114 protein-coding genes and 1 tRNA gene (2 of these 115 running past the window's edge) are annotated in these 111336 nt (G+C 65.2%); 54 read left to right on the forward strand and 61 right to left on the reverse strand.

What is annotated here, in order from left to right; translation table 11 throughout:
• On the forward strand, nt 1-277 hold the end of the coding sequence (locus XH96_RS29570; protein ID WP_194389093.1) for a fatty-acid--CoA ligase. Its footprint begins 1352 nt before the window's first position; the window shows 277 of its 1629 coding nt (coding positions 1353-1629); its start codon lies off the left edge, out of view; the stop codon is at nt 275-277.
• 309 nt (nt 278-586) lie between these two features.
• Here the strand turns inward: XH96_RS29570 and XH96_RS29575 are convergent, their stop codons facing one another.
• Both XH96_RS29575 and XH96_RS29580 read right to left on the reverse strand, forming a co-directional pair.
• Complete coding sequence (locus tag XH96_RS29575; RefSeq protein ID WP_194389094.1) at nt 587-1003, reverse strand: hypothetical protein; 417 nt, start codon at nt 1001-1003, stop codon at nt 587-589.
• On the reverse strand, nt 1000-2022 hold the full coding sequence (locus XH96_RS29580) for an NADP-dependent oxidoreductase (protein ID WP_194394317.1): 1023 nt from the start codon (nt 2020-2022) through the stop codon (nt 1000-1002). Before XH96_RS29580 ends, XH96_RS29575 begins: the two co-directional genes overlap by 4 nt.
• Before the next feature lie 107 nt (nt 2023-2129).
• On the opposite strand from XH96_RS29580, the gene XH96_RS29585 reads away from it, so the two are divergent.
• Nucleotides 2130-3068 (forward strand): LysR family transcriptional regulator, encoded by a 939-nt coding sequence (locus tag XH96_RS29585; protein ID WP_246789788.1) that lies wholly within the window; start codon nt 2130-2132, stop codon nt 3066-3068.
• A 268-nt stretch (nt 3069-3336) separates the two neighbouring features.
• Here the strand turns inward: XH96_RS29585 and XH96_RS29590 are convergent, their stop codons facing one another.
• On the reverse strand, nt 3337-4320 hold the full coding sequence (locus tag XH96_RS29590) for an MBL fold metallo-hydrolase (protein WP_210337789.1): 984 nt from the start codon (nt 4318-4320) through the stop codon (nt 3337-3339).
• Nucleotides 4321-4437: 117 nt separating this feature from the next.
• Between XH96_RS29590 and XH96_RS29595 the strand changes: the two genes are divergently transcribed.
• Nucleotides 4438-5061: a TetR/AcrR family transcriptional regulator gene (locus XH96_RS29595; protein ID WP_194389096.1), complete on the forward strand. Its 624-nt coding sequence runs from the start codon at nt 4438-4440 to the stop codon at nt 5059-5061.
• A 945-nt stretch (nt 5062-6006) separates the two neighbouring features.
• Entirely contained in the window at nt 6007-6861 is an 855-nt protein-coding gene (locus XH96_RS29600) for a DUF1499 domain-containing protein (RefSeq protein ID WP_194389097.1), read from the forward strand.
• 118 nt (nt 6862-6979) lie between these two features.
• Here the strand turns inward: XH96_RS29600 and XH96_RS29605 are convergent, their stop codons facing one another.
• From XH96_RS29605 to XH96_RS29620, 4 genes are all read right to left on the reverse strand, one after another.
• Nucleotides 6980-7900 carry an MBL fold metallo-hydrolase gene (locus XH96_RS29605; RefSeq protein WP_194389098.1) on the reverse strand — a complete coding sequence of 307 codons (921 nt, stop codon included), beginning with the start codon at nt 7898-7900 and terminating at the stop codon, nt 6980-6982.
• A gap of 135 nt (nt 7901-8035) precedes the next feature.
• On the reverse strand, nt 8036-9250 hold the full coding sequence (locus XH96_RS29610) for an acyl-CoA dehydrogenase (RefSeq protein WP_194389099.1): 1215 nt from the start codon (nt 9248-9250) through the stop codon (nt 8036-8038).
• Between the two features lie 131 nt (nt 9251-9381).
• Complete coding sequence (gene ribB / locus XH96_RS29615) at nt 9382-10458, reverse strand: 3,4-dihydroxy-2-butanone-4-phosphate synthase (protein ID WP_194389100.1); 1077 nt, start codon at nt 10456-10458, stop codon at nt 9382-9384.
• Between the two features lie 189 nt (nt 10459-10647).
• A complete protein-coding gene (locus XH96_RS29620) occupies nt 10648-12378 on the reverse strand; it encodes a cation:proton antiporter (protein WP_194389101.1) in 1731 nt (576 codons plus the stop codon).
• A gap of 67 nt (nt 12379-12445) precedes the next feature.
• On the opposite strand from XH96_RS29620, the gene XH96_RS29625 reads away from it, so the two are divergent.
• Nucleotides 12446-12973 (forward strand): DUF3124 domain-containing protein, encoded by a 528-nt coding sequence (locus tag XH96_RS29625; protein WP_194389102.1) that lies wholly within the window; start codon nt 12446-12448, stop codon nt 12971-12973.
• A 52-nt stretch (nt 12974-13025) separates the two neighbouring features.
• Nucleotides 13026-14258, forward strand: coding sequence for a PLP-dependent aminotransferase family protein (locus XH96_RS29630; protein WP_194389103.1), 1233 nt, complete (start codon nt 13026-13028; stop codon nt 14256-14258).
• Nucleotides 14259-14260: 2 nt separating this feature from the next.
• Here XH96_RS29630 and XH96_RS29635 read toward each other — a convergent pair whose 3' ends face one another.
• Nucleotides 14261-14533, reverse strand: a complete 273-nt coding sequence (locus XH96_RS29635; protein ID WP_061878412.1) for a helix-turn-helix domain-containing protein — start codon at nt 14531-14533, stop codon at nt 14261-14263.
• A 158-nt stretch (nt 14534-14691) separates the two neighbouring features.
• Here XH96_RS29635 and XH96_RS29640 point away from each other — a divergent pair, with 158 nt between their 5' ends.
• Together XH96_RS29640 and XH96_RS29645 are read left to right on the forward strand one after the other, a co-directional pair.
• On the forward strand, nt 14692-15144 hold the full coding sequence (locus tag XH96_RS29640; protein WP_194389104.1) for a hypothetical protein: 453 nt from the start codon (nt 14692-14694) through the stop codon (nt 15142-15144).
• A 172-nt stretch (nt 15145-15316) separates the two neighbouring features.
• On the forward strand, nt 15317-15547 hold the full coding sequence (locus XH96_RS29645) for a hypothetical protein (protein ID WP_061878705.1): 231 nt from the start codon (nt 15317-15319) through the stop codon (nt 15545-15547).
• Between the two features lie 60 nt (nt 15548-15607).
• Here XH96_RS29645 and XH96_RS29650 read toward each other — a convergent pair whose 3' ends face one another.
• The 5 genes from XH96_RS29650 to XH96_RS29670 all read right to left on the reverse strand — a co-directional run bounded on the left by XH96_RS29650 (nt 15608) and on the right by XH96_RS29670 (nt 20582).
• Nucleotides 15608-16426 (reverse strand): aldo/keto reductase, encoded by an 819-nt coding sequence (locus XH96_RS29650; RefSeq protein WP_194389105.1) that lies wholly within the window; start codon nt 16424-16426, stop codon nt 15608-15610.
• A gap of 141 nt (nt 16427-16567) precedes the next feature.
• Complete coding sequence (locus tag XH96_RS29655; RefSeq protein WP_194389106.1) at nt 16568-18133, reverse strand: alkaline phosphatase; 1566 nt, start codon at nt 18131-18133, stop codon at nt 16568-16570.
• 118 nt (nt 18134-18251) lie between these two features.
• Nucleotides 18252-18671 carry a hypothetical protein gene (locus tag XH96_RS29660; RefSeq protein WP_194389107.1) on the reverse strand — a complete coding sequence of 140 codons (420 nt, stop codon included), beginning with the start codon at nt 18669-18671 and terminating at the stop codon, nt 18252-18254.
• Nucleotides 18672-18780: 109 nt separating this feature from the next.
• Entirely contained in the window at nt 18781-19782 is a 1002-nt protein-coding gene (locus XH96_RS29665; RefSeq protein ID WP_194389108.1) for a nitronate monooxygenase family protein, read from the reverse strand.
• 62 nt (nt 19783-19844) lie between these two features.
• Nucleotides 19845-20582, reverse strand: coding sequence for an SDR family oxidoreductase (locus XH96_RS29670; protein ID WP_194389109.1), 738 nt, complete (start codon nt 20580-20582; stop codon nt 19845-19847).
• 172 nt (nt 20583-20754) lie between these two features.
• Here XH96_RS29670 and XH96_RS29675 point away from each other — a divergent pair, with 172 nt between their 5' ends.
• Complete coding sequence (locus tag XH96_RS29675; protein WP_194389110.1) at nt 20755-21219, forward strand: helix-turn-helix domain-containing protein; 465 nt, start codon at nt 20755-20757, stop codon at nt 21217-21219.
• Between the two features lie 73 nt (nt 21220-21292).
• On the opposite strand, the gene XH96_RS29680 is transcribed toward XH96_RS29675, so the two are convergent.
• Nucleotides 21293-21451, reverse strand: coding sequence for a hypothetical protein (locus tag XH96_RS29680; protein WP_194389111.1), 159 nt, complete (start codon nt 21449-21451; stop codon nt 21293-21295).
• Nucleotides 21452-21472: 21 nt separating this feature from the next.
• On the reverse strand, nt 21473-21847 hold the full coding sequence (locus XH96_RS29685) for a PRC-barrel domain-containing protein (protein ID WP_061878418.1): 375 nt from the start codon (nt 21845-21847) through the stop codon (nt 21473-21475).
• Between the two features lie 145 nt (nt 21848-21992).
• Here XH96_RS29685 and XH96_RS29690 point away from each other — a divergent pair, with 145 nt between their 5' ends.
• From XH96_RS29690 to XH96_RS29720, 7 genes are all read left to right on the forward strand, one after another.
• Complete coding sequence (locus tag XH96_RS29690) at nt 21993-23780, forward strand: thiamine pyrophosphate-requiring protein (RefSeq protein WP_194389112.1); 1788 nt, start codon at nt 21993-21995, stop codon at nt 23778-23780.
• A 9-nt stretch (nt 23781-23789) separates the two neighbouring features.
• Entirely contained in the window at nt 23790-24020 is a 231-nt protein-coding gene (locus tag XH96_RS29695; protein WP_194389113.1) for a hypothetical protein, read from the forward strand.
• Nucleotides 24021-24103: 83 nt separating this feature from the next.
• Nucleotides 24104-24655: a DUF4142 domain-containing protein gene (locus XH96_RS29700; RefSeq protein ID WP_194389114.1), complete on the forward strand. Its 552-nt coding sequence runs from the start codon at nt 24104-24106 to the stop codon at nt 24653-24655.
• Between the two features lie 203 nt (nt 24656-24858).
• Nucleotides 24859-25749, forward strand: a complete 891-nt coding sequence (locus XH96_RS29705) for an SDR family oxidoreductase (RefSeq protein ID WP_194389115.1) — start codon at nt 24859-24861, stop codon at nt 25747-25749.
• A 98-nt stretch (nt 25750-25847) separates the two neighbouring features.
• On the forward strand, nt 25848-26435 hold the full coding sequence (locus tag XH96_RS29710; RefSeq protein WP_194389116.1) for a phosphatase PAP2 family protein: 588 nt from the start codon (nt 25848-25850) through the stop codon (nt 26433-26435).
• The gene (locus tag XH96_RS29715; RefSeq protein WP_194389117.1) at nt 26432-26779 is read left to right on the forward strand and encodes a DUF3147 family protein; all 348 of its coding nucleotides are present in this window, start codon (nt 26432-26434) and stop codon (nt 26777-26779) included. Before XH96_RS29710 ends, XH96_RS29715 begins: the two co-directional genes overlap by 4 nt.
• Nucleotides 26779-27261, forward strand: a complete 483-nt coding sequence (locus XH96_RS29720) for a hypothetical protein (protein WP_194389118.1) — start codon at nt 26779-26781, stop codon at nt 27259-27261. The genes XH96_RS29715 and XH96_RS29720 overlap by 1 nt, the downstream gene beginning before the upstream one ends.
• A 1-nt stretch (nt 27262) precedes the next feature.
• Here XH96_RS29720 and XH96_RS29725 read toward each other — a convergent pair whose 3' ends face one another.
• Entirely contained in the window at nt 27263-27430 is a 168-nt protein-coding gene (locus XH96_RS29725; RefSeq protein ID WP_194389119.1) for a hypothetical protein, read from the reverse strand.
• Nucleotides 27431-27603: 173 nt separating this feature from the next.
• Between XH96_RS29725 and XH96_RS29730 the strand changes: the two genes are divergently transcribed.
• A complete protein-coding gene (locus tag XH96_RS29730; RefSeq protein WP_194389120.1) occupies nt 27604-27852 on the forward strand; it encodes a hypothetical protein in 249 nt (82 codons plus the stop codon).
• Between the two features lie 132 nt (nt 27853-27984).
• On the opposite strand, the gene XH96_RS29735 is transcribed toward XH96_RS29730, so the two are convergent.
• The 3 genes from XH96_RS29735 to XH96_RS29740 all read right to left on the reverse strand — a co-directional run bounded on the left by XH96_RS29735 (nt 27985) and on the right by XH96_RS29740 (nt 28704).
• Nucleotides 27985-28188: a hypothetical protein gene (locus XH96_RS29735; RefSeq protein ID WP_131866421.1), complete on the reverse strand. Its 204-nt coding sequence runs from the start codon at nt 28186-28188 to the stop codon at nt 27985-27987.
• A 71-nt stretch (nt 28189-28259) separates the two neighbouring features.
• The gene (locus tag XH96_RS39675) at nt 28260-28391 is read right to left on the reverse strand and encodes a hypothetical protein (protein WP_256439311.1); all 132 of its coding nucleotides are present in this window, start codon (nt 28389-28391) and stop codon (nt 28260-28262) included.
• 118 nt (nt 28392-28509) lie between these two features.
• Nucleotides 28510-28704 carry a hypothetical protein gene (locus XH96_RS29740; RefSeq protein ID WP_194389121.1) on the reverse strand — a complete coding sequence of 65 codons (195 nt, stop codon included), beginning with the start codon at nt 28702-28704 and terminating at the stop codon, nt 28510-28512.
• A 93-nt stretch (nt 28705-28797) separates the two neighbouring features.
• Between XH96_RS29740 and XH96_RS29745 the strand changes: the two genes are divergently transcribed.
• The gene (locus tag XH96_RS29745) at nt 28798-29310 is read left to right on the forward strand and encodes a DUF4142 domain-containing protein (protein WP_194389122.1); all 513 of its coding nucleotides are present in this window, start codon (nt 28798-28800) and stop codon (nt 29308-29310) included.
• 6 nt (nt 29311-29316) lie between these two features.
• Here XH96_RS29745 and XH96_RS29750 read toward each other — a convergent pair whose 3' ends face one another.
• Nucleotides 29317-29613: a hypothetical protein gene (locus XH96_RS29750; RefSeq protein ID WP_194389123.1), complete on the reverse strand. Its 297-nt coding sequence runs from the start codon at nt 29611-29613 to the stop codon at nt 29317-29319.
• Nucleotides 29614-29896: 283 nt separating this feature from the next.
• Between XH96_RS29750 and XH96_RS29755 the strand changes: the two genes are divergently transcribed.
• Nucleotides 29897-36193 carry a HAMP domain-containing protein gene (locus XH96_RS29755; RefSeq protein WP_194389124.1) on the forward strand — a complete coding sequence of 2099 codons (6297 nt, stop codon included), beginning with the start codon at nt 29897-29899 and terminating at the stop codon, nt 36191-36193.
• Between the two features lie 13 nt (nt 36194-36206).
• Entirely contained in the window at nt 36207-37688 is a 1482-nt protein-coding gene (locus XH96_RS29760; RefSeq protein ID WP_194389125.1) for an HWE histidine kinase domain-containing protein, read from the forward strand.
• On the opposite strand, the gene XH96_RS29765 is transcribed toward XH96_RS29760, so the two are convergent.
• Entirely contained in the window at nt 37685-37906 is a 222-nt protein-coding gene (locus XH96_RS29765) for a hypothetical protein (protein WP_061878708.1), read from the reverse strand. The two genes, XH96_RS29760 and XH96_RS29765, sit on opposite strands and share 4 nt — an antisense overlap.
• 141 nt (nt 37907-38047) lie before the next feature.
• Here XH96_RS29765 and XH96_RS29770 point away from each other — a divergent pair, with 141 nt between their 5' ends.
• Both XH96_RS29770 and XH96_RS29775 read left to right on the forward strand, forming a co-directional pair.
• Nucleotides 38048-38305: a hypothetical protein gene (locus tag XH96_RS29770; protein WP_194389126.1), complete on the forward strand. Its 258-nt coding sequence runs from the start codon at nt 38048-38050 to the stop codon at nt 38303-38305.
• Nucleotides 38306-38399: 94 nt separating this feature from the next.
• Complete coding sequence (locus XH96_RS29775; protein ID WP_028176958.1) at nt 38400-38642, forward strand: hypothetical protein; 243 nt, start codon at nt 38400-38402, stop codon at nt 38640-38642.
• Between the two features lie 121 nt (nt 38643-38763).
• Here the strand turns inward: XH96_RS29775 and XH96_RS29780 are convergent, their stop codons facing one another.
• Complete coding sequence (locus XH96_RS29780; RefSeq protein WP_194389127.1) at nt 38764-38982, reverse strand: hypothetical protein; 219 nt, start codon at nt 38980-38982, stop codon at nt 38764-38766.
• 115 nt (nt 38983-39097) lie between these two features.
• Here XH96_RS29780 and XH96_RS29785 point away from each other — a divergent pair, with 115 nt between their 5' ends.
• Nucleotides 39098-39292, forward strand: a complete 195-nt coding sequence (locus tag XH96_RS29785; RefSeq protein ID WP_194389128.1) for a DUF3072 domain-containing protein — start codon at nt 39098-39100, stop codon at nt 39290-39292.
• An 89-nt stretch (nt 39293-39381) separates the two neighbouring features.
• The gene (locus tag XH96_RS29790; RefSeq protein ID WP_194389129.1) at nt 39382-39675 is read left to right on the forward strand and encodes a DUF6496 domain-containing protein; all 294 of its coding nucleotides are present in this window, start codon (nt 39382-39384) and stop codon (nt 39673-39675) included.
• A gap of 12 nt (nt 39676-39687) precedes the next feature.
• Here the strand turns inward: XH96_RS29790 and XH96_RS29795 are convergent, their stop codons facing one another.
• Both XH96_RS29795 and XH96_RS29800 read right to left on the reverse strand, forming a co-directional pair.
• Nucleotides 39688-40050 (reverse strand): hypothetical protein, encoded by a 363-nt coding sequence (locus tag XH96_RS29795; protein ID WP_194394319.1) that lies wholly within the window; start codon nt 40048-40050, stop codon nt 39688-39690.
• Between the two features lie 270 nt (nt 40051-40320).
• On the reverse strand, nt 40321-41868 hold the full coding sequence (locus tag XH96_RS29800; RefSeq protein ID WP_194389130.1) for a Do family serine endopeptidase: 1548 nt from the start codon (nt 41866-41868) through the stop codon (nt 40321-40323).
• 206 nt (nt 41869-42074) lie between these two features.
• On the opposite strand from XH96_RS29800, the gene XH96_RS29805 reads away from it, so the two are divergent.
• The gene (locus tag XH96_RS29805; RefSeq protein WP_194389131.1) at nt 42075-42911 is read left to right on the forward strand and encodes a universal stress protein; all 837 of its coding nucleotides are present in this window, start codon (nt 42075-42077) and stop codon (nt 42909-42911) included.
• A 19-nt stretch (nt 42912-42930) separates the two neighbouring features.
• Here XH96_RS29805 and XH96_RS29810 read toward each other — a convergent pair whose 3' ends face one another.
• From XH96_RS29810 to XH96_RS29850, 9 genes are all read right to left on the reverse strand, one after another.
• Nucleotides 42931-43143, reverse strand: a complete 213-nt coding sequence (locus tag XH96_RS29810; RefSeq protein ID WP_194389132.1) for a hypothetical protein — start codon at nt 43141-43143, stop codon at nt 42931-42933.
• Nucleotides 43144-43315: 172 nt separating this feature from the next.
• Nucleotides 43316-44053 carry a ribulose-phosphate 3-epimerase gene (rpe, locus tag XH96_RS29815; RefSeq protein ID WP_194389133.1) on the reverse strand — a complete coding sequence of 246 codons (738 nt, stop codon included), beginning with the start codon at nt 44051-44053 and terminating at the stop codon, nt 43316-43318.
• Nucleotides 44050-44982, reverse strand: a complete 933-nt coding sequence (cbbX, locus tag XH96_RS29820; RefSeq protein WP_194389134.1) for a CbbX protein — start codon at nt 44980-44982, stop codon at nt 44050-44052. The genes rpe and cbbX overlap by 4 nt, the downstream gene beginning before the upstream one ends.
• 96 nt (nt 44983-45078) lie before the next feature.
• Nucleotides 45079-45486 (reverse strand): ribulose bisphosphate carboxylase small subunit, encoded by a 408-nt coding sequence (locus tag XH96_RS29825; RefSeq protein ID WP_194389135.1) that lies wholly within the window; start codon nt 45484-45486, stop codon nt 45079-45081.
• Between the two features lie 11 nt (nt 45487-45497).
• Complete coding sequence (locus XH96_RS29830; RefSeq protein WP_194389136.1) at nt 45498-46958, reverse strand: form I ribulose bisphosphate carboxylase large subunit; 1461 nt, start codon at nt 46956-46958, stop codon at nt 45498-45500.
• Between the two features lie 38 nt (nt 46959-46996).
• Nucleotides 46997-48082, reverse strand: a complete 1086-nt coding sequence (gene fba, locus XH96_RS29835) for a class II fructose-bisphosphate aldolase (protein WP_194389137.1) — start codon at nt 48080-48082, stop codon at nt 46997-46999.
• Nucleotides 48083-48094: 12 nt separating this feature from the next.
• Entirely contained in the window at nt 48095-50113 is a 2019-nt protein-coding gene (gene tkt, locus XH96_RS29840) for a transketolase (RefSeq protein WP_194389138.1), read from the reverse strand.
• Between the two features lie 16 nt (nt 50114-50129).
• Nucleotides 50130-51005: a phosphoribulokinase gene (locus XH96_RS29845; protein ID WP_028176944.1), complete on the reverse strand. Its 876-nt coding sequence runs from the start codon at nt 51003-51005 to the stop codon at nt 50130-50132.
• A 12-nt stretch (nt 51006-51017) separates the two neighbouring features.
• A complete protein-coding gene (locus XH96_RS29850; protein ID WP_194389139.1) occupies nt 51018-52055 on the reverse strand; it encodes a class 1 fructose-bisphosphatase in 1038 nt (345 codons plus the stop codon).
• A gap of 121 nt (nt 52056-52176) precedes the next feature.
• Here XH96_RS29850 and XH96_RS29855 point away from each other — a divergent pair, with 121 nt between their 5' ends.
• Entirely contained in the window at nt 52177-53154 is a 978-nt protein-coding gene (locus XH96_RS29855) for a LysR family transcriptional regulator (protein ID WP_194389140.1), read from the forward strand.
• A 242-nt stretch (nt 53155-53396) separates the two neighbouring features.
• Here XH96_RS29855 and XH96_RS29860 read toward each other — a convergent pair whose 3' ends face one another.
• The 5 genes from XH96_RS29860 to XH96_RS29880 all read right to left on the reverse strand — a co-directional run bounded on the left by XH96_RS29860 (nt 53397) and on the right by XH96_RS29880 (nt 58199).
• Complete coding sequence (locus tag XH96_RS29860) at nt 53397-53594, reverse strand: hypothetical protein (protein WP_194389141.1); 198 nt, start codon at nt 53592-53594, stop codon at nt 53397-53399.
• A gap of 130 nt (nt 53595-53724) precedes the next feature.
• A complete protein-coding gene (locus XH96_RS29865) occupies nt 53725-54144 on the reverse strand; it encodes a DUF4118 domain-containing protein (RefSeq protein WP_194389142.1) in 420 nt (139 codons plus the stop codon).
• Between the two features lie 137 nt (nt 54145-54281).
• Nucleotides 54282-55475 (reverse strand): MFS transporter, encoded by a 1194-nt coding sequence (locus XH96_RS29870; RefSeq protein WP_194389143.1) that lies wholly within the window; start codon nt 55473-55475, stop codon nt 54282-54284.
• Between the two features lie 57 nt (nt 55476-55532).
• Nucleotides 55533-56150, reverse strand: a complete 618-nt coding sequence (locus XH96_RS29875; RefSeq protein WP_194389144.1) for a TetR/AcrR family transcriptional regulator — start codon at nt 56148-56150, stop codon at nt 55533-55535.
• A 1089-nt stretch (nt 56151-57239) separates the two neighbouring features.
• Nucleotides 57240-58199 (reverse strand): N-carbamoyl-D-amino-acid hydrolase, encoded by a 960-nt coding sequence (locus XH96_RS29880; RefSeq protein WP_194389145.1) that lies wholly within the window; start codon nt 58197-58199, stop codon nt 57240-57242.
• A 261-nt stretch (nt 58200-58460) separates the two neighbouring features.
• Between XH96_RS29880 and XH96_RS29885 the strand changes: the two genes are divergently transcribed.
• Complete coding sequence (locus tag XH96_RS29885) at nt 58461-58685, forward strand: hypothetical protein (RefSeq protein ID WP_061878448.1); 225 nt, start codon at nt 58461-58463, stop codon at nt 58683-58685.
• Nucleotides 58686-58855: 170 nt separating this feature from the next.
• A complete protein-coding gene (locus XH96_RS29890; RefSeq protein WP_194389146.1) occupies nt 58856-59182 on the forward strand; it encodes a hypothetical protein in 327 nt (108 codons plus the stop codon).
• A 26-nt stretch (nt 59183-59208) separates the two neighbouring features.
• Here the strand turns inward: XH96_RS29890 and XH96_RS29895 are convergent, their stop codons facing one another.
• Nucleotides 59209-60183, reverse strand: a complete 975-nt coding sequence (locus tag XH96_RS29895) for a tripartite tricarboxylate transporter substrate binding protein (RefSeq protein ID WP_194389147.1) — start codon at nt 60181-60183, stop codon at nt 59209-59211.
• Between the two features lie 362 nt (nt 60184-60545).
• On the opposite strand from XH96_RS29895, the gene XH96_RS29900 reads away from it, so the two are divergent.
• Nucleotides 60546-60797: a hypothetical protein gene (locus XH96_RS29900; protein WP_194389148.1), complete on the forward strand. Its 252-nt coding sequence runs from the start codon at nt 60546-60548 to the stop codon at nt 60795-60797.
• A gap of 145 nt (nt 60798-60942) precedes the next feature.
• Here XH96_RS29900 and XH96_RS29905 read toward each other — a convergent pair.
• Nucleotides 60943-61019: transfer RNA gene (locus XH96_RS29905), tRNA-Pro, on the reverse strand.
• A 68-nt stretch (nt 61020-61087) separates the two neighbouring features.
• On the opposite strand from XH96_RS29905, the gene XH96_RS29910 reads away from it, so the two are divergent.
• The 6 genes from XH96_RS29910 to XH96_RS29935 all read left to right on the forward strand — a co-directional run bounded on the left by XH96_RS29910 (nt 61088) and on the right by XH96_RS29935 (nt 67024).
• Nucleotides 61088-62077 (forward strand): L-threonylcarbamoyladenylate synthase, encoded by a 990-nt coding sequence (locus tag XH96_RS29910; protein ID WP_194389149.1) that lies wholly within the window; start codon nt 61088-61090, stop codon nt 62075-62077.
• A gap of 23 nt (nt 62078-62100) precedes the next feature.
• Nucleotides 62101-63528 carry an FAD-binding oxidoreductase gene (locus XH96_RS29915; RefSeq protein ID WP_194389150.1) on the forward strand — a complete coding sequence of 476 codons (1428 nt, stop codon included), beginning with the start codon at nt 62101-62103 and terminating at the stop codon, nt 63526-63528.
• On the forward strand, nt 63525-63980 hold the full coding sequence (locus XH96_RS29920; RefSeq protein WP_194389151.1) for a GNAT family acetyltransferase: 456 nt from the start codon (nt 63525-63527) through the stop codon (nt 63978-63980). Before XH96_RS29915 ends, XH96_RS29920 begins: the two co-directional genes overlap by 4 nt.
• A 9-nt stretch (nt 63981-63989) precedes the next feature.
• Complete coding sequence (locus XH96_RS29925; protein WP_194389152.1) at nt 63990-64571, forward strand: NUDIX domain-containing protein; 582 nt, start codon at nt 63990-63992, stop codon at nt 64569-64571.
• A 294-nt stretch (nt 64572-64865) separates the two neighbouring features.
• On the forward strand, nt 64866-65795 hold the full coding sequence (locus tag XH96_RS29930; protein ID WP_194389153.1) for a glycine reductase: 930 nt from the start codon (nt 64866-64868) through the stop codon (nt 65793-65795).
• 35 nt (nt 65796-65830) lie between these two features.
• Nucleotides 65831-67024: a CaiB/BaiF CoA-transferase family protein gene (locus XH96_RS29935; protein WP_194389154.1), complete on the forward strand. Its 1194-nt coding sequence runs from the start codon at nt 65831-65833 to the stop codon at nt 67022-67024.
• 109 nt (nt 67025-67133) lie between these two features.
• Here the strand turns inward: XH96_RS29935 and XH96_RS29940 are convergent, their stop codons facing one another.
• The gene (locus XH96_RS29940; RefSeq protein ID WP_194389155.1) at nt 67134-67904 is read right to left on the reverse strand and encodes an SOS response-associated peptidase; all 771 of its coding nucleotides are present in this window, start codon (nt 67902-67904) and stop codon (nt 67134-67136) included.
• Nucleotides 67905-67967: 63 nt separating this feature from the next.
• Here XH96_RS29940 and XH96_RS29945 point away from each other — a divergent pair, with 63 nt between their 5' ends.
• A complete protein-coding gene (locus XH96_RS29945) occupies nt 67968-68477 on the forward strand; it encodes a hypothetical protein (protein WP_194389156.1) in 510 nt (169 codons plus the stop codon).
• Between the two features lie 9 nt (nt 68478-68486).
• Nucleotides 68487-68921 carry an NUDIX hydrolase gene (locus tag XH96_RS29950; protein ID WP_194389157.1) on the forward strand — a complete coding sequence of 145 codons (435 nt, stop codon included), beginning with the start codon at nt 68487-68489 and terminating at the stop codon, nt 68919-68921.
• A 156-nt stretch (nt 68922-69077) separates the two neighbouring features.
• Here XH96_RS29950 and XH96_RS29955 read toward each other — a convergent pair whose 3' ends face one another.
• A complete protein-coding gene (locus tag XH96_RS29955) occupies nt 69078-70091 on the reverse strand; it encodes an IS5 family transposase (protein ID WP_194389004.1) in 1014 nt (337 codons plus the stop codon).
• A 227-nt stretch (nt 70092-70318) separates the two neighbouring features.
• Between XH96_RS29955 and XH96_RS29960 the strand changes: the two genes are divergently transcribed.
• Nucleotides 70319-70696, forward strand: coding sequence for a TIGR02301 family protein (locus XH96_RS29960; protein WP_061878459.1), 378 nt, complete (start codon nt 70319-70321; stop codon nt 70694-70696).
• A 297-nt stretch (nt 70697-70993) separates the two neighbouring features.
• Nucleotides 70994-71254 carry a hypothetical protein gene (locus XH96_RS29965; protein ID WP_124159754.1) on the forward strand — a complete coding sequence of 87 codons (261 nt, stop codon included), beginning with the start codon at nt 70994-70996 and terminating at the stop codon, nt 71252-71254.
• Between the two features lie 346 nt (nt 71255-71600).
• On the opposite strand, the gene XH96_RS29970 is transcribed toward XH96_RS29965, so the two are convergent.
• Entirely contained in the window at nt 71601-72470 is an 870-nt protein-coding gene (locus XH96_RS29970; RefSeq protein WP_194389158.1) for a sulfurtransferase, read from the reverse strand.
• Between the two features lie 239 nt (nt 72471-72709).
• Nucleotides 72710-74044 (reverse strand): dihydroorotase, encoded by a 1335-nt coding sequence (locus XH96_RS29975; protein WP_194389159.1) that lies wholly within the window; start codon nt 74042-74044, stop codon nt 72710-72712.
• A 97-nt stretch (nt 74045-74141) separates the two neighbouring features.
• On the opposite strand from XH96_RS29975, the gene XH96_RS29980 reads away from it, so the two are divergent.
• The 6 genes from XH96_RS29980 (at nt 74142) to XH96_RS30005 (ending at nt 80855) form a co-directional block, all read left to right on the forward strand.
• A complete protein-coding gene (locus XH96_RS29980; RefSeq protein WP_194389160.1) occupies nt 74142-75023 on the forward strand; it encodes a folate-binding protein YgfZ in 882 nt (293 codons plus the stop codon).
• A complete protein-coding gene (locus XH96_RS29985; protein WP_194389161.1) occupies nt 75020-75646 on the forward strand; it encodes a DNA-3-methyladenine glycosylase I in 627 nt (208 codons plus the stop codon). Before XH96_RS29980 ends, XH96_RS29985 begins: the two co-directional genes overlap by 4 nt.
• Nucleotides 75643-76257, forward strand: a complete 615-nt coding sequence (locus XH96_RS29990; RefSeq protein WP_194389162.1) for a YfbR-like 5'-deoxynucleotidase — start codon at nt 75643-75645, stop codon at nt 76255-76257. Before XH96_RS29985 ends, XH96_RS29990 begins: the two co-directional genes overlap by 4 nt.
• A gap of 145 nt (nt 76258-76402) precedes the next feature.
• Nucleotides 76403-76909, forward strand: a complete 507-nt coding sequence (locus XH96_RS29995) for a tyrosine phosphatase family protein (RefSeq protein WP_194389163.1) — start codon at nt 76403-76405, stop codon at nt 76907-76909.
• Nucleotides 76910-77129: 220 nt separating this feature from the next.
• On the forward strand, nt 77130-78098 hold the full coding sequence (locus tag XH96_RS30000; protein ID WP_194389164.1) for an NAD regulator: 969 nt from the start codon (nt 77130-77132) through the stop codon (nt 78096-78098).
• Between the two features lie 51 nt (nt 78099-78149).
• Entirely contained in the window at nt 78150-80855 is a 2706-nt protein-coding gene (locus tag XH96_RS30005; RefSeq protein ID WP_194389165.1) for a DUF2339 domain-containing protein, read from the forward strand.
• A gap of 3 nt (nt 80856-80858) precedes the next feature.
• On the opposite strand, the gene XH96_RS30010 is transcribed toward XH96_RS30005, so the two are convergent.
• The 6 genes from XH96_RS30010 to XH96_RS30035 form a co-directional block, all read right to left on the reverse strand.
• Nucleotides 80859-82547, reverse strand: a complete 1689-nt coding sequence (locus XH96_RS30010; protein ID WP_194389166.1) for a methyl-accepting chemotaxis protein — start codon at nt 82545-82547, stop codon at nt 80859-80861.
• A 303-nt stretch (nt 82548-82850) separates the two neighbouring features.
• Entirely contained in the window at nt 82851-84587 is a 1737-nt protein-coding gene (locus XH96_RS30015) for a methyl-accepting chemotaxis protein (protein WP_194389167.1), read from the reverse strand.
• A gap of 201 nt (nt 84588-84788) precedes the next feature.
• A complete protein-coding gene (locus XH96_RS30020) occupies nt 84789-85034 on the reverse strand; it encodes a hypothetical protein (RefSeq protein WP_194389168.1) in 246 nt (81 codons plus the stop codon).
• A 161-nt stretch (nt 85035-85195) separates the two neighbouring features.
• Nucleotides 85196-85795, reverse strand: a complete 600-nt coding sequence (locus XH96_RS30025; protein ID WP_194389169.1) for a hypothetical protein — start codon at nt 85793-85795, stop codon at nt 85196-85198.
• 115 nt (nt 85796-85910) lie between these two features.
• Nucleotides 85911-86897 (reverse strand): MDR family oxidoreductase, encoded by a 987-nt coding sequence (locus XH96_RS30030; protein ID WP_194389170.1) that lies wholly within the window; start codon nt 86895-86897, stop codon nt 85911-85913.
• A gap of 40 nt (nt 86898-86937) precedes the next feature.
• Nucleotides 86938-88191 carry an MFS transporter gene (locus XH96_RS30035; RefSeq protein WP_194389171.1) on the reverse strand — a complete coding sequence of 418 codons (1254 nt, stop codon included), beginning with the start codon at nt 88189-88191 and terminating at the stop codon, nt 86938-86940.
• A 353-nt stretch (nt 88192-88544) separates the two neighbouring features.
• On the opposite strand from XH96_RS30035, the gene nadA reads away from it, so the two are divergent.
• The 3 genes from nadA to nadC all read left to right on the forward strand — a co-directional run bounded on the left by nadA (nt 88545) and on the right by nadC (nt 92336).
• Nucleotides 88545-89651, forward strand: coding sequence for a quinolinate synthase NadA (gene nadA, locus XH96_RS30040; RefSeq protein WP_194389172.1), 1107 nt, complete (start codon nt 88545-88547; stop codon nt 89649-89651).
• Nucleotides 89652-89836: 185 nt separating this feature from the next.
• Nucleotides 89837-91447, forward strand: a complete 1611-nt coding sequence (locus XH96_RS30045) for an L-aspartate oxidase (RefSeq protein WP_194389173.1) — start codon at nt 89837-89839, stop codon at nt 91445-91447.
• A gap of 10 nt (nt 91448-91457) precedes the next feature.
• A complete protein-coding gene (nadC, locus tag XH96_RS30050) occupies nt 91458-92336 on the forward strand; it encodes a carboxylating nicotinate-nucleotide diphosphorylase (protein ID WP_194389174.1) in 879 nt (292 codons plus the stop codon).
• A 258-nt stretch (nt 92337-92594) separates the two neighbouring features.
• Here nadC and XH96_RS30055 read toward each other — a convergent pair whose 3' ends face one another.
• The 3 genes from XH96_RS30055 to XH96_RS30065 all read right to left on the reverse strand — a co-directional run bounded on the left by XH96_RS30055 (nt 92595) and on the right by XH96_RS30065 (nt 97807).
• Nucleotides 92595-94049, reverse strand: coding sequence for a cell wall hydrolase (locus tag XH96_RS30055; RefSeq protein ID WP_194389175.1), 1455 nt, complete (start codon nt 94047-94049; stop codon nt 92595-92597).
• Nucleotides 94050-94640: 591 nt separating this feature from the next.
• Nucleotides 94641-97556, reverse strand: coding sequence for a pyruvate, phosphate dikinase (ppdK, locus tag XH96_RS30060; RefSeq protein WP_194389176.1), 2916 nt, complete (start codon nt 97554-97556; stop codon nt 94641-94643).
• A 95-nt stretch (nt 97557-97651) separates the two neighbouring features.
• Nucleotides 97652-97807 carry a DUF3096 domain-containing protein gene (locus XH96_RS30065; RefSeq protein WP_008562090.1) on the reverse strand — a complete coding sequence of 52 codons (156 nt, stop codon included), beginning with the start codon at nt 97805-97807 and terminating at the stop codon, nt 97652-97654.
• 224 nt (nt 97808-98031) lie between these two features.
• Here XH96_RS30065 and XH96_RS30070 point away from each other — a divergent pair, with 224 nt between their 5' ends.
• On the forward strand, nt 98032-98385 hold the full coding sequence (locus XH96_RS30070) for a DUF1236 domain-containing protein (protein ID WP_194389177.1): 354 nt from the start codon (nt 98032-98034) through the stop codon (nt 98383-98385).
• A 249-nt stretch (nt 98386-98634) separates the two neighbouring features.
• Here the strand turns inward: XH96_RS30070 and glyS are convergent, their stop codons facing one another.
• From glyS to XH96_RS30100, 6 genes are all read right to left on the reverse strand, one after another.
• Complete coding sequence (gene glyS, locus XH96_RS30075; RefSeq protein WP_194389178.1) at nt 98635-100734, reverse strand: glycine--tRNA ligase subunit beta; 2100 nt, start codon at nt 100732-100734, stop codon at nt 98635-98637.
• Nucleotides 100734-101672 (reverse strand): glycine--tRNA ligase subunit alpha, encoded by a 939-nt coding sequence (locus tag XH96_RS30080; protein WP_194389179.1) that lies wholly within the window; start codon nt 101670-101672, stop codon nt 100734-100736. Before XH96_RS30080 ends, glyS begins: the two co-directional genes overlap by 1 nt.
• 280 nt (nt 101673-101952) lie before the next feature.
• Nucleotides 101953-102144: a hypothetical protein gene (locus tag XH96_RS30085; protein ID WP_028178670.1), complete on the reverse strand. Its 192-nt coding sequence runs from the start codon at nt 102142-102144 to the stop codon at nt 101953-101955.
• A gap of 94 nt (nt 102145-102238) precedes the next feature.
• On the reverse strand, nt 102239-103147 hold the full coding sequence (locus XH96_RS30090) for a S49 family peptidase (protein WP_194389180.1): 909 nt from the start codon (nt 103145-103147) through the stop codon (nt 102239-102241).
• Between the two features lie 214 nt (nt 103148-103361).
• Nucleotides 103362-104126 (reverse strand): tRNA1(Val) (adenine(37)-N6)-methyltransferase, encoded by a 765-nt coding sequence (locus XH96_RS30095; RefSeq protein WP_194389181.1) that lies wholly within the window; start codon nt 104124-104126, stop codon nt 103362-103364.
• Nucleotides 104119-104346: a DUF2007 domain-containing protein gene (locus XH96_RS30100; RefSeq protein ID WP_194389182.1), complete on the reverse strand. Its 228-nt coding sequence runs from the start codon at nt 104344-104346 to the stop codon at nt 104119-104121. Before XH96_RS30100 ends, XH96_RS30095 begins: the two co-directional genes overlap by 8 nt.
• 132 nt (nt 104347-104478) lie before the next feature.
• Between XH96_RS30100 and XH96_RS30105 the strand changes: the two genes are divergently transcribed.
• From XH96_RS30105 to XH96_RS30125, 5 genes are all read left to right on the forward strand, one after another.
• Entirely contained in the window at nt 104479-105486 is a 1008-nt protein-coding gene (locus tag XH96_RS30105) for a polyprenyl synthetase family protein (RefSeq protein ID WP_131866317.1), read from the forward strand.
• Between the two features lie 527 nt (nt 105487-106013).
• Complete coding sequence (locus XH96_RS30110) at nt 106014-106529, forward strand: helix-turn-helix domain-containing protein (RefSeq protein WP_194389183.1); 516 nt, start codon at nt 106014-106016, stop codon at nt 106527-106529.
• Nucleotide 106530: 1 nt separating this feature from the next.
• Nucleotides 106531-107793: a beta-ketoacyl-ACP synthase II gene (gene fabF / locus XH96_RS30115; protein ID WP_194389184.1), complete on the forward strand. Its 1263-nt coding sequence runs from the start codon at nt 106531-106533 to the stop codon at nt 107791-107793.
• A gap of 41 nt (nt 107794-107834) precedes the next feature.
• Nucleotides 107835-107969 (forward strand): hypothetical protein, encoded by a 135-nt coding sequence (locus XH96_RS39680; RefSeq protein WP_256439314.1) that lies wholly within the window; start codon nt 107835-107837, stop codon nt 107967-107969.
• Nucleotides 107970-107976: 7 nt separating this feature from the next.
• Nucleotides 107977-108852, forward strand: coding sequence for an alpha/beta fold hydrolase (locus tag XH96_RS30125; RefSeq protein WP_194389185.1), 876 nt, complete (start codon nt 107977-107979; stop codon nt 108850-108852).
• A gap of 101 nt (nt 108853-108953) precedes the next feature.
• Here the strand turns inward: XH96_RS30125 and XH96_RS30130 are convergent, their stop codons facing one another.
• Together XH96_RS30130 and XH96_RS30135 are read right to left on the reverse strand one after the other, a co-directional pair.
• Entirely contained in the window at nt 108954-109838 is an 885-nt protein-coding gene (locus XH96_RS30130) for a 4-(cytidine 5'-diphospho)-2-C-methyl-D-erythritol kinase (protein WP_194389186.1), read from the reverse strand.
• A 25-nt stretch (nt 109839-109863) separates the two neighbouring features.
• Nucleotides 109864-111336, reverse strand: the 3' portion of a protein-coding gene (locus XH96_RS30135) for a tetratricopeptide repeat protein (protein WP_194389187.1). 324 nt of this gene lie beyond the right edge of the window; the window shows 1473 of its 1797 coding nt (coding positions 325-1797); its start codon lies beyond the right edge, outside the window — the gene reads right to left on this strand; the stop codon is at nt 109864-109866.

Consider the following 111336-nt stretch of genomic DNA (forward strand, 5'->3'; position numbering starts at 1 on the left):
CGCAGTCGGCCATCCGGCCGTGGCGGAAGCCGCGGTGATCGGCGTATTCCATCCCAAATGGGATGAGCGGCCGCTCTTGATCGTGCAGCTCAAGCAGGGTCAGCAGGCCACACGTGAGGACATCCTGAAGTTCATGGACGGCAAGATCGCCAAATGGTGGATGCCCGACGATGTCGCCTTCGTCGAAGGTATCCCACATACGGCCACCGGCAAGATCCTGAAGACGGCACTGCGCGACCAATTCAAGGATTATCGCTTCCCGAACGCGGCGGCGTAACGGGCTGGCTGCCACCCTCATAGGCGCTAACTTAACGCTTGCCGTCGGTGCCGCGGACCGCCGTCACAGCTGCCGGTCAGCAGTCGACCAGACCACGCCGTTCAACGCGGTCTCGCCGATTGCAGTCGATCACGCGGGCCAAAGCGGACGATCGGCAAATGGCGCTCCTTGGCCGTTCCTCAGGCTCGAAGTGCTTCGTAGCCACATGTGGTCGTTCGCCGAGCGGTTGTGCCGGAAGGGACCGTTCTGCCGACTCGTGCGCGATGCCGAGCGTGATCAGGACTGTAGCCGGCGGTGGGCAGCGACAGCTCAGATTGTGCGCCTAACGATGCCGTCGTGGGCCATGTCCAAGATAGGTGCGAGCGGCCCCAGATCGCCGCTGACCCGCAACTCGCCTCGGGCAACAGCCTCGGCCAGCGTCCGGCGATAGATAGGGTCGGCGCTGAACAGCAGGTTGAGCCGTCGCGCGGTTGGACCGGTAACCTCGATCACGACGTCCGCTGCTTCGTCAGCACCGACGCCCGTTCGGCAGGCAAGGGCCCCGTCATCAACATCGACACGTAGACCTTGGCAAAACTCATTTTCGAGCTCTGCGCCGTCAATGTATCGCTCGATTATCGACATGCGCAGGCCTCGGGGAAGCCCGAGTTGGGCTGCAGCCTTGACGATCTCGTCACCCACCATGTCGAACCAGGCGAGGCTGCCCTGCGGCAAATTCCCGGTCACGCGCTGCGAACCGTCAGGACGATTTTGCCCTGGATGCTGCCTTGCATGGCGCGCTCGTGCGCGCGCCATGCCTCTTCCAGCGGGTAGCTGCTGTCCAACACGGCACGCACTGTGCCATCCCCAAGCAATCGGCCAGCTTCCGCGAGCTGAGGGCCATTGGAGCGAACCTGGGTCGATGAAACGGTAATACCCTGCTCGCGCGCCTGCTCGTGACCGGCAAAGCCAAGCGGGTTGACCAGGAACAGCGCGCCGCCCGGCTTCAGGATGCGCAGGAAGCGCTCCATGTTCGCGCCGCCGACAGCGTCGACCACAAGGTCTGCATCACGAACCACCTCATCAGCCGCTTGCCTGGTATAATCTATGAACTGATCCACCCCCAGCTGCTGCATCAACGCCTCGTTCTTGGCCGAAGCCACGGCGATGACGCGCGCACCCTGCCATTTCGCGAGCTGTACAAGGAGGTGGCCAACACCGCCGCCAGCGCCATTCACCACCACCGTCTTGCCGGCGAGCGGCACCGGCTGGTGCCGGTATGGCTGAAACGGGTTGGGCGCATCGTGTCCGACCTCGATCAGGAACTGCCAGGCGGTAAGCAGCGACATCGGGGCGCCGGCCACCTGCGCATGATCGACCGCAACGGGCTTATGCGCCAGCTCGGACGCCGCAACGGCCACGAATTCCGCATAGGCGCCACTGCCCTTCATCAGATCTGCGGGGAAGCGCACCATCGAGAACACGGCATCTCCCGGAGCGAAGCCGGTCACGTCATCCGCGACCGCTTCGACCGTGCCCGACACGTCCGTGCCGATGATGAGCGGGAACACCGGGTCGGGACGCCATTCGGGCGGCAGGGCGCGGTAGCCGTCGCGCAGATACAGATCGGGCGGATTGAGGCTGGCCGCGTGGACACGCACCAGCACCTCGCCCGACGCGATAGTGGGCTTCGGCGCATCTTCATACATCAGCACCTCCGGCCCGCCGAACGCATGCAGCCGAACCGCTTTCATCAACTCGCTCATCATCTCGTCTCCGCGGGCGTCTCACCGTCATTGCCGAGCAGGTAGCGCGTGACAGGAGGCTTGATAATGCCGCTGCAACTCGCTTCAGTAGTGCCATGAAGGAACGAATGTCCTTGGACCGCCTCACCGGCCTGATTGCTTTCGCGCGAGCGGGCTCGCTCGGCAGCTATGCGGCTGCGGCTCGTGCGCTGGGGATCACGCCATCGGCGGTCAGCAAGAGCGTTCAACGCCTGGAGCACCAGCTCGGGGTAGCCTTGTTCACCCGCACCACGCGCTCGCTGGCGCTCACCTCCGAGGGACGCGATCTGCATGAGCGTGCCCTGCGCCTGCTTCGCGACGCGGAAGAGATCGAACAGGCGGCGGCGCGTACGCGGGCCGAGCCGGCGGGAATCCTGCGCATCGCCGCCTCCTTCCCGGTCGGCCTGCACCTTATCGCACCGATGCTGCCCACCTTTCGCAGTCAGTACCCCGCCGTCACGATCGACTTGCGGCTCGACGATCGCCACGTGGACCTGGTCGAAGAGGGGATCGACGTTGCGGTCCGTATTGGCGAGCTGGCGGACTCACGGCTGCTGTCCCGCCGCCTCGCTCCATTACGGCTTTGTGCCTATGCTTCCCCCGCTTACCTCGCCACACGAGGTACGCCGCACCATCCGGACGAGCTGGCAGATCATGACACCGTCAACCTGCGGTATCAGAGCAGCGGGCAGCTGTTCCGTTGGCCCTTCCGCATCAGCGAGCGGGAGATCGAGATCGTGCCCGCTTCGGCCATCGTCGTTGACGCGAGCGATGCGGTGATTGCGGCAGTGGCAGCGGGCGGCGGCATCGGCATGGCGGCCAGCTTCGCTGCCGCGGGGCATGTTGCGCGCGGCGAGTTGGCGCCGGTGCTGGCGGCCCATGCCGTCGATCGCGACGCACTCACCGCTCTTTGGCCGGAGAGCCGGCGAGCGAACCCTGCCGTCCGGACATTCGTCTCGGCGCTGGCAAAGCACTCGCAAGCGCCTGCTGTCCTGAGAGCAACGCTTGCCAACGGCGCCAATCAATAGTCAGCGGCTTGAACTTGTCGAACCTCTATGTCCCAACTGCGCCTGTCGGCGGGCAGCGATCCAATCAACGCCGCTCGTTGGCGAAGGTCTGAACGGCGGCTCCCGTCCAAGCCCGCCATTTGTAAAGCGAGAAGCCGGGTGCCGGCAAAGCGACTCAATACTCTGTCGTTTGCAGCGAAGCTGACCGATCTCGGAAGCGGCCGTTCGTTGGCCGAGCACCGGCTCTCTGGTTTCCTGAAATTCGTCGAGACTGGCTATTGCGGCTGCATCAGCGGGTTGATGCTGGGTAGATAGCGATCGAGCTGAACGCGCGACCGTCATGCGCGGGAACCGCGGTGATCTGAGGATAGAGCGTGGTTGCGGCGCGCATGCGCGCAATGTCCGTCCGTATTTCGGAGCGGTTTTCACCAATCAGCAACCGCATCATCCACGGCTTCTCCGCTGGCCGCGTCAGCCCTTCCATCTGCCAAACGAGATCACCGATAAAGGCATAGCGCTTCCCCGAGTGTAGGTTGACGAAGACGATGACCGAGTCCGGTGTATGGCCCGGCGCCGGCACGATCACGACCGAGCCGTCGCCATACATGTCATGACTGACTGGGAAACCGAGGTAGGATGCGCCATCGAAGTGATATGGCCGATAGGAAACATCACGGAAGCTGTTGAGCACCTCGGTGCCCTCACCATGCGAGTCGATGAAGCGCTGGCCGGCATCGCTTACCAACACCGGTATGCCGTGGAGATCGTCCACCCCGCTGATGTGGTCCCAGTGAGCATGGGTTGGTATGATGGCCGTAATCGTGTCGGCGTGCGTCTCAGCCAACTGATCGATAACAGGCCTGCCAAGGTGATGAGGCGACTGTTGGAGCGAGGGGAGCAGTTTCAACTGCCGCTCGACATTTCGCCCGAACCCAGTGTCGATCAGCAGGTCACCCTTGGGATGCCGAACAAGGACGCCGGTCGCGGCAAATGCACGCTTCTCGCTCCACGAACCACCCCGAAACGCTAACGCCGCAGGGGCTTCATATGTACCTGTCGGCAGCGCGCTGATCGACATGGCAGCGGGAGGTGCGGCGGGCGGCAGCGCTCCGACATCGATTTGCGGCACATCGAGCCGGATCGGAGCGAACGTCCAGGCGAATGAAAGCAGCGCCACCAAGAGCAATATCGCGAACCCGATCAGCGCGCTCTTGACCGGGCGGCGACGCATCCGCAGCAAGAACGAGCTTCCGCCTTCGAAAGCGAGCGCCATTGATCTGCCTTTCGTGTAACGATAGCGTGCATTATCGCCATAACGATAGTGATGATTATCGTTAGGAGTCAATAGGGCATGAGGGATTGGTCCCCCGATCATCCGAGAGCGAAAGTGATGGCGCGCAAGCGCGCTGCAATCGTGGCGGCGGCGGAGCAGGCCTTCGTGCGGGACGGCTATGCCGGTAGCGGAATGGAGAGCATCGCCCGTGAGGCCGGCGTTTCAATCATGACGCTCTACCGTCATGCCCGAACCAAAGACGATCTCTTTGCCGCGGTGATTGAAAGCGCCTGCCATCCGGTTGACATGGAAGAGTCGGCCAAGATCGAAGATGCTATGAAGAAGCCGCTCGCGGACATCCTTCTCTTCATCGGCGTGATGTTCCAGGAGCGCATCCGCGGCCCGAAGACGACCAATCTCCTTCGTGTCGTCATGACCGAGATGCGACGATTCCCGCACCTTGGCGAGTTAGCGTACAACGGGCTGATCAACGCGCACGTCGAAAGGCTGGACTCTTTTCTGTCAGCTCGAGCCGAGACATCCGGCATGCTGGCGGAGCAACGGCGCAGGATTGGGCGTGACTTCTTCGATCGATTGGTCAGTCTCGATGACTATCGCGTGCTGCTTGGGCTGCCGCCGGCATTGGCGCAGGACATTCGCAGGCGGGCAGAATTAGCTGCTCGCGAAGTTGTTGCAGAGTTGGAGAGAGATCTGCCTGCTCCGCATCTGCGCGAACCTTGAAACGCCACCACCTCTCCATCCGATCGATCTGAATGCCGGTCCAAGCCGATACACGTGAACATCCCGGAGCTCATCATGCCCCGCCTTGCCGGAGACCGTTCAATGCCTCCCGCTCCCACGCAGCGCTGAGGCCTGCAATAGCGTCGGGAGTGGTCACTGAACCGCCCTTCTGCTGGATCATATGTTGCGTGCAGCCGCCAGTCCGAGCCGCCCTTGCCCGACGAACGGATCACGCTGCCGTCCACCACCCGCAGCCGTCGCTCGGCATACCGGCCGCGAATGTCATCGTGAAGCAAGGATGCGGCGATAAAGCTCAACCACTCGTTTGCACCTTTGAGGCGCTTCAACAGCCCGACATCCGACAAATGCGCAATATCGCATCCGGCCGCCCACGCCGCTGCGGACCGTAGGCTCATCCCGCCTGGCCCATAGGTCAGCGCCAGCCGTAGCAGGGTTGCGCCATCCCGCACTACCCGTCTACGCTTCAACGCGCCGTGCTCGCGGGCGCTTTGATCGAGATCCAGATGGTCCGGCAAACGCGACAGCAATTCGCGCCACGCAACGTCGAAATTGGGATGGGTTTGGTAGTCCATCCCGCTCATGAATCACAGAGCGATTCCCGCCGTCCACTACAAAGTTAGCGCCTATTGGCTGCCACCCTCCCCTGGAGGGCAGGGGAATCGCATGTGAGTTGTGGGGCACCGACTGTTTCTACAGCGTCATGGCCGGGCTTGTCCCGGCCATCCACGCGTTTCCACGCAGCACAAGAACGTAAATGCCCGGACAAGCCCGGGCATGACGACTCTGCAAAATGTGCACATGCGATGGCCCTGCCTGGAGGGGGAGGGTGAGTCCCTTGAATTTGCTCTCGGGCCGTGGTCTCAACGGCGTATCGTCGCGCCAGATCGGCCGGCGGCGTCCTCAACATCCGGCAGAGCTCACCCGATGGCCCGCAGGTTTTCCGCTCCCTACCAGTCGGAGCCCGTGTCCAGCCTCGCGAACTGGGCGCGCAATCTGGCCGTGTTCGCGGTGGTGGCGGTGGTGGTGTCGGTCATCGTCGTCCGCTTCGATTTCCTGGAGCCGAAACCGGCGCTTGCGACTTTCTTCGGCGGGCTCGCGATCGCCGGCCTCTCGATCTTGTTCGGGCTCGCGGGCTTTGCCGCGATCTGGCAGAACGGCTCGCGGGGCATGGCGCGCATCCTGCTCGCCTTCCTGATCGACGGCGCGATCCTCGCCTATCCCGCCTATCTGGCCTTTCAATATCGCAAGCTGCCGTCGATCTACGACATCACCACCGACCCGATCGATCCGCCGCGCTTCGACGCGATGGCGCGGCTGCGCACCGGCGAGGGCACCAACACCGCGGTCTATGCCGGCCTCTACTCGGCGGAGCAGCAACGCCGCTTCTATCCCGAAATCGTGCCCGTCGAGCTCGAGATTTCCGTCGACCGCGCCTATGCAATCGCGCTCCAGCTCGTGCACAAGCGCAAATGGATCGTCATCGACGAGCGCGCGCCGCAGCCGCCGCGCCGCATCGGCCGCATCGAGGCGGTGGCGCGCACGCCGATCATGGGTTTTCGCGAGGATGTTTCGATAAGGGTCGTGCCGGATGGCGACGATTCCCGGGTCGACATGCGCTCCGCTTCGCGCAATTTCGACAGCGATCTCGGCAGCAACGCCGCGCGCATCAAGAAGTTCATCGACGATCTCAACACCGCCGCCGATGCCGACGCGCTCAAGCCGGTGAAGAAGACGCCGGTCGCGCCGCCCAAGGCGCCGGCGAAGACGGTGAAGAAGTGACTCCCGCCGTCATTCCGGCGCGATGCGCAGCATCGAACCCGGAATCCATCCATCCACCAACACTGCCGCCCGATGGATTCCGGGTTCGCGCTGGCGCACGCCCCGGAATGACGAGAGTTTAGACCGCCATCCGATAGGTCCCGCCGATCACGGGATCGCCATCGGTCGCGACCACGCCGCGCGCCACCAGGTCTTCCAGGTGCGCCAGCACGGAGTAGCCGGCGGCCGTCGTCAGCCTCGGATCGATACCGATATAGATCGCGCGGACCATCGTCGGGATGTCGGTCTCGCCCTTGGCGAGGCGGTGCAGGATCGAGGCCTCACGCGCCTTGCGGTGACGGATCAGGAAGCGCACGAAGCGCTGGCCCTCGGGGATCTCGGGGCCGTGGCCTGAGAAATAGAGATCCTCCTCGCGTGCCGCGAGCCGGTCCAGCGAATCCATGTAGTCGATCATCGAGCCGTCGGGTGGCGCCACGATGGAGGTCGACCAGCCCATCACGTGATCGCCGACGAAGTTGAACTTTCGCTCGGGCCAGGCGAATGCCAGATGATTGGCCGTGTGGCCGGGCGTCGCCACTGCCTCGAGCCGCCAGCCGTCGCCTTCGACGACGTCGCCGTGTGCGAGGTTGACGTCTGGCGCAAAATCGCGGTCGACGCCGGATTCCGGATTGTGCTTCTCGCTCTCGAAACGCGGGCGCGAGGCGCGATGCGGGCCTTCGGCATAGACCGGCGCACCTGTCGCCTGCTTGATGCGCGCGGTGTTCGGCGAATGGTCGCGATGGGTGTGGGTGACGAAGATATGGCTCACCGTCTCGCCGCGCACGGCATCGAGCAGCGCAGCCGCATGCGCCTCATCGTCCGGACCGGGATCGATAATGGCAACATTGCCCGTGCCGACGATGTAGCTGACGGTGCCGGTGAAGGTGAACGGGCTCGGATTGTTGCAGAGCACGCGCCGCACGCCGGGGCGGACCTCCTCGACGATGCCGGGCTTCAGCAGAAAGTTGCGGTTGAACGGCACGTCGTCATTGTCGGACATGGCTTCTTCTTTGTTCTTGGCGTCATTCCGGGATGGCCCGTCAGGGCCAAACCCGGAATCTCGATTGAACAGGAATAATGCGGCCCGAGATTCCGGGTTCGCGCTTCGCGCGCCCCGGAATGACGGAGAACCAAATCAGAAGAACGCCTGAATACCCGTGATGGCGCGGCCCAGGATCAGGGCGTGGACGTCGTGGGTGCCCTCGTAGGTGTTGACCGTCTCGAGGTTATGGACGTGGCGCATCACGTGATACTCGATCGAGATGCCGTTGCCGCCGTGCATGTCGCGGGCGATGCGGGCGATATCGAGGGCCTTGCCGCAATTGTTGCGCTTGACGATCGAGATCATCTCGGGCGCGAACTTGCCCTCGTCCATCAGGCGACCGACGCGCAAGGAGGCTTGCAGGCCCAGCGCGATCTCGGTCTCCATGTCGGCGAGCTTCTTCTGCACGAGCTGGGTCGCGGCGAGCGGCTTGCCGAACTGCTTGCGGTCGAGCGTGTACTGGCGGGCGCGATGCATGCAGTCCTCGGCGGCCCCCAACGCACCCCAGGAGATGCCGTAGCGGGCGCGGTTGAGGCAGCCGAACGGGCCCTTCAGGCCGGAGACGTTGGGCAGCAGGGCGTCTTCCGGAACGACGACGCCGTCCATCACGACTTCGCCGGTGATCGAGGCGCGCAGGGACAGCTTGCCGCCGATCTTCGGCGCCGACAGGCCCTTCATGCCCTTCTCCAGCACAAAGCCGCGGATCTGGTTGTCGTGCGCAGCCGACTTGGCCCAGACCACGAACACGTCGGCGATCGGCGCGTTCGAGATCCACATCTTGCTGCCGGTGAGGCGATAGCCGTCCGACACCTTCTCCGCGCGGGTCTTCATGCCGGCGGGATCGGAGCCGGCGTCAGGCTCGGTCAGGCCGAAGCAGCCGACCCACTCGCCGCTGGCGAGCTTCGGCAGGTACTTCTTGCGCTGGTTCTCGTCGCCATAGGCGTAGATCGGGTACATCACCAGCGAGGACTGCACCGAGTTCATCGAGCGATAGCCGGAATCGACCCGCTCGATCTCGCGTGCGACGAGGCCGTAGGCGACGTAGCTCGCATTCGCGCAACCATATTCCTCGGGCAGCGTGATGCCGATCAGGCCGAGCTCGCCCATCTCATTGAAGATCTCGCGATCGGTCTTCTCTTCGAGATAGGCCTTGGAGACCCGCGGCAGCAGCTTGTCCTGGGCGTAGGCGCGGGCGGTGTCGCGCACCATGCGCTCGTCTTCGGTCAGCTGCTCATCGAGCAGGAACGGATCGTCCCACTGGAAAGAAGCCGCAGCCGGCTTGTCCTTGGCCTGAGGGCGTACGCTCATGAAACGTCCTTTCGCGTCTGGTTCCGTCAATAATTGCCCGACAAACTAAAGCGCCGCGACAACAAGTTCAATTGCATCCTGGTTTCGGTCATTCCGGCTCGCGCCACGGCGTGAACCTGGAAACGTTGTGGTCAGCTTTCGAGCTGCTCGTTGGCGACGATCTCGATGCCGAAGCCCGACAGACCCTTGTAGTCGTGCACCGAGGAGGTGAGATGCCGGATCGAGGTGACGCCGAGGTCGCGCAGGATCTGCGCGCCGACGCCGACCTCGCGCCACTGGCGGTTGCGGTCGGCCTCCGTCGACGACTCGTCCGGCAACGGCGCCACGGGGACGCCGGCCGCGCCATCCCGCAAGTAGACCAGCACGCCGCGGCCCGACTTCTTGAAATGCTCGAGCACGGCCGCCATGCGCTTGTGACCGGTGAAGGTGTCCTTGACGATGTTCGGCTTGTGGAAGCGCGTCAGCACGTTCTTGCCGTCGCCGACGCCGTTATAGACGAAGGCGACGTGAGCGATGGAATCGAACGGCGAGCGGTAGGCATAGCCCTGCAAGGGACCGATCGGGCTCTCGGTGACGAAGGTCGAGACCCGCTCGATCAGTTTTTCACGCGCCTGGCGGTAGGCGATCATATCCGCGATGGTGACGTGCCTGAGCTTGTGCTGGGCGGCGAAGCGGGCGACCTGCTCGCCCTTCATCACGCTGCCGTCGTCGTTCATGAGCTCGCTGATGACGCCGACCGGCGGCAGGCCCGAGAGCTTGCAGAGGTCCACGGCAGCCTCGGTATGGCCGGAGCGCAGTAGCACGCCGCCATCCTTGGCGATCAGCGGGAAGATGTGGCCGGGCCGGGCGAAGTCGTTGGCGCCGACATTGGGATTGGCGAGCGCGCGGCAGCACGAGGCGCGCTCCTCGGCGGAGATGCCGGTGCCGCCATCGGGCTTGTAGTCGATCGAGACCGTGAACGCGGTGGTGTGCGCGGAATCGTTGTGGGCGACCATCGGATCGAGCCGCAGGCGGCGCGCATCCTCGGTCGTCACGGGCGCGCAGACGATGCCGGAGGTATGGCGGATGATGAAGGCCATCTTGTCGGCGGTGCAGAGCGAGGCTGCGACGATCAGATCGCCCTCGCCCTCGCGGTCCTCGTCGTCGGTGACGACCACGAGCTCACCCCGGGCAAAGGCCTGCAAGACTTCCTGGACGGTATCGGGCATTCCCAATCTCTATCGGTTATGGGCCGGAGGCTCAGCTGGACGCCTTAGCTGGACTTGGCCCGGGACGCTAGTGTCCTGAACGCAACCGCATATGCCCCGGGGCAGGCCCGTCCACGCGGTTTCAGGCTTGCACCGAAGATACCAGGGATATAGGCGCGGAGGGCCCGCAAGGAAGGCGGCCGGACGCCGTCAGGGCAGCACCTCGCGCCGCTCGCCGAGCCGCTGATCGAGTTCGGCACGCTTGTCGGCGAGCAGGCCGGCCTGGGCGGCTTCGATCACGGTAAACAACTCATGGGCGTCGCTAAGCCGGGTCACGGTGACGTAGCTGGCGCCGGCCTCGTAGAGCGCCCCGACGTCGGCCAGAAGGTCGGCCGTGGCAACGATCAGCGCGGTCGGATTGAGCGCGCGCACGTGGCGGACCAGCTTCTCGTTGGTGGCACCCTTCAGCAGCGAATCCGGCACGCTGAGGATGATCATCTCGGACTTGCCGATGCCGGCATGGAGCAGCGTATCGACATTGCTGATGTCGCCGTAGATCACGTGCAGGCCGCGCGAAAGCAGGGTCTGGTACACATTGGGGTTGAAGTCGACCACCGTGATCTGCTCCAGCAGCACCGGCGCCTGCCGCTCGATCTCGGCCAGCAACGCGCTCGCGGCACGGAAAAAGCCGAGGATGACGACGCGGCGGGCTTCGCCATGGCCGCCCTCCTGCCCGTCCTCGGCATAGCCGCTACCATGGTCGAGGTCGCGCAGGCCGATCCGCTTCAGGGGGCCGATCGCCCAGCGGGTGATCTCGTCGCTGCGGGTCATCACGAAGGTCGAGAGTACCGCCAGCACCACGAAGGCGAAGGAGGCAGCATTTGCCGTCTCCGCGGCGATATGGTGGTCGGCGATACCGGTCTGGATCACCACCAGCGAGAACTCGGAGATCTGCGCGAGGTTCAGCGCCGGCAACAGGCTGGCTCGCAGGCCCTGCTTCATCAGGTAGAGCGGGGTAAAGGTGGTGACGAGGCGGCTCACCACCGTGAACGCCGCGATCATCAAGGCAAGTCCGATCACCGAGAGGCCGGGCACGGGAATGGTCATCCCCAGCGCGACGAAGAACAGCGTGATGAAGAAGTCGCGGAGCGTGGTGACCTTGGCGGTCACGTCGAGCGCGTACGGGAAGGTCGAGAGCGACACGCCGGCAATCAGCGCACCCATCTCGCGCGACAGCGAGAGCCGCTCGGCGGTCTCGGCGACGAGGAAGCACCAGGCGAGCGCGCCGAGCAGGATCAGCTCGGGCCGCCGGGCGATCTGGTGGAACAGGCGCGGCAGCACGTAGCGGCTGACCAGAAGCGCGGCGGCAACCAGCACAGCGACGCGGCCGATCGAGAGCAGGATGACGGTGACCTGGAGATTGGCCAGGCTCGGCTGCACCGCCAGGAAGAGAATCGCGAAGATGTCCTGGAGCACCAGGACGCCGAGGGTGATGCGGCCCGGCAGCGTATCGAGCTCGCGTTTCTCATAGAGCACCTTGACGATGATGACGGTACTGGACAGCGCGCAGGCGACGCAGAGATAGACCGCATCGAAATGCCCCCCGCCAAGCGACAGGCCGATGCCGACGAAGAACAGAACTCCGAGCAGACAGCCGCCGAGCAGCTGACTGCCCGCCGCGAACAGGATCACCCGCCCTGCCCGCACGATCTTCTTCAGGTCGATTTCGAGCCCGATCATGAACAGCATGAAAATCAGGCCGAGCTCTGAGATGACGCTGATCGATTCCTGCGAATGGACCCAGCCGGCGCCGAATGGACCTATGCAGAAGCCGGCGATAAGGTAGGCCAGGATCAGCGGTTGCCGGGAGAAATGGGCGAGCAGGCCCAGCATCCAGGCAAACAGGATTGAGAGAGTGATGTCGCGAATGAGCTCGTGCATGCCATATTGGTCCGTTTTGCCGCACCCTAGAGGCGGGTTGCGGTGCGGCAAGCGAGCAATTCGTCACATGCGGAGAGGGCTCGTCGCAGCCATGCTGCTGGGTCCTCTCGCCTTTGCCGATTCGCTCACCGCGCAATCCAAGGTCAATATCGAACAAAACTTTGCCGATTCGCTCACCGCTCTGCCGAAGGAGGACCTCGCCGTTTCCGGTGGGTTCTACGTGCCCGCCTATTCCAGCGTCGCGATGAGCCAGGGCAAGCTGCGCGTCGACTTCTCGGTGACCTTGAGCGTGCACAACGCCTCCGAGACCCAGCCGCTGGTCGTCAAACGCATCGCCTATTTCGACACCGCAGGCAAGCAGGTTGAGAGCTATCTGAAGGCGCCGGTCGCGCTGAAGCCGCTCGCCACCATCTCGATCTTCATTCCGACCGATGACGTGCGCGGCGGGACCGGGGCCAACTTCCTGGTCGACTGGGCCGCCACGGGCGAGATCGCCGAGCCGGTGGTCGAGGCCCTGATGGTTGGCGGCATCGCCAATGCGCATTACGCTTTCATCAGCCAGGGCCGCCCGACCAGGACGGCCGGCAAGAAGTAAGGCAGCGGGTGCAAAGCCGCCGCTTAACAAGAACAAAACGAGGAACGCTCCCATGACGTCCAGCTTCGATTTCGCGCCCCTGTTTCCGGCAGGGCTGCCGGCCCCCTCTGCGCGCTGGACGGGCCTTGCCAAATACAGCTTCGTCGGCGGCAACAATGATTCCGAACAGGTGCCGCTCGACGAGCTGATCGAAGCGACTAACACGGTGCTGCGGCGCGAGGGCCGCTCGCTCGCCACTTACGGTCTGGCACACGGTCCGCAGGGCTACCTTCCGTTGCGCGAATTCCTGGTGACGAAACTCAAACGCGATGCCGGTATCACCTGCACGGAGGACGATCTGCTGATCGTCTCGGGCTCCCTCCAGGCGCTCGATCTCGTCAACGCCACGCTGCTGGCGCGCGGTGACAGCGTGATCTTCGAGCAGGAGAGCTATCAGGGCTCGCTGAACCGCCTGGCGCGGCTCGGTGTCAATGTCGTCGGCATTCCCCTCGACGAGGACGGCATGCGCATGGACGTGCTGGCCTCCGCGCTGGCCGACCTGAAGAGCCGCGGCATCCGCCCGAAATACATCTACACAATTCCAACGGTGCAGAACCCCACCGGCAGCATCATGCCCGAGAGCCGGCGCGCCGAACTGGTGCGGCTCGCGGCCGAATACGGCGTCCCCATCTTCGAGGACGATTGCTATGCCGACCTCGTGTGGTCAGGGCAGCGGCCGCCGGCGATCTACGCGATGAGCCCGAACGGCGGCGTGATCCATATCGGCTCGTTCTCGAAGTCGATCGCGCCGGCGCTGCGTGTCGGCTTCATCGTCGCGCCCTGGGAGGTGATGTCGCGGATGCTGTCGCTGAAGACAGATGCCGGGTCCGGCGCGCTCGAGCAGATGGTGCTCGCCACCTATTGCAAGCCGCATTTTTCGACCCACGTGCCGGCCCTGACGAAGGCGTTGCGCACCAAGCTCGACACGCTGATGGAAGCGCTCAACGAGCAGTTCGGCACGGCCGCCGAGTTCGAGGAGCCCAAGGGCGGCATCTTCCTGTGGGTGAAGCTGCCCGACCAGGTCGATACGCTGAAGCTGTACCAGGCCGCGCTTGCCGCCGGCGTGTCGATCAATCCGGGACCGGAATGGTCGACCAACAAGAGCCATTCCAGCTCGCGGCTGCGGCTGTGCTTTGCAAGCCCCACGCATCAGCAGATCCGCGAGGGCGTCGCCGTGCTGGCCGAGGTCTGCCGCAAGGAGTTCGGGGTGCCGGCCCGCAGCGCCAATGTCGAGAAGCGGGCCTGATATCAGGCCGCCTGGGGCTGGCTGCCGTGGATCGCGGAGGCGAGCCTCAGCAACAGGACGATCGAGACGTTGCCCTTGCCGGCCTCGATCTGGGCGATATAGCGCTCGGAGATTCCGGAGCGGCGGGCCAGCTCGCGGCGCGAGAGATCGCAGCGCATGCGCGAGGACCGCAAGCGATCGCCCAGTTCGGTCAGAAACGCCGCCTCCGAGTAAGGCGGTACGGCACAGCTCCCCGGCAGCACTTCGCCCGCAAAATCCACGACTTGATTCAGCATTGGTCTATCCACGTTCGCCTTCGGGAATGCCATCCTACCCTCGAAATGCGCTGCCTCATTGACGCGGATCAAATTCACGAGTGATCGCCGGCCGCCGTGGAACGGCCGCGGGCGCGATGCTACACCTTGGAAGTCTTCGAGGCGGGGTTTTTCAGGACATGATGCGACGTTTGAACCGCTGGATCGCGGCTGTAGTGCTGTGGGTTGCGTTCACCTCCATGGCCGGTGCCGAGACGCTGGCCGCGACCGTCGAGGAATGGGGCCTGCTCGGCTCGTGGGCGGTCGACTGCGCGGCCCGGCCAGACCGCGACAAGGGGGCGCTGCTGACCTACGAGATCAGGAAGGATGGCCGGGTGATGTACCGGCGCAATTTCGGCGAAGCCAAAGACGAGAACGAGGTGGTGTCGGCCACAGTCAATGCCGAGGGCCTGCTCGACGTGATGGTGTTCTTCCCGGCGCTGCATCAGACTCGCGAATTCGGACTCCTGCTGCAGAAGGACGGCAGCCTGCGCGCGATCTACAATCGCAGCGAGCGCGGCGAGTACACGATCAAGGACGGCAAGTACGTCGCCACCGGCGCACCAACGCCCGCGCAGCAACGCTGCGATTAGCCGTCATTCCCAAGCATGATCCAATCGGAAACCGCCGCACACTTTGCGCTGACGCGGCTCTTTGAGGCCGGATCATGCTCATCTGAACATCCATTCAGAATTCTCTCCCCGTTCCTCCGGAACGTTCGCGTGAATACACGGTTTAGATGTGCATTCATTTGGAGGAGACATCATGAAGAAGCTTGGTTATGTGGTTGCAGCTCTCGGTGCGCTCGTGATCGCGGCCCCGACGCTGGCGAGCGCAGAGACGGTGGTGATCAAGCGCGGTCATCACCATCACGGTCCGCACGGCGCCCGCGCCGAATATCGCATGCACCATCATGACCGCGGCTGGCACCGCCACCATCGCGGAGACCGCGTGGTCGTGATCAAGCGCAGCCACCGCCATCATCACTGGGACTGATGCGCAACGCGAATGAAAATGGCCCCTCACGGGGCCATTTCTATTGCCCAAGCACTCGAGCTAATCCCACGCCGGCGCGAAGCCGGGATTGACGCAACGCCTATCCTTCGACAGCGCGGCGATTTTCTTGCGGTCGGAATCGTCGAGCGTGATCTTCAGCGCGTCGAGATTGGCCTGCTGGCTCTCGCGGCGCGAGGCCTTCGGGATTGCGGCGACGCCGTCCTGGTCGAGCAACCATTTCAACGCGACCTGCGCGGCAGTCGCGTCGTGCCTGGCGCCGATCTCGGCCAGCACCGGATCCGAGGCGATACGCCCCTGCGCCAGCGGACAATAAGCGACGAGCGGAATCGACTTGGCCTGGAGATAGCCGAGCACCTTCGATTGATCGAGCATGGCGTGATATTCGACCTGGTTGCAGGCGATCGGCGCCTTGATGTCCTCGACCGCGACCTTGAGCAGCGCCGTGGTGAAGTTGGCAACGCCGATGGCTCGCGTGCGCCCCTCCTCCTTGAGCTTCATCAAGGTCTCGAACACCGCACCCCAGTCCGCAGCCTTCGACGGCCAGTGCACGAGATAGAGATCGACATGGTCGAGCCTGAGCTTCTTCAGGCTGGCATCGAAGGCGCGCCGGATCGCGTCAGGGGCGAGGTTCTCGTGCCAGACTTTCGTGGTGACGTGCAGCTCGCCGCGCGGCACGCGGGACGATGCGATGGCCGAGCCGATCGGCTCCTCATTGGCATACATCTCGGCAGTATCGAGGTGGCGATAGCCGATCGACAGCGCGCTCTCGACTGCGGCGCGGCAGGCATCGCCCTGCATGCGGAAGGTACCGAGGCCAAGCTTGGGCAAGCTGATGCCCTGTGTTTTCAGATGGTCCATGAAACAGGCTCCTGAGATATTGCAGCCGCCGATGCGCGCAGCAATGCCGCGCGGGCAGACTCTTCGGCATGGAAAAGATACGGCGAGAGTAGCGACTATAGCGCCCGAGTCGCCGGCCAGCCAATCATCAAGATCGGGTTCTTAGGAATGCTGCACCACCACGGCCGGCCGCCCCTGCGGCTGCGGCACGATATCGACCGACCAGAGGTGACGATTGTCCACATCCTTCAAGGTCACGGTCATCACACCGCTGCGGCCATCGATGTCGACCCTGCCGAAGAACTGCAGTCCGAAACATGGCGCGAGGTTCTCGCCCTGCGCCGCGCTGCAGCCGTGCTGATACATCGCCACCGGGCCAAAGGTGTCGTCGAGCTCGCCAGGCCCCCAGCTGCCGGCATGCAACGGACCGGAGACGAACTCCCAGAACGGCTCGAAATCCTGGAATTGCGCCTTGTTCGGGTCGTAGTAGTGCGCGGCGGTGTAGTGCATATCGGCGGTGAGCCAGACGATGTTGCGGATGCCGGCGCGCTTGATGGAGGAGAGCAGACCGGCGATCTCATGCTCGCGCCGGTCGGGCGGCCCGTTGCCGAGCGCGACGGCGTCCATGCTGATCAGGCCGATCGGCAAGTCGGCCGCGATCACCTTCCAGGTCGCGCGCGAGGCGGCGAGCTCCCGCTTGAGCCAGGCGAGCTGCTCGGTTCCGAGGATCCAGCCGCGATGGTCGTCGCCCTTGTTCCAGGTCTCGTCGCGAAAGCTGCGCATGTCGATCATGAAGACGTCGAGCAGCGGGCCGTAGCCGATCTTGCGATAGACGCGGCCGTGCCGCGCGCCGATGTCGCGGATCGGCATGAAGTCGAAGAAGGCGCGGCGGGCCCGCGCGACAAGGCGCGGGGTGCCGTCATCGGCGTAACCGGCATCATCATGGCTTCCGATCGGTGACCAGTCGTTGGTGACCTCGTGATCGTCCCATTGCGCGAACATCGGCACCTCAGCGTGGAAGGCACGGAAGTGCTCGTCGAGGTGGTTGTATTTGTAGTTGCCGCGGAACTGCGCCAGGGTATGCGCGACTTCGGACTTTTCCTCGGTCACGACATTGCGCCAGGTCTCGCCGTTCGGAAGTTTCAACTCGGAAGGAATCGGGCAGTCTGCGTAGATGTGGTCGCCGGAGTGGATGAAGAAATCCGGACGGTTGTCCAGCATGGTCCGATAGCTGCGATAGCCGCCGCGCGAGACGTCGATGCCCCAGCCCTGCCCCGCGGTATCGCCGGACCACAGGAACGATATCGACTGGTGAGCTGACGGCGCGGTGCGGAAATGGCCAATGCGGCCTTCGCCGGCGAGACCGGTGGCAAAGCCGTCGAAACGCACGCGGTAGAAGATATCCTGGCCCGGTGGCAGATCGGTCAGCAGCAGTTTTGAGGTGAGATCGGCGTCGGGCAATGCATCGCCGGAAGCCGACGCAATGATCGTTTTGAAGCTCTCGACGGTCGAGCACTCCACCTGCATCCGCGCGGGCCGGTCGGCGCGCGCCCAGATCACGGCCGAGCCGTCCGAGACGTCGCCGGACTGGATTCCGCCCGCGATCTGGGGGCGGTCGGCGGCACGACTGATGGAGGGCTTCGCAAGCGAGGCGATCGCGAGGCTGGAGGCGGAGCGGACCAGGAACTGCCGCCGGGTCCATGCGCGCGGAGCGCGGAGCGTTGCCATTCAGGAAACCTTCGTCGAATCACGACGGAAGGTGCCTGCGCTCCTTGACTCCCAGCTTACGGTTTCTTGACTCCGCGCCTACGGTTTTGCGACGCGGCGATGACGGCTTTGGCCTCGACTAACGCTTCCAGTTGCAGATACCGCCGGAGCGGCATGGCCAGGTCTGGATGCGGGTATCCATTGCCTGCGCGTCGAGCGGATTGCCGTGGCGGCGCGCAAGCTTGGCGCGGGCCGCGCCGCGCGCCTGCGCGCTCCTGGCATGCGCGGCCTTCGGCTCGGCCACACGAACGCGCTCGGCCGCGACCTTCTTCGGCACGTCGACAGGCTCAGCCCGAGCCTGCGCCTCGTTGCCGCCACGCGCTTCGAGTGCGAGCGGCGCGAAGCGCGTCTCCGGCCCGAGACGCTTCGGCGACAGAACGGCCTTGGAGAGATCGAGGCCGAGATATTCGTCAGGCTTGTACTCGTCAGCGCGCGCAATGCCGCCCCCTGCGATCACAAGGGCAAGGACAATTGCGAAGGGAACGTTTTTCAGGACCACGGACGCCTCCTGAAATCGATTTATTAAAGGGCTAATTTACCCCTATTTAGGGGGCGCCGCGCGCAATTCCAGCGGTCAAATGCCGCCGTGGTTAAGAAGTTTGACGGTGTCAGGCGACCTTTCGCGTCGCTCCCGTCCCGTCCAGGAACCCGATCAGGCGGCTGCGGATGATGGTCTCCGCCTCTGCCATGATGCGATCAATGAGCTCCTTGCAGGACGGGATGTCGTGGATCAGGCCTGCGACCATGCCGCAGCTCCAGGCGCCGGCGTCCATCTGGCCATCCAGCATGATCCTGGGATAGACGCCCGCGACCTGGTCGTGGATGTCGTCGATCGTGAGCTTGTCGCCCTTCTCGCGCTCGATCTCGAGCAGGCGGTCGACATTGGCGTTCTTCAGCACGCGCTCGGTGTTGCGCAAGCGCCGCATGATCAGGCGGGTGTCGAGCTCGGTCGCTGCGACGAGCGCATTCTTCACGTTCTGATGCACCGGAGCTTCCCTGGTGGCGATGAAGCGCGTGCCCATGTTCATGCCCGCCGCGCCCAGCGCGAGCGCCGCGACCAGGCTGCGTCCGTCGGCCATGCCGCCTGAGGCGACGAACGGGATCTTCAGCTCTTCCGCCGCGCGCGGCAGCAGGATCATGTTGGGAATGTCGTCCTCGCCGGGATGTCCGCCACACTCGAAACCATCGACGCTGACGGCATCGCAGCCGATGCGTTCGGCTTTCAGGGAGTGACGCACCGATGTGCATTTGTGGATGACCTTGATGCCGGCCGCCTTCAGGGCCGGCATGTAGGCTTCCGGGCTGCGGCCTGCGGTCTCCACCGCCTTGATGCCACCTTCGACGATGGCCGCAATGTATTCGGGGTAGGGCGGCGCCGAGAAGGTCGGCAGGAAGGTGAGGTTCACGCCGAACGGCTTGTCGGTCATGTCGCGGCAGCGCGCGATCTCCTTCGCGAGCAGTTCCGGCGTCTTCTGCGTGAGACCGGTAATGATGCCGAGCCCGCCGGCATTGGAGACGGCGGCGGCCAGTTCGGCAAAGCCGACGAAATGCATGCCGCCCTGAATGATGGGGTGCTCGATGCCGAACAGTTCGGTGATCGCGGTCTTCACTTAAGGTCCTCCCGGAATTTGCTTGATGTTGAGATCAGTCTAGCCGGACTATTGCGCCGCGGTCACCATTTCTCTCCGAACGGGCGGATCTCCATCTCGAAGGTCCAGGCGCTCTTTGGCTGCTGGTAGAGCTGCCAATAGGCGTTCGCGACGGACGATGGCGGCATCAGGAGGTCGGGATTGTCGAGCGCATTCGGCCCGAGCGCTTCGAGCCTGCGCTGCCGCACCCATTCGGTGTCGACCCCGGAATCGATGATGAGATGGGCGACGTGGATGTTCTTCGGCCCGAGCTCGCGCGCCATCGCCTGCGCCACCGCGCGCAGGCCGAACTTGGCGCTGGCGAAGGCGGCATAGCCGCTGCCGCCGCGCAAGGAGGCGGTGGCGCCAGTGAAGAAGATGTTGCCGCCGCCGCGCGGCAACATCAGCCGCGCCGCCTCGCGCCCCGCAAGGAAGCCGGAATAGCAGGCCATCTCCCACACTTTCCGGAACACGCGCTCGGTGGTGTCGAGGATCGGAAAATTGACGTTGGCGCCGACATTGAAGATGCAAACTTCCAGCGGCGCGTGCTTGTCGGCGTCGTTGAGGAAGGCGATGACTTCATCCTCCTTCCGCGCATCGAGCGAGCGCGCGTGGATGTCGCCGCCGGCGGCTTCGACATCTTGCACCAATGGCGCGAGCTTGTCGCCATTGCGGCGGCCGGCGAAGATCGAGAACCCCTCGGCGGCAAACTTCCTGGCGATTTCGGAGCCGATGAAATCGCCGGCCCCGATGACGGCCGCTGTGGCGTTTCGCTTGGGCAAGGTCGCCTCCTCCGGTGAGCCGCTATAGGCAGGCGGCGGGCAGTGTACCGAAGACTATAGTTCCGAAATAGAACTGTCAAACTCAAGGGAGGATTGGTAGGGTTGTTTCGCTATTGCGTTGACTCTTCATGTCAGTTCCTTTTTCAGACTGACTGCCGCCGGAGACCGTATCATGAAATGGGACACGCTGGACGAAGAGCCCTGTTCGCTATCCCGCGCCGTCGCCGTGATTGGCGACCGCTGGACGCTTCTGATCCTGCGCGAGTGCTTCTTGCGGGTGCGCCGGTTCGAGGCGTTCCAGTCCTCGCTCCAGATCACGCGTCATCTGCTTTCCGAGCGGCTGAAGAAGCTGGTCCGCTTCGGCATCCTGCGCCGCGTCCCGTATTCCGAGTCGCCAAAGCGCTACGAATACATCCTCACTCAGAAGGGGCTCGACCTCTACCCCATCATCATGGCGATGGTGCATTGGGGTGACACGCATATGGGCGACGAGCGCGGCCGGCCGCTGCTGCACGAGCACAAGATTTGCGGCAAGCTGTTCGATCCCGTGATGGTGTGCTCGGAATGCGGTGAGCCGCTGCAAGCCAGGCAGGTGCATGTGCATGCGGGGCCGGGGCGGGACCAGGCAGTGGGGTGAGCAGGCGACTCTGGTGAGATTGCTGGCGCCGCGCCAGAATGGTCTGCGCCAGCGCGCCCCCCGCCTTGCACCTTCAGTGCGTCTTCGTCTCGTGCCACTTCTCGAGATCGGGCTTCACCTCGTCCGATCCCTGCTCCTTCTCGGGGTTGCCCTTCCAGGGCTTGTCCGTCTGTCGGTGCGAACCCCAGTCGTTCTGCTGCCGGGGATCGTCGTTGGGCCGTTCCTTGCTCATCGATCTCACCTTCCTGAAACGTTAAGCGAAGGGAACGCCGTAATAGGAGTTGATACCACGCACGGCGGCGTCATCACTCCAGTTCCAATCGCTTCGTGAGCCATATTTGGGCGCGCCTTCCAGCTCCTTGGTGGTGATGCCGGTGACATAACCGCCGAGCTCGGTGTCGTATTTCAGCGACTGCCAGGGCAACGGATAGTGGTCGTTGCCGAGTCCCAGGAATCCACCAAAGCCGAGCACGGCGTAGGACACTTGGCCACTGATCTTGTCGATCATCACGCGTTCGATCGAACCGATCCGGTTGCGATCGGCGCCATAGACCGATGTTCCCTCGACCTTGTCGCTGCCGATCAAACGGCCCGTCTCGCTGCGATCCAGTTCGTCTTGGTTCAACATCGCAATTCTCCGCTCAGCCACGTGCAAAGCCAACCGGATAGGCACGGGATCGTTCCGGTGCATGTTCCGTGAGCGGTCAGGAACATCGCGCCAAACGAGCGGTTCTCTGAGTTTCATGCACCTGACAAACCAAGGGCCACACGCAATGTCCCAGACCGTTTCCGACTTCATCGTCCAGCGTCTGCATCAATGGGGCGTGCGCCACATCTTCGGCTATCCCGGCGACGGCATCAACGGCGTGTTCGGTGCAATGAACCGGGCCGGCGGCAAGATCGGCTTCGTGCAGGCGCGGCATGAGGAAATGGCAGCGTTCATGGCGACCGCCTACGCAAAGTTCTCGGGCGAGCTCGGCGTCTGCATTGCGACCTCCGGCCCCGGCGCCTCGCATCTCGTCACCGGGCTCTACGATGCGCTGCTCGATCACCAGCCCGTGCTGGCGATTGTCGGCCAGCAGTCGCGCAACGCCCTCGGCGGCCACTATCAGCAGGAACTCGATCTTCTCTCGATGTTCAAGGATGTTGCCGGCGCCTACGTCATGCAGGCATCCTCGCCTGCGCAAGTGCGGCACCTGATCGACCGCGCGGTGCGGATTGCGCTGGCGCGGCGGACCCCGACCGTGGTCATCCTGCCCAACGACCTGCAGGAGGAACCTTACGAGGATCCGCCCCGTGAACACGGCACGCTGCATTCCGGCATTGGCTACAGCCCACCCAGCATCATGCCGCGTGAGGCCGATCTCGACCGCGCCGCGGAGGTGCTCAACGCCGGCAAGAAGGTCGCGATGCTCGTCGGCGCCGGCGCGCTTCACGCCACCGACGAGGTGATCGCGGTTGCCGAGCGGCTGTCGGCCGGCTGCGCCAAGGCACTGCTCGGCAAGGCCGCGCTGCCCGACGACCTGCCGTGGGTCACAGGCTCGATCGGCCTGCTCGGCACCGAGCCCAGCTACAACATGATGATGGAGTGCGACACGCTGCTGATGGTGGGCTCGGCCTTTCCCTACGCCGAATTCCTGCCCAAGGAAGGCAGCGCGCGCGGCGTTCAGATCGATATCGACGCCAGCATGCTGTCGATCCGTTTTCCCGTGGAGGTCGGTCTCGTCGGCGACGCCGCCGAGACGCTGCGCGCATTGCTGCCGCGACTCGCGCCCAAGACTGACGACGCCTGGCGCCGGGGCATTGAAGACGATGTTGCGAGATGGTGGAAGACGCTGGACGACCGCGCACATCAGCCCGCGGCGCCCGTCAACCCTCAGCTTGTCGCCTGGGAACTGTCCCCGCGCCTGCCCGACCGCGCCATCATCACAAGCGATTCCGGCTCGTGTGCCAACTGGTTCGCGCGGGACCTGAAGATGCGGCGCGGCATGACGGCCTCGCTGTCCGGCGGCCTCGCCTCGATGGGCGCCGCAGTTCCTTATGCGCTCGCCGCAAAATACGCCCAGCCGGACCGGCCGGTGATCGCACTGGTCGGCGACGGCGCCATGCAGATGAACAACATGGCCGAACTGATCACGGCTGCGAAATACTGGCGCTCGTGGCGGGATCCGCGCTTCATCGTCTGCGTCTTCAACAACGAAGACCTCAATCAGGTGACGTGGGAGCAGCGCATCATCAACGGTGATCCCAAGTTCGAGGCTTCGCAGCGCATTCCTGACGTCTCCTATTCACGCTTCGCCGAGCTGATCGGCCTCACCGGCATCTTCGTGGACGGCCCACAGCTGCTCGGCTCCGCCTGGGAGCAGGCGCTGGCGAGTGACATGCCGGTTGTGCTGGAAGTGAAAACCGATCCGGAGGTGCCGCCGCTGCCGCCGCACATCACCTTGCAGCAGGCGAAGAATTTCTCGCTCGCGCTGATGAAGGGCGATCCGAACGAAAGCGGGATGATCAAGGGAGCAGCGCGGCAGATGTTCGAATCGATCCTGCCCGGGAAGCAATGAGGTGAAACAATGAGCGACTTCCGCGACATCCAGCACGGCGTCAACGATCCGGTCGGAGGCCTCGACGTCAAGCGGCAGATCAACGACAACCGCACGCCGCATGAGCAGGCGCAGCACCATGCGGACGTGCGCGCCGACGCGACCCCCACGTCGGCGGAGCCATTCCTTCCGGAGCGGCTGCGGCGAAAGGCGACCGATCCGATCAATCCGCGGACCGGTCGCCGTCCTGCGGGCCAGTGATTAGGAACCTCGGCTCCTGCGACGTGTTGGTCGGCGCACATTCGCCGGCAAACGGCCGCGCGACCTATCGGAGGGATTTGACCATGAAACGAACCATCATCGCACTTGCCTGCGTGGCTCTCGCGGGCCCCGCGCTCGCCCAGTCGCTCGGCGAGAAGACCGGCGTCAACTCGGCGCTCGGCGTCGCTCCATCCACTGCCGACTTCGTCAAGCAGGTGGCGATCAGCGACATGTTCGAGATCGAATCGAGCAAGCTCGCCCAGCAAAAGGGCAACGCGCAGGAAAAGAGCTTCGCGCAACAGATGGTGACCGATCACACCAAGACCAGCACCGAGCTCAAGGGGCTTGTCAACGGCAGCAAGGTGCAGGCGACGCTACCGACCGCGCTCGACAGCTCCCATCAGGGCAAGCTCGACAAGCTCAAGAGCGCGACCGGCAAGGACTTCAGCTCGGACTACAATTCCTATCAGGTCAGCGCCCATGAGGACGCCGTCTCCCTGTTCGAACGCTATGCCAAGGGCGGCGACAATGCTGCGCTGAAGGACTGGGCCGGCAAGACCCTGCCGGCACTGAAGCACCACCTCGACATGGCCAAGGAGCTCGGCAAGGCGCCGAGCGTCGGTCAAACCAAGTAACACATTGCAGAAGGACGCCGGCGCGTCTGGCGTCCTTCTTGGCAACGATGGCCGTCTCCGCGCATTGAGGTTCGAACATCGCGGAGAGCATGATGTCGAACCACAGCAAAACCTCACTGTCCCGCCGGCACGTCGTCCACGCCGCGAGCGCGACGCTCGCGGCGGCTTCGCTGGCGTCCTCAGCAGCGCAAGGAAACGCGTCCATGGCAGATACCGACTTGACCAATCCCTTAACCCGCTATCCGAAGCCGCCGTTCAAGAAACAGTCGCAGCCCTGGCCGGGCCTTGCCGGCAGGATGGAGCCGCGGCCAGATCATGGCGAGACCAGCTACAAGGGCTCCGGCCGGCTCGCCGGCCGCAAGGCGCTGATCACTGGCGGGGATTCGGGCATGGGCCGTGCCGCCGCAATCGCCTATGCGCGCGAAGGCGCCGATGTCGCAATCAACTATCTCCCTGCTGAAGAGCCCGACGCGCAGGAGGTGATCGCACTCATCAAAAAGGAAGGGCGCACCGGACTTGCAATCCCCGGCGATCTCAAGGACGAGGCCTTCTGCAAGCAATTGGTCGAGCAGGCGGCGCAGGGCCTCGGCGGACTCGACATCGTCGTCTGCAATGCCGCTCGGCAACAAACGCGCGCTTCTATCCTCGACGTATCCTCAGAGGATTTCGATGCAACGATGAAGGCTAACCTTTACGCGCCGTTCTGGATCATCAAGGCGGCGCTGCCGCATCTCAAGCCCGGCTCCTGCATCATCGGCACGACGTCCGAGCAGGCCTACGATCCTTCGCCGGATCTCTACGACTATGCGCAGACCAAGGCGGCGACGATGAACTATGTGAAATCGCTGGCGAAGCAGCTCGCCTCAAAGGGCGTCCGCGTCAATGGCGTCGCGCCCGGACCGATCTGGACGCCGCTTCAGGTCTCCGGCGGTGCCACGATGGACAAGCTCGAAAAATTCGGCGGCATGACACCGCTCGGCCGTCCCGGCCAGCCTGTCGAGCTCGCATCGATTTACGTGCAGCTTGCCGCCGCCGATGCAAGCTATGCGACGGGACAGGTCTATGGCGCCGCCGGCGGCTCCGGACAACCGTAGTTGCGGCACGGCGGGCCGAGGCCCCGTGACAGTTCAGGAACCTTCTTTGGCTCCGGGCTTTACAAAACCGTCATGGAGGAAAACTCGCCGGCGGACCGATGGCGCTCGTAACAGTGAAACCCACCCGGATCGATACGGCGATCGCCAACGAGATCGCACACAATACCAACTCAGGACTCGAGCATGCCGCCCAGACAATGACCTGGGGCGCCGACGAGCATGTGCTGCTCGCGCTCGCTGCGGCCGGATGGCTCTACACCAGCCTCCGGCATCCGCAGCGGCGTCCCGTTGCCGATCACGTCCTGATGGTATCGCTGGTGACGGCGATAGTGCCGCATGTCTTGAAATCCGTATTCGACCAGACGAGGCCTGACCGGCTCACCGTGAGCGGCCACCGGCGCGGTATTCCCTATTCGGGACGCCCTCACGACGCGTTTCCCTCCGGTCACGCCGTGCATATGGGCGCCCTCGCCTCGGCGGCCGGCCTGTTGCCGCCGGCCTCGCGCCGCTTGGCACGCTCGCTCGCCGTGACATTGTCGCTGACACGCGTGGCGCTGCTGGCGCACTGGATCAGCGACGTGGTGGCAGGCTTCACGCTCGGCATCGTCGTCGAGCGACTGTTCAGGCGGTTCACGCTGGCGAAATCACAGCAGCAGCGGACCGAAGCCTCGCGGGTACGGCCATGACGGAATATCTCGTGCGCTTCGTCGCCGGCGGGCTGATCGTGTCCATCTTCGCAATCCTCGGTGACATGCTGCGGCCAAAGAGCTTTGCCGGGCTTCTCGGCGCAGCTCCGTCGGTCGCGCTGGCCACCCTTGGCATCGCCGTGGTCCAGCACGGCCCGCAATATGCCGCGGCCGCGAGCTGGACGATGATCTATGGCGCCATCGCGCTCGCCTGCTACAGCCTCGCCGTCTGTCATCTCCTGATGAGGATCCGTCTCGGCGCGCTCCCCGCGACGGTCCTTGCCTTTGTCGTATGGCTCGGGGTTGCCTTCGGTCTGCTCGCCGGTTTGGGAGGTGCCGCCTGATGCTGGTGAAGCTATCGTCATCCGCACTGAAACAGACGCGGTGGTACGAATACGCCGTTCGCTTCGCGCTCGGCGGCTGCGCGACGGTGCTCGCGGGAGTCATCGGCGCGCATTTCGGCGTTTCTGTCGGCGGGCTCTTTCTTGCACTCCCGGCCATCTTCTGTGCCACCGCGACCCTGATCGAAAGCCACGAGCGTCACGCCAAGGAGAAGGCCGGGCTGAGCGGGCGGCGTCGCGGGCAGGAGGCCGCAGCGCTCGATGCGGCAGGTGCAGCACTCGGCGGCATCGGCCTCGCGGCGTTCGCTGTCGTCTTCCATGCCACCGTCGGTGCAAGTGTTGCCCTCGGTTTCATCGCCGCATTGACGGTCTGGGCCATCGTTTCCGTGACGGCCTGGTGGCTCAGGCGCAAGCTTCGCATCGTCTCGCACAGTCGCAGTGCCCACTCGCCATCGGCAGAGGGCTCCCGCTTCGTGAAGCCCTGAACTAGCTAGCCTTCGCCGTCGTCGACGTCTGCGATTGCGGCGGCTGGAGCCCCGGGCTGTTGGCCCAGCGCTCGACCTGATCGATGATTTTCTGGTGGCTTGGCCGCACTGGCTTGGGCGCTTCGGGCTCTTCGGAAAGCCTGCGAGGTAACGCGACTTCGTCCGTCATGGTCTCTCTCCCTTTCAGGAAGAATGCGCCATGGCAGGGATACGTTTCAAAATTAACTACTTGATTTTATTATATATTTTTACTCATTGGGAGACTTTGGCGACTCTGGCGGAACCCTCGCCAGGTTTGTTCGTTGAGTAAACCACTCAACTTACTCAATTTGCGTGATCGCCATGAACGACCTTCGCGCCGAGCGCCTTCAGGTCATGCTCTCGCCGGAAGAGTTGGCCGCCATCGACGATTTCCGGTTCAAGCACCGAATGCCGACGCGGGCAGCCGCAGTCCGCGAACTCCTCAGGTTCGGACTGACCGCCGCCGGCGTCGATGCCGCCGTGGGCGTGAAGTCAAGCAGCTTTGGCGTGTTCGGCCGCGGACCTGATGGACATACTCAGGGTGATCCAGAGAGCAGCACCGGCGGCTGACGCACATAAGCAAACGGCCCTGGCACAGTGGGTGCCAGGGCCGTCCTTGGAGATTGCTTCCGGCGCACCGGGGGCATGACAACCGGAAGCAATCCGTCGACTCTTCCCGCGGGGATTCGTTCCTCGTGAGAACTAGCCTGTCGCGTCGCTCGAGCCGTCCGGCATCACGCCGGAGCCTGGCGTCTTGCTATTGTCATTCAGCTTGGGGTCGCGCGTCGCTTCACGCGAAGGCGAGCCTTTCGGGTTCGTCTTGTGCACGGACTGTGCACGCTCCTTGTCGCGCGGCTGCTCCTCCCCGCGCTTGTCCTTGACGATGCCTTGATCGGAATGGGCCATGGTGGGGTTCTCGCTTGTTCTGGTGTCTCGGAACGCCTACGCACCGCGGCGTCGAATGTTCCGATGCAGTGCTAACTGCGCACCGCGTGGACCGCGGCAGACGCGTTCTCTAGATGCACCTGCCGCAACGTCGTCACGGTCGCGAACGCGACCGAGACGCCAAAGGCGAGAATGAGGGAGAGAAGAGCCAGACGTGGAGCCATCGCCAAAACCTCCTTCTGAACTGGAAATCGACGCGATCGAATGTTCCCGGATGATTCGCAAATCGGTCGCTTGCCTTCCGTGAGCGGTCTCACACGCAGATTCACGAGAACGAGCGGATTACGCCTTCCGCTTGGGAGCAGCGCGGACCGCAACGGGCGGGACTTCGCCATCGAGCCAATCCTGTTCGTTGGCGAGCGCCGTCCAGGCGTCGGCCATGCGCGAATAGCGCTTATGGGCGGGTTGTCCCTCGGCTCGCTCGGCAAGCTGAAGACAATTGTCAGCGTTATCCCTGAAGATGTCAGACTGTTTCATGTTGAGCACGTGGGGACGGAACTCTCGCGCCGCAACCCGCTTACCGGATCGTAATGGACAGGGAACTTCGCACCGTGTTCATCATTGATATCGATGCGAGTTCTTGCCGCCCTCATCCTGGCGTTCATCAACACTGCGGCGCTTGCCGACAGCACCGGCGAGCGAAAGCCTGGCGAACGGCCACCGACCGCGATTGAGGTTATCAGCGGCGTCTACAATTTCAGCCGATTTCAACAGGGTCTTCTCGAGAATACCGACCTCAAGGGCAATGCGGAGGTCAAGAACCTCGCCGCCCTGCGCGCCGAGGAAGCGGCCAGGCGCGACAAGAGCCTGAAGAAGGTCCAGGAGGCCATTGGCGCAGAGCCGCGCGTCGGCAAGGCAACATCCTCGACCGCGAGCCTGGTCGAGCCCGAGATGTCGGATGGCCCAAGCTACGTCAGGAGCTTCTATGCCGCGCAGATTCCCGAGTATGAATCGGTCATCGGACTGCTCGAGCGCTATCTGAAGGCGCCCGACAATGCAGCGCTCGCAGCGTTCGCGCGCGAACAGCTCCCGATGTTGCGCTCGCAGGTCAGGGACGCCGAGCGGACCATGGCGGACAAGTAGCCGTTTCTACTTGTCGTTAGGATGACGTTGCTGGCTCTGCGGCCGTACGGTGCGATCACTCTCCGGCATCTTGTCCCGCCCCGCATCGCCATTGTCGTCCTTGCCGCCCGAAGATGACGTGCCGCTGCCGCTCGGATTCGACCGGCTGGCCGTTCCGGTGGTGGGTGTTTCCACCCGCGGATTGGCGGAGCTTGCGGCGGGATCGCCAGTCACGGCACCGCGCCCGCTGGGAGCACCGCCCTGTGCCAGAGCCGATCCCGCGGCAAACACAGTCATGGCGACGACGGCGAATCCTGCTTTCATATCCGTTCTCCCTGTGTCTCTCTGCGGGTTAACCTTAGGGCTCGGCGCTCCGTTCCGAAGTCGGGCGCGGGACGAGCAGAGCGTCGGCGGCCACCAGGGCATTCCTTCTGAGCATGGAACCAATTCGGCGGATCATTGTTAGTTCAGCCGGGCTGAGCAAAGCGGGTTCCAATTCCTCGCGCCGCACCTTGGCGCTTGATTTCGAATTTGGCTGACGCTCTATTTCATTTCGACCAAACGCGTCGTGCCGCGGATTCGGCCGACGCCTGCGGGGGAATTCAGTATGAGCGACCTCGATCCCGGAACTGCATCAGGCTCCGGTCGTCGCGTCCCTAAGCCAAAAATCAACGGTACGTCGGATCCGGATTCCCGGACGGAACTGCTGCTTGCCTTGCAGGCGATGCGCAGCGGTGACTTTTCGGTGCGCATGAGCGGCGAATATCTCGGCATCGATGGCAAGATTGCCGACACCCTCAACGAAATCATCGCCGCCAACCAGCGCATGGCGCAGCAGCTCGAACTGGTCGGCCAAGTGGTGGGGCGCGAGGGCAAGACTCGCCAGCGCGTCAAGTTCGGCCTCGCCTCAGGCTCCTGGGCCGACATGGAAGGTTCGGTCAACACGCTGATCGACGACCTGCTGTGGCCGACGCGCGAGGTGACGCGCGCGGTCGCCGCCGTCGCACAAGGTGACCTGCTCCAGACCGTCAAGCTCGACGTCGATGGCCGTCCGCTCGGCGGCGAGTTTCTGCAGTCCGCGAACATCGTCAACACCATGATCAAGCAGCTCGGCGTGTTCACCTCCGAGGTGACGCGCGTGGCGCGCGAGGTCGGCACCGAGGGCAAGCTCGGCGGCCAAGCCCAGGTGCCTGAGGTGACCGGCGTCTGGAAGGACCTCACCGAGAGCGTCAACTCGATGGCAAACAACCTGACCAACCAGGTTCGCAACATCGCCGAGGTGACGATCGCGGTCGCCAATGGCGATTTGTCGAAGAAGATCACGGTCGACGTCCGCGGCGAGATCCTGCAGCTCAAGGAAGCCATCAACACGATGGTGGACCAGCTCCGCTCCTTCGCCTCCGAAGTGACGCGCGTGGCGCGCGAGGTCGGCACCGACGGCAAGCTCGGCGGCCAGGCGATCGTGCCGGGCGTCGCCGGCACCTGGAAGGACCTCACCGACTCCGTCAACGCCATGTGCGGCAACCTGACCGCTCAGGTGCGCAACATCGCCAACGTCACCACCGCCGTGGCGCGCGGCGACCTTTCCCGCAAGATCACCGTGGACGTGCGCGGCGAGATCCTGGAGCTAAAGGACACCATCAACACGATGGTGGACCAGCTCAACTCGTTCGCCTCGGAAGTGACGCGCGTCGCGCGCGAGGTCGGCACCGAGGGCAAGCTCGGCGGCCAGGCCCAGGTGCCCGGCGTGGCCGGCACCTGGAAGGACCTCACCGACAACGTCAACTTCATGGCCTCGAACCTGACAGCGCAGGTCCGCAACATCGCCGACGTCGCCACCGCCATCGCCAGCGGCGACTTGTCGAAGAAGATCACGGTGAACGTCTCCGGCGAGATCCTTCAGCTGAAGGAGACGCTGAACACGATGGTCGACCAGCTCAACGCCTTCGCCGGCGAAGTGACGCGCGTCGCCCGCGAGGTCGGCACCGAGGGCCGGCTCGGCGGCCAGGCCAACGTGCTCGGCGTCGCCGGCACCTGGAAGGACCTCACCGAGAGCGTCAACTCGATGGCCTCCAACCTGACAGCGCAGGTCCGCAACATCGCGGAGGTGACGACGGCGGTCGCCGGTGGCGACCTGTCGAAGAAGATCACGGTGGACGTACGCGGCGAGATCCTGGAGCTGAAGGACACCATCAACACCATGGTGGACCAGCTCAACGCCTTCGCCGGCGAAGTCACGCGCGTGGCGCGCGAGGTCGGCACCGAAGGCAAGCTCGGCGGTCAAGCCGTCGTGCGCGGCGTCGGCGGCACCTGGAAAGATCTCACCGACAGCGTCAACTCGATGGCCTCGAACCTCACCGGCCAGGTCCGCAACATCGCCGAGGTCGCAACTGCTGTCGCCAAGGGCGATCTGTCAAAGAAGATCACTGTGAACGTGTCGGGCGAGATCCTTCAGCTGAAGGAAACGCTCAACACCATGGTGGACCAGCTCAACGCCTTTGCCGGCGAAGTCACGCGCGTCGCGCGCGAGGTCGGCACCGACGGCAAGCTCGGCGGCCAGGCCGACGTGCCCGGCGTCGCCGGCACCTGGAAGGATTTGACCGACAGCGTGAACTCGATGGCGGGCAACCTCACGGCCCAGGTCCGCAACATCGCCGAGGTCGCGACCGCGATCGCAGGCGGCGACCTCTCCCGCAAGATCACCGTGGACGTGCGCGGCGAGATCCTTCAGCTCAAGGATACGCTGAACACGATGGTCGACCAGCTCAACCGGTTCGCCGGCGAGGTGACGCGCGTCGCGCGCGAGGTCGGCACCGAAGGGCGCCTCGGCGGCCAGGCCAACGTGCCCGGCGTTGCCGGCACCTGGAAGGATCTCACCGACTCCGTGAACTCGATGGCGGGCAACCTCACCGCCCAGGTCCGCAACATCGCCGAAGTGACGACCGCCGTGGCGCGCGGCGACTTGTCTCGCAAGATCACCGTGGACGTGAAGGGCGAAATCCTCGAGCTGAAGAACACCATCAACACCATGGTGGACCAGCTCAACGCCTTCGCCGGTGAAGTCACGCGCGTGGCGCGCGAGGTCGGCACCGAAGGCAAGCTCGGCGGCCAGGCCGAAGTGCCCGGCGTCGCCGGCACCTGGAAGGACCTCACAGACAACGTCAACTTCATGGCCTCGAACCTGACGGCCCAGGTCCGCAACATCGCCGAGGTCGCGACCGCGATCGCCGGCGGCGACCTCTCGAAGAAGATCACGGTGGACGTGCGCGGCGAGATCCTTCTGCTGAAGGACACGCTGAACACCATGGTCGAGCAGCTCCGCTCCTTCGCCGCCGAAGTCACGCGCGTGGCGCGCGAGGTCGGCACCGAAGGCCGACTCGGCGGTCAGGCCGTCGTGCCCGGCGTCGGCGGCACCTGGAAGGATCTCACCGACAACGTCAACCTGCTGGCGGCGAACCTCACCACGCAGGTCCGCAACATCGCCGAAGTGACCACGGCCGTGGCGCGCGGCGACCTCTCCCGCAAGATCACCGTCGACGTCAAGGGCGAAATCCTCGAGCTCAAGAACACCATCAACACGATGGTGGACCAGCTCAACGCCTTCGCCGGCGAAGTGACGCGCGTGGCGCGCGAGGTCGGCACCGAGGGCAAGCTCGGCGGCCAGGCGCAGGTGCCCGGCGTCGCCGGCACCTGGAAGGACCTCACCGACACCGTGAACCTGATGGCTGCGAACCTGACCGAGCAGGTGCGCGGCATCGTCAAGGTGGTGACTGCGGTCGCCAACGGCGACCTCAAGCAGAACCTGACGATGAAATCGCGCGGCGAGGTCGCAGCTCTCGCCGACACCATCAACAACATGACCGAGACGCTCGCGACCTTCGCCGACCAGGTGACGTCCGTTGCGCGCGAGGTCGGCGTCGAAGGCCGGCTCGGCGGCCAGGCCAACGTGCCCGGTGCTGCCGGCACATGGAAGGATCTCACCGGCAACGTGAACCTTCTGGCTGCCAACCTCACCTCTCAGGTGCGCGCCATCGCGGAAGTGGCGACCGCCGTGACCAAGGGCGACCTGACGCGATCGATCCAGGTCGACGCCCGCGGCGAAGTCGCGGAGCTGAAGGACAACATCAACACGATGATCACGAATCTCCGTCTGACGACGGACGTGAACACCGAGCAGGACTGGCTGAAGACCAACCTCGCCAAGTTCACCAACATGCTCCAGGGCCAGCGCGATCTCACCACCGTCGGCCGGCTGCTGCTCACCGAGCTGTCGCCGCTGGTGAATGCCCATACCGGCGTGATCTACCAGGTCGAGAACGAGGACAACTCCCAGCTGCTGCTGCTCGCATCCTACGCCAGCGACGGCATCTATCCCTATCAGCGCGTGCTCCAGTTCGGCGAAGGCCTGATCGGCCAGTGTGCCCTCGACAAGCGGCCGCGCATGGTCTCCGACATTCCGTCCGACGTGGTGCCGATCAACTCGGCGCTGTTCCGCGTCGCACCGAAAAACCTCGTCGTGCTGCCTGTCCTGTTCGAAGGCCAGGTCAAGGCCGTGATCGAGCTCGCCTCCCTCGTCTCCTTCACGACCTCGCAGATGACGTTCCTGGAACAGCTCACCGACTCCATCGGCATCGTTCTGAACTCGATCGAGGCGACGATGCAGACCGAAGGCCTGCTCAAGCAGTCGCAGCAGCTCGCCGGCGAGCTGCAGACCCAGCAGCGCGAATTGCAGCAGACCAACGACCAGCTCGAGCAGAAGGCGCAGCAGCTCGCCGAACGCAACGTCGAGGTCGAACGCAAGAACCAGGAGATCGAGCAGGCCCGCCGCGCGCTCGAGGAAAAGGCGACCGAGCTTGCGCTGACCTCGAAGTACAAGTCCGAGTTCCTCGCCAATATGAGCCACGAGCTGCGCACGCCGCTGAATTCGATCCTGATCCTCGGACAGCAGCTCACCGACAATCCAGACGGCAATCTCTCGGCCAAGCAGGTCGAATTCGCCCGCACCATCCACGGCGCCGGCACCGACCTGCTCAACCTCATCAGCGACATTCTCGATCTCTCCAAGATCGAGTCCGGCACGGTCACAGTCGACGCCGAGGAGATCCTGACCGCGAACCTGCTCGAGACCGTCGGCCGCCCGTTCCGGCACGAGGCGGACAACCGCAATCTGTCGTTCAAGATCGACGTCGATCCGAACCTGCCACGCAGCATCGTCACCGACTCCAAGCGCCTGCAACAGGTCCTGAAGAACCTGCTCTCCAACGCCTTCAAGTTCACCGCCGAAGGCGAAGTGCGCCTGAAGGTCGCCGGCGCGATCGGCGGCTGGGGGACGGATCACCCGGTGCTGAACTCCGCGCCGGCCGTGATCGCGTTCGAAGTGTCCGATACCGGCATCGGCATTCCCCTGGAGAAGCAGAAGCTGATCTTCGAGGCGTTCCAGCAGGCGGATGCCGGCACCAGCCGGAAATACGGCGGCACCGGCCTCGGGCTCGCGATCAGCCGCGAACTTGCGAGCCTGCTCGGAGGCGAGATCCATCTCCGCAGCACACCGGGCAAGGGCTCGTCCTTCACGCTTTATCTGCCATTGAAATATTCCGGCCCGACGCTCGCACCGCGGGCTGCGCCGGCGCCGCAGCAATACAGCCAGCCGCCTGCGCTGCAACCGGCCGCGCCGGAGCAGCAGCGCGTCATCGAGCAGCTTCCCGACGACCGCTTGAACCTCGATCCCGGCGACAGCATCCTCCTGATCGTCGAGGACGACCCGCATTACGCGCGTGTGCTGGTCGACCTCGCGCGCGACAAGGGATTCAAGGTTCTGGTCGCCGCGCGGGGCGCGGAGGCGCTGGAGCTCGCCAAGCAGTATCAGCCGAGAGCAGTCTCGCTCGACGTGTTCCTGCCCGACATGCTCGGCTGGACTGTGCTGAGCCAGCTCAAGCACAATCCGTTGACCCGCCACATCCCCGTGCAGATCATCACGCTCGACGAAGACCGCCAGCATGCGATGGCGCGGGGCGCGTTCTCATTCGTCAACAAGCCGACCACGCCTGAAGGCGTCTCAGCCGCGCTGACGCAAATCAAGGAATATGCGCGGCCTCGGCGCAAGCGACTGCTGATCGTCGAGGACAACGAGGCCGAGCAGCTTTCGATCCGCGAGCTGCTGTACCACGACGACATCGAGATCGTGTCGACGGCCACCGGCGCGGAGGCACTTTCGACGCTGCGCGAGCAGCCGTGTGACTGCGTGGTGCTCGATCTCCGGCTGCCCGACATGAGCGGCTTCGAGGTGCTGGACCAGATCCGCAACGACGAGCGACTGTCGAGCATTCCGGTCGTGGTCTTCACCGGCCGCGAGCTTTCGGCGGAGGAGGACGCGGAACTCCACACCATGGCGCGCAGCATCGTGGTCAAGGGCGTGGAATCGCCGGAACGCCTGCTCGACGAAACCGCGCTGTTCCTGCACCGCGTGATCACGGAGCTGCCGATCGAGAAGCAGCGTATGCTGGAGAAGCTGAACAGTTCCGACGAGGACCTGATCGGCAAGACCGCCCTGCTCGTCGACGACGACGCCCGCAACATATTCGCCCTGTCGAGTGTGCTGGAACGGCGCGGCATGAAGGTGCTGACGGCGACGACCGGCAGCGAGGCTGTGACACTGGTCGAATCCAATCCGGAGATCGCGATCGTGCTGATGGACATCATGATGCCGCAGATGGATGGCTATCAGACCATCGGCGTGATCCGCGAGAACCCGGCCTTCGCCCGTCTTCCGATCATCGCGCTGACCGCCAAGGCGATGAAGGGCGATCGGGAGAAATGCCTCGAAGCCGGCGCGTCCGATTATCTCGCCAAGCCGGTCAACACCGACCAATTGCTGCTTGCGATCCGCATGTGGCTGCACCGCTGAGTTGGGCCCGCGTATGGACCAGGAAAAGGTCAACATCCTGCTCGTCGACGATCAGCCGGCCAAGCTGCTCGCCTATGAGGTGATCCTGAAGGATCTCGGCGAGAACCTCGTGATCGCCTCATCGGGACGCGAGGCGCTGGAGGTGCTGCTCAAGACCGAGATCGCGGTGATCCTGGTCGACGTCTGCATGCCCGAGCTCGACGGCTTCGAGCTCGCAGCGATGATCCGCGAGCACCCGCGGTTCCAGAAGACCGCGATGATCTTCATCTCCGCGATTCAGGTCAGCGACATCGACCGGCTGCGCGGCTACGAGATGGGCGCCGTCGACTACGTGCCGGTGCCGGTCGTGCCGGAGGTGCTGCGCGCCAAGATCAGGGTGTTCGCCGAGCTCTATCGCAAGACCCGCGAGCTCGAGCGTCTGAACCACGAGCTTGAGGACCGCGTCCGCGCGCGCACCGCGGAACTGGAGCACTCGACCGCGAAGCTGCGCGAGAGCGAGCAGCGGCGCAGCATGGCGATCGCCGCCGGCAAGATGGGGTCCTGGGACTGGGACTGGATCAGCGGAGATTGGATGTGGGACGAGGGACAGTACCGCATTTTCGGCGTCACCCCCGAGAGCTTCGAGGTCAATCCGGCCAACGTTCAGGCCCTGTTGCATCCTGACGACGTCGATCAGTTGCGCAGGGCGATCGCCGAATTCAACAAGGGCACGCGCGCCTATGAAACGGAGTTCCGCATCGTGCGGCCCGACGGCGAGGTACGCTGGTGCGTCGGCACGGCGGCGGCGACGGTCGACGAGCGCGGGCGCGTGGTGCGCGTCAGCGGCGTCACCGTCGATATCACCGAGCGCAAGCGCGCCGAGGAGCGGCAAAATCTCCTGGCGCGGGAGGTCGATCATCGCGCCAAGAACGCGCTGGCGCTGGCGCAATCGATCGTGCGTCTCACCCGGGCGGACGAGGTCAAGGACTATGTCAACGCCGTCGAGGGACGCATCAATGCACTGGCGCGCGTGCACACCATCCTGTCACTGTCGAGCTGGGAGGGCGCCGAGCTCTCCAGGCTGATCGACGAGGAGCTTGCGCCCTATTCGCTCGGCGACCAGATCAGATTGGCCGGTCCCGAAGTTCAGTTGCTGCCGGCGACGGCCCAGACGCTGGCACTCGCGCTGCACGAGCTCTTCACCAACTCGGCCAAGTATGGCGCACTCTCGACTCGATCGGGGCGGCTCGCGATCGATTGGCGAGTCGAGGACGAGCTGCTCACGCTGAGCTGGGAGGAATCCGGCGGTCCGCTGGTCATGGCACCAAAATCTCGCGGCTTCGGAACGCGAAGCCTGCTTGCGAGCGTCGAGTCCCAGCTTGGCGGACAGGCGCAGTTCGATTGGCGCGCCGAAGGCCTGTTGTGCCGCCTAGAGGTGCCGCTGACGCGGAGGATGGCCGGACTCGGCAAGTTCGACACCGGCGGCTCCGCAGAGTTGCAGCGCGCGTCCGGCTAACCGGAGGCCGCGCTCGTCATGCGTTGGGCCATCCGCGGTTCGCGCGGGACCCGCCCTTCCAGCCAGGCTTCCGTTCGGGCGAGATCGCGCAGTGCCCTGGCGTAGCGGCGCGCCGCGCTTCGCTCGGCTCCGCGCGGTAGCCTGCGGGCCTTGCGCAGGATGTCCGCAGCCGCGTTGCGATAGGCCAGCGAGCGGTAAAGAAAGACTACCTTACCCATATCCATGTTTCCCGTTTTGATGGCGCTCATCCTCGCAAGCCCGGCATGAACGTCGGATGAAGCGGGCGATGACAATTATTTCAACCGAATGGAACCAGACAATCACGCGGGTGTTTGCATGCCAATCCGGGATGCACTCCCATGCGCATGAAGAAGTCGTCTGAGCTGATCTCTGCCAGCGGACTTATCAAGCTGATGACGCATGCAATGATGGGCGCGGCCCTCGGCCTCACTTTCAGCCTCACGCTCGTCCTGTCCAATCCAGCCGTGGCCAACCTGCTCAATAGCGGCGGAAGCCAGGCCATTCTGGTCTTCACTCTCACCTTGGTGACGACGTTCGCGATCGGTGCGACGCTCACCGGCGTCGTCTTCATCATTGACGAGGACAAGCAATCTTGAAGCGCGCGTGATCCGCGGGAGATGCTTTGTCGGGAACTCCTGCGGCGGAGAGCGGTTGGCTGCCTGCGTCAAATTAACTCAGGGAGTTTCCCGCATGAAGACGACCAAGCTCGCTCTCGCCGTAATGTTGGCAACCGGCCTTGCCGCCGCGCCGTTCGCCGTGCAGGCCAAGTCACACAAGGCCAAGCATGGATCCTCGATGTCATCGTCGCAGACCACCGGCGCCAACACCAAGTCTTCCAAGGGCGCTGATCCTTCCGGCCAAGGCGGCTCCGGCCCCGGCTCCGATCAGGGCGGCACCATGACGAACAAGGGCGGCATGACCAACACCAAATAGGCCACTCCCTGGAATCCATCGAGGGCCCCGCCCGTTGCGGGGCCCTTTCTCTTGGGACTCGGGCGCAGTTTAAAATCCGGTACGCGTCCGGATCCCTCCTTCAACCACGCGCTCCCCGATCTCAGCGGGGCCCGGTCGCGCGCACGGGATTGCCCGTCTTCGCGGAACGAAGGCGGACCCGGTCGCGGACGTCAGGCAGAACGTCGCTGCCCCCAGCTGCCTTCCATTCGCCGATCAGGAGGTTGATTCTCCGGCGCAGATCCATCTGCGCCAGGGCCCTTTCCGTGCAGTCGCTGCCGCGCTCGACGAGATCGCGCACCGACGCCTCGACGTCGGCCATTTCGAGCCTCAAGACTCTGATTTTACGTCGAATTTCATTAATTCTGTTGTCCATGGCTTGTTAGAACAAAATAAGAACATATAGTCAAGTCACGATTCCGGAAGGGAGAATGCAGATGCAGGTTCAAGGTAAATACGACGCCAGGGTTTTTCTCAGCGAGCAGATGACGCGGGCGCAGGGTCTCAGGCTGAAGCGGCTGAGCCAGGAGGCCTATCAACCTGCCCAATTTGCACGGGACCTGTCCTTCGGCGAGGCCGCACGGCGCATCCAGGCGCTGGAGGCGGAGATCGAGTTGGCGAACTCCTTCTAGACTGGCTGTGTCTAGCGCCTGCACGTTGTGTACGCGCTGCCGGAACCATGGCTGAGCCGAATGGTTCTCCTCGCCAAGGGAGAGCATGCATGGCACGCAAGGCAAAGAAACGTCGCTACTCACGCAGCTCCGGCAGCGATGTCGAAAGCGAGATGCGACGCTACAAGAAGGGTACCGCGAAGAGCGGGCGCGGGGGACGCGGCGGCCGCGTGAAGAGCCGCAAGCAGGCAATCGCGATCGGACTGTCGAAGGCGCGCAAGAAGGGCAAGAAGGTCCCGAAGAAGGCATCGACGCGGAAGAGTGCCAAGAAGACGTCGAGAAAATCGTCTAAGTCAAGCAAGTCGTCCAAGAAGTCGTCGAAGCGTAAATCCAGCAAGCGCTGACGCTGACCCGTCTCAGATCATGCTGCCCGGCATGAAGCAGCGGATCGAAATCCCGAACGCCGTCTTCACCGGCCACACCATGGTGCGGCCGGCCCGGTTCGGCTCGGTGATGACGGCTTCGTCCGGCACATCTATCCACTGCCCGTCCAGACGCACGCGGTAACGCCCGTTGTGCGACTCCCAGTCGGGGTCGGCGACAGCAAATCCATCCGCATCCGAGCAGCACGGGCCGAGCTGGCTGCGCAGACTGTCGAACCATGGTTTCAGGGGGGAGTTCGCGTAGCGGCCGTCATCACGCCCGAGCGCGTTTCCGCCCCAGAGCACCAATGACGCTGCGAGCAGTGCACTCCTCCGCAAGAGCTTCAATCGAACCATGTCGGCACCGATCAAATGCGAACCGCCGGCAAGTTCCACAAAGCGGCGGTAGGCTCGAAGTTCCACGACAGCAACCCACCTTTGCGGCTTCCTTGCCGCAGCGGTGTTGGAACTGTGACGAACGAACACGGCTTTTTCGGACGAACTACGTCACCATTCCTGTGGTTAACGAGAATGTTATCAATAACCCAACGGGAATTTCGAGGCTGAACAGGAAAGGCGGCCCGGGGGCCGCCTTTTTTTGAGGTGGGTTGCTCGACGCGCGTGACTCTACGCGAGCGGAACTGCGACGAATCTCGTCGCCTCCGCGCTTCTGACCTGCAACAGCACGCTGCGCTTGCCCGACGATTTGGCCTGCGCCAGCTCCGAACGGACGTCGCCGACATTGGCGACCGCCTTGCCGCCGACATTGAGGATGACGTCGCCGGTCTGAATGCCGCGCTGTGCCGCCGGCCCTTGCGGATCGACCTCGGTGACGACGACACCCTTCTGGCCCGCACCCTGGACGTCTCCTGCCGGCGCCAGGCTGAGGCCGAGGCGCGGCGTGCCGGCATTCGGCTGCCCCCTTCCCTCGTCGGCATTGCCATTTCCTTTGGCTTGCCGCTCGTTCGGCAGCTCGCCGAGCGCGAGGGTCACCGTTTTGCTGTCGCCCTTGCGGAAGACATCGAGCTTCACGGACGTGCCCGGCGCCAAGGTGGCGATGGTGCGCGCGAGGTCGCGGGAGTCCTTGATCGTGGTGCCGTTGACGGCGGTGATGACGTCCCCCGCCTCGATGCCGGCCTTCGCCGCCGGGCTGCCATCCTGCGGATTGTCGACGATCGCGCCGCGCGCCTCCTTGAGGCCGAGGCTATCGGCAATATCAGACGTCACGGGCTGCACCTGCACGCCGAGCCAGCCTCGGGTGACCACGCCCTTGTCCTTCAATTGCGCGACGACGAGCTTGGCGGTCGAGGCGGGAATATCGAAGCCGATGCCGACCGAGCCGCCCGAGGGCGAGAAGATCGCAGTGTTCACGCCGATCACGTTGCCGTTCATGTCGAAGGCCGGGCCGCCGGAATTGCCCTTGTTGATGGGCGCATCGATCTGGATGAAATCGTCATAGGGACCATTGCCGATATCGCGGCCGCTGGCCGAGACGATGCCGGCGGTCACAGTGCCGCCAAGACCGAAGGGATTGCCGACCGCGACAACCCAGTCGCCGATACGCGGCTTCTGGTCGGAGAATTTGACGAACGGAAAGTCCTTCTTGCCATCGACCTTGATCAGCGCGAGATCGGTCTTCGGATCGGTGCCGACCACTTTCGCAGTGTAGGTCGTGCCGTCATCCATCGTCACCTGCACGGACTCGGCGTGGTCGACGACGTGGTTGTTGGTCACGGCATAGCCGTCGGGGGAAATGAAGAAGCCGGACCCTTCGCCCGTGATCATCTGATGGCGCTGGCGCGGCATGCCGTTCATGCCGCCCGGGAAGCGGAAGCCGAACTGTCGGGAAAACTGGTCGAACGGCGTATCCTCGTCCGAATCCATCCGGTTCTGCTGCAGCATCGCGGTCTTGTCGCTGTCCTGGTCGATCTTCACCCGCACCGAGATCACCGCGGGTTTGACCTTGCTGACCAGATCGCCGAAGCCCGGCGGCGTCGCGGCGGCTTCCGCAGCCTGAGCCGGCGCAATGAAGGAGTTCGTACCGAACGGCGCGGAGCCTGGCGCCATTGACAGGGCGGCCACGCCCAGCGCGGCCACGGTGCCGAGCAGCGCGAGCCGGCGCGGCCTCAAGATCTTGCGGGACGTGGTGGTGTCGGAATTGACGCGATCGTTCATGTCGAAATATCCATGTTGAGCTGGTGTCGCCTTGTCCTCAACATGGTCGCTGCCACCTTACGGCGTCCCGTCCGTCCGATTAAATCTCGGCAAAGAATGGCAGAGCGGGCGCGGCAGGCAGATCGGCGCCGCCCATTTGATGCAGCTCAACACGGGCGCTTCGCGCAGTGAAAAACTGCGTTCATGAGGTCCACCGGAGGCGCGCCATGTACAAAGACATTCTCGTCCACATTCCCACCGAACGTCCCATGCGGTCCGCGATCGAGGGCTCGATCTCGCTCGCGTCGTACCTCAACGCTCATCTCGACGCGGTCGCGGTCGGCTATGTCGCAACCAGTACAGCTTACGTGATGGAGGGCGGCGCGGCGGTGGCGGCCGTGTTCGAATTGGAACGCGAGCGGGCCGTGGAGCGGGCCGAGGCCGCGCTCGCGGTGTTCAGGAGCGAAGCGGCGAACGCCGGCATCTCCTACGCCTGCCACGCGCTCGGCGCGATCCCGGCGGATGCAGCCGTCTCGCTCGGCGAGATGGCGCGACTGCACGACCTCAGCATCGTGCTCCAGCCGGATCCGGCGCAGGGCGCGTTTGACAACGACGTGCCAGGCGAGATTCTGTTTCAGGCGGGCGGCCCGGTGCTGTTCCTGCCCTACACCTTCCGTGGAGCCTTCAAGGCGAACCGGATCGGCATCTGCTGGGACGGCAGCCGCCTCGCTGCCCGCGCCGTGCGCGACGCAGCGACGTTCCTGGCGCGCGCCGGAGAGATCGTGATCATCACCATCAACGAGGCCGACGCCGTCTCCGGCGAGGCTTCAGCGAGCAGTCTGGCAAAACATCTCGGCCGGCGCGGACTGCCGACCCGCACGGTCAGCCTGTCGGCGGCGCGGGCCGACATTCAGCCGACCATCCTGTCGCTGGCGGCCGACGAGAGCCTCGATCTCCTGGTGATGGGCGGCTATGGCCATTCGCGGTTGCAGGAGCGCATTCTCGGCGGCGTCACCCGCGCCATGCTGGAAGCCATGACAGTGCCGACGCTGATGTCGCATTGAGGCGAGCCGGGTGGCGCCTTTACGCCGCGACAGGAGCCTCCCAGGGCGGGGGCGCGGCGACGTCCCCGTTGCGTTGCACATTGCACGCGTCGAAATGCGCCTTGAGTTCGACTTCGGCGAGGTGTTCGAAATGTTCGGCCTGGCCGAGGAGTTCCCAGGTCTGGAGCGGCCGGTAGGCCGCCTGCTGACGACAGAGGGACGCCAGCGCCCGGTAGCGACGTACGTTCTCCATGAGACCCTCCCTCGCATCTGCCGAGGTTATTGTCTTAATTTACGTCAGGCCGATGGCGATTGTGCAAAAGATTTGCTGCGCCCACCCTCGCTTGATCTCGGCTCGTTCCTGGGAAATGCGTACGCGGGTCGAAGTTCCAAATTGCGCCAAGGAACGTTCGGCCTTCGCTGGTCTATCGGTTACGGCCTCCATCGCTTGCGCGCATCCGCTGCGCAGAACTGTTCTGCAGGTGCGGAACTCGGCCGGCCTCGGCGGCGGCACGAATGGCCGCAATATTAGCGGCATACTCGGCGGCGCTCCTGCCACGAAACACGGCGGAACCCGCGACCAGCGTATCGGCGCCCGCTGCGGCCACGGCAGCGGCATTGTCGCGCGTGACGCCGCCATCGACTTCGAGATGGATCGGCCGCTCGCCGATCATGGTCCTAATCCGCTTGATCTTCTCGATCTGCGACCAGATGAATGACTGGCCACCAAAGCCCGGATTGACCGTCATCACCAGCACGAGATCGATACGGTCGAGCACGTATTCAATCGTCGCCTCAGGCGTCGACGGACAAAGGCTGACGCCAGCCTTCCTGCCGAGCGAGCGGATCGCCTGGAGCGAGCGGTCGAGATGCGGGCCGGCTTCGGCGTGCACCGTGATGAGGTCCGCTCCGGCTTTCGCGAACGCCTCGAGATAGGCATCGGTCGGCGCTATCATCAAATGCACGTCGAAGACCTTGTTCGTCAACGGCCGGATCGCCTTGATGACGTCAGCACCGAAACTGATGTTCGGCACGAAATGCCCGTCCATGACGTCGCAATGGATCCAGTCGGCCCCGGCCGCATCGATCGCCGCGACCTCCTCGCCGAGACGGGCGAAATCCGCCGCCAGGATCGAGGAGGCGATGAGAATGTCTTCGCTCATGGCTTTGCACTCCGCGCGTCGGCGCCGCCGCTGAAGACGCGGCTCGCAAGAACGTCCATGGGATCGATGGTCTCGAGGTCGGCGACATCGAGCATGCGATTGAGATCGGACACCAGACGATCGGCTTGCCGCAGGCGGATGCGGTCGACCGCGTTGCGGATCGAGCGGGCGTTGGAGAAGAACGGCTGGGTCCGGCGCAGCGTGATGTATCTCTCGAACGCCTCGCGCGCAGCTGCCGAGAAGCGATAACCTCGCTCCTTCAGCATCAGCTCGGCGATGACGAGCAGTTCGGCTTCCGCGTAGTCAGGAAATTCGACGTGGTGGGCGATGCGCGAGCGGAAGCCGGGGTTGGAGGCGAAGAAGCTCGTCATCCGCTCGCCATAGCCGGCGAGGATCACGACGAGGTCTTCGCGCTGATTCTCCATCACCTGGAGCAGGATCTCGATCGATTCCTGGCCATAGTCGCGCTCGTTATCGGGCCGATGCAGATAATAAGCCTCGTCGATGAACAACACGCCTCCCATCGCCTTCTTCAGGATCTCCTTGGTCTTCGGCGCGGTGTGGCCGATATACTGGCCGACGAGGTCGTCGCGCGTCACGGAGATCACCTGACCGCGCCGCACGAAGCCGAGGCCGTGCAGGATCCTGGCCATGCGTAGCGCCACGGTCGTCTTGCCGGTGCCGGGATTGCCCGTGAACGACATGTGCAGCGTCGGCGGCGCGGAGGCGAGGCCCGCGCGCTGCCGGATACGTTCGACCAGCAGCAGCGAGGCGATCTGGCGCACGCGGTCCTTCACCGGCTTGAGCCCGATCAGCTCCTGATCGAGCTGTTGCAGCGTATCGGTGATCCCGGCCGCTTCGGCCTCCTTGCGGAGATCGAAACGAGTCTCGTTCTGTTCGGTCATCTTTGCATGGGGAACATCGAGCATCGGCACCTCGAAGAAAAGAGCTTCGCCGCTGGGAGCGGCGAAGCAGTGGTCCGCCAAGGATGCGGAGCAGGGAGAGCTCCGCGCGGAGGAGAAGGGCTATTGAGAGGCGTGGGCCGGGGGCTTTCGCACGGTGGTGTAGCGGATCGCGCGTCCGGCCGCTTCCTGCCGCACCAGCTCGAACTCCGCCTCCTGCTTCGGCCGGTTGACGAGGAAAGTGATCCGCACCGATTCCCAGCCATGACTGGCATCGAAGCCGCTGATGCGGATGTAGCGGTCGCCATATACCCTGCGGCACTCGGCGAGCTCCATCATCACGCCAGCGGCGTCCTGGAGATCGAACATCGGCAGGCCCCACATCTCCCAATAGGTATTGCGAGGATGCGGATCGTCGGTGAACTCGATGTTCACCGCCCAGCCGTTGGCAAGGCAATACTGCACCTGGCTGGTGATCTGCTCGTCAGTCAGATCGGGCAGGAACGAGAAGCAGCCCTGGGTGATCTTCATCTCAATTCTCCTCAGACGGTTTCCAGCGCCGTCGGCACGAAGTCCGGCGTATCGGTGGATTGATAGTTGAAGGTGACGTCCTTCCAGACCTCGAGCGCGGCCTTCAGCGGCGTGCAGGTCTGGGCCGCCCTGGCGAGGATCTCCGGCCCTTCGTGGACGTAGTCGCGGCCCTCGTTGCGGGCGAGGATCATCGCTTCCAGCGCCACGCGATTGGCAGTCGCGCCCGCCGCAATGCCCATGGGATGGCCGATGGTGCCGCCACCGAATTGCAGCACGACATCCTCACCCAGCAGATCCAGCAATTGGTGCATCTGGCCGGCATGGATGCCGCCGGAGGCGACCGGCATCATCTTGTTGAGGCTCGCCCATGACTGATCGAAGAACAGGCCGTGTTCGAGCTTGGTCGGGTTGAAGTCCTCGCGGCAGACATCGTAGTAGCCGCGCGTGGTGTTGGGATCGCCTTCCAGCTTGCCGACCACGGTGCCGGCATGGATGTGGTCGACACCGGCGAGCCGCATCCATTTGGCGATGACGCGGAACGATACGCCATGGCTCTTCTGCCGCGTATAGGTCGAGTGACCGGCGCGGTGCAGATGCAGGATCATGTCGTTGCGGCGCGCCCATTTGGCCATCGACTGGATCGCGGTGTAGCCGATCACGAGGTCGATCATGACGATGCACGACCCGAGTTCCTTGGCGAACTCCGCGCGCTCGTACATGTCCTCCATCGTGCCCGCGGTGATGTTCAGGTAGGTGCCCTTCACCTCGCCCGAGGCGGCCTGCGCCCGGTTCACCGCCTCCATGCAATAGAGGAAACGGTCGCGCCAGTGCATGAAGGGCTGCGAGTTGATGTTCTCGTCGTCCTTGGTGAAGTCGAGCCCGCCCTTCAGCGCCTCATAGACCACGCGGCCATAGTTGCGCCCGGATAGACCGAGCTTCGGCTTCACCGTTGCGCCCAGCAGCGGCCGACCGAACTTGTCGAGGCGTTCGCGCTCGACCACGATGCCGGTCGCCGGCCCCTGGAACGTCTTCACATAGGCGACGGGGAAGCGCATGTCTTCCAGGCGCAGCGCCTTGAGCGGCTTGAAGCCGAACACATTGCCGATGATCGAGGCCGAGAGGTTTGCGATCGAGCCCGGCTCGAACAGGTCGAGGTCATAGGCGATGTAGGCGAAGTACGAGCCCGGCGTGCCCGGCACCGGATCGACGCGATAACACTTGGCGCGATACTTCTCGGCCGCCGTCAAGCGATCGGTCCACACCACGGTCCAGGTCGCGGTCGAGGATTCGCCGGCCACCGCAGCAGAGGCCTCGATCGGATCGACGCCCTCCTGCGGGGTAACGCGAAACAGCGCGATGACGTCCGTGTCCTTTGGCGCGTAATCGGGCTCCCAATAGCCCATACGCTTGTACTCCATCACGCCGGAGCGATAGCGCTCTTTGCCACGGACCGTGCCTGCATGTGCGTTCATGTCTCTCTCCTGCTCTCTTCTCTGCTCTTTCTGATTGACTAGGCCGCTACGGGCTCGCGGGCGTCGATGCGCGGATCGAGCTCGCCGGCGCGATAGCGCCGCGCCATCTCGCTCATCGGGACCACCTTGATCCTGCTCGCATGGCCGGCGGTGCCGAACTGCTCGAAGCGCTCGCGGCAAAGCTCGCGCATCGCATCCATCGCCGGTTTGAGGAACTTGCGCGGGTCGAACTCACTGCGGCTTTGCGCCGCCACCTTGCGAAACACCGCCGTCATCGCCAGCCGACAATCGGTGTCGATATTGACCTTGCGCACGCCGCTCTTGATGCCGCGGACGATCTCTTCGACCGGGACGCCCCAGGTCTGCGGCATCTCGCCGCCGAACTGGTTGAACATGTCCTGGAGCGACTGCGGCACCGAGGAGGAGCCGTGCATGACCAGATGCGTGTTCGGCAGCCGGCGATGGATCTCCTCGACCACGCGCATCGCCAGGATGTCACCATCGGGCTTGCGGCTGAACTTGTAGGCGCCGTGCGAGGTGCCCATCGCGATCGCCAGGGCGTCGACCTTCGTTGCGCGGACGAAATCGACGGCCTGGTCCGGATCGGTCAACAGCTGATCGTGGCTGACCTTGCCCTCGACGCCGTGACCATCCTCCTGCTCGCCGCCGCCGTGCTCGAGCGAGCCGAGCACGCCGAGTTCGCCCTCGACCGACGCGCCGACCCAATGGGCGAGATCGACGACGCGGCGGGTGATCGCGACGTTGTAGTCATAGTCGGCCGCGGTCTTGGCGTCGGCCTTGAGCGAGCCGTCCATCATCACCGACGTGAAGCCGTGGGCGATGGCCGAGGCGCAGGTCGCCTCGTCATTGCCGTGGTCCTGGTGCATGCAGAGCGGGATATCGGGATAAGTCCGCTCCAGTGCGTTGATCATGTGCGAGAGCATGAGATCGCCGGCATAGCTGCGCGCGCCGCGCGAGGCCTGGATGATGACGGGCGCATCGACCTCGGCCGCCGCCTGCATGATCGCGATGCCCTGCTCCATATTGTTGATGTTGAACGCCGGCACGGCATAACCGTGGCTGGCGGCATGATCGAGCAGCTGGCGAAGTGTGATACGGGCCACGGGACGTCCTCCTTATTGTCTCTTGCGGGCAATCGCCCGGCGGGCGGCTTCCGCAATGCTTTGCGGCGTGATGCCGAACTCGCGGTACAGTACCGGCGCAGGCGCCGAGGCGCCGAAACCGCGCATGCCGACGAACTCGCCGTCGGCGCCGATCCAGCGTGGCCAGTCGCCCAGCACCGCCGCCTCGATGCCGACGCGCGGCGCGGTGCCGAGCACGGAGGCGCGGTAATCCTCCGGCTGCTCCTCGAACAGCGCGAAGCAGGGTGCCGAGACGACGGCCGCACGGATGTGCTCGGTGGCGAGCAGGCGGGCAGCGTCGATCGCGATCGAGACTTCCGAGCCGGTCGCCACCAATGTCACGTCGCGGCCGCCGTCCGGGGAGACAACGAGGTAGGCACCGCGCGCGACGCGATTTTTTCCGCGCGCATCGCTGCGGAAGGTAGGCAAAGCCTGCCGCGACAGGCACAACACGGACGGACGATGCTCCGCCGCCAGCGCGCAGTCCCAGGCCTCCAGCGTTTCCACGGCATCAGCCGGCCGGAACACGAGCAGATTGGGAATCACGCGCAACGCCGCCAGATGCTCGACCGGCTGGTGCGTGGGGCCATCCTCTCCTAGTCCGATGGAGTCGTGCGTCATCACATGGATCACGCGCAGCCGCATCAGGGCCGCAAGCCGGATCGCCGGCCGGCTGTAGTCGGAGAACGCGAGGAACGTGCCGCCGTACGGGATGAAGCCGCCATGCAGCGCGAGGCCGTTCATCGCAGCTGCCATGCCATGCTCGCGAATGCCGTAATGGATGTAGTCGCCGCCGAATGCACCGTTCCCGACCGGCGCCTGCGCCTTGGCATGCGTGAGGTTCGAATGTGTCAGGTCCGCGGAGCCGCCGACCAGGCCGGGAATTGTCCCGGCGATGCCGTCGAGCACCTGTTGCGAGGCCTGCCGCGTCGCGAGCTTTGGCCGCTCGCCGGCAAAGCGCTCGCGCAATTTCGCCGCGGCCAGCGCATAGGCGGCGGGCAGAGCCACGGCCTTGCCCTCGACGAACAGATCGCGCTGCTCGGGCGTTGCAGCTTCGTAGCGATCGAGCCAGGCGAGGCGATCGACTTGCCCGCGCTGCCCGATCATCCGCCAGGCCTTCTGGAGCGGGATCGGCACCACGAAGGGCTGATAGTCCCAGCCGAGATTCCGGCGCGCCGCCGCCGTCTGCTCGGTGCCGAGCGGCGCGCCATGCGCCTTCTCCGTGCCCTGCCTATCAGGCGCGCCATAGCCGATGATGGTGCGGCAGGCGATCAGCGACGGCTTCGGAGTCTCCCGCTCCTCCGCTATCGCCTGCGCCACCGCTTCGGGATCATGACCGTCGACGCGGCGCACCGACCAGCCGGAGGCGGCGAAGCGCGCCAGCTGGTCGTCCGACGTCGCGAGCGAGGTCGGACCGTCGATGGAGATGCCGTTGTCGTCGAACAGCACGATCAGCCGGCCGAGCCCGAGATGGCCGGCAAGCGAGATCGCCTCCTGGCTGATGCCTTCCATCAGGCAGCCGTCGCCCGCGACGACATAGGTGAAGTGGTCGACAAGGCCGTCGCCATGCCGCGCATTGGCCATGCGCTCGGCGAGCGCCATGCCGACAGCGGTCGCAATCCCCTGCCCCAACGGCCCCGTCGTAGTCTCGACGCCGGGCGTGTGGCCATGTTCGGGATGCCCCGGCGTCTTCGAGCCCCACTGCCTGAAGGCCTTGATATCGTCGAGGCCGACGTCGCCGCCGGTGAGATGCAGCAGCGCATAGAGCAGCATCGAACCGTGGCCCGCCGACAGCACGAAGCGGTCGCGGTCGGGCCAGTTCGGATGCGCCGAGTCGAATTTCAGAAAGCGCGAGAACAGCACGGTCGCGACATCGGCCATGCCCATGGGCAGCCCGGGATGACCGGACTGCGACGTCTCGATGGCGTCCACCGCGAGGAAGCGGACAGCGTTGGCGAGATCGTGGTGCGTGACCGCCGTGAGGTCGGCTTCGGCGTGGACGGAGATGTTCATCGGATTCTCTCCTCGTTCACTTCAGGTTTCGCTTGCGCTCGATCAGCTGCATGATCAGCGGCGTCAGGATCAGCTGCATCGCAAGGTCGAGCTTCGCGCCCGGACACACGATCGAGTTCGCGCGGGACATCCAGCTTTGCGGCAGCATCGAGAGCAGATAGGGGAAGTCGATGCCGCGCGGGTTCTTGAAGCGGATCACGACCATCGATTCGTCCGGCGTCGGGATCCAGCGCGCGACGAACGGGTTGGAGGTGTCCACCGTCGGCACGCGCTGGAAGTTGATGTCGGTCTCGGTGAATTGCGGGCAGATGTAGTGGATGTAGTCCGGCATCCGCCGCAAGATGGTGTCGGTGACGGCCTCGGTGGAATAGCCGCGCGCGCTGCGGTCGCGGTGCAGCTTCTGGATCCATTCGAGATTGATCACGGGCACGACGCCGATCTTCAGATCGGCATAGCGCGCGACATTCACCTTGTCCGTAACCACGGCGCCGTGCAGGCCTTCGTAGAACAGCAGGTCCGAATTCTCCGGCAGCCCTTTCCATTCGGTGAACGTGCCGGGAGGCGCGCCGTGCAGCGCCGACTCTTCGGCGTCGTGCACGTAGTGCCGCGTCACCGCGGTGCCGGTCTCGCCGTAATCGCGGAATGCTCGCTCCAGCTCCTCGAACAAATTGGTCTCGGGGCTGAAATGGCTGAAATGCTTGTTGCCGCGCTCGGCCTCCTTGGCCATTTGCGCGCGCATCTCGGCGCGGTCGTAGCGATGGAAGGCGTCGCCCTCGATATAGGCGGCGTTGACCTTCTCGCGGAAAAATATCTGCTCGAACGTCTTCTTGACCGAGGTGGTGCCGGCGCCGGAGGAGCCGGTGATGGAGATGATCGGGTGCTTCCTGGACATGGCGCGCCTCGCTCAGAGCCGGAAGAAGCCGCGCCGCGCGAACAGCGGCGCAGAGACGCTGGCAACCAGCAGCGGATCGCAATGCAGCTCCTCGACGCGCCGGACCTCGTTGCTCGAGCCCATGATCAGCGGGACGCGCTGGTGCAGGCTCTGCGCAGACAGTTCGAGGATGCGCTCGCGCCCGGTCGTGGCCGAGCCGCCGGCCTGCTCGATGACCATCGCCATCGGATGCGCCTCGTAGGTGAGGCGCAGGCGGCCGTCGCCATAGCCGGGCCGCGCGTCCGAGGGATAGAGGAACACGCCGCCGCGGGTGAGGATGCGATAGGCTTCCGCGACCAGCGAGCCGATCCAGCGCATGTTGAAATCGTGGTTGGCCGGCCCGTCGACGCCGGCGAGACACTCGTCGACGAAGGCGCGCACCGGCGGATCCCAGTGCCGGCGGTTCGACGCGTTGATCGCGAACTCCTCGCAGGCCTCCGGGATCTGGACCGCGCTGCGCGCCAGGCGGAAGCAGCCCGATTTGCGGTCGAGCGTGAAGATGTCGACGCCGTCGCCGAGCGTCAGCACCAGCGAGGTCTGCGGACCGTAAGTGACGAAGCCGGCAGCGAGCTGCGCCGAGCCGCGCTGATGGAAAGCGAGCGAGAGATCATCGGGCGCCGGCAGGATCGAGAAGATCGTGCCGACGGTCATGTTGATGTCGATGTTGGAGGAGCCGTCGAGCGGATCGATCGCGATGCAGATGCGCCCCTGACGATCGACGATCTGGGCCTCGCGCATCTCCTCCGACGCCAGCACCGCGATCGGCAGCCGGCTGAGGCAGCGGCGCAGGATCGCATCGGCCTGGATGTCGAGATCGCGCTGGAGATCGCCATCGCTGTTGCGGCCCGTGGTCAGGCCCGAGGCGTCGGCGAGATCGCCGGATCCGATGAGATCGGCGATCTCAATCGCGGCTGCCGCGATGGCATCCACCGCGCCCGCCACCGCCAGCGCGTGGGATGCGGTCTCGGAATTCCGCTGAAGGTGGTCGTCCAGCCTGAGTTGCCCGGTCATCTGCGTCCATCCCCTCCGTCGGCGCCGCATCCAGTTTCCCTCCCCGCTGGAGGTCGGTGCGATCAGTCCCGGCATCAGGAGATTGACAGGGGCGGCTTAATAAGGAAAATTTCTATTCATAATGAGCCTCAAAGAATTTTCTTATAATGGTCCCGGCCACGCGGCGGCCCAGCTCCGGCATCTGACGATCCGGCAGCTGCGCTCGCTCGCGGCGCTTTCGACCAAGGGCAGCGTGACGGCGGCATCCAGCCACCTCGGGCTGACGCAGCCGGCCGTGACCCAGCAGCTCCGGCAGCTGCAGGACCTCGCCGGCCTGCCGCTGGTGCAGCGGACCGGCGACGGCATGCTGCTGACGGAAGCGGGCAAGGAGGTGCTGGCGCTGGCCGAGCGGGTCGAGGCCGCCATCACGGATTGCCAGGGCGCGCTCGACCTGCTCGCGGGGCGGACCGGCGGCACGGTGAAGCTCGGCGCGGTCTCGACCGCGAAATATTTCGTGCCGCATGCGATCGCGGCGTTCTCCAGGCGCTACCCCAAGATCGAGATCAAGTTGACCATCGGCAATCGCGAGGAGATCCGCGAGGCCATGCACGGCTACGACCTCGACTTCGCGGTGATGGGTCGGCCACCGGCCGACGTCACCGTCGACGTCCGCCAGCTCGGGCGCAATCCGCACATCATCGTCGCCCGCAAGGGGCACTGGCTGGAGAAGGATTCCGGCCTCAACCTCACCGACCTCGTGCACGAGACCTTCCTCACCCGCGAGCCCGGCTCGGGGACGCGGACGCTGATGGAGGGCTTGTTCCAGAAGTCCGATCTCGAGCCGATCATCGGCATGGAGATGAGCAGCAACGAGACCATCAAGCAGGCGGTCATCGCCGGGCTCGGCATCGCCTTCATCTCGGCCCATACCGTGGCGCATGAGCTCGCCGAGGGCCGGCTCGTCGTGCTCGACGTCGCCGGCCTGCCGATCGTCAGGCAATGGTACGTGATCCGCCGCAGCGACAAGGTGCTGTTGCCGCCGGCGCAGGCGATGTTCGATTTTCTGGGCTCGGAAGGGTCGAATTACCTGCCCGACGTGCCCGAACTCGGCGGGCGATAGAAGGCCAGCGCTCAGCTCATCAGCTTCATGGCGACGGTCGCCGCCAGCACCACGATGATCTGGAGCAGACGCTGCGTCGTGAAGATGCGGTTGAAGGTGGTCATCGCTTGCCCCGGCCGACGTGAAGGAGATCTCGATCGGCCCGTTGCTAGCATACAAGAACGCGCAGACAACTCCGTAATTGTCCCGTGGGCGATCGCGCCTTCGGCGAGCCGGCTCACGGCCGCGCCGATGGCCGGCGATCAGGCCGCGAGCGGGGCGCTGCAGTCCGTACGCGTCGCGAAATAGGCCTCCAGCTCCGACAGCGCCCGCGCTTCCCATTCCCTCGCCTGCTCCAGCAGTGACCAGCTCTGGCCCGGGCGGAATGCGGCGGTCTGGCGATAGAGCGATGCGATGCCGCGGTAGCGCCGCACGTTCTCCAAGATGGCGTGACCGTTCATGTCCGAAAACTCCCTCGTCATTCCCGCGGGAGAAACTGCGGCCAAATCTTTTTCGAAAAGTTAGCGGCGCGCGGCAAGTTCGCGGATGGTTGCCGGACTGTTGCGCGGGCGCAACGCGCGCGGTGGGGGTTTATTGCGGATTCGTTGCCGCGCTCTCGCCGGAAGGCTTCAGCCCGCCGCTTCTGATGATCGTCACCGTCTTGCGGCAGAGATCGGCAAGGCCGATCAGGAGTATGGCCAGCAAGCAGAACAGGTTGATGGAATCGGCGCTTGCGCTGGTCAGCGCAGTGAAGGCGAAGAAAGGCGGAATGAACGCCCACCACACCAGCGGAATGGTGAGCAGCGCGGCAAATGCCGCCGCCGGCGCGCCGGCCACGAACGCAAGCACGAACAGGCCGGGCAGGAACGCTGCGAAATAGAGCTTCGCGCCGAGCGCGACGCAGAGGCCCTGAAGCACGGCCGACATTGCGACGACGGCCAGCCCGAGCAGAAACGCCTGCCACGACCATGGCCGTACCCACGTTACGCCGAACAGCCTCGCACGCCTCATCCGCCTCCCCCTGCCGCCCGTTAACCAGGTGCGTTTACAACCAATTTACTACAGCGGCGTCGGGGCCGCGAGACGGAAATTGCGTCCTCGCGGGGCTGGCGAACAGGCCGCATCGCACAGTTCGGCCATACCGGCGGCTACTCGGTGGCCGCATAGAGCAGGCCGGCGACGGGCAGCGCAAGGCCAATGGCCGATGCGAGTGCCCAGCCACCTTGCGCGAACGCGAAGGCTCCGACCGCGGAGCCGGCCGCGCCGGCTGCGAAGAACGTCGCCATGTAGAGTCCGTTGAGGCGGCTGCGGTGCTCGTGCCCGAGCGCGAAGATGGCGCGGAAGCCGAGCACGACATTGCCCTGGACGCCGATATCGATGGCGATCGCAGCCACCACCAGACAGGCGAGGTTCAGCATCGAGCCGGGCGCGCCGACATAGGTCACGAGGAAGCCGCCGGCTGCGAGCAGCATCGCGACCAGCGTCGCGATGCGGCTATGGCCGTGGTCGGCGAGGCGGCCGGCGATCGGGGCGGCGAACACGCCGGCGACGCCGACCAGCGCAAACAGCGCGATGCCGCGCTGGGAGAAGCCGAACTCGCCGGCGAGTTGGAGCGGCGCCACCGTCCAGAACAGGGTGAAGGCGCTGAACAGGCTCGCCTGATAGAGCGCGCGGCGCCGCAGCAGCGGCGTGGCCCGCACCAGCTGCGGCATCGACAGCAGCAATTCGCCGTAGTGCATCCGCGTCACCGGCTTGCGCTTCGGCAGCGTCATCCAGAGCACGGCTGCGAGCACAATCATCAGCGCGGCGGAGCAGAAGAACACCGCGTGCCACGACAGGGCCGCGGTGACGAAGCTCGACACCGGGCGCGCCAGCATGATGCCGAGCATCAGGCCGGTCGAGACGTTGCCGACGACGCGGCCGCGGATGGCTGCCGGCGCCAGGTGCGCCGCATAGGGAATGATGATCTGCACGGCCACCGAGCCGAGGCCGATGAACAGCGCGGCGATCAGGAACGGCAGCGCATGGGTGGCGAACGCGGCGGCGAGCAGCGCCGCAGCGCCGAGCGTGATCACCGAGCAGATCAGGGCGCGGTTCTCGACGAGATCGCCGAGCGGCACGATCAGCAGCAGCCCGGTGCCGTAGCCGATCTGCGTCATCGTCACGATCAGTCCCGCCGCGGCATGCGACAGGCCGAGCGCAGCGCTGATCGGGGCGATCAGCGGCTGGGCATAATAGATGTTGGCGGCGATCATGCCACAGGCCGCGGCGAGCACGAAGGTCAGGCGCTGCGACACCGCATCCGGTTCGGGTGCGGTCTCGATCGTGGCATTCATCGTCATTCGCATGGACTCCAGATAAGGTATAGGAAATGACCATTCCCTATTATGACAAAGAATTCAGGCGAGCAGCTTCATCGCGACGCCGACGAGGCGCTCCCCGTCGAGCGGCAGGCGCGCCTTGCCGACGACGCGCATCCCCTGCGTGATGCAGAGCATCAGCCGCGCGGTGTCGTCGGCTGCGACATGACGGGGAATCGAGCCGTCGGCCTGCCCGTCGCGGATGAGGCCGGCGATGAAGTTTTCGTTGGTCGCGAGCTGCGCGTTGACGCGGGCAGCGACCATTGCGTCATGCGCGGACAGCTCGACGGCGCTGCCGACCACGAGGCAGCCGCGCCGTCCCTCGATTCCCTGGGAGTGCTCGACATAGGACAACAGCACGTTGCGGATCTGCTCGCGGCCGTTTGCGCCCCGCGCCGCCGCGCTGCGGGTCTGCTCCTGGCGCAGCGCCGTGTAGCGCTCGAAGGCGGCGAGGAACACCGCATGCTTGTCGCGAAACGCCTTGTACACGCTGCCGGTGGCGAGCCGCATCGCCGCGGTGAGATCGCCGATCGAGGTGGCATGGTAGCCCCGCTCGCGAAACACGCGCACGGCGCGGTCGAGCGCGGTGTCCATGTCGAACTCCCGGGGGCGGCCGGGACGACGGGCAGACTGAGATCGGCGGGCAGCCTTTTGCATTGCGGCATAATAGGGAATGGACGTTTCCGAATAAAGACACGTGGTTGTGAAAGGGGGCAATGACGATGACGTCATTCTCGTGTCCCGGGCAAGCTGCAACGCGTAAGCGTTGCGGCGCAGAACCGGGATCCGGGGCAGCATGGCACCGCGTGGATGGATGGGCCCCGGCTCTGCAGCGCACCGTCAAAGGGACGCTGCGCTGCGTCCGGGGCACGAGAGCGGAGTGTGGCGCATGCTCAGCAGCGTCGCTCGTTCGGCTCGCATTTCAAATCGCAGACACGCCTTCGCGTTCTCGCGGCTGAATTCGCCCGAGCTTTGCTTGGTCACCCACCCTCTCGATCAAGAGGGCGCAGGGAAGACCGGGTGCTGACCTCGCACCCGCGGTCCGCTGCGCGAAAATGTAGCGCAAAGAGACCGCACAGCAGCATACAGGTGGTGCCAATCACTCGGCCTTCCCTGCGCGATGGTCGGACGGCTTATGCCGTGCTCTCCCGGGAGCCGAGTTCGTTCTGGCCTCCCTCACCCTCGCGAAATTCACCGGCGCCGCGCCGGTTGACGCGACTGCCGCATTCGCAAGGGCTTGACCGTAGCAACGACGGCCAGGACCACACGGTTTTGCCGTACGCACGGCCCGCCATTTCGCCGCAGTTTTCCCGGCCCTGTCGACGGAGCCGGAAACTTACAGGCGAGACGAAGCCTGGCAGCGCCGTTCGTCCGCGCGCGGCCACGAGCTCACCGGGGACTACCCTCCCTGCCCGCACCTTTCGCGCCTTTCGCGCCCGACGCTGCCGCGTCCACCGCAAGCCCGGCTCGCGACAATGACGACCTCATGATCGCCCCTCAAGAATGAGCCGGGATGGGCGACACATACGCCATTTCCGAATTTCGGTAAAGTGGAATATTTTCGCACGAGCGGATTGACAGGGAAGCGAAACACCGAGCTTCCCGGCGTCATTCCGGGGCGCCGCAAAGCGGCGAGCCCGGAATCCATTTAACCGCTTGTACAGCGGCCCGATGGATTCTCAGGTGCGCAATTGCGCACCATAGCTCGATGCTGCGCATCGCCTCGGAATGACAGGAGGGAGAGTGTCACCCCTTGCGCGGCACCGGCGTCCCATCCGCCATGGTGGTCACGCCCTTCCGCTCCACGATCATTCCGTAGGCCCGCGGCTGGCGGTGGACGTCGAAATTGAAGGTGGTGCGCTTGTAGGAGTTGCAGAGATCGAGATCGCAGCGCGCCAGCGCGATCTCGTCGCCCTTGGTGGTGCAGGCCGCCATGATCTCGCCGGAGGGCGCAATGATGCAGCTGCCGCCGATGTGGTCGACGCCCTCCTCGATGCCGGCCTTGGCGACGCCGACCACGAAGGTGCCGTTCTGATAGGCGCCGGCCTGCATCACCAGATGATTGTGGAACAGCGAGAGATCGTCATGCTCGGGCGCGGGCGGATTGTGCACCGGCGTGTTGTAGCCGATCATCACCATCTCGACGCCCTGCAGGCCCATGACCCGATAGGTCTCGCTCCAGCGGCGGTCGTTGCAGATCGCCATGCCCATCACGCCGCCGAAGGCATCGGCCACGCCGAAGCCGCTGCCAGGCTCAAAATAGCGCTTCTCCAGATGCTGGAATTCGCGCCACGGCTCGTGCTCCGCATGGCCGGGCAGATGCACCTTGCGATATTTCAGGACGATCGCGCCGCTCTTGTCGACGAGAATGGAGGTGTTGTAGCGCCTGACAAGTCCGGCCTCGACCGCCAGCTCGGCATAGCCGAGGCAAAAGCCGATCCCGAGCTCGCGCGCGAGATCGAACAGCGCCTGCGTTTCGGGGCCCGGCATCTCGCGCTCGAAGAAACTGTCGATCTCGGCCTGATCCTCGAAATACCAGCGCGGAAAGAACGTGGTCAGCGCCAGCTCGGGATAGACGATCAGGTCGCAGCCGCAGGCCCGGGCCTGGCGCATCAAGGCCATCAGCCGCGCCATCACCGCGGTCCTGGTCTCACTCCTCGCGATCGGGCCGAGCTGGCCGGCTGCAATCGTCACAAATCTCGCCACGCGTCATTCCTTCGTTTTTCCGGGTGCGTCGGGCTTGCGCCTCCGCCCACGCTGGCCGCCTCGGCCCATCATCCTGATGGCACAATCAAGTTCCGTGCCTGCGGGTATCATCGTGCGGGCGCCGGACGAGCGCGCGCCGAAGTTCCGGAACTTCGTTGCTGATCTGCAACGGTTCCCCGCGATCTGAAGCCGGACAAAACAAACTCCCATTCCGGCCACGAACCGCTCTCACAAGGCCGTGAGACTATCAGGGGAACGACGATGCGTGCACAACGCGTTTGGAAAGTGAATGGGGCCGCCAGCATCGGGCAGCTTCAATCGAGACTGGACGATCTGAACAAGCGTCTCGGCCAGCTCGAAAACCAGCATTCGGATAGCGGGACGCTGGAAGAGCTGCGAGCGATCGCGCTCAGCCTGTCGCGCGAGATCGACGACATCCGCTGCGCCGAGGCGACGGCGGCGTTGAGCGAGCTGTTGCGGAAGTAGCGGACGCCCGCGATTCGCATCGCGAAGGAACCAAGTTCCGCCGCCGTCATTTCCATGCAGAGCATGGATCAAGATCATGAGCAGGCGAGCCCGTCTCGCGCGCGGCGGCCGCCTTCACCATCGCGCGCCACTTTGCGCTATGAAGAATTTGGCGCTGTGAGGAATCTCGCATGACATCGGACCCCGAGGAGTCTGTGCGGCTACAGGGCTACGGCGAGATGACGCTGCGCACGGCCGTCGAGACCTTGATGCTGCTCGCGCCGCGCGAGCGATCCGAGGCCGCCGTCTTCCGGGTCCGTGATGATGTACGTCTGGCGCAAAGCGAGATCGCCGAGCTCGCATCAAGCTGGGGCATCGAGCCGGCGCCCAAGGTGCGATCGCCCAGACTGGTCCCCGAGCAGCACTGGCAAGACATCGTTCGCGGCATGGTGCGCGAGGCCCCGCTGCCGTCGCTGCTGGTGGCGTTTCTGGTGGGGGTGCTGGTGGCGCGAAGGTAGCCGCGCCTGAGCTGCTTGCAACAGGGTTACTTCTGTTCGCTTGCCCGCATCTGCTCGGCGAAAGGACGCAGGGCCTCGGACATGTCGTCGAGGCGCTTCTGCCACTCCGCACCGGGCATGAAGGCGATCACCGGCTCATCCCCGGGCGAACCCGTCAGGTACTCTGGATTACGCAAGCCCTCTGCTATCCCGGCTTCCAGCTTCTTGACGATGTCGTCCGGAACGCCCTTGGGGACCGCGAAGCCGCGTTCGGCCGTCGTCACGACCGGAAAGCCCACCTCTTCTGCCGTCGGAACGTCGGGCAGCGATGCAAAACGTTTCTTCGACAGGATCGCGATGACGCGAAGTGGCCCCTTGTTGGTGCCATGCAGTTCGGGAATCTCGCTGAGACTGACCATCCCGACTTCCAGATGCCCACCCAAAAGATCGGTGCGCTGTGCCGCCGTTCCTCTGTAGGAGATTTCGTTGGGCTCGACCTTCGCGACGGCCGCGAGCATGCGAATGGCCAGATGACCGTTCGTGCCGGCGCCGTTGTGACCGAAGCTCACCGACCCCGGCTTGCTGCGAAGTGCGGCAATAACAGCCGGCAGATCCTCGAATCTGCTGTTCGCAGACACCACGATCACGTTCGGATCTTCGACGACCCGTGCGACCAGCCGAATCTCGTCCGTGGTGTATTGGGTCTTGCGGGTCATCGGCAGGAAATTGTAGCCCGGCACGTTGACGACACCCATCGCATAGGCGTCGGGCGCCGCGCGCGCGATCGAGGCAAACGCAATCTCTCCGCCGGCGCCGGGCTTGTTCAGGACGACAAATTTCGCCTTGCCGCCGAGCGCGCGCTCCACAAAGGGCAGCAGCTTGCGAGCCATGACATCGGTGCCGCCGCCCGGCGCGAAGCCAACCACGACCTCGATCGGCTTGTCGTCCGGCCAGGCAGCCCATGCCGGCCCAGAGACAGCGATGCTGAAAGCAGCAACGAGCGCGATGATCGTCTTGTTCATGATTTCCAACCCTGGTCTTGTTTTTGGCCGATCGCGCTCTCGAACGCGCAACCGGCTATGCACTCATCTAGCCGTCGGCCTGACCGGATGGCAACTGGCCATCCCGCGCGCAGGGATTTGATCGCGCGCAAAAGCCTCGACAATGACCCAGGCTCGTAGATGCACCGTCATCGAAATCCCGGTAGCTTGCGCATCAGTGTGCGTGAGATATCCTTGATGGCGAAGACAGCGATTGACGATCTGGAAGGTGGCGCTGCGCCGTGCGCCTGGTTCGAGGGTGTCCCCTCATTCCACGATGCGCCATTGCGGGAGCTGGAGCTTCGCCAGGGTGCGCCCGGGCGGCTGGTCGCCACGCCTTCCAGATGCCCCCCGAAGTCGATGCAAAGGGCTACTTCGTGCTGACGAAGCATGTGGACGTGACGTTCACCATCTTCGATCTGATTGAGGTTCAGCTGTTCGACATCACCGAAGCCGGGATCATGTTCGGACTCGGCATCGAGATCGATCCCGACGCCACGAGGCTGAGCTTCGAGTCCAGCTATGGGGTGCACGGTCGGATCAAGGCCACGCGGGTCGTCGTCTCGTTCGAGCCTCAGCCGGCCAGTCTCGCCTGAACCTGACGAGCCATGCCACTGCGGCAAGCGCCCCTGCCCGGCCAAATCGACCGTGGACCCACCCTGAAAATCGTTGCAGAAAGGCTTCCCGAGGCGCTGGCGGCCGGTCCGCCAAGTCTCTGGGAAACGCCGATTTTTGGAAGAATGGTCGGAGTGGCAGGATTCGAACCTGCGACCCCTGCGTCCCGAACGCAGTGCTCTACCGGGCTGAGCCACACTCCGACAAGAAGGCGGCTTATAGCGTCGGGTTTGACGCACTGCAAGCGGCCGAGCCGAGGAATTTTATCCCTGTGAAAACGGGTCTTGAAACGCTGATTTTGCCGGCCGGCGAGGCCGGCGCGGAAGCCGCCGCCCGGCGACTGGCCGCCGGCGGGCTGGTCGCGTTTCCGACCGAGACGGTCTACGGGCTCGGCGCCGACGCCGCCAACGCCACGGCGATCGCCCATCTCTACGCCGCCAAGGGCCGGCCGGCGTTCAATCCGCTGATCGCGCATGTCGCCGACCTCAAGGCCGCGCGGCGGATCGGGCGGTTCGACGCGCGCGCGCTGGAGCTTGCGGAGGCGTTCTGGCCGGGGCCGCTGACGCTGGTGGTGCCGAAGACGGACGATTGCCCGGTGGCGGATCTCGCCACTGCAGGCCTCGATACTGTCGCGATCCGCGTCCCCGCCCATCCGGTGGCGCAGGCGATCCTGCGCGCCTTCGGCGGCGCCGTGGTGGCGCCGTCGGCCAACATCTCCGGCCACGTCTCGCCGACGCTCGCCGCCCATGTCGCGAGCGATCTTTCGGGACGGATCGACCTGATCGTCGACGGCGGGCCTGTTACGGTCGGGGTCGAATCGACCATCGTCGGCTGCTTCGACGTGCCGATGCTGCTCCGCCCCGGCGGGCTGTCGCGCGAGCGGATCGAGGCCGTGCTGGGCGCACCCTTGGCGCGGCCGCCGGTGGAGGCCGAGAGCGACGAGAGCCAGCCGCTGGCGCCGGGCATGCTGGCCTCGCACTACGCGCCGCGCGCCGATGTGCGGCTCAATGCGCGTGAGGTGGCACCGGGCGAGGCGCTGCTGGCGTTCGGCCCCGCGCGCCTGCCTGGTGTTGACGCTGCCGCCGCCGTCATGAATCTGTCGCCCACAGGCGATCTCGATGAAGCCGCCGCCAATCTGTTCGGCTATCTTCGCAGCCTCGACGCGAAGAGCCCGCGGGGGATCGCGGTGATGGCGATTCCCGAGGAAGGACTTGGCGAAGCGATCAATGACCGGCTGCGCCGGGCTGCGGTTGCCCGATAAGAAGCTTGAGAAGAGACACGAGAATGAACGTCGATAAATCCGCCACCCCGCCGCTTGCGCCCGAGCTGATCGCCCAATTCCGCAAGATCGTCGGCAACCGCCATGCCATCACCGATGCGACCGACATCGAGCCTTACGTCACCGAGGAGCGCAACCTGTTCCACGGCCGCTCGCCGCTGGTGCTGCGCCCGGGCTCGACCGCGGAGGTGTCCGCGATCTGCAAGCTCGCCTCCGCGCACAACATCGCGCTGGTGCCGCAGGGCGGCAACACCGGGCTGGTCGGCGGGCAGACGCCGCACAATGGCGAGGTGGTGGTGTCGCTGCGCCGGCTCGACAAGATCCGCGAGGTCGACACCGCCTCCAACACCATGACCTGCGAGGCCGGCGTGGTGCTGCAGATCGCGCAAGCGAAGGCGGCGGAGGTCGACCGGCTGTTTCCGCTCTCGCTCGGCGCCGAGGGCAGCTGCACCATCGGCGGCAATCTCTCGACCAATGCCGGCGGCACCGCGGCGCTCGCCTATGGCGTTGCGCGCGAGATGGCGCTGGGCCTCGAGGTGGTGCTCGCCGACGGGCGCGTGCTCAATCTGCTGTCGAAGCTGAAGAAGGACAACACCGGCTACAACCTGCACAACCTCTTCATCGGCGCCGAAGGCACGCTCGGCATCATCACGGCGGCGACGCTGAAATTGTTTCCGAGGCCGCGTGCGGTCGAGACCGCCTTCGTCGGGCTGAAATCGCCGGCGGCGGCGCTCAAGCTGCTCACGATCGCGCAAGGCGAGGCCGCCAATGCGCTGACGAGCTTCGAGCTGCTGTCGGAGATGGCGGTGGATTTCTCGGTGCGGCACGGCATCGACGTGCGCGATCCGCTTGAGGCGAAGCATCCCTGGTACGTGCTGATGGAATTGTCTTCGCCGGGCGAGGACGCCCGCACGCCGCTGGAGACGATCCTGACCCGGGCCATGGAGGAGGAGATCGTCGACGACGCCGTGATCGCAGCCAACCTCACCCAGCGCGGTGCGTTCTGGAAGCTGCGCGACGAGATGTCCGCGGCGCAGAAGCCGGAGGGCGGCTCGATCAAGCACGACATTTCCGTGCCCGTCGCGGCGGTGCCCGCCTTCATCGCCGAGGCCGATGCCGCCGTGGTCAAGCTGATTCCCGGCGCGCGGCCTGTGCCGTTCGGCCATCTCGGCGACGGCAACCTGCACTACAATGTCAGCCAGCCGATCGGCGCCGATACCGCGGATTTCCTGGCGCGCTGGCACGAGATGAACGCGGTGGTGTTCGAGATCGTGCTGCGCATGGGCGGCTCGATCTCGGCCGAGCACGGCATCGGCGTGCTCAAGCGCGACGAGCTGCCGGAGGTGAAGGACAGGACCGCGATCGAGCTGATGCGCTCCATCAAGGCGATGCTCGACCCGCTCGGCATCATGAATCCGGGGAAGGTGCTGTGAGCGTGGCCCCTGCTGCGCTCGCGATCAGCGCGATCGCGGATGCCGACGTCGAGAAGGTCGTCGCGCTGTGGCAGCGCTGCGGCCTGACGCGGCCCTGGAACGATCCGCAGGCCGACATCGCGCTGGCGCGGCGGCGCGACAATTCCACCGTGCTGATCGGCCGCGACAACGGCGCGATCGTCGCCACCGTGATGGTCGGCCATGACGGCCATCGCGGCTGGGTCTATTACGTCGCGGTCGATCCCGACAGCCGGAAGCGTGGCCATGGCCGCGTCATCATGGCGGCGGCCGAGGACTGGCTGCGCGCGGCCGGAATTCCAAAACTGCAGCTCCTGGTCCGCCGCGAGAACGCGCAGGCCAATGCCTTCTACGGATCGCTGGGCTTCGAGCTATCGACCTCCGTGATGTTCCAGAAGTGGCTCGACGGCCGCACCACCACGCCAAGCAACTGAGAGCGAGTGATGACCATTTCCGACCGCGTCCGCATCAAGGACGTCCGCGTGCTCTCGAACGGCTGGACGCCGCTGAAGAACACGACCCTTGAGTATCGGCGCGCCAATGGCGCCTGGCAGACGCAGCACCGCGAGACCTATGAGCGCGACAACGCCGCCGCCGTGCTGCCCTACAACCGCGCCCGGCGCACGGTGATCCTAGTGCGCCAGTTCCGCCTGCCGGCGTTCATCCGCGGCTACGACGATCTCCTGATCGAGGCGGCCGCCGGCGTGCTTGATAACGCTTCCCCGGAAGAGCGCATCCGCGCCGAGGCGGAGGAAGAGACCGGCTACCGCCTGCACCACGTCCACAAGGTGTTCGAGGCCTTCATGAGCCCCGGTGCCATCACCGAGAAGCTGCATTTCTTCGTCGCCGAGTACGAGCCTGAAATGCGCGTCAGCGACGGTGGCGGCCTCGAACACGAGGGCGAGGATATCGAGGTGCTGGAGCTCGGCATCGACGAGGCGCTGGCGATGATCGCCGACGGCCGCATCATCGACGCCAAGGCGATCATGCTGCTGCAATACGCGGCGCTGCACGTGTTCAGGTAGGTGCGCTCTTCACCCTCCCCTGGAGGGGGAGGGTCGATCGCGCGCAGCGCGAGCGGGGTGGGGTGATCCCTCCACTCGGGCACTGTTGGATGTGGAGAGACCGTCACCCCACCCCGTCTCACATTTCGCTACGCTCCATGTGAGCCGACCCTCCCCCTCCAGGGGAGGGTAAGAGGCGCCTTCCACGCGACTTTAGCGTACAATGCAATTCTGACCTGCGCCGCCTCTCCCCCGGTTGAGCTCACTCCTGACTATCTCTAGTCTGGGCCCAACCAAGAACCAGGAGACGCGCCCATGTCCGCTCCGCGCGACGACGAATTCGGCTTTGCGCCCGACTACGATTCCCCCGTTCCCTACATGCAGCGCACCCGCGATTATTACGCGGCGATCGGCTACACCACGCCGTATCGCTGGGCGCATTACACCGAGGCGCCGTTCCAGCCGCTGAAGAAGCCGCTGTCGCAGTCGCGCGTCACCATCATCACCACGGCCGCGCCGTTCGATCCGGCCAAGGGCGACCAGGGGCCGGGCGCGGCGTATAATGGCGGTGCGAAGTTCTACCAGGTCTATGACGGTGACACGTCCAGGGAGCACGATCTGCGCATCTCGCACATCGGCTACGACCGCAAGCACACCTCGGCCACCGACAGCGGCACCTGGTTTCCGCTGCCGCAGCTCCTGAAGGCCAGCGCCGCAGGACGGATCGGCGAAGTCGCTCCGCGCTTCTTCGGCGCGCCGACCAACCGCAGCCATCGCGTCACGCTCGATACCGACGCGCCGGAAATTCTTTCGCGCTGCATCGCTGATGCGGTCGACGTCGCCGTGCTGGTGCCGAACTGCCCGGTCTGTCACCAGACCACGGCGCTGGTGGCGCGGCATCTGGAGCGGAACGGCATTGCGACCGTGGTCATGGGCTGCGCCAAGGACATCGTCGAGCATGCCGCCGTGCCGCGCTTCCTCTTCAGCGACTTCCCGCTCGGCAATTCCGCCGGCAAGCCGCATGACATCGCCTCGCAGGCACAGACCCTGGAGCTGGCGCTCAAGCTGCTGGAGACGGCAAGCGGTCCGCAGACCACGATGCAGTCGCCGCTGCGCTGGAGCGAGGACGCCTCCTGGAAGCTCGACTACAACAACGTCGCGCAGCTCTCCCCTGAAGAGCTGTCGCGGCGCCGCGCCGAATTCGACAAGCAGAAGGAGATCGCGCGCGGCAACCGCGCCGCCTGACGTCCTCCAACAACAATAAGCCAAGGGAGAGAGACGTGACGCGACCGTTCGAGGGGGTGAAGATCCTGGATTTCACGCAAGTGCTGGCCGGCCCCTATGCGAGCTACCAACTCGCGCTGCTTGGAGCCGATGTCATCAAGGTCGAGCGGCGCGAGGGCGAGGACATGCGCCGCACGCCGCTTTCCCGCGAATGGGCCGAGCGCGGGCTGGCGCCGGCGTTCCAGGCCGTCAACGGCAACAAGCGCAGCCTGACGCTCGATTTGCAGAAGCCGGAAGCGATCGCGATCGTGAAGAAGCTCGCAGAGACCGTCGACGTCGTCATGGAGAATTTTCGCCCGGGCGTGATGGACAAGCTCGGCATCGGCTACGAGGCCCTGTCCGCGATCAATCCGAAGCTGATCTATTGCGCGGTGTCGGGTTTCGGCCAGACCGGCCCGGATCGCCTGCGGCCCGGCTATGACGGAAAGATGCAGGCGCTGTCTGGCATCATGGCCATCACCGGCCACCCCGAGACCGGACCGACCCGCGCCGGCTTTGCCGTATGCGATGTGCTGTCGGGCGCGACGGCGGCATTCGGCGTCTCGAGCGCGCTCTATCAGCGCGACCGCACCGGCAAGGGCCAGCTCATCGACGTCTCGATGCTGGAGGCGACGCTGGCATTTCTGTCGGGCCAGGTCGCGGACTGGTCGGTCGCCGGCCATCGCCAGACCCTTTCGGGCAACCAGGCGGTGAGCCGCAGGACCACGGCCAACCTGTTCAAATGCGGCGACGGCCACATCCTGCTCGCCGTCAACAACGAGAAGCAGTACCGCGCGCTGATGAGCGCGCTCGGCCGCGAGGACACGCTCACCGACCCGCGCTTTGCCGACTGGTTCGCACGCAACGAGAACGAGGGCGCTCTCCGCGCCATCATCGAGGAGGCGCTGGCGAAAAGGCCGGCGCGCGAATGGGAGACCATTTTGGAAGACGCCGGCGCGCCCTGTGCCAGCATCTGGAAGGTCGAGGAGGTCATCGACCATCCGCAAATCAAGGCGCGTGGCGCAATCCAGGAGCTGGATACGCCGTACGGCCGGCTGCGCTTTGCCGGCAGCGGATTCAAGCTCGCCCATGGTGGCGGACGGCTGGACCGGATGGCGCCGGAGCTGGGGGCGGACACGGATGCCGTGCTGAGTGAGCTGGGATTCGATGCGGCGGAGGTCGCGGGCTTGAGGGCGCGGGAGGTCGTTTAAATTTCCGCTGCCGTAGGGTAGGCAAAGCGAAGCGTGCCTACCAGCGCGCGTTGAAGGAGAGGTCGTGGGCACGGCGCAAGAGCGCCTTTGCCCACCTACGGCAGCGCGACTAGAACAACGAGCCCTGGCCGTCATCTGGCGAGGCAGCAGCCACCTTCCGCACTGCCTTCTTCGGCTTCACCGCCTCTGCCTCTGCCTCCGCCTCCATCTCCTCCGCGCTGATCGGCAGCACGAGCTGCTCGTCGTCATTGGCGACGCGGTTGACGCGGGTGGAAACGGGGTGCCAGGCGAATTCGCCGATGCGCGGAGCGGTCATCAGCGGCAGGATCGCATCGACCTCGTCGCCGCCGATGTCGAGCCAGCGCTCGAAATCGCGCGGGCTGATGGTGACGGGCACGCGGTCATGAAGCGCAGCGAGGTCCTCGCCCGCCGCCGCGGTGACGATCGCGACCGTGTCGAGCTCCTCGCCGTTCGGCCCGACCCAGGTCTCGAACACCGCGGCAAAGCCGAGCGGCTCGCCGTCGGCGCGGTGGATGAAGAACGGCTGCTTGCGGCCGCCTTCGGTCTTCCACTCGTAGTAGCCGTCGGCCGGAATCAGGCCGCGCCGGCGGCGAATCGCCCTTTTGAAGGCGGGCTTCTCCAGCACCGTCTCGGCGCGGGCGTTGATCAGGAGCGTAAACCCGCGGGGATCCTTGACCCAGCCCGGCAACAGGCCCCAACGCATCAGCCGGAAATGGCGCGAGCCGTTCTCGAGCAGCACGACCGGAATCGGTTGCGTCGGGGCGACATTGTACCGGGGCGGGAAATTCGGCTGCTCGACATAGCCGAACAGTTGCCGCAAAGCCGCGGGGGCCGAAGTTATGACGAAGCGTCCACACATGCCTAGGTGCCTATATAAGGTCCGTTCAGGTCCTTTTAACCCCGAACGCTAACACTGCGGCAGATGAGCTCAACGGCCTCCCAACCCGCGCGGACGCATGTACAGACGGGCCCCGAGGCCGAGGCCTGGGCCGAGCGCCTGCGCGTGGCCAATATCAACCCGCGGACCGGGCTTGCCACCGACTATCTCAACCATTTCAATGAAGCCGTGATGCTGCTCGAAATGGTGCCGGACATGCCGGAATGCGCCGAAGACTTCCTGACCTGGACGCCGCTGTCCTATGCCGAGCATTTCACGGCGTCGAATTTCAAGGCACGTGACCTCGCCATCGAGGCCTATGAGAAGGCCGATCCCAACGTGCGTGCCCAGTTCGACCACATCACGGACACCATGACCTCGATCCTGACCGCGGTCGGCTCGGCCATGCGCGAAGTCGAGAAGGACACCACCCGCGTCCGCCTCGCCGAGCAGGCCACCCTCTGGGTCAAGCCGCTGATCGCGGCTTGCGGCGGCATCATCAATGGCGGCGCGGAAGCCGATGTCGACACCATCATGGCGAACTCGGCCGGATAGGTGGCGAGATTGGCCGCGGTCGTCCAGCCCATCCACCCCCAGCTCGCCGTCAGCGCAGCCATCTTCCGCGACGGCAAGGTGCTGCTCGTCCGACGCGCCCGTTCGCCTGCCAAGGGGTTCTATTCGCTTCCCGGAGGCCGGGTCGAATTCGGCGAATCGCTGCATCAGGCCCTGAGCCGCGAGGTTGACGAAGAGACCGGCCTTCGTATCGAGATCATTGGCCTCGCCGGCTGGCGCGAGGTGCTGCCGGCCGTGGCCGGCGCCGGCCATTATTTGATCATGTCGTTTGCCGCCCGCTGGGCGGCCAAGGAACCGGCCTTGAACGACGAACTCGACGATTACCGCTGGATCGCGCCGGACACTCTCGGCAGCCTTGGCGACCTCAAGCTGACCGGTGGGCTGGAGGAAATCATCGTGTCGGCAGCGCGTCTGATTGGCCGCTGACCGAGCCACGCGCTCCGACACCTCTCCCGCAAGCGAGAGCTTTGCTTAATTGGACGCGGGGGAGTGATTGCCGCTGTTGGGCGTTTTTTGCGTAGCGTTGGACGTCGGCGGCATCGAAGGTTTGCGCTTTCGTGGTCGACTGATTGGGTTGGGCGGTCATGCGGCAACTCCCGCAGGAGACAACGCCACCCATCGTTTGAGATTCATTGCCAGGCAGATCAGGCGCAGATGCGTCTGGTTGCGCGCCCAGCCCAGATAGCGGGCGCGCGCCCAGCGGTAGCTGCCCTTGAGGCGCGCGAAGACCTGCTCGACCGGTGCGCGGCGCTTTCCCACGGCACCGTTGAAGCGCTTCTGCCGCGCGGTCAGCGGATGATGCTTGTTGGGCCGGAACATCAGCCGCGGCTTGATGCCTCGCGCGCGCAGGCCGCTACGGCGCTCGTGCTTGTCATAGGCCTGGTCGGCATAGACCGCCTTCTCATCACCACAGACCAACTCGTCGGCGGGCACCGTATCGTTGACCGCAGCATCGGTCAGCTTGCTGCGGCGGATGATTGCCGAGCCCTGGTCGATGCCAACATGGGCCTTGTAGCCGAAGTATCGTTTGCCGCCCTTCTTGGTCCATCGCGCATCCGGATCGCGCTTGCTGTTGACCAGTTTGCTCGGCGCCCGACCGTCCGGGCCGGGGGGCTGCGGCTCCTCTGGTGGCTTCGGCGGCTTCACCGCCGCCGGGATCAGGCTCGCGTCGATTAGTGTACCCCGCCGCACCACCAGCCCATGCGCATCGATCTGGCGCAGGATCTCACCGAACAGCCTCTCGTCCAGGCCGGCCCGCTGCAAACTGTCGCGGAAGCGCCAGATCGTGGCGTGATCGGGTGTCTCATCGCCGAGCACAAAGCCGCAGAAATCGCGGAATGAGGCGCGGTCATCAAGCGCCTCTTCAAGCTCCGGATCGGACAGCCCGTACCATTGCTGCAGCAACAGCGCCTTGAACATCACCAGCCGCGGATAGGCCGGCGCCCCACGCTCCGGTTCCGGCAGACCGCCTAGCACGCCCCCTACCGCTGCCCAATCGACCAAGTCCCCAATCCGTCTCAGCACCGGATTGCCTTTTCCCCGTCGCGACACCAGCGCGTCCGCAAAGCTCGGTTGTCCAACCTGTCGATAGGCCATTCCCGTCCTCCCTCAGCGGTCTAGGGAATCGCAGATTCGCGAATATGCAAAGCTCTCGCTTGCGGGAGAGGTCGCGCTGAAAGCGCGGGTGAGGGCTCTCTCCTCTGGGGGATTGTCCCGGTGTGGAGACACCCTCTCCCCAACCCTCCCCCGCTCGCGGGGGAGGGAGCGCACCGTCCGTGTGGCTTGCCTTGCGTCCACTGAGCGAAGGGGGCATACAGCCGCCGATGTCGACGCGATTTTTGGCCATTTTTGCCCTGATTCTCGCCTGCGCCGCCGGATCCGCCCGGGCCCAGGACGCGGCGGCGCCGTTTGACGGCGAATTGCAGCGGCTGGCCGAGATCCTCGGCGGGCTGCACTATCTGCGCGGCATCTGCGGGTCCAACGAGGGCAACAAATGGCGCAACGAGATGCAGGCGCTGATCGATGCCGAAACCCCCTCCGGGGAGCGCCGCACCCGCATGATCGCCGGATTCAACCGCGGCTATAACGGCTTTCAGCAGACCTACCGCAGCTGCACGCCGGCCGCGACGGTGGCGATCCGTCGCTACATCGAGGAAGGTTCGAAGATCTCGCGGGATCTGACCGCGCGCTACGCGAACTAAGCTCCTTCCACCTGTCATTCCGGGGCGCGCTTAGCACGAGCCCGGAATCCATTGTGCGGCAGTCTCTGCGGCCAGATGGATTCTCAGATGCGCAATTGCGCATCGTAGCTCGCGACTTCGTCGCGCCCCGGAATGACGGCGGCAGATGCGGGCGCGGCGCGACGGGAACCCTGTCATCGACTTTGTGCACAGCCGTTAACCGTTCTTAAAGATGTGGCCTAGCGGTCGTTAACGACCGTGCTACACCTCTCGCACAGCGCATCGCCCTGGATCGCGCCCCAGCCCTGACCGAGTTTCATGAACCAGCCGATTTCCTACGCCCGCGCGCCGCTGCCCGATCACGAGCAGAAACAGGCTGCCCTCAGCTATCTCAACGAGGCCTGGGCCGAGGCGCGCCATGACGGCGTCGACGGCGATTGCCTGGCGCAGGCGAGCCTGTTCGCGGCACTGGCCGAGCTGGTTGGCACCTATGGCGAGGACGCGGTGGCGAAGTTCGTCGAGGGCTTTCCCGGCCGCATTCGCAACGGCGAATTCTCGGTCGGCATCTCCAGGCAGTAAGCCCGTCGAAAATGACCCCGCCACGCGGGCGGGGCCAGTCGACGGATGAATGACTCTGCGAAAGCATCGCGAAGTCTGCCGCCGTTATCGCACGGAAGCGATCGGACGCAGACAAGCATTAGTCTCGCGATGGCCGGGAGATGTTCCCGAAGGAGTCGGGAATGCGCTTTTCCTACCCTCCCCTGGAGGGGGAGGGTCGATCGCGCGCAGCGCGAGCGGGGTGGGGTGATCTCTCCCCACGAGCACTGTTCGACGCGGAGAGACTGTCACCCCACCCCGTCTCACATTTTCGCTGCGCTCAATGTGAGCCGACCCTCCCCCTCCAGGGGAGGGTAAGAAAGTCCGCCTAATCCGTCTCGATCGGCAGCGACGGATCCCTCGCCCACTCGCCCATGGAAGCATCGTAGAGCGTCAGCTTGTCGTAGCCGAGCTGCGCCAGCATGAGCAGATCGATTGTCGCCGAGATGCCGCCGCCGCAATACAGGATGACATCCTTGTCTCGCGTGACGCCTTGGGCGGCGAATTTCGCTTCTGCGTCCGCGAGCGTCGTCAGGGTCCTGTCGGGATTGACGAGGGTTGCCGCTGATACGTTGACGCTGCCGGGAACGCGGCCGGGCCGGCCATAGCGGCTCGGTTCGAGGCCGGAATGAAACTGCGGTCCGAGAGCATTGACGATCACGGTCGAGGGATCGCCGATCCGCGACATCACCGTGGCCTTGTCGACGAAGCAGCCCGCGCGCGGCGTCGCCTTGAATGTCGTCGCCGGATATCCCTTCGGTGCGCCTGTCTCGATCGGCCGCCCCTCCTCCTTCCACTTGTCGAAACCGCCGTCGAGCACGAGCGCGTCGACTCCGAGCGAGCGCAGCATCCACCAGAACCGCGTCGACCACATCATCGTGCCGATGCTGTAGAGCACGATGGTCTTGGATGCGTCGGCGCCGTGGCGGCCAAAGGCGGCCTCCAACTGGGCGACACCAGGCATCATGAAGAACTGTTGCGACGAGGTGTCGGAGAACTCGCCTTGCAGGTCGAGGAAATCGGCGCCGGGAATGTGGCCGGCTGCAAAGGACTTGTCGCCTGGCACCGCGCGATAAGGCACGTCGCTGCCGGGTGGGACAGGCTCATTGTAGGTCGTGCAATCGTAGAGGCGGAGGTTGGGATCGGCGAGTATGGCGGCGAGTTGGTGGGTGGTGATGAGGGGGGATGGCTGGGACATGATGTGCTCTCCCAATTTGAGCTCTCGCTTCGTGGCACACTGTCATTGCCCGCGAAAGCGGGCAATCCAGTATTGCAGAGGCCGCAGCCGTATCGCCCAACTGCCGCCGCGGCGTACTGGATGCCCCGGTCCCGTCTCCGCCAAGGCTACGCCGAGGCCACAAGGGTGCTCGGCCGCCGAAGCTTTAGCGAAGGCGGCAAGCCGGGGCATGACAGCGGAGCAAGAGGCTTGGCCTATTCCTACGCCTTCAGTGTCTCCAGAAACCGTACCGGCTCGCCCTGCGAGGCCATCACGAGCTCGCCGTGCCACATCACGCGGCGGCCGCGGATGAAGGTACCGACGGGCCAGCCGGTGACGCGGACACCGTCATAAGGCGTCCAGCCTGCCTTGGACGCGACCCATTTGTTGGTGATGGTCTCGCTGCGCTTCAAATCGACGATGGTGAAATCGGCATCGTAACCGGCGGCGATTCGCCCCTTGCACGCGATGCTGTAGAGGCGTGCGGGACCGGCACTGGTGAGGTCGACGAATCTCGCCAGCGACAGCCGGCCGGCGTTGACGTGATCGAGCATGATCGGCACCAGCGTCTGCACGCCGGTCATGCCGGAGGGTGAGGCCGGATAGGTCTTCGACTTCTCCTCGAGCGTATGCGGGGCGTGGTCGGAGCCGAGCACGTCGATGATGCCCTGCTCGATGCCGCGCCAGATACCGGCGCGATGATCGGCCCCGCGCACCGGCGGGTTCATCTGCGCGAGCGTGCCGAGCCGCTCGTAGCATTCGGGCGCGACCAGCGTGAGGTGATGCGGCGTCGCTTCGCAGGAGGCGACATCCTTGTGGTCGCGCAGGAACTCGATCTCTTCCTTGGTCGAGATGTGCAGCACGTGAATCCGCTTGCCCGTCTCGTGCGCGAGCTTGACCAGCCGCTGCGTCGCCATCAGCGCCGCGGTCTCGTCGCGCCAGACCGGATGCGAGCGCGCATCGCCCTCGATGCGCTGCGGTTTGCGCTCGTTGAGCCGATACTCGTCCTCGGCGTGGAAGGCCGCACGACGGCGGATGACCTGGAAGATGCGGCGCAGGCTTTCGTCGTCCTCCACCAGCAGTGCACCGGTCGAGGAGCCGATGAACACCTTGACGCCGGCGCAGCCGGGTGCGCACTCGAGCACCGGCAGGTCCTGTACGTTCTCGCGGGTGCCGCCGATGAAGAAGGCGAAATCGCAATGCATGCGGTGATGGGCCCGCTTCACCTTGTCGGTGAATTCGGCCTCCGTCACCGTCAGCGGCGCCGTGTTCGGCATTTCGAACACGGCGGTGACGCCGCCCATCACGGCGCTGCGCGAGCCGGTCTCGAGGTCTTCCTTGTGCTCCAGCCCGGGCTCGCGGAAATGCACCTGCGTGTCCATCACGCCGGGCAGGATGTGCAGGCCCTTGCAGTCGATCACCTCGGCGGCGCTGCCTTGCGACAGCGGGCCCAGCTCGGCGATGCGGCCTCCCGTGATGCCGATGTCGCGAACAGCCTCGCCGTCCTGGTTGACCACGGTGCCGCCCTTGAGGATCACATCGAAATGCTGGGTCATGGGGCCTCTCTCATCCTCAGGGCGCAGGGCTCGAGGTCTTGTCGTTTATGCGTTGCGGGCTTACGTTCCGGAGCAACATGTCGCAAGAGATTTTCACATGAAATCGGCGTTTCTTCCCGACCGGGGCGTGATCAAGGTCGCGGGTGAGGATGCGCGCAACTTCCTCAATGGCCTGGTTACCACCGACGTGGACAGGCTGAAACCTGGCCTTGGGCGATTCGGCGCGCTGCTGACGCCGCAGGGCAAGATCATCGTGGATTTCCTGATCACGGAAGTGCCCGCGGGCCACGGCGGCGGGTTCCTGATCGACTGCCCGAAAGCGCTGGCAGATAGCCTCGCCACCAAGCTGAAATTCTACAAGCTGCGGGCCAAGGTCACGGTGGACAACCTTTCCGACGATCTCGGCGTGCTTGCGGCCTGGGACGGCCAGCCCGCCGCCCAGCCGGACCTCGCCTTCGTCGATCCGCGGAATGAGGGGCTCGGCTACCGCATCCTGATCCCGGAAAATCTCAAGCAGAAGCTGTCCGACCTGATCGGTGCCAAGCTGGTCGATGCGGCCGAATACGAGGCGCACCGCATCGCGCTCGGCGTGCCCCGCGGCGGGCTCGATTTCATGTACAGCGATGCGTTCCCGCACGAGACCAACATGGACCGTCTCGCCGGCGTCGATTTCGACAAGGGCTGCTATGTCGGCCAGGAGGTCGTCTCGCGCATGCAGCATCGCGGCACTGCACGCACGCGCAGCGTGAAGGTGCTGCTCGACGGTGCGTCACCCGAGCCGGGCACGACCATTCTTGCCGGCGACAAGCCGGTCGGCACCATCGGCTCGACCGCCGACGGCAAGGGCATTGCCCTCGTGCGCATCGACCGCGTCGCGGAAGCGCTCGACGCGGGCCAGCCGCTCACCGCTGGTGGGCTGCCTCTGACGCTCGCTGAACCAGACGTCGTTCGAATTCCAGCCAAGCAGCCCATCGCATGAGCCGTGCCGCCCGCCTGCATCCCGACGGCCTGAAACGGTGTCCCTGGCCTGGCGAAGATCCGCTTTACGTCGCCTATCACGACACCGAATGGGGTGTACCGGAATATGACGACCGCGCACTGTACGAGAAGCTGATGCTCGACGGCTTCCAGGCCGGCCTGTCCTGGATCACGATCCTGCGCAAGCGCGACAATTTCCGCAAAGCCTTCGACGATTTCCAGCCGGAGAAGATCGCGCGCTACAACGCGAAGAAGGTCCATGCGCTGATGAACGATGCCGGCATCGTGCGCAACAAGGCCAAGATCGACGGCGCGATCCTGAGCGCGAAATCCTATCTCGACATCATGGAGAAAGGCCCGGGCTTCTCGAAGCTGCTGTGGGACTTCATGGACGGAAGGCCGCAGGTCAACCAGTTCAAGACCACCGCGAGCGTGCCCGCCTCGACGCCGCTGTCGGTGCAGATTTCCAAGGAGCTGTCCTCGCGCGGCTTCAAATTCGTCGGCCCGACCATCGTCTATGCCTTCATGCAGGCGACCGGCATGGTCAACGATCATCTCGTCGACTGCCACTGTCACGCCGCCTGCGGCAAGACGCAGCGCAAGCCGCGCCTCAAGGCCAAATGACGGCGAAGAAGACCGCGCGCGATGCGCCGTCCCGCGCCTGGCAGCGCATGCTGTCGGGCCGGCGGCTCGATCTGCTCGATCCCTCCCCGCTCGACATCGAGATCGCCGACATCGCGCACGGCCTTGCCCGCGTCGCGCGCTGGAATGGGCAGACCATCGGCGCGCATATCTTCTCGGTCGCGCAGCATACGCTGCTGGTGGAAGCCGTGCTGCGGCACGAGATGCCGCGGGCCGACCAGCGCATGCGGCTCGCAGCCCTGCTGCACGACGCGCCGGAATATGTGATCGGCGACATGATCTCGCCGTTCAAGGCCGTGCTCGACGGCCATTACAAGGCGGTCGAGAAACGCCTCCTCGGCGCCATCCATATCCGCTTCGGCCTGCCGCCGGTGCTGCCCGACGAGATCACGCAAGCCATCAAGGCCGCCGATCGCGGCGCAGCCTATCTGGAGGCGACCGAGCTTGCCGGCTTCAGCGAAAGCGAGGCCAGACGCCTGTTCGGCAAGGATCCCGGGCTATCCAACAGCGTCCGGCGCGACTACATGACGCCCTGGACGGCGGCACGGGCCGAGAAGCAGTTTCTGGAGCGGTTCAGCGCGGTGTTTGCGTAGCTCTCGTAGGATGGGCAAAGGCGCGCTTGCGCCGTGCCTACCAACCTGAGCAACGTGCGCGCAGTTGCGAAATGGTGGGCGCGGCGCGATGCGCCTTTGCCCACCCTACGCGCGCTCGCTATAATCGCCGGCAAAAAGGTCTCCCATGATCCATGTCTGTTCCCTCGCCGCGCTTCCCGAAACTGTCCGCATCACCGGCGCCAGCCATGTGCTGACGGTGATGGCCAATGTCGAGCAGGTGGCACGTCCGGTGTCGGTGCTGCCGGCCAACCATCTCAAGGTGTCGATGGATGACATCACCGAGGAGATGGACGGTTTCGTCGCACCATCGGAGGCGCATATCGAGCAGGTGCTGAACTTCGTGCGCGGCTGGGACCGCAGTGCACCGCTGGTGGTGCATTGCTATGCCGGCATCAGCCGCTCCACCGCCAGCGCGTTTGCAGCGGCATGCGCGCTCAATCCGAATCGCGACGAGATCGAGATCGCGCGGAAGATCCGCGCGGCCTCGCCGATCGCCTCGCCCAACCGGCGCATCGTCGGCCTCGCCGATCGCGCACTCGGGCGCAACGGCCGCATGCTGCGCGCACTCGACGAGATGGGCCCGGGCGCGATGATGGTGGAAGGCCGCCCCTTCGTGATCGAGCTCGAATGAGAATTGCGCGCCACAACGCAGGTGAGCCCCCTCTCCCGCTTGCGGGAGAGGGTTGGGGAGAGGGTGTCTCCACGACGGGGCAATCCCCTAGAGGAAAAAACCCTCTCCCGGCGCTACGCGCCGACCTCTCCCGCAAACGGGAGAGGTTAGACCGAGCCCGCGGAGAAACCGCCGCAACTAGATGGCCTCTCTCTCTCCCGCCATCCGCGATCATCATCGCATGAGCGACACGCAGCTGACGCCGATCGAGATTGGCCTCACCGCCGCAATCGTTGCGATCGAGAACCACGAGCCGCTGATCCTGACGGCGCCTGGTGCCGACGGGCTTGCCGGCCTGCCGTTCGGCCCGTTCGACGCGGTGAGCCATCGCACCTTCGAGATCGGCCTGCGCGCCTGGGTCGAGCAGCAGGCGGGCCTGCGGCTCGGCTATGTCGAGCAGCTCTACACCTTCGGCGATCGCGGCCGCCATGCCGAGGCCGGCGACACCGGCGCGCATATGGTGTCGATCGGCTATCTCGCACTGACGCGCCCTGTGGACGGCGAGCTCGCCGCAAACGCGGCGAGCTTCGCGCCATGGTATCGCTTCTTCCCCTGGGAAGACTGGCGCGAGGAGCCGCCAGGGATCATCGCCCGCGACATCATCCCGGCGCTGACGAAATGGGCCGAGGAGGAGACGCCGGAGACGACGCGCGCGCTGCCGCGGAAGGATCGCGTACGGTTCTATTTCGGTCTCGACGGCGCGCCCTGGGACGAGGAGCGCGTGCTCGACCGCTACGAGCTGCTGTACGAGGCCGGGCTGATCGAGGAGGCGCGCCGCGACGGCCGCCCCGCAGCCTTGGCGCGCAAGACGCTTCCCCCGCTCGGGACCTCGATGCGGTTCGACCACCGCCGGATTCTCGCCACGGCGATCGCGCGGCTGCGCGCAAAGCTGAAGTATCGCCCTGTCGTCTTTGAACTTTTGCCAGCCGAATTCACACTTACCGAACTGCAGCACACGGTGGAAGCGATCTCCGGCCGGCATCTGCACAAGCAGAATTTCCGTCGCCTGGTCGAAATGGAAGCCCTGGTCGAACCGACTGGCGTCATGTCGACACAGACGGGCGGACGGCCGGCGGCGCTCTATCGCTTCCGCCGCGACGTGCTCCAGGAGCGGCCCGCGCCGGGCTTGCGCGTGCGCTCCCGGCGCTAGATCCTGATATTTGGGGTGCCGGCCCCTGCCCGCCGGTTGCCTGGAGGCTTCATGTTCGACGGCCCATTCGACGTCTTTGCGCCGATCATTGCGATCGTCGCCTTCCTGATCGCGATCAAGGCGTCCAACCAGGCCGCCGAGCTGCGCCGCCGGCTGAGCTCGCTCGAAGAGATGTTCTACGCGCAGCGGCAGGTGCAGCCGCCGCCGTTGATGCCCGCACCGGTGCAGACGGAGGCGCCCGCAACAGCGCCGGCAGAGCCGCCGCCGCTTGCACCCGAGCCCGAGGCTGCGCCGCCTGCGCCGGTCGCCGCAGATGCTTCGCCGCCCCCACTCGAAGCCGGCCTTGAAGCCAGCGCACCGCCGCCGCTGCCCGCGCCGGCACCCGGTTTCGAGGAGCGGCTCGGCACCCGCTGGGTGGTGTGGATCGGCGGGCTCGCGCTCGCGCTCGGCGGCTTCTTCATGGTGCGCTATTCGATCGAGGCCGGCCTCCTCGGCCCCGGCGTGCGCGTGTTCCTCGGCGGATTGTTCGCACTGGCGCTGTTAGGGGCCGGCGAATGGACGCGGCGCAAGGAAGCCATCTCGAGCATAGCGGCGCTGCCGATCGCGAACATCCCCGCGATCCTCACCGCGGCCGGCACGGCGGTCGCGTTCGCCACCATCTATGCCGCCTACGCGCTCTACGGCTTCCTCGTGCCCGCAACCGCCTTCGTGCTGCTCGGCCTCGTCGCGCTCGGCACGCTTGCCGCCGCGCTGTTGCACGGCCCAGCACTCGCCGGCCTCGGCGTGGTCGGCGCCTTCGTGACACCGATCCTCGTCTCCAGCGGCAAGCCGGACTATTGGGCTCTTTACATCTATCTTGCGATCGTCACCGCCGCGAGCTTTGGCCTCGCCCGTATCCGGCTTTGGCGCTGGCTTGCAGTCACGACGATCGTGTTCGCCGTGCTCTGGATCTTCCCGGGTCTCGACGCCGCCGAACTGCAAGTCGCGCCGCACGCCTTCCATGTCATCGCGGGCTTCGTGCTGGCCGCGCTGCTCGTCGTCTGCGGCTTCATGTTCGGGCCCGGCATCGAGGACGGCGAGATCGAGCCGGTCTCGTCGAGCGCGCTCGGCGCCTATCTGTTCGGCGCGCTGCTGATCGTGCTGTCGAGCGCGCACGCCGATCTGGCGTTGATCGCCTTCACGCTGCTGGTCGCGGGAACGCTGTTCGTCGCCTGGCGTGCGCCGGCGGCCACAGGCGCCCTGGGTGCGGCCGCGGCGACCGTCTTCATCGTGTTCGCCGAATGGGCGGTGCGCGCCAATCCCGATATGCTGGTGCTGCCCGGCGGCCCCATGCCCGGCATCGGACCGACTGCGACCGACGGCGCGGTGACGCTGCACCTGGTCACGGCCGCGATCTTCGCCGCCGGCTTCGGCATCGCCGGCTTCCTGGCACAGGGCCGGTCGAATTCGGCGATCATTCCGGTGGTGTGGTCGACGGCCGGCGTCGCGACGCCGATCGCGATCCTGGTCGCGCTCTACGCGCGCATCGCTCATCTCGACCGCTCGATCCCGTTCGCGATCCTGGCGGTGCTGCTCGCCGCCGCCTTCGGCGCTGCGACCGAGGCGCTCACACGCCGCGAGACCCGGCCGGGCGTTGCGATCTCCACGGCCTTGTTCGCGACCGGCACGCTCGGCGCACTGGCGCTGGCGCTGACCTTCGCGCTGGAGAAGGGCTGGCTGACGATCGCGCTTGCGCTGATGTCGCTCGGCACGGCCTGGATCTCGATGCAGCGGCCGATTCCGTTCCTGCGCTGGCTCGCCGCGATCTTCGCGGCACTCGTCACCGCGCGCATCGCCTACGATCCTCGCATCGTCGGCGACGCCGTCGGCACCACGCCGATTCTGAACTGGCTGCTGTGGGGCTACGGCCTGCCGGCGCTTTCGTTCTGGGCCGCGAGCGTCTTCCTGCGCCGCCGTGCCGACGATGCGCCGCTGCGCATGGTCGAGGCCGCCGCGATCCTGTTCACCGCGCTGCTTGCCTTCATGGAGATCCGCCACTTTGCGACCGGCGGCCGCATGACCGCGGCCCCCTCGCTGCTCGAATTCGCGCTGCAGGCCTGTATCACGCTGGCGATGGCGATCGGGCTGGAACGGTTGCGGCTGCGCAGCCGCAGCATCGTACACAATGTCGGCGCGGTCGTGCTGACCGCGATTGCCGGGCTCGTCAGCGTGTTCGGTCTGTTGATCCTGGAGAATCCGCTGCTGTGGCACACCGACGTCGGCGGCGCCGTCTTCAATCTGCTGCTGCTGGGCTACGCGCTGCCGGCGGTGCTGATGCTGCTGCTGTCCTATGCGGTGGTCGGCGAGCGTGGCAAGGTCTACGCCAATACGATCGCGGGCGGCGCGCTCGTGTTCGCGCTCGCTTATGTCACGCTGGAGATCCGCCGCTTCTATCACGGGCCGATCCTGTCCACGGGACCGACCACGGGCGCCGAGCAATACACCTATTCGATCGGCTGGCTCGCTTTCGGCGTGGTGCTGCTCGGCGTCGGCATCCTCGTCAACTCGGAACGGGCGCGGCTGGCGTCTGCCGCCGTCATCGCGCTGACGATCCTCAAGGCCTTCGTCATCGACATGTCGACGCTGACGGGCGTCTACCGCGCGCTCTCCTTCATGTGCCTCGGCGTCGTGCTGGTCGCCATCGGTTGGCTGTACCAACGCATCCTGTTCCGGCGGCAGGTTACGCCGCCGCCGGCCGCGCCGCAGCCGGGCACGTGAAGGTCAGGCCGCGCGGACCGATTCCAGGAACTGCGCGACTTCGACCTTCAGGCGGGTGCTGTCGGTCGCCAGCGACTTCGCCGCCGACAGCACTTCGCCCGAGGCCGAGCCGGTCTCGATCGCGCCGCGCTGCACGTTGGTGATGTTGGACGAGACCTCCTGGGTGCCGAGCGAAGCCTGCTGGACGTTGCGCGAGATCTCCTGCGTGGCCGCGCCCTGCTCCTCGACGGCGGCGGCGATGGCCGAGGATACCTCCGACAGCCGCTCGATGGTGCCGCCGATCTCCTGGATGGCGCTGACGGATTCCTGCGTCGCGGCCTGGATGCCCGAAACCTGCGCCCCGATTTCACCGGTCGCTTTCGCGGTCTGCTCGGCAAGTGCCTTGACTTCGGAGGCGACGACGGCAAAGCCGCGTCCGGCCTCGCCGGCACGCGCCGCTTCGATGGTCGCGTTCAGCGCGAGGAGGTTGGTCTGGCCCGCGATGGTGTTGATGAGCTCGACCACGTCGCCGATGCGGGAGGCCGCCTGCGACAGCGCGTTGACGCGCTCGTTGGTCCGCGCCGCCTGCTCGACGGCTTCCGCAGCCATCCGCGCCGAATCCTGCACGCGGCGGCTGATCTCGGTGATGGAGGACGACAACTCCTCGGAAGCGGACGCCACCGCCTGGACGTTGGTGGAAGCTTCCTCCGAAGCGGCCGCAACGACAGTCGCGAGCTCCTGGCCGCGCTGCGCCGTGCCGCTCAGCGTGGCCGCGGAGGCCTCGAGCTCGGTCGAGGCCGATGACACGGTCTCGACGACCTCGCCGATCATGACCTCGAAATTGCGGGTGATGGCATCGACGCGGCGGCCACGCTCGATCTTGGCCTCGGCGTCGCGCGCCGCCGCCTCGTCGGCGGACTTCTTGGCGATCAACGCCTCCTTGAAGATCTGGAGCGCATCCGCCATCGAGCCGATCTCCGTCTTCTCGCCGCGATGCGGCACCTCGGCCGAGAGGTCGCCTTCGCCGAGCGACTGCATCGGACGGATGATCGAGGCGATGCCGCGAGACACGTCGCGCACGAGATAGTAGGCGGCAGCGATCGCGATCGCGACGGCTGCAACGATGATGCCGACGAGCACGCGGAAGATGGTGGCGTAGCTGTCGGCCGCCTGCTTCGTTTCCGCTTCGGCGCCGCTGTTGTTGAGCTCGATGCTCTTCAGGAGCAGGGGATCCGCCGCCTGAGCCATCTTCGCGACCTTGGTCTGCAGCAGCTCGTTGGCATCGGTCGGGAAGCGGCCGGGGCTCTTGCGCGACAGCGCCATCGTCTCCTGAACGCCATTGAGGTATTCGGCCCAGGCCTTGGTCCACTGCTGATAGATCGCGCGTTCCTCCGGCAAGGTGATCAGGCCTTCATAGACCTTGCGCGTCTTCTCGATGCGCTCGCGCAGCGGCGCCATGCGCTTCTCGGCAGCGTCCTTGCCTTCGATGCTCTCCTGCATCAGGTGAAGTCGCAGGACGACGCGCAGCTCGTTGATGTCGGCGCGCATCGAGCCGAGCGCGCGCACGCTCGGCAGCCAGCTCTCCGCAATCTCGACCGTATGGGCGTTGATGTTCTGCATCGTGCCGATCGCCATCACGCCGACGCCGGCGAGCGAGAGCACGAGGACCGACAGCACGGTCAGCAGCTTGAATACGATCGACAATTTCGACATCACGACAATCCCGATGTAGCCAGCAACGCGCGAATGACCTGCGCCGCGATCGTCGCGACGGACGACAGGGCGGAGGTCAGTTCAACAATGCTGGCTGGTTCTTGTCCCGAGAGATTGCGCCCATAATCGCAAACAGGCGTTAACAGGAACCTACGTAAAACTACGGCTCGCGCTCGTGGTCGCCATTCACTGCAACCCGTCTGTTGCAGCCGCATGGACGTCTCCTGCCGCGATGCGGACGCGGCTTGATGCGCGGCATCATTCGAGCGGGCCGGCGGCTTCCTCCGAGGCGGACCGCGAGCGTCAGGCCGCGCGCACGGTGCCCAGGAATTTTCCGACCTCCAGCTTCAGCCGGTTGCTGTCGCCGGACAGCGATTGCGCCGCCGCCAACACCTGCGAGGACGCCGAGCCGGTCTCGCTCGCGCCTTGCTGCACATTGATGATGTTGGACGACACCTGATGGGTGCCTGCCGCCGCCTGCTGCACGTTGCGGGAAATCTCCTGCGTTGCGGCGCCCTGCTCTTCGACCGCGGCTGCGATGGTCGAGGAGATCTCCGACAGCCTCTCGATGGTGTGGCTGATGTCCTTGATCGCGCCGACCGAATGCTCGGTGGCGGTCTGGATGCTGGCGATCTGCTGGCCGATCTCGCCGGTCGCCTTCGCGGTCTGCTCGGCAAGCGCCTTGACCTCGGAGGCGACGACGGCAAAGCCGCGGCCCGCCTCGCCGGCGCGCGCGGCCTCGATGGTTGCATTGAGCGCCAGGAGATTGGTCTGGCCGGCGATGGTGTTGATCAGCTCGACCACGTCGCCGATCCGCGCCGCGGCAGCGGAAAGCTCGCCGACGCGATCGGTGGTGGTGCGGGCCTGGTTCACCGCATCGCTCGCGACGCGAGCCGATTCCTGCACCTGCCGGCTGATCTCGGTGATCGACGACGACAGCTCTTCGGTTGCCGACGCCACCGACTGCACATTGGTGGACGCTTCCTCGGAGGCGGCAGCAACCATGGTGGTGAGCTCCTGTCCACGCGCCGCAGTCGACGTCAGCGTCGACGCGGAAGCTTCCAGTTCGGTCGAGGCCGAGGAGACGGTATCGACGATTTCCCCGATCGCGGCCTCGAAGCTGTCCGCGAGCTTGTGCATCTCGGCCTTGCGCTGCGCGGCCGCAATCTGGTCCTGTCTGATCTTGGCTTCGGCCTCCTCGCGCGCCTTCTGTTCCGATACGACCTTGAACTTTTCGACCGCCGCAGCGACGCCGCCGACCTCGTCCTTGCGGCCGAGACCGGGCAGCACCACGGAGAAATCGCCGCCGGCGAGCTTGTCCATGGCCACGGTAAGCGCGCGGATCGGCCGCCCGATGGTCAGGAACGACATCAGCCAGGAGCCGACGAGGACGAGCACCGCGAACACGCCGACGATGATTCCGATATGCTCGCTCGAGGCCATCTCCTGCACCGAGGCGGCGATATCCTCTTCGCTCCGGTGCCTGGCGAAATCGGCGACCTGATTGGCGACCTGATCCATCTCGCCGGCAATCGGCAACGTGACCTCGCGCGTGAGACGCGCCCCCTCTTCGACGAGCCTGGTGATGCGGGCTGTGTCGTTTGCGCCCATCGCCGCGATGGTTTCATTGCGTACTGAGGCGACTTGTTGCCCGGCCTTGAGATAATCCGAGGCGCGGGTCTTGAGCGTCTCCATCCTCGCGCGATCTTCCGCCGCGGGCGACAGCTTGAGCATTGCATCGGCAACCTTGACCAGCCGGCCGGAACGTTCGACGAGCGCATCGCTCGCCTTCTGCAATTCGCCCGAGTTGCCGGCGAGACGGATGTCGCGTACGGCGAGCTGCATGCTCCGGACCGAGAACTTGGCCTCGACTGCCTCACGCGCCAGCTCCTGCTGGGCGAATGCGGCCTGGCTGGATCGGCGCACATGGCCGTTTCCGACCATCTGGCTTGCGATCATGGCGCCAACCAGGAACACGCCGAGAGCCGAGGCGATCGCCAGCTTGGTCCCGATCTGCAGATTTCGAAAGAGACTCAACATCGGTGCGTTTCCCCGGAAACGAGCAGCCAAGTCTTTGTTGGCCGCTTGGACGTTGATCGTCCTTACCGAAAAGCTACAGGTCGGAGTCCAATCTTCTGGTTAACGCGATGCCTCGCAGAAATACTGTCTTTTTGCGCTACATGATTGAAGATGAAGAGGAATGATCTCGTCATGGTTGCAAATTGCAGCTTGAGATCTGAGCTAGGACGCTTTGCATCCGACGGTTTCTCCGACCAGGCTGATTCGAAAGACCGGCTTCTTGCTCTCGTCGAGCAGCTCCATGCACCACTCGGCGTTCGGCTTCAGGCTGCACGCGATACCGCCGAGCAGATCGGCACACACCTTGGTCATCTCGGTCCAGGCCGCCACGCGATCCTCGAACTCGTACGGCTGGTCAGCGGCGCCGGAATAGCGGCCGGTGCTGATGCGAAAGAAATAGAGCGACATCGTTGAGCCCTTGTGTGGGACCACCCCCCGGCCGCACTCAAATTGAGGCGCGAACAGCTACCAACGCATGAAGGCCGCAGCCCGTATGACTACGGCGCGGCGGCTTCGCGCTCGATGGACGTCTTCGGCGACAAAGGCGCGGATGGTCCCGCGCGGCCAAGTCACTGGGTCGACCGGCGCAGCTCCAGCGGGCCCTCGTTCTTCGCGGGCTCGGACTTGACTTCGGACTTCGCCGGCTCGAGCCGGCTGCTCTCGACACGCGGGGTCTCGACGCGCGCGGCGACTTCGGTGTTCGATGTGCCGATCGAACCGGTGCGCTCCGAGGTCCTCAGTGAGCGTGGCCGCGCCGCTGCGCGCGCCATCAGCATCTGGTTGCCGCCCTGGTGATGGAAGTCGCAATAGGCGAAGCCCATGCCCGACACCGAGCCGCGGAAGCTACGATCGTCGGTCTTTTCCAGGTTGAAGCAGGGCTCGAAGGGGATGCCCTTGATCGAGGCACAGACGTTCTGGCCGCGGATCTGGAGCGTATTGCCGGGCAGACGGAGATGACGGACCGGGCCTGCTCCCGAGAACTGCACCGCACCGGCGGCACCGAGATCGTCGAGGATGCGGCCTGCGCCGCGGGTGCCGTCGAAGCAGGTGAAGGCAAACACTTTGCCGGCTACGAAGCGGCGCGCCTCGTCGGCGTTCATGCTTCCAGCAATGGCGGGCGCAAACGTTGCTGCCGCCGTGACAGCCCCCAACACAATACGCGCAAGCATGCTCAACTCCGAACCCAACCCCCCGCAGCGGGCGATGCCCTATTTCTTTACCCGCTGCTTACCATACGAACCAAGGCAACATTGGAGCAGCTTGGTTGGTAAAGTCTAAACGCCGTCAGCCAATTTTAACCACGATGCGGCCCCGGACTTGGCCGGCCAGAATTTTCGCGCCCCACTCCGAAACCTCGGTCAGCGAAATTTCCTTAGTGATTTCAGATAGTTTTGTCCGATCCAGATCGGATGCGAGGCGTTGCCAGGCCACCTTCCTCGGCTCGATCGGGCACATCACGGAATCGATGCCGAGAAGGCACACTCCGCGCAAAATAAACGGCGCGACCGAGGACGGCAGGTCCATGCCGGCGGCCAGACCGCAAGCCGCAATCGCTCCGCCATACTTCGTCATCGAGAGCAGGTTGGCGAGGGTGGTCGAGCCGACGCTGTCGACGCCGCCAGCCCAGCGCTCCTTGGCGAGGGGTTTTGCCGGTGCCGACAATTCGTTCCGGTCGATGACTTCGGCTGCTCCCAGATGCTTCAGATAGTCGGCCTCGGAGGCCCGGCCGGTCGAGGCGATGACGTGGTAGCCGAGCTTCGAGAGCACGGCGATCGCAACCGAGCCGACGCCGCCGGCAGCGCCGGTCACCACCACCGGGCCGCTCTTCGGCGACAGACCGTGCTTCTCGAGCGCCAGCACGGCGAGCATCGCAGTGAAACCGGCGGTGCCGATCGCCATGGCATCGCGCGCCGACAGGCCCTGCGGCAAGGCGACCAGCCAGTCGCCCTTCACCCGCGCCTTCTCCGCATAGGCGCCGAGATGGGTCTCGCCCATGCCCCATCCGGTGCAGACCACCTTGTCGCCCGCCTTCCATTGGGGATGCGAGGAGGCTTCGACGGTGCCGGCGAAGTCGATGCCGGCGATCATCGGGAAGCGACGCACCACCGGCGCCTTGCCTGTGAGCGCAAGGCCGTCCTTGTAGTTCAGCGTCGACCACTCCACACGGACGGTGACGTCACCGTCCATCAGCTCAGCTTCGTCGAACTGCGTGAGCTGGGCGGTGGTGCCCTTGTCCGCCTTGTCGATCCGGATCGCCTTGAATGTGGCCACGACTTCACTCCCTGACTTGTTTCAGGGATTGTTTAGCCGATCAGGCCGGCTGTGCAACCGCCCGCTCGACAGGTTTCTCCACAATCGGAAGATTGATCAGTGCGGAAAGCACGCCGAACAGGATCGAGAGCCACCAGATCGGCGTGTAGGAACCGAACCGCTCGAACACGATGCCCCCTAGCCAGACACCGAGGAAGCCGCCGACCTGATGGCTGACGAAGGCGAAGCCGTAGAGCGTCGCGAGCCAGCGCGTGCCAAACATCAGCGCCACCAGTGCCGAGGTCGGCGGCACCGTCGACAGCCAGGTCAGGCCTGAGATCGCGCCAAACGCGATCGCCGAGAACGGCGTGATCGGGAACGCGATGAAGGCGAGGGTCGCAAGCGCGCGGGTGAAGTAGATGGTCGAGAGGATGTAGCGCTTGGGCAGATAGTTCTGGAGATAGCCGACGCTGAGCGAACCGATGATGTTGAACAGGCCGATCGCCGCGATCACCCAGCCACCGGTTTGCGTCGAGATGCCGCTATCGACCAGGAAGGCCGGCAGATGCACGGTGATGAAGGCGAGCTGGAAGCCGCAGGTGAAGAAGCCGAGCACCAGGAGCACGTAGGAGCGGTGGCCGAAGGCCTCCGCAAGCGCCCTGGTGAAGGTCTGCTCATCCGCAGGCGCCGTATTGGCCGTGCTTGCGACAGGCGGCGTCGACAGCGCCAGCGACAGCGGGATGATCAGCAGCATCAGGAAACCGAACACGGAGAGCGCCTGCTGCCAGCCGAAATTATCGATCAACGCGACGCCAATCGGTGCGAACAGGAACTGCCCGAACGACCCCGCCGCCGTGCCGGCACCGAGCGCAAGGCCGCGTTTCTCGGCCGGCAACAGCTTGCTGAACGCCGACAGCACCAGATTGAACGAGCAGCCGGCAAGACCAAAGCCGATCATGACGCCGGCACCGATGTCGAGCGAGAGCGGCGTCGAGGAGTAGCGCATCAAGATCAGGCCGCCGGCATAGAGCAGAGCGCCGACGCACATCACCCGGAACAGGCCGAAGCGATCCGCGACCGCGCCGGCGAGCGGCTGGCCCAGCCCCCACAACAGATTCTGCACGGCAATCGCGAGGCCAAACACGTCGCGGCCCCAGCTGAATTCGTGGCTCATCGGCTGCACGAAGAAACCGAGCGCCGAGCGCGGACCGAAGCCGAGCATGCCGATCGCACAACCGCAGAGAATGATGACGGCCGGGGTGCGCCAGTTGGAGGAACGTGAGGCCGGAGCGAGTTCGCCGATCTGTGTCGACATGGTCTTCCTCGTCTGTCGTTGGCGAATCCGCGATCAGCAGCCGCGGGAGAGCCGTTTAATGCATCTGCATGAAGATCCCAAGTCAAAAAGATCGCCAAGCCAAAGACGATTGCATTCCACGAGGAGCTGCCGCGGGAGCATTGCGTTTCAATGCTGCCTCGCCCGACGTGTCAGCCGCGATCTGACGGGAATGTGTGCGGCAGGGCCTAGCAGGCCCCATCGGAGCATGCTATCTTCGATTTACTCAAGTTGAGCATATACAAGGGCAACCTGCTCTGACCGGCCTCTCGGCCGGATTTCTCAGGCTCTATATATTCTCAACTTGAGCATAATAACCCGCTTGGGAGGCTTCGATGCCGATCACTGGAATTTACGGCCCCGACGATTTTGCCAACCGGCCACAGGGCCAACTCATCACCCCTCCCCGCGCCGCGCCGGTGCCCGCGGGACCGACATGGCCAATGCCTTCCCTGGAATGGACGCCGGGGGTCGAACGCGCCACCGCCCCGCTCTACGAGCGCGTGAAGCACGTGATCCCGCCGATCGAATGGCCGCTGATGGCACCGACCATCAACGCGATCAACGAGCTGAAGCGCGCGCGGGGCGCGGTGATCCTCGCCCACAACTACCAGGCTCCGGAGATCTTCCACTGCGTGGCCGATATCGGCGGCGACTCGCTCCAGCTCGCGGTCGAAGCCACCAAGGTGAAGGCAGGCATCATCGTCCAGTGCGGCGTGCACTTCATGGCAGAGACCTCGAAGCTGCTTAATCCGGACAAGACCGTTTTGATCCCGGATTCGCGCGCGGGCTGCTCGCTTGCTGCCAGCATCACCGGCGCGGATGTGCGGCTGCTCAGGGAGAAATTTCCGGGCGTGCCCGTCGTTGCTTACGTCAACACCTCGGCGGAGGTGAAGGCGGAGGTCGATATCTGCTGCACGTCTTCGAACGCGGTGCAGGTGGTCGAGAGCCTGGGCGCTCGAAGCGTGATCTTCCTGCCCGACCGGTACCTCGCCACTTATGTGGCTTCGAAGACCGACGTGAAGATCATCGCCTGGAAAGGCGCCTGCGAGGTGCATGAGCGCTTCACGGGCGAGGAGCTGCGATCCTTTCGCGAGGCCGATCCGTCCGTCCAGATCATCGCGCATCCGGAGTGCCCGCCGGACGTGCTGGCCGAAGTCGACTTCACCGGTTCTACCGCGCACATGATCAACTGGGTGCGCGCGAAGCGGCCCCGGCGCCTCGTCATGATCACCGAATGCTCGATGGCCGACAATGTGCGGGCCGAGCTCCCCGAAGTGGAGATGCTGCGGCCCTGCAATCTCTGCCCGCACATGAAGCGCATCACGCTCGCCAACATCCTGGAGTGCCTGCTGACGCTTCGCGAGGAGGTGACGATCGATCCCGCGCTTGCCGAACGCGCGCGGCGCTCGGTCGAGCGGATGATCAATCTGAAGAACTAGCGACACACACAGCTGTCGTCCCGGACAAGCGCAGCGCAGATCCGGGCCCCATAATCACAGGCAGATGTGGTTGCGAAGAACGACGTTGCACAGCGTCGCGCAACAACTTCCGCCGCGGCGTATGGGTCCCCCCGTGCGCAATTGCGCACCAGGCGGGGACGACAGCGGAGTGAAAGGACAGAACCATGACAACAAACACCATCCACGACCTCACCCGCAACGCCGACGACGTCGTCATCGTCGGCGGCGGCCTTGCCGGACTGTTCTGCGCGCTGAAGCTAGCGCCGCGGCCGGTGACCTTGATCTCGGCGGCACCGCTCGGACAGGGCGCGTCGTCCGCATGGGCGCAAGGCGGCATCGCCGCGGCGGTGGCCGAAGGCGACACGCCGGAGGCACATGCCGCCGACACCGTCGCGGTCGGCGGCGGCCTTGTCGATGAAACCGTCGCACTCGGGATCGCGCGCGAGGCGGCGCCGCGCATCCATGACCTTCTCGCTTACGGGGTACCGTTCGACCGCGATCTCGAAGGCAGGCTTGCCGTCGGACGGGAAGCTGCGCATTCCGCGCGGCGCATCGTGCATGTGCGCGGCGATGGCGCCGGCGCCGCGATCATCGCGGCGTTGAGCGATGCCGTACGTCGCACGCCCTCGATCCGCCTGATGGAAGGCTTCGTCGCCGAAACCCTGCTGACCGAGGACGGCGCCGTCACCGGCCTTCAATTGCGCGAGGCCGGCAATCCCGCTGCACGACCGGCCGTGCTCGCTTCACGCGCGATCGTGCTAGCGACCGGCGGTATCGGCCATCTCTATGGCGTCACCACCAACCCGTGTGAAGCGAGCGGCTCCGGCCTTGCGATCGCAGCCCGCGCCGGAGCCGTGATCGCCGATCCTGAATTCGTGCAGTTCCACCCCACCGCCATCATGGTCGGCCGCGACCCGGCACCGCTCGCGACCGAAGCGTTGCGCGGCGAAGGCGCAACGCTGATCAACGGCCATGGCGAGCGTTTCATGAGGGCACGCCACCCGCTCGCCGAGCTTGCACCGCGCGACATCGTGGCCCGCGGCGTGTTCACCGAGATCGCGGCCGGGCGCGGCGCCTTCCTCGACGCGCGTGCTGCGCTGGGCACGCGCTTCGCAGAAAGATTCCCGACAGTGCATGCGAGCTGCATCGCCGCCGGCATCGATCCCGCGACGCAAGCCATTCCGATCGCGCCGGCCGCGCATTATCACATGGGCGGCATCGCGGTCGACGATCGCGGCCGCAGCTCGATCGACGGGCTCTGGGCCGGCGGCGAAGTCTCCTCAACCGGTGCGCATGGCGCCAACCGGCTCGCCTCGAATTCGCTGCTCGAAGCCGTCGTTTATGCTGCACGCATTGCCGACGACATCGCCGGCCGCGCGATCCCCGCGTCCGCCCGCTTTCCCGGTGCGTTGGCGACGCCGCGCGCAGGCACGCCGGATGCTGCAGCGGTGAAGCGGCTGCGCGCGATGATGGGCGCGCATGTCGGCGTGATCCGCGACGGTGACGGGCTTGCGGACGCCGTGCGCCACTTCGCCATGCTCGAACGCGAGGCCGCAGACATCGCCCTTCGCAACATGGCGACTTCGGCCCTGCTCGTCGCCGCTGCGGCCTGGACGCGGCGCGAGAGCCGCGGTGCGCATTTCCGTTCCGATCATCCCGCTGACGCCCCCGGGCCGGCCCGGAGAACGATGACGACGCTCGTCGCGATGCGTGAGGTCGCGGAGAGCCTGAACGAGCGTCCGCTGCCACGTATTGCGCAATCCATGATCGCCTGAAGGAGGCCCCATGATCACCCCGACCTCGCTGCTCTATCCCGACGCCTTTCTCTCTCCGCTCGCGATCGACGCGGCCGTCCAGCGCGCGCTCGACGAGGACCTCGGCCGCGCCGGCGACATCACCTCGCTTGCGACGATCCCGGAAGCGACCAGGGCGCAGGCGATCCTCGTCGCGCGCCAGTCCGGCGTGATTGCCGGATTGCCGCTGGCGCTGGCGACGCTGCAAAAATTGTCGCCCGACATCGAGCTGCGCGCACATGTCCGCGACGCCGCACGGGTTGTCCGCGGCCAGCATGTGCTGACGATCTCGGGCCCGGCGCGCGCCATTCTCACGGCCGAGCGAACTGCGCTGAACTTCGTCGGCCGCTTGTCGGGCATAGCCACGCTCACGGCGGACTATGTCGCGCGCACCGAAGGCACGAAGATGCGCATCTGCTGCACGCGAAAAACCACACCTGGATTGCGCGCACTGGAGAAATACGCGGTGCGCTGCGGCGGCGGCTTCAACCATCGCTTCGGGCTCGACGACGCCATCCTGATCAAGGACAACCACATTGCGGTCGCCGGCGGCATCCGTCCGGTGCTGGAGCGCGCCCGTGCCCACGCGGGGCATCTCGTCAAGATCGAGATCGAGGTCGATACGCTGTCGCAACTGCGCGAGGTGCTCGACAGCGGGATGGCCGACGCGGTGCTGCTCGACAACATGGACCTTGCGATGCTGCGCGAGGCGGTGCGGATCAATGAAGGCCGCCTCGAGCTGGAGGCGTCCGGCGGCGTCACGCTGGAGTCGATCGCCGCGATTGCGGCGACCGGTGTCGATTATGCGTCGGCGGGTGCGCTGACGCATTCGGCGCCCAATTTCGACTGTGCGCTGGATATCGAGGCGTGATGAATTCCTCTCCCTCTCCCCGCTTGCGGCAGGGCTATCGCATTTCGGAGCTTTGCCTGCGGCCATCCTTCGAGACGCCCGCTTTGGGCGGGCTCCTCAGGATGAGGACGGAGTGCGTGGCAGCAGCTTCAACGGGCACTGACGCTGATTAGCCTCATCCTGAGGAGGCGCGTAAGCGCCGTCTCGAAGGACGAGGCGTGCGCGCAGGCCGCCGCCACGAGTAATATGCGAAGCCGCTCGAGCGGAGATGAAGGACAACTACCTTCGCTCGCTCACACCCATCTCGGCCGAGCTCTTGGCCTCCTGCACGAGTTCGGCGGACAGCGCGGCGGTCTGCGCCGGGGTGCCCCAGCTCGGCTCCTCGCTGCCGTCGCCCCAGTTGCGCGGCCGATAGAAGGTGTGCACGCCGGTCTTGTACAGCTTCTTCATCTCGGCGACCCAGGATGGGCGGACCCAATAGGCGTGGTAGTGCGTGGACTTGCCGACCTCGGGCAGCCAGATCTGGCCGTCGAGCATCGCCTTGGAGATCTTCCTGGCGCGCTCCCACATTTCGGGCTCGCGGATCACGTCTGGATTGTTGTCGCAGGCAAAGGTGAACTGGCAGGCGAAATGGCGGTACTTGTTCTGGTAGACCACGCCGCACACGGTTTCGGGATATTTGCCGGAGAACACGCGGTTCATCACCACCTGCGCTACCGCGATCTGGCCGCGCACGGCCTCGCCGCGGGATTCGAAATAGACGGCTTCGGCGAGGCATTTCTCCGATTTGGCGCGCGACTTGTCGTCGAGCGCGAGGCGCTCCGCCGGCGATCTGGCGCGCTGGTTGTCGGCATTGACCTCGCCCTTCGGCGCAACGCTCTCGCCGCCTTCGATCTCCTTGGAGATCTCCACCGATGGCGGCGACAGCGAAGCCGTCACCTTCATGTCGGGATCGGGCATCACGATCAGCGGCTCGGCGCCCGGCTGCCAGCTCTCGATGGGCTCGATATTGCCGCCGAGCGATGAGCTGCCGAAGAACAGGCTCGAGGTCTTGACGGCGAAGGGATCGCGCGCCGGTGCCGGCGCGGCGGGAGCCCGCTTCAACGCCTCCAGCGGCGCGGTCGCGAGCGCGCGCGCAGCGTCGCTGGCCTGCGGCGGATTGGAATATTGCGGCAGCGGCGGCGCGCGCAACGCTTCCTGGAGTTCGGGATCGAGCACGGCCGCGGATTCCGGCGACATCGCCTGCGGCAACTCGGCGGTCTTGGCGCCGAACACCGAGCGGTTCGACGTCGAGGGATCTTCCTGTGCCGGCTCTGCAGCCGGCGCGACCGTCTCGGGGGCCTGCGTCGGCGCGACGGTTGCGAGACGATCACCCTTCAGCGAGCGATCGACTTTGGGAAAGTCGGAGGCCTGGTAGCGCGGCGGCGCCTGAAGCGCAGGATTGCGGCTGATCGCGCCGGTGACGTCACGGCCGTCGAGGCTCGCGAGCCGAACCATCGCGCTCTGCGGAGCGGAGGTGCCGATCGGCCGCGAGAAGCTGTAGGTCGCAAGCTGGATCGAGGACGCAGCGGAAAATACCTGCTTCTGCCAACGCTCGGCGACGCCGGGCTGGCGCGCCAGCAGCGAGGCAATGTCCTGATAGCCGGTCTCTCTCGGCATCAATGCGAAGATGCAGAGACCGATGCCGAAGGACGCGAACCGCGCGCCCTTCGGATGGTTACGCAACACTGACATCGATACGCTCACGCTACGCTTACGCTCGTCTGATCGAACTCAGTACATCCGTGCAATTCGATCTTTATCGTAAGTAGCTAATTTAGGTTGCCGGGGCGTTAATCCGCGTTGCGCAAACGGCACACTCAAGCGAACACAGGGCTTTCCCCGGGGCGACGTCGCGCAGTGGTAAATGCGGTCTCACGCGACGCGGTAAACATCCGGTCAACGCGCATGGTGAAGGAACTCTTGCGCATGCGTATCATTACGGGACGTGTGAGGGGCTGCTGTTGTTGGGTTCGCGCAAAGCGCTTCCTCATCACCGGTGTCATTCCCTGCGAAGGCGGGGAATCCAGTACGCCGCCGCGTCTCGATTCAATCACTACCGTCTCGGCGTACTGGATCGCCCGGTCAAGCCGGGCGATAACAGCGGAGCGTGTGGCGAGCACGTCCCCACGAACACGTCTTGCGACGAAGCAATCCACAGTCCCTCCGAGGAAGGATTCCGGATTGCTTCGCTGCGTTCGCAATGACGATGTTGAAAGAGCGTGACGTAAAATGAAAGAGGCGGGGCTTGGCCCCGCCTCTCTCATTCCGGCATTTTAGTTCTGCTTACGCCTGGCTGGCGACGGCCTTGCCGAGCGCCGCTTGCGCCGCTGCGAGCCGGGCGATCGGCACGCGGTAGGGCGAGCAGGAGACGTAGTTGAGGCCGATGTGGTGACAGAAGGCGACGGAGGCGGGATCGCCGCCGTGCTCGCCGCAGATGCCGACCTTGAGCGAGGCGCGGGTCTTGCGGCCGCGCGCGACGCCGATCTTGACGAGCTCGCCGACGCCTTCCTGATCCAGAGAAATGAAGGGATCGACCGATAGGATGCCCTTCGCGACGTAGGGACCCATGAAGCTCGCCGCGTCGTCGCGGCTGATGCCGTAGGTCGTCTGCGTCAGGTCGTTGGTGCCGAACGAGAAGAACTCGGCCGACTGCGCGATCTCGGCCGCGAGGAGGCAGGCGCGCGGCAACTCGATCATGGTACCGACCTGATAGGCCAGCTTGGTGTTGGTGTCGCGCATCACAGCCTGGGCGGTCGCATCGATCCGCGCCTTGACGAGATCGAGCTCGGCCTTGGTCGCGATCAGCGGCACCATCACCTCGAGGCCGACAGCCTTGCCGGTGCGCTTCTGCGCCTCGACCGCCGCCTCGAAGATCGCGCGCGCCTGCATCTCGGCGATCTCCGGATAGGCGATCGCGATTCGGCAGCCGCGGAAGCCGAGCATCGGGTTGAACTCCGAGAGCTCGCGGGCGCGGTCGGCGAGGCGCCGCGGGTCGGTGTTCATGGCGCGTGCCACTTCCTCGACCTCGGCATGGGTGTGCGGCAGGAACTCGTGCAGCGGCGGGTCGAGCAGCCGGATCGTGACGGGCAGGCCCTTCATGATCTCGAACAGCTCGACGAAGTCGGCGCGCTGCATCGGCAGCAGTTTTGCGAGCGCGGCGCGGCGCGACTGCTCGTCCTCGGAGAGGATCATCTCGCGCACCGTGCGGATGCGCGTCTCCTCGAAGAACATGTGCTCGGTGCGGCACAGGCCGATGCCTTCCGCGCCGAACTTGATCGCAGTGCGCGCGTCGTCGGGCGTGTCGGCATTGACGCGCACGCCGATCTTGCGGACCTGGTCGGCCCAGTTCATCAGCGTGCCGAACTCGCCGGAGAGCTCCGGCTCGATCATCGGCATGCGGCCGGCGAGCACCTGGCCGAGCGAGCCGTCGATGGTGATGACGTCGCCGGTCTTGAAGGTGCGCGAGCCGATGCTCATGGTGCCGCGGCCGTAATCGACGCGGATGGTGCCGCAGCCGGAGACGCAGGGCTTGCCCATGCCGCGCGCGACCACCGCCGCGTGCGAGGTCATGCCGCCGCGGGTGGTCAGGATGCCTTCGGCAGCGTGCATGCCGTGGATGTCTTCCGGGCTGGTCTCGATGCGGACCAGGATCACCTTGCGCCCGTCGGCCTGAAGCTTGGCCGCTTCATCCGAGGAGAACACGATCTCGCCGGAGGCAGCACCCGGGGATGCCGGCAGGCCGGTGGCGATCACGTCGCGCTTGGCGTTGGGATCGATGGTCGGATGCAAGAGCTGATCGAGCGAGGCCGGATCGATCCGCGTCACCGCTTCTTTCTTCGAGATCAGGCCCTCATTGGCGAGCTCGACCGCGATGCGCAGCGCCGCTTTCGCAGTGCGCTTGCCGCCGCGGGTCTGGAGCATCCAGAGCTTGCCCTGCTCGACCGTGAACTCCATGTCCTGCATGTCGCGGTAGTGCTTCTCGAGCAGCGTGTAGATCCGCGTCAGTTCCTTGAAGGCCTCCGGCATCGCCGATTCCATCGACGCCTTGTCGGAGCCCGACTCCTTCCGCGCCTCCTCGGTGATGTCCTGCGGCGTGCGGATGCCCGCCACCACGTCCTCGCCCTGCGCGTTGATCAGGAACTCGCCGTAGAGCTTGCTCTCGCCGGTCGAGGGGTTGCGGGTGAAGGCAACGCCGGTCGCCGAGGTCTCGCCCATGTTGCCGAACACCATGGCCTGCACGTTGACCGCGGTGCCCCAGGATTCCGGAATGTCGTGCAGCTTGCGGTAGGTCACCGCGCGCGCGTTCATCCAGGATGAAAACACCGCGCCGATCGCGCCCCAGAGCTGGTCGTGCGGATCCTGCGGGAACTCCTTGCCGGTCTCGCGCGCAACTGCGTCCTTGTACTTGCCGACCAGTTCGACCCAGTCCTCGGCGGAGAGGTCCGTGTCGAGCGTGTAGCCCTGCGTATCCTTGAAGGTGTCGAGGATTTCCTCGAAGTGATGGTGCTCGAAGCCGAGCACCACGTCGGAATACATGGTGATGAAGCGGCGATAGCTGTCAAAGGCGAAGCGGCGGTCACCCGACAATTCGGCGAGCGCTTCCACGGTCTGGTCGTTGAGGCCGAGATTGAGCACGGTGTCCATCATGCCCGGCATCGAGGCGCGCGCGCCGGAGCGCACGGAGACGAGCAGCGGGTTCTTGGCATCGCCGAAGATCTTGCCGGTCAACCTGCCGACATAGTCGAGCGCCTTCTCAACCTGCGACTGCAATTCCCTGGGGTAGGTCTTGTCGTGTGCGTAGAAATAGGTGCAGACCGAGGTCGGGATGGTGAAGCCGGGAGGCACCGGCAGGCCGAGATTGGCCATTTCGGCGAGGTTGGCGCCCTTGCCGCCGAGCAGGTCGCGCATTTCCGAGCGGCCCTCGGCCTTGCCGTCACCGAATGTGAACACCCATTTGCCGGCCTTGGCCGCGGCTGGCGCCGCCTTGGCGGGCGCAGCCTTCTTCGGTGCGGGCTTCGTGGCGACCTTCGGCAGAGCCGCCTTGGTCACGGCCTTTGCCGCCGGCTTGGCTGCGGGCTTGGCGACCGGCTTCGGCGCGCTTTTGGCCAGCGTCTTGCGGGCCGGCGGCGCGGCTTTCGCGACGGCAGAGGACTTTGATTTCGCTGGCATTTTCTTAGGCTTCGAGGCGGCTTTGGCCATAGCTTGCACACAACCTGCGAGAGGAATGGGAAATCGCGGGCCTTACACCACTTTGGGCGGGCCCGCGCAAGTCGGACAGTTCCGAAAAGTGACGCCTAGAAGCGGAGCCACTTCAGGAGCCCGAGCCCGATCGCGCCGTTGACGATGAGGAAGATCGCGACGATGAGGTTGAGGAGTCGCGGCATGATCAGGATGAGCACGCCCGCAATCAACGACAGGATCGGCGAAATGTGGGCGACGGTGATGTGCATGAACTATCTTTCTGTGGAGGTGAGGCGAATCGCGCGCGGATCATAGCCGGCCCGGTTCCGGGAGTAGAGATGCGCAGAGCGCATCGCGAGTTCCGCCCTTCGCGAAAACTGCCCGAAATTGCCGCGAATGCGGCAGGCCTTTTCCCGGAACATTGCCATGAGGCACGCATTGGCAACCGGTCGCGCCAGTCGCGCGTCCGAAAAAGAAGTCGAAGGAGTTGCCCATGCGGAACAGGATTCTTGCTCTTGCAGCGCTCGCGGCCGCGACCGGCTCGCCCCTTGCGGCGCAGGCGCAAAGCAGTGTCACTGTGGGACGCGCGCCGGCCGTGGTCGACAGCGCCCCGACCATTGCGGTCGACCAGCGGCCGGCCTTCCGCGAATATGTCGTCGAACAACGTGTGCCGCCCTTCCGGATTCCGGATCGCGTGGTGGTCGGCACCACCTTACCCGAAAGCGGCGTCACTTATTATGACGTGCCGCAACGTTTCGGCGCCACCACCTATCGCTACACCGTCGTGAACGGCGAGACCGTGCTGGTCGAGCCGCGCTCGCGCCGCATCGTCGAGGTGCTGGACTGATCGACTGACCGAGATCGACTAGATGTCCGGCGCGCCATATCAGGCTGGCGCGCGCAGTGTTGAACGGACATCTGCCCCGCCCGGTCCTCCCCCCGCCGGGTGGGGCACTTTTTACGCTCGTCATTCCGGGGCGCGCGAAGCGCGAGCCCGGAATCCATCGTGCTGCGCTCAATGGGGAGAAATGGATTCCGGGCTCGCGCCAAGCGGTGCGCCCCGGAATGACAGCTGTGTTGCCGCGCGAAACGCGCCTCAATCCTGGATCTTCGAGAAATCCGCCACCGCCCGCGTCGCGCTGCGGATCTCGTTGAGCAGCTTTAGGCGGTTCTCGCGCACCTTCGCATCGTCGTCGTTGACGCGAACCTTGTCGAAGAACGCGTCGACCGGCGAGCGCAACTTTGCCATCGCGCTCATCGCGGCGGCGAAGTCTTCCTTTGCCACCGCAGCGCCGGCTTCCGCCTTGACCTCACCGATCGCCTTCGCCAGCGCCTTTTCCTCAGCGAGGCTGTAGAGCGCGGCATCGGGCGCACCGTCGAACGTGCGCTTGTCCTTCTTCTCCTCGATCGAGAGGATGTTGCTGGCGCGCTTGGTGCCGGCGAGCAGGTTCTTGCCGTCGTCGGTATCGAGGAATTTACCGAGCGCCTCGACGCGACGGACGATCATGAGGAGGTCGTCCTGGCCGCCGAGCGCGAACACGGCGTCGACGAGATCGTGCCGCGCGCCCTGCTCGCGGAGCTGGACTTTGAGGCGGTCGGCGAAGAAGGCGAGCAGATCGCCCGGAAGCTTCTGCACATCGGCGGGCTTCATCGACAGGCCGACGAGTGCCGACGCCGCCACCTTCATCAACGACAGACGCAGCGCATTTTCCGCGATCAGCCGGATTACACCCAGCGCCGCGCGACGCAGCGCATACGGATCCTTGCTGCCCGTCGGTTTCTCGTCGATCGCCCAGAAGCCGACCAGGGTATCGAGCTTGTCGGCAAGTGCGACGGCCACGCTCACCGGATCGGTCGGCACACGATCGGCCGGGCCCTGCGGCTTGTAGTGCTCTTCGCTAGCCGCAGCGACGGAGGCGTCCTCACCCTGCGCCAGAGCGTAGTACTTGCCCATCAGGCCCTGCACCTCCGGGAATTCACCGACGACTTCGGTCAGCAAATCCGCCTTCGCCAGATGTGCGGCGCGCTTGGTCTTAGCAATATCGGCGCCGACCAGCGGCGCAATCTCGGCGGCCAAGCTCTCGATGCGCTTGATGCGTTCGGCCTGGGTGCCGAGCTTCTCGTGGAATACGATCTGCTCGAACTTCGGCAGCCGTTCCTCGAGCTTGGTCTTGAGATCGGTCTCGTAGAAGAACTTCGCATCGCTCAGCCGCGCGCGGATCACGCGCTCGTTGCCGGCGATGATGGTCGCACCACCGTCGGTCGCCTCGATGTTGGCGACCAGGATGAACTTGTTGGCGAGCTTGCCCGTTTTGGGATCGCGCACCACGAAGCACTTCTGGTTGTTGCGGATGGTGGCGCGGATCACCTCCGCCGGAGTCGCCAGGAACTCCGGCTCGAACGAGCCCATCAGCACGACCGGCCATTCGACGAGGCCGGCGACCTCGTCGAGTAGGTTCTGGTCCTCGACCAGCTCGAAGCCCTGCGCGAAGGCCAACTGCTTGGCGTCGGTGAGGATCGCGTCCTTGCGGCGCTCGGGGTCGAGCACGACCTTGGCGTCGAGCAATTTTGCTTCGTAGTCCTCGAAGCGGCGCACGGAAATAGCCGCGGGCGCAAGGAAGCGATGGCCGTAAGTGGTCTGGCCGGCCTCGATGCCGTCCACCGAGAATTTCACGACATCAGGCTCTTCGGTCTCGAGCCCGAACGTCGCGGTGATCGCGTGCAGCGGGCGCACCCAGTTGAGCGAGCCGGGTTTTCCGGAACGCGCGCCCCAGCGCATCGATTTCGGCCAGGGGAAGGTGCGGATGATGACGGGGAGGATTTCCGCGAGCACGTCGATCGCGTCGCGACCCGGCTTCTCGATCAATCCGATGTAGAAATCACCCTTGGGGTCGCGCTGGATCTTGGCCTCATCCAGCGACTTCAGACCGGTCGCCTTCAGGAAGCCCTGCACGGCCGCATCGGGCGCGCCGATTTTGGGGCCGCGGCGCTCGGTCTTGAGGTCGGGCTGGCGCGCGGGGATGCCGTGCACGGTGAGCGCGAGGCGGCGCGGCGTCGCGAAGGCTTTCGCACCCTCGTAGACGAGACCTTCGGCGACAAGCTTGTCGGTGACCATGCGCCGCAGATCGTCGGCCGCCTTCCCTTGCATGCGCGCGGGAATCTCTTCCGAGAACAGTTCAAGCAAAAGATCGGGCATCAGGCCGCTCCGCCCGCTTCAGTGTGGATCCAGGCCTCGCCGCAGGCCTTGGCCAGCTCACGCACGCGAAGAATGTAGCTCTGGCGCTCCGTCACGGAGATCACGCCGCGCGCGTCGAGCAGATTGAAGACATGGCTCGCCTTGATGCACTGGTCGTAGGCCGGCAGCGCCATCAGATGCTGCTTCTTGTTGCCGCCTTCGCGCCAGCCGGCGTCGAGATATTTCCGGCAGGCCGCTTCCGCCATCTTGAACTGCTCGAACAGCATCGCGGTGTCGGCATGTTCGAAATTGTGCCGCGAATATTCCTGCTCGGCTTGCAGGAAGACATCGCCATAGGTGACCTTGGCGTCACCCTCGCGGCCGTTGAAGTTGAGGTCGTAGACGCGGTCGACGCCCTGCACATACATCGCGAGGCGCTCGAGGCCATAGGTGAGCTCACCCGCGACCGGCGCGCATTCGAAGCCCGCGACCTGCTGGAAATAAGTGAACTGGCTGACCTCCATGCCGTCGCACCAGCACTCCCAGCCCAAACCCCAGGCACCCAGCGTCGGACTCTCCCAATCGTCCTCGACGAAGCGAATGTCGTGCACGGCGGAATCAATGCCGATCGCGGCGAGCGACTTCAGGTACAGATCCTGAAGATTCGGCGGCGACGGCTTCATGATCACCTGGAACTGGTAGTAGTGCTGCATCCGGTTCGGGTTCTCGCCGTAACGGCCGTCCTTGGGCCGTCGCGAGGGCTGCACATAGGCCGCATTCCAGGGCTTTGGCCCGAGCGCGCGCAGGGTGGTCGCCGGATGGAAGGTGCCCGCGCCCATTTCCATGTCGTAGGGCTGCAGGATCACGCAGCCCTGCTCGGCCCAGAACCGCTGGAGCGCGAGGATGAAGCCCTGGAACGAGCGTTCCGGGCGCATATGGGCGGGCAATGAGGCGTCCATCGTCAGATCGGGCTCTCGCGGGGGGTTTTGAATCGCGCGGGACCGTATCGACGGCGGGGATGGGAATCAAGGCGAAGGGGCCTTCTTACCTCTCCCGCTTGCAGGAGAGGTATAGGCCGCCTATGGCGGCCGTTCTAAGAGACGCCGAGGCAAAGCCTCGGCTATGGCGAAGCGCCGGGTGAGGGCTTTCTCCTCTTGGGGGTTCTCGCTTGCGGATAGACCCCCTCCCCAGCCCTCCCCCGCAAGCGGGAGAGGGGGCGCACCTTGCGCGCAGGAAGAGCTAACCCGGCCGGTAAGCTCCGGTCACGGGGTCACGCTTCAGCGTCTGGATATCCCCCATGCGGGCGGCCTCGGCGACGCGTGACAGGCGCATCTCCTCCAGCTCCTGGTTGATCCGGACAGCGGTCTTGTAGGCCCAGCGGACCACGGCAAGCCCGCCCAAGACGCCCGCGAAAGCGACGAACGGCGGCATCGGTCGATCCTCGTCTAGTGCTCAGCCCCGACCTGCATTGTTGCGCAGATGGGCCAGCGCCGCAATTGGCGCGGCCCGGACCAAATGGCGCTGCCTAGAACCCGAATTTCGCCCAGATCGCCCGCGTCTCGACCGCCGAGATCAGCTCGTCCGGCAAGCCGGCCATTGATTCCAGGGCTGAAAGCTGCCCCGCGCCGGGCGATTTCCGCCCCAAAAGGCCGGAGAGCAGCCCGGTCGGCTGCGCGATCACGGGGGTGAGAACCTTCTCGCCATAGCGGGCACGAAGAGTTGAGCGGAGATCGCCGATGCCGTCGGCGAGCCCCAGCGCGATGGCACTGTCGCCAGCCCAGTATTCGCCCGTGAACAGGGTCTCGTCCGCTCCCTTCAGCCGCGCGCCACGGCTCTCCTTGACCAGCGAGATGAAGATCCCGTGGATCTCGCGCTGGATCGCCTTCAGCCTGGCGACGTCATCAGGGTTTTCGGGAAGGAACGGGTCGAGCATCGCCTTGTGTTCGCCGGCCATATAGAGGCGCCGCTCGATGCCGAGCCGCCTGATCGCCTCCTGAAAGCCAAAACTGCCGCCGACCACGCCGATCGAGCCGAGGATCGAGGACGGATCGCAGATGATCTCGTCGCCGGCGCAGGCGATCATGTAGCCACCAGACGCCGCGACGTCCTCGACGAACACGAGCACCGGCAACTTCTTCTCCGCCGCAAGTTGCTTGATGCGCAAGTAGATCTGACGCGACTGCACCGGCGAGCCGCCGGGAGAATTGATCACCAGCGCCACGGCCTTGGCGTGCCGATACGAAAACGCGCGCTCGAGCACCCGTGCGATTCCGGCAAGCGTCAACCCGGGGCGCAGCGGCGTCACCGCACCGATCACCCCTGACAGCCGCACCACCGGCACCACCGGGGTACCCGGCCGAAAGCGCGCCGGCAGATATTGCATGAGCTTGTCGGCCAGGCCGGAACTCTCACGATCGTTCAATTGTTCGGCCATGCCGTTACCTCTGATTAACCATTTCTTATCACGCGACTGTCATTGGAAGTGCCCGGAACGTGCTTTGCAGTTTTCCCGTTGGGAGGCTGCAATGAGGCAGCGGAGAACACCATGAAAATCTATCTTCTGATGCTGCTGATCGGCGCGCTGTTCATGGCGATCCGCCTCACGTCGCCGCAAGAGCAGCAGTCCGAATCGCTTCCCCGGTAAGCCCTCACGGTTCCACCAGCGGCAAGGCCGCTCTCCCTTCCAGAATCTCCGTCACCTCGCTTTTGGACAAGCGTGACTCGTCGTTGAGCATGAGGCCCGGCAGCAATCGCGTCGGGGCCCGGCCGCCTTTCACCGCACGCACCAGCACGCGGATCGCGGGCCGCCCCGCCTCGCCGTGAACCGGCAGGATCGAGAGACTGCCGAAACCGCGTGACAGCGCTGCCAGGACTTCGGCGATTCCATCTGCACGCCAGATCAGGGTCAGCACGCCATTGGATCGGAGGATACGCCGCGCTGCATGCACCCACGCATGCAGGGTCACTTCCGTCGCCACATGCGCGCTGTGACGCGCCCGGTCCGGCGAGGCGCGATGCCGGGCCGGATCGTTGAAAGGCGGATTCATCAACACCACGTCGACGCTGTCCGGCGACAGCCCGTTTGACGCAAAGGCCTGCGGCTCGCCCGTGACGTCGAGCACGATCGTTTCGACGGCAATCGCATTCGCCGCCGCGTTGCCACGCGCGAGCTCGGCCAGCTCGGGATCGATCTCGACCAGGCTGAGCCTGATGCCGGAGACGCGGCGGGCCAGCGCCAGACCGGCCGTACCGACACCGGCGCCCAAATCGACTACGCGGTCCCCCGCCAGGGCGTCGGTCGCCGCTGCAAGCAGGATGGCGTCATGCCCGGCGCGATGGCCGGATCGCTTCTGCTTCAACCGCAATTGCCCGCCGAGAAAGGCGTCCTCGGTAATATCTGCGGCCTCAATCATCGCCGCGCAGTTCGTGGCTGAGGCCAGCTTCGGTGAGGAGAGCCCTGGCCTCCTGGACATCGTCCTCATGGACCAGGATCCGCCGCGGCAATACGCCGAGCGAGCCCTCGATGATGCTCATGTTCTGGTCCAGCACCAGATGATGGATGTTGGCACCGTCGAGCAGCGCGCCGATCGCCGACACCAGCACCATGTCGTTGGTCCGAACCAGTTCGCGCAAAACGCAGATCTCCTGCCTGAAAGGGGGGCATGCGGCAAATGTCAATGGTTCCGAGGTCTTGCCGCGTCCGTCGCCAGTTTCTATTGTCTTTCCATCAGAATAGCCCTTCCGGGGCAAATATTGGAGACCGGCGTGGCCGTCATCGTACCTTTCGAAACTCCCGGCGCGTCGATCGAAGAGCTGGTTGCCCTTGTCGCCCCTGACATGGAGCGCGTCAACGCCACGATTCTGTCGCGGACCGGCTCCGAGGTGACCATGATCCCGGAGGTCGCCAACCACCTGATCTCCTCCGGGGGCAAACGCCTGCGCCCGATGCTGACGCTCGCCATGGCCAACCTGGCCGGCTATACCGGCGACGGCCATATCAAGCTCGCGGCCTCCGTCGAGTTCATGCATACCGCCACCCTGCTCCACGACGACGTCGTCGACGAGAGCGAGATGCGCCGCGGCAAGCTCTCGGCGCGCATGCTCTGGGGCAACGAGGCGAGCGTCTTGGTCGGCGACTTCCTGCTCGGCCAGGCCTTCCGCATGATGGTCGAAGTCGGCTCGCTCCGCGCGCTCGACATCCTCTCCGCGGCCGCCGCCACCATCGCAGAGGGCGAGGTGATGCAGCTGGCCGCCGCCAAGAACACCGCGACCACCGAGGACGAATATCTCGCCGTGATCCGCGGCAAGACCGCCGAATTGTTCGCCGCCGCCTGCGAGGTCGGCCCCGTCATCGCCAACCGGCCGAAGGCGGAGCAGACCGCCTGCCGCTCGGTCGGCATGAATCTCGGCATCGCCTTCCAGCTCGTCGACGACGTGCTCGACTATGGCGGCAAGAGCGCCAAGCTCGGCAAGAACACCGGCGACGATTTCCGCGAGGGCAAGATCACGCTGCCGGTCGTGCTGGCCTTCCGCCGCGGCAACGACACCGAGCGCGCCTTCTGGATCCGCGCGCTGGAGCGCGGCGAGATCGGCGACGGCGATCTCGACCATGCCATCGGCCTGATGAACAAGCACCGCGCGCTCGAGGATACGCTGAGCCGCGCCCAGCACTACGGCGCCATGGCCGTCGATGCGCTCGCGCTGTTCCCGCCCTCGCCGATGAAGAGCGCACTGGAGCAGGTCGTGGCATTCTGCCTGGCGCGGTCGCATTAGGCTGCGGCCGACCGGTCTCTATCGATTCCGCACACGCAATCAGCCCCGTCATTCTGAGGCGCGAGTGGCGATGCCTGGCATCGCACCGCGGGGCGATCGCATAATATGAATTGCACGGGGACTGTCCGCAGGCTTGCTCCGCCTCTCCCGCTTGCGGGAGAGGCCGACGCGCTCGCAGAGCGCGGCGGGTGAGGGCTCTCGCCGCACAGGGACGTCCTCAGTCAATCTCAATAATCCCAGCGCGGAGACACCCTCTCCCCAACCCTCCCCCGCAAGCGGGGGAGGGAGCCCACTGCCGATGCCGCTGCATTCTGCACATCGTATGCGATTGCCCTGCATCGCACCGGGAGCCTCAGGGTAGCGGTCATGCATATGTGCTCGCAATGACGGAGTCGGGCGCTGGCCCATCGTTCGCAAATTCGCATTCTCCATCGGAGCGATGGCTTCGCTGCTCCCCCTCCTGCACCCGCCGCGTCCAGCAGCGTGAGTAACTTGTATTTTGCAAGTTACTCACCTATCCTTCCCCCATGCAGCCCAAATCTCCCTCCATCCAGGAATGCCCCGTCGGCCGCGCCGTGGAGACGGTCGGCGAATGGTGGAGCATCCTGATCCTGCGCGATGCGTTTCAGGGCGCGACGAAGTTCGACGAATTCGCGCAAGGCCTCGGGATCGCGCCGAACATCCTGTCGCGGCGCCTCGCCCATCTCACCGCGAGCGGCATGTTCGTCCGGCGCCGCTACAACGAACGTCCGCCGCGCTACGAATACGTGCTGACGGACAAGGCGCGGGATTTCTTTCCGGTGATCGTCGCGCTGCTCGCCTGGGGCAACAAGCATCTCGCGCCGAAGGGCGAATCCATCCTGCTGGCGAACCGGAGCGACGTTCGCCCGCTCGATCCGGTCGTGGTCGATGCCGCCGACATGCGTCCGATCACGCTCGCCAATTCGGTCGTCATCGCGGGGCCCCGCGCCAGCCGCGGAATGCGCGCGCGGCTCGCTTCGCTGAGGGCCATGAACCCGGCCGTTGCGCCGGCTGGAGACTGACATGCGTCGTATCGTCGTGACTGGCATGGGCGCGGTGTCGCCGCTCGGCTGTGGGGTCGAATTGTCGTGGCGACGGTTGCTCGCCGGCCAAAGCGGGCTGCGCCCTCTGCCCGATTGGGCGCAGGCACTGCCGGCGCGCATCGCCGGTCTCGTGCCCGACAAGGCCGATGATGCCGATGGCGGCTTCGATCCCGCGCAGGCCGCCGCGCCAAAGGACCAGCGCAAGATGGACCGCTTCATCCTGTTCGCGCTGCTCGCCGCCGCAGAAGCGGTCGCACAGGCCAAATGGATGCCGCAGGACGCAGGCGCGCTGGAGCGCACCGCGACGATCATCGCCTCCGGCATCGGCGGCTTTCCGGCGATGGCGGAGGCGGTGCGCATCACCGAGAAGCGCGGTGCACGCCGGCTCTCGCCGTTCACGGTCCCTTCGTTCCTCGCCAATCTCGCCGCGGGCCAGGTTTCGATCAAACACGGCTACAGGGGCGCGCTGGGCACGCCGGTCACGGCGTGTGCCGCCGGCGTGCAGGCGATCGGCGATGCCGCGCGAATGATCCGCGCCGGCGAGGCCGATGTCGCGATCTGCGGCGGCGCGGAGGCCTGCATCGACATCGTCAGCCTCGGCGGCTTTGCCGCGGCCCGCGCGCTGTCGAGCGGCTTCAACGACGAGCCCGCGCGCGCCTCGCGCCCGTTCGATCGCGACCGCGACGGCTTCGTCATGGGCGAAGGCGCCGGCATCCTGGTGATCGAGGCGCTGGAACATGCACTGGCGCGCGGCGCGACGCCGATCGCGGAGATCGTCGGCTACGGCACGACCGCGGACGCCTATCACATGACCTCGGGTCCGCCCGATGGCGACGGCGCCCGCCGCGCCATGGAGATCGCGCTTCGGCAGGCGAAGCTCGAGCCTGCGGATCTGCAGCACCTGAACGCGCACGCGACGTCGACGCCGGCCGGCGACGAGAGCGAGCTCGGCGCGATCGCCGCGCTGTTCGGCCGTAACCGTGGCATTGCCGTGAGCGCGACCAAATCGGCCACCGGGCACCTGCTCGGCGCCGCCGGCGGGCTGGAGGCGATCTTCACCGTGCTTGCCTTGCGCGACCAGATCGCACCGCCGACGCTCAATCTCGAAAATCCGGATCCCGGCGCTGAAGGCATCGACATCGTTGCCGGCGCAGCGAGAGCGATGCCGATGCAGAACGCCATCTCGAACGGGTTCGGCTTCGGCGGGGTGAACGCCAGCGTGATCTTCCGCCGGATGGGCTGAAGAAGACTTGCAATCGCCGGTCGCTCCGCTACGAAAACAGGATGACCGAAACGAATTTCTGGCTGTTCCTGACCGGAAGACCGCGTTTGATGCGCCGTCTCACCCAGAGCTCCGGCGTCTTCATCGCCAGCCTCGGCCTGGCGCTGGCGCTGGCGCTGCGGCCGGCGAATGGATAGCGCCACGATGCTCGCCCCGCAAAGCCGCTTCCATGAATCGCACGGCCTGCGGCTGCATTACGCAGACTGGGGCAATGAGGACGCGCCACCTCTCATCCTGGTCCATGGCGGCCGCGATCATTGCCGGAGCTGGGATCACATTGCCCGATCGTTGCAGCCGCATTTTCACGTGCTCGCGCCCGACCTGCGCGGCCACGGCGATTCCGACTGGACCCGAGGCGGCAGCTACGCGCTGACGGAATATGTCTACGATCTCTCCCAGCTCGTCCGCAATATCGCAGCGCCTCAGGTCACTCTCATCGGCCATTCGATGGGCGGCATGGTCAGCCTGATCTTTTCGGGCTCATTCCCCGAACAGGTCTCGAAGCTCGTGGTCCTCGACGGCGTGACCATGTTGCCGGATGCGCCAAAGCCGCCGGCGCATGAGCGCATCGGCAAATGGGTCGGCCAGCTCGACAAGCTGCACGACCGCACGCCGCGCCGCTATGCCACGCTCGAGGACGCCGCCGCGCAGATGATGCTTCACAACAAACGGCTGTCCCGCGATCTCGCCCTGCATCTCGCCACGCATGGTGCGCGGCAGAACGAGGATGGCACCTACAGCTGGAAGTTCGATCCCTATCAGCGCGCCGCTGCGCCGCACCGGCTCTGGCCCGACGATCACATCGAGCTCTGGTCGCGCATCAGCTGTCCGACGCTGCTGCTCAATGCCGGCGAAAGCTTTCTCGCCGGCGCCAGGGCGGCAGGCCTGGAGCGGTACTTCCCGCAGGCGCGCATCGAGACCATTGCCGGGGCGGGACACTGGCTGCAGCACGACAAGCCGCAGCAGGTGTTGGGCGTGATCCGGCGGTTTCTCGGGCTCGACGAGGACGGCGCGGGTTAGCACAACCCTATCCACGTCATTGCGAGCGCAGCGAAGCAATCCAGACTGTCACCGCGGAGGGATTCTGGATTGCTTCGCTACGCTCGCAATGACGATCAGAACTAACTCAAGGTCCCTGCATGCACCCACCAGCCGTGGTGGTCGCGCCGGATCTTCTCGGCGGCGGCATGGGCTTCGGCCGCCGCGCCGTAGATCGCAAAGCATGTCGCGCCGGAGCCGGACATGCGGGCGAGCTTGACGTCGGCGGAGGTGCGCAAAGCTTCCAGCACCTCGCCGATGACGGGCTCGATGCGCAGCGCAGGCGCTTCAAGGTCGTTGGCGACGGTTTCCAGAACCTCGACCCAATCGGAAATAGAGGCGCCCTCCGCGGGCCAGGCCGGAGCGCGGATGACGTCGGTGACGCCGACCAGAAGCTCGCCGTTGCGCAGCCCCAGTGCCTGGAACACGTCCTTGGTCGCGACCGGCACGCGCGGATTGACCATGACGCAGGGCATGCTCGGCAGCGCGAGCGGCAATAGCTGCTCGCCGACGCCGGTCATGTCGCAGGCGCGCGAGATGAGGCACACCGGCACGTCGGCGCCGGTCGCGAGTGCGACCTTTTGAACGCGGGGATCATCGAGCGACAAATCGTTGAGACGCGCCAGGAGCCGCAGCGCCGCCGCAGCATCGGCCGAACCGCCGCCGATGCCCGCCGCAACGGGAAGCACTTTGTCGAGCGCGAACGCGCCCAGCTTCAGGCCGGGCACCGCCTCGGCCAGAAGCCTGGCGGCCTTGAGCACGAGATTGTCGGACGTCTCGCCGCAGGCCTCCGCCAGCGGCCCGGTGGTGGTGAGCTTCAGCTCGCCGCCCGGCTCCAGCGTCAGCCGGTCGGCGCAATCGGCGAATGCCACCACGCTTTCGAGATCATGATAGCCGTCGGCACGACGGCCGACGACGCGAAGGCTCAAATTGACCTTCGCCCGCCCCTCTTCAATCAACGCCGACATCGGCGACACGCCCCCAAACAAAACCTCAGCCGCCCTTGCCGTCGTCCTTCTTCTTATCGGCCTGAGCCGCGGAAGAGTTCGAATTGTCGTCGGCGAGACCGTTGGCGATCTTGGCCTCGATCTTCGGAAGCTCTTCCGGCTCGGGCTTGAGATCGCGGGCATGCGACCACTGGAATTTTGCCTCCAGCGTGCGGCCGACGCGCCAATAGGCGTCGCCGAGATGGTCGTTGATGGTGGGATCCTCGGGCTTGAGATCGATCGCGCGCTCGAGGTTCTTCACCGCCTCTTCGTAGTTGCCGATGCGGTAATAGGCCCAGCCGAGGGAATCGACGATGTAGCCGTCGTCGGGACGCTGCTCGACGGCACGCTTGATCATCTTCATGCCTTCGTCGAGATTCACGCCCTGGTCGATCCAGGAATAGCCGAGATAGTTGAGGACGTGCGGCTGGTCGGGCTGAAGCTCCAGCGCCTTCTTCATGTCGGCCTCGGCCTTGGCCCACTGCTTGGAGCGCTCCTCGCAGATGCCACGATAATAGTACCAGACGCTGTTGGCCTTGTCGTTGCCGGGCTGCAGCACGTCGATCCCTTGCGAATAGGTCGCGCCGCAATCGCCGAACCGCTTGCGACCGCGCTCGATATTGCCGAGCGCCATGATGGCTTCGAGGTCCTTGGGGTCCTCCGACGTGACGCCCTTGAGGATCTTGATCGCCTCGTCGGTGCGGTCGGCGGTGTCGAGATCAATGGCGAGCTGTATCTGCGCATTGCGCTTGAGCGGCGAGGTCGCGGGCACGCGCTCATAGACCTTGATCGCCATCTTCGGCCGCTTCACCGATTCATAGAGATCGGCGAGCGAGAGCAGCGCCAGCGGATGGGTCGGCTGGAGGTAGAGCGCGAGCTGGAGATAGACCAGCGCCAGGTCCTCGCCGCCGCGGCGGGTCAGCGTGGCCCCGATGCCATAGAGCGCCTCGGCGGCGCCGGCCTGTGCGGAATCGACGAGTGGCGGCATCTTCTTGCCGGCCTTGGTCTCGCGCAGGCCTTCCTGGATCAGCGGATGACGGGCGAGCTTCTTGTCGAAGGCCTGGTAGACGGTGGTCGCGGCGGCGGAATCCTTGTTGCGCGAGAGCCACCGTGCATAGGCCTCGGTCACGCGCAGCATGGAATCGTCGAGCTTGTAGGCGCGCTCGAAGCGGGCGCCGGCGTCCTTCTCCTTGCCGGCGAGCTCCAGGATCATGCCGGCGTGAAGGTCCTTGAACAGCGGATACCATTCCGGACCGGCCAGCTTGTCGATGGTGGCGACACCACCCTTGGCATCGCCGGCACCATAGGCGGCCCAGCCCGACAGCAGCGTGGCGACGAGATCGGTGATCGGACCGCGGACCGATTGATTGATGTTGGTCTGCGCGGCCGCGTATTTCTTCAGCTTGAGATCATGCACGCCGACGACGAGACGCGCGACGCGGTTGGTCTTGTCGATGGTGAGGATGCGCTCGGCGAGCTT

It is taken from the genome of Bradyrhizobium sp. CCBAU 51765 (assembly GCF_015291725.1).
Lineage (GTDB): Bacteria > Pseudomonadota > Alphaproteobacteria > Rhizobiales > Xanthobacteraceae > Bradyrhizobium > Bradyrhizobium liaoningense.

Coding starts and splice junctions, on each gene's coding strand:
- XH96_RS29580 (WP_194394317.1), bottom strand. CDS start 2,022: ATGAGCGAGTTGATGAAAGCGGTTCGGCTGCATGCGTTCGGCGGGCCG.
- XH96_RS29585 (WP_246789788.1), top strand. CDS start 2,130: ATGTCCTTGGACCGCCTCACCGGCCTGATTGCTTTCGCGCGAGCGGGC.
- XH96_RS29590 (WP_210337789.1), bottom strand. CDS start 4,320: ATGGCGCTCGCTTTCGAAGGCGGAAGCTCGTTCTTGCTGCGGATGCGT.
- XH96_RS29595 (WP_194389096.1), top strand. CDS start 4,438: ATGGCGCGCAAGCGCGCTGCAATCGTGGCGGCGGCGGAGCAGGCCTTC.
- XH96_RS29600 (WP_194389097.1), top strand. CDS start 6,007: ATGGCCCGCAGGTTTTCCGCTCCCTACCAGTCGGAGCCCGTGTCCAGC.
- XH96_RS29605 (WP_194389098.1), bottom strand. CDS start 7,900: ATGTCCGACAATGACGACGTGCCGTTCAACCGCAACTTTCTGCTGAAG.
- XH96_RS29610 (WP_194389099.1), bottom strand. CDS start 9,250: ATGAGCGTACGCCCTCAGGCCAAGGACAAGCCGGCTGCGGCTTCTTTC.
- ribB (WP_194389100.1), bottom strand. CDS start 10,458: ATGCCCGATACCGTCCAGGAAGTCTTGCAGGCCTTTGCCCGGGGTGAG.
- XH96_RS29620 (WP_194389101.1), bottom strand. CDS start 12,378: ATGCACGAGCTCATTCGCGACATCACTCTCTCAATCCTGTTTGCCTGG.
- XH96_RS29625 (WP_194389102.1), top strand. CDS start 12,446: ATGCGGAGAGGGCTCGTCGCAGCCATGCTGCTGGGTCCTCTCGCCTTT.
- XH96_RS29630 (WP_194389103.1), top strand. CDS start 13,026: ATGACGTCCAGCTTCGATTTCGCGCCCCTGTTTCCGGCAGGGCTGCCG.
- XH96_RS29635 (WP_061878412.1), bottom strand. CDS start 14,533: ATGCTGAATCAAGTCGTGGATTTTGCGGGCGAAGTGCTGCCGGGGAGC.
- XH96_RS29640 (WP_194389104.1), top strand. CDS start 14,692: ATGATGCGACGTTTGAACCGCTGGATCGCGGCTGTAGTGCTGTGGGTT.
- XH96_RS29645 (WP_061878705.1), top strand. CDS start 15,317: ATGAAGAAGCTTGGTTATGTGGTTGCAGCTCTCGGTGCGCTCGTGATC.
- XH96_RS29650 (WP_194389105.1), bottom strand. CDS start 16,426: ATGGACCATCTGAAAACACAGGGCATCAGCTTGCCCAAGCTTGGCCTC.
- XH96_RS29655 (WP_194389106.1), bottom strand. CDS start 18,133: ATGGCAACGCTCCGCGCTCCGCGCGCATGGACCCGGCGGCAGTTCCTG.
- XH96_RS29675 (WP_194389110.1), top strand. CDS start 20,755: ATGAAATGGGACACGCTGGACGAAGAGCCCTGTTCGCTATCCCGCGCC.
- XH96_RS29680 (WP_194389111.1), bottom strand. CDS start 21,451: ATGAGCAAGGAACGGCCCAACGACGATCCCCGGCAGCAGAACGACTGG.
- XH96_RS29685 (WP_061878418.1), bottom strand. CDS start 21,847: ATGTTGAACCAAGACGAACTGGATCGCAGCGAGACGGGCCGTTTGATC.
- XH96_RS29690 (WP_194389112.1), top strand. CDS start 21,993: ATGTCCCAGACCGTTTCCGACTTCATCGTCCAGCGTCTGCATCAATGG.
- XH96_RS29695 (WP_194389113.1), top strand. CDS start 23,790: ATGAGCGACTTCCGCGACATCCAGCACGGCGTCAACGATCCGGTCGGA.
- XH96_RS29700 (WP_194389114.1), top strand. CDS start 24,104: ATGAAACGAACCATCATCGCACTTGCCTGCGTGGCTCTCGCGGGCCCC.
- XH96_RS29705 (WP_194389115.1), top strand. CDS start 24,859: ATGGCAGATACCGACTTGACCAATCCCTTAACCCGCTATCCGAAGCCG.
- XH96_RS29710 (WP_194389116.1), top strand. CDS start 25,848: ATGGCGCTCGTAACAGTGAAACCCACCCGGATCGATACGGCGATCGCC.
- XH96_RS29715 (WP_194389117.1), top strand. CDS start 26,432: ATGACGGAATATCTCGTGCGCTTCGTCGCCGGCGGGCTGATCGTGTCC.
- XH96_RS29720 (WP_194389118.1), top strand. CDS start 26,779: ATGCTGGTGAAGCTATCGTCATCCGCACTGAAACAGACGCGGTGGTAC.
- XH96_RS29725 (WP_194389119.1), bottom strand. CDS start 27,430: ATGACGGACGAAGTCGCGTTACCTCGCAGGCTTTCCGAAGAGCCCGAA.
- XH96_RS29730 (WP_194389120.1), top strand. CDS start 27,604: ATGAACGACCTTCGCGCCGAGCGCCTTCAGGTCATGCTCTCGCCGGAA.
- XH96_RS29735 (WP_131866421.1), bottom strand. CDS start 28,188: ATGGCCCATTCCGATCAAGGCATCGTCAAGGACAAGCGCGGGGAGGAG.
- XH96_RS39675 (WP_256439311.1), bottom strand. CDS start 28,391: ATGGCTCCACGTCTGGCTCTTCTCTCCCTCATTCTCGCCTTTGGCGTC.
- XH96_RS29740 (WP_194389121.1), bottom strand. CDS start 28,704: ATGAAACAGTCTGACATCTTCAGGGATAACGCTGACAATTGTCTTCAG.
- XH96_RS29745 (WP_194389122.1), top strand. CDS start 28,798: ATGCGAGTTCTTGCCGCCCTCATCCTGGCGTTCATCAACACTGCGGCG.
- XH96_RS29750 (WP_194389123.1), bottom strand. CDS start 29,613: ATGAAAGCAGGATTCGCCGTCGTCGCCATGACTGTGTTTGCCGCGGGA.
- XH96_RS29755 (WP_194389124.1), top strand. CDS start 29,897: ATGAGCGACCTCGATCCCGGAACTGCATCAGGCTCCGGTCGTCGCGTC.
- XH96_RS29760 (WP_194389125.1), top strand. CDS start 36,207: ATGGACCAGGAAAAGGTCAACATCCTGCTCGTCGACGATCAGCCGGCC.
- XH96_RS29765 (WP_061878708.1), bottom strand. CDS start 37,906: ATGGGTAAGGTAGTCTTTCTTTACCGCTCGCTGGCCTATCGCAACGCG.
- XH96_RS29770 (WP_194389126.1), top strand. CDS start 38,048: ATGCGCATGAAGAAGTCGTCTGAGCTGATCTCTGCCAGCGGACTTATC.
- XH96_RS29775 (WP_028176958.1), top strand. CDS start 38,400: ATGAAGACGACCAAGCTCGCTCTCGCCGTAATGTTGGCAACCGGCCTT.
- XH96_RS29780 (WP_194389127.1), bottom strand. CDS start 38,982: ATGGCCGACGTCGAGGCGTCGGTGCGCGATCTCGTCGAGCGCGGCAGC.
- XH96_RS29785 (WP_194389128.1), top strand. CDS start 39,098: ATGCAGGTTCAAGGTAAATACGACGCCAGGGTTTTTCTCAGCGAGCAG.
- XH96_RS29790 (WP_194389129.1), top strand. CDS start 39,382: ATGGCACGCAAGGCAAAGAAACGTCGCTACTCACGCAGCTCCGGCAGC.
- XH96_RS29795 (WP_194394319.1), bottom strand. CDS start 40,050: ATGGTTCGATTGAAGCTCTTGCGGAGGAGTGCACTGCTCGCAGCGTCA.
- XH96_RS29800 (WP_194389130.1), bottom strand. CDS start 41,868: ATGAACGATCGCGTCAATTCCGACACCACCACGTCCCGCAAGATCTTG.
- XH96_RS29805 (WP_194389131.1), top strand. CDS start 42,075: ATGTACAAAGACATTCTCGTCCACATTCCCACCGAACGTCCCATGCGG.
- XH96_RS29810 (WP_194389132.1), bottom strand. CDS start 43,143: ATGGAGAACGTACGTCGCTACCGGGCGCTGGCGTCCCTCTGTCGTCAG.
- rpe (WP_194389133.1), bottom strand. CDS start 44,053: ATGAGCGAAGACATTCTCATCGCCTCCTCGATCCTGGCGGCGGATTTC.
- cbbX (WP_194389134.1), bottom strand. CDS start 44,982: ATGCTCGATGTTCCCCATGCAAAGATGACCGAACAGAACGAGACTCGT.
- XH96_RS29825 (WP_194389135.1), bottom strand. CDS start 45,486: ATGAAGATCACCCAGGGCTGCTTCTCGTTCCTGCCCGATCTGACTGAC.
- XH96_RS29830 (WP_194389136.1), bottom strand. CDS start 46,958: ATGAACGCACATGCAGGCACGGTCCGTGGCAAAGAGCGCTATCGCTCC.
- tkt (WP_194389138.1), bottom strand. CDS start 50,113: ATGAACATCTCCGTCCACGCCGAAGCCGACCTCACGGCGGTCACGCAC.
- XH96_RS29845 (WP_028176944.1), bottom strand. CDS start 51,005: ATGTCCAGGAAGCACCCGATCATCTCCATCACCGGCTCCTCCGGCGCC.
- XH96_RS29850 (WP_194389139.1), bottom strand. CDS start 52,055: ATGACCGGGCAACTCAGGCTGGACGACCACCTTCAGCGGAATTCCGAG.
- XH96_RS29855 (WP_194389140.1), top strand. CDS start 52,177: ATGAGCCTCAAAGAATTTTCTTATAATGGTCCCGGCCACGCGGCGGCC.
- XH96_RS29860 (WP_194389141.1), bottom strand. CDS start 53,594: ATGAACGGTCACGCCATCTTGGAGAACGTGCGGCGCTACCGCGGCATC.
- XH96_RS29865 (WP_194389142.1), bottom strand. CDS start 54,144: ATGAGGCGTGCGAGGCTGTTCGGCGTAACGTGGGTACGGCCATGGTCG.
- XH96_RS29870 (WP_194389143.1), bottom strand. CDS start 55,475: ATGACGATGAATGCCACGATCGAGACCGCACCCGAACCGGATGCGGTG.
- XH96_RS29875 (WP_194389144.1), bottom strand. CDS start 56,150: ATGCAAAAGGCTGCCCGCCGATCTCAGTCTGCCCGTCGTCCCGGCCGC.
- XH96_RS29885 (WP_061878448.1), top strand. CDS start 58,461: ATGCGTGCACAACGCGTTTGGAAAGTGAATGGGGCCGCCAGCATCGGG.
- XH96_RS29890 (WP_194389146.1), top strand. CDS start 58,856: ATGACATCGGACCCCGAGGAGTCTGTGCGGCTACAGGGCTACGGCGAG.
- XH96_RS29895 (WP_194389147.1), bottom strand. CDS start 60,183: ATGAACAAGACGATCATCGCGCTCGTTGCTGCTTTCAGCATCGCTGTC.
- XH96_RS29900 (WP_194389148.1), top strand. CDS start 60,546: ATGCCCCCCGAAGTCGATGCAAAGGGCTACTTCGTGCTGACGAAGCAT.
- XH96_RS29915 (WP_194389150.1), top strand. CDS start 62,101: ATGAACGTCGATAAATCCGCCACCCCGCCGCTTGCGCCCGAGCTGATC.
- XH96_RS29925 (WP_194389152.1), top strand. CDS start 63,990: ATGACCATTTCCGACCGCGTCCGCATCAAGGACGTCCGCGTGCTCTCG.
- XH96_RS29930 (WP_194389153.1), top strand. CDS start 64,866: ATGTCCGCTCCGCGCGACGACGAATTCGGCTTTGCGCCCGACTACGAT.
- XH96_RS29940 (WP_194389155.1), bottom strand. CDS start 67,904: ATGTGTGGACGCTTCGTCATAACTTCGGCCCCCGCGGCTTTGCGGCAA.
- XH96_RS29945 (WP_194389156.1), top strand. CDS start 67,968: ATGAGCTCAACGGCCTCCCAACCCGCGCGGACGCATGTACAGACGGGC.
- XH96_RS29955 (WP_194389004.1), bottom strand. CDS start 70,091: ATGGCCTATCGACAGGTTGGACAACCGAGCTTTGCGGACGCGCTGGTG.
- XH96_RS29960 (WP_061878459.1), top strand. CDS start 70,319: ATGTCGACGCGATTTTTGGCCATTTTTGCCCTGATTCTCGCCTGCGCC.
- XH96_RS29965 (WP_124159754.1), top strand. CDS start 70,994: ATGAACCAGCCGATTTCCTACGCCCGCGCGCCGCTGCCCGATCACGAG.
- XH96_RS29970 (WP_194389158.1), bottom strand. CDS start 72,470: ATGTCCCAGCCATCCCCCCTCATCACCACCCACCAACTCGCCGCCATA.
- XH96_RS29975 (WP_194389159.1), bottom strand. CDS start 74,044: ATGACCCAGCATTTCGATGTGATCCTCAAGGGCGGCACCGTGGTCAAC.
- XH96_RS29980 (WP_194389160.1), top strand. CDS start 74,142: ATGAAATCGGCGTTTCTTCCCGACCGGGGCGTGATCAAGGTCGCGGGT.
- XH96_RS29985 (WP_194389161.1), top strand. CDS start 75,020: ATGAGCCGTGCCGCCCGCCTGCATCCCGACGGCCTGAAACGGTGTCCC.
- XH96_RS29990 (WP_194389162.1), top strand. CDS start 75,643: ATGACGGCGAAGAAGACCGCGCGCGATGCGCCGTCCCGCGCCTGGCAG.
- XH96_RS29995 (WP_194389163.1), top strand. CDS start 76,403: ATGATCCATGTCTGTTCCCTCGCCGCGCTTCCCGAAACTGTCCGCATC.
- XH96_RS30000 (WP_194389164.1), top strand. CDS start 77,130: ATGAGCGACACGCAGCTGACGCCGATCGAGATTGGCCTCACCGCCGCA.
- XH96_RS30005 (WP_194389165.1), top strand. CDS start 78,150: ATGTTCGACGGCCCATTCGACGTCTTTGCGCCGATCATTGCGATCGTC.
- XH96_RS30010 (WP_194389166.1), bottom strand. CDS start 82,547: ATGTCGAAATTGTCGATCGTATTCAAGCTGCTGACCGTGCTGTCGGTC.
- XH96_RS30015 (WP_194389167.1), bottom strand. CDS start 84,587: ATGTTGAGTCTCTTTCGAAATCTGCAGATCGGGACCAAGCTGGCGATC.
- XH96_RS30020 (WP_194389168.1), bottom strand. CDS start 85,034: ATGTCGCTCTATTTCTTTCGCATCAGCACCGGCCGCTATTCCGGCGCC.
- XH96_RS30025 (WP_194389169.1), bottom strand. CDS start 85,795: ATGCTTGCGCGTATTGTGTTGGGGGCTGTCACGGCGGCAGCAACGTTT.
- XH96_RS30035 (WP_194389171.1), bottom strand. CDS start 88,191: ATGTCGACACAGATCGGCGAACTCGCTCCGGCCTCACGTTCCTCCAAC.
- nadA (WP_194389172.1), top strand. CDS start 88,545: ATGCCGATCACTGGAATTTACGGCCCCGACGATTTTGCCAACCGGCCA.
- XH96_RS30045 (WP_194389173.1), top strand. CDS start 89,837: ATGACAACAAACACCATCCACGACCTCACCCGCAACGCCGACGACGTC.
- nadC (WP_194389174.1), top strand. CDS start 91,458: ATGATCACCCCGACCTCGCTGCTCTATCCCGACGCCTTTCTCTCTCCG.
- XH96_RS30055 (WP_194389175.1), bottom strand. CDS start 94,049: ATGTCAGTGTTGCGTAACCATCCGAAGGGCGCGCGGTTCGCGTCCTTC.
- ppdK (WP_194389176.1), bottom strand. CDS start 97,556: ATGGCCAAAGCCGCCTCGAAGCCTAAGAAAATGCCAGCGAAATCAAAG.
- XH96_RS30065 (WP_008562090.1), bottom strand. CDS start 97,807: ATGCACATCACCGTCGCCCACATTTCGCCGATCCTGTCGTTGATTGCG.
- XH96_RS30070 (WP_194389177.1), top strand. CDS start 98,032: ATGCGGAACAGGATTCTTGCTCTTGCAGCGCTCGCGGCCGCGACCGGC.
- glyS (WP_194389178.1), bottom strand. CDS start 100,734: ATGCCCGATCTTTTGCTTGAACTGTTCTCGGAAGAGATTCCCGCGCGC.
- XH96_RS30080 (WP_194389179.1), bottom strand. CDS start 101,672: ATGGACGCCTCATTGCCCGCCCATATGCGCCCGGAACGCTCGTTCCAG.
- XH96_RS30085 (WP_028178670.1), bottom strand. CDS start 102,144: ATGCCGCCGTTCGTCGCTTTCGCGGGCGTCTTGGGCGGGCTTGCCGTG.
- XH96_RS30090 (WP_194389180.1), bottom strand. CDS start 103,147: ATGGCCGAACAATTGAACGATCGTGAGAGTTCCGGCCTGGCCGACAAG.
- XH96_RS30095 (WP_194389181.1), bottom strand. CDS start 104,126: ATGATTGAGGCCGCAGATATTACCGAGGACGCCTTTCTCGGCGGGCAA.
- XH96_RS30110 (WP_194389183.1), top strand. CDS start 106,014: ATGCAGCCCAAATCTCCCTCCATCCAGGAATGCCCCGTCGGCCGCGCC.
- fabF (WP_194389184.1), top strand. CDS start 106,531: ATGCGTCGTATCGTCGTGACTGGCATGGGCGCGGTGTCGCCGCTCGGC.
- XH96_RS39680 (WP_256439314.1), top strand. CDS start 107,835: ATGACCGAAACGAATTTCTGGCTGTTCCTGACCGGAAGACCGCGTTTG.
- XH96_RS30125 (WP_194389185.1), top strand. CDS start 107,977: ATGCTCGCCCCGCAAAGCCGCTTCCATGAATCGCACGGCCTGCGGCTG.
- XH96_RS30130 (WP_194389186.1), bottom strand. CDS start 109,838: ATGTCGGCGTTGATTGAAGAGGGGCGGGCGAAGGTCAATTTGAGCCTT.